This is a genomic window from Paenibacillus sp. PAMC21692 (assembly GCF_014303795.1).
Taxonomy (GTDB): Bacteria; Bacillota; Bacilli; order Paenibacillales; family Paenibacillaceae; genus Pristimantibacillus; species Pristimantibacillus agaridevorans.
On sequence record NZ_CP060293.1, the window covers coordinates 3734557 to 3849899 of the forward strand.

The window sequence follows — 115343 nt, forward strand, 5'->3', positions numbered from 1 at the left end:
TAGAAGAATTCCCGACTCCGGTGGGTGACATCCTGGAGCGTACGATCGCGGTTGCAGAGGTTGACGACCCGACGCTGCCTCATTTCGCCACGGAACTATGGAAGGAAAGCCTGCAATTCCTTTATGGGACATCGGCTTACGGGTGGATGCTTAGAGACGAGGATGCGACGGTGGATTGTTTCGCGGCCGCGCTGCATCTTACGCTGCATCTGACGGTATACGGTTCGGCGAACGACGACGATATACGCGATACATATGGCATTTCCGACAGTCTCAGATTCCGTTATGAACAGGCTTGCCGAACGCTCAGAGGCATTGCGATGCTGCTGCAAACGGGCGGCGATGAACATCAGCCTTGATAACTTGTCCATCTTTGTTTATAATAGAATGGTTTATGTAACGTGAAAACTATGGATGCATGCGCATTTTTGGAGGGGAAGGCATAAAATGAAAGCAACTTGGGAAAAAATAGACAAGAACATCGTATCTATCGATGTTGAGGTGGACGCGGACAAAGTGACCGGCGCTCTGGACCAAGCCTTTAAGAAAGTGGCGGCGAAGGTTAACGTTCCTGGTTTCCGCAAAGGCAAAGTTCCGCGGGGAATCTTCGAATCCCGCTTCGGAGTAGAGAGCCTTTATCAGGATGCAATCGACATTCTGTTGCCGGAAGCTTACACGACTGCTGTTCAAGAGAACGAGCTGCAGCCTGTAGACCGTCCCGAGATCGACGTTACGCAATTCGCGAAAGGCCAAACGTTCAAGTTCGTCGCGAAAGTAACGGTTAAGCCAGAAGTAACGCTTGGCGAATACAAAGGCCTTGAGATCGATGCGGTCAGCGCCGAAGTAACGGAAGAAGAAGTGGCGGCCGAGCTGGAGCGTCTGCAACAGCGTCACGCCGAGTTGACGGTCGTCGAAGAAGGAGCTGCCCAAAATGGCGACATCTCCGTTATCGACTTCGACGGATACGTGGACGGCGAGCAGTTCGAAGGCGGCTTCAGCGAGCGTTATTCCCTGGAGCTTGGATCGAACTCCTTCATCCCGGGCTTCGAGGACCAAGTAGTGGGCATGCAGCTTGGCGACTTCAAGGACGTGGAAGTAACGTTCCCCGAGACGTACCATGCAGAGCACCTCGCTGGAAAAGCTGCCGTATTCAAAGTGAAGCTGCACGAGCTTAAACGCAAAGCGCTTCCTGCCCTGGACGACGAATTCGCCAAAGACGTAAGCGAGTTCGACACGCTGGAAGAATACAAAGCCGACTTGAAAACGAAGCTTCTGGAAAGCAAGGAGAAGGAAGCGGAGCAAGCGCGTGAAGTAGCGGTTGTCGACAAAGCGACGGCTGCGGCGGAAGTCGAAATTCCGGAAGCGATGATCGACACGGAAACCGACTATATGGTGAAGGACTTCGAGAACCGTCTGCGCATGCAAGGCATGAACATGGATCTGTATTACCAGTTCTCCGGCCAGAACGAAGAAGCGCTGCGCGGTCAAATGCGTTCCGACGCCGAGAAGCGCGTACGCAACAACCTCGTGTTGGAAGCGATCGCGAAAGCCGAAGGCTTCGACGCGACGGAAGAGGATCTGGCTGCAGAGCTGGAGAACCTGTCCAAGCAATACAACCGTCCTGCGGAAGAACTGCGCGACATTTTCGAGAAGAACGGCAACATTAGCAACCTGCAAGAAGATATTCTTCTTCGCAAAACGATCAAGTTTCTGCTTGACAACAGCAAAACTGTCTAAAAAAGCAATCTCTTAATACGGTTAGACATACGCTCCATGCGTGTGCATGGGAAGCGACATAGAAGAATAGGTTAGATCGAGGATAAGGCGCGTGCATGTAACGTGCCTTATTTTCACCCTACATATGAAATAGGCGGATCTCTTCGACCGCCAGGCAAGCGTACATATCAGGCGTCGGTCGCCGTATACTGTAGTATTCGGCGAAATGACAATCCATAACTTAACGTGTTACAATAAGGATGCATTCCAAGTCCACAACGAAAAGAGGTTGGTCGCATGAACCTGGTACCGATTGTAGTCGAACAGACGAATCGCGGAGAACGGTCCTATGACATTTACTCCCGATTGCTGAAAGATCGCATTATTTTTCTCGGGAGTGCCATTGATGACGATGTCGCGAACTCCATCATCGCTCAGCTGCTGTTTTTGGCGGCCGACGATCCGGAGAAGGACATCCATCTGTATATCAACTCTCCCGGCGGCTCTGTAACCGCTGGAATGGGAATATATGATACGATGCAGTATATCAAGCCAGAAGTATCCACGATCTGCATGGGTATGGCGGCAAGCATGGGCTCCCTTCTTCTTACAGCCGGTGCGAAGGGCAAACGCTTTGCTCTGCCAAACGCAGAAGTGATGATCCACCAGCCTCTCGGCGGCGTCCGAGGCCAGGCAACGGATATCAAGATTCATGCCGACTGGATTCTCAAGACAAAGCAGAAGCTGAATCAAATCTATGTCGACCGCACAGGTCAGCCATATGAGAAGATTGATCGCGACACCGACCGCGATTACTTTATGAGCGCGGAAGAAGCCCTGAATTACGGTCTGATCGATAGGGTCATTACGGCGCCGCTGGGCTAACATAAACATTCAAGGGGTGAGTACATGTTCAAATTCAATGACGAGAAGGGTCAATTGAAGTGTTCGTTCTGCGGCAAATCGCAGGATCAGGTGCGCAAGCTGGTCGCCGGTCCTGGCGTCTATATATGCGACGAATGTATCGAGCTTTGCACCGAAATCGTGGAAGAGGAGCTCGGCAACGATGAAGAGCTTGATCTGAAGGATATTCCGAAGCCGAAGGATATTCGCGCCATTCTGGATTCCTATGTCATCGGTCAAGACTTTGCCAAGAAGTCGTTATCCGTTGCCGTCTACAACCATTACAAGCGGATTAATTCCGGCAGCAAAATCGATGACGTCGAGCTCCAGAAGTCGAATATTCTGCTTTTGGGTCCTACAGGCTCGGGTAAGACGCTGCTGGCGCAAACGATGGCCAAAATTCTTAACGTGCCGTTTGCAATCGCCGACGCCACTTCCTTGACGGAAGCCGGCTACGTAGGCGAAGACGTTGAAAATATTTTGCTCAAGCTGATTCAAGCCGCCGATTACGATGTGGAGAAAGCCGAGCGCGGCATTATCTACATCGACGAGATCGACAAAGTAGCCCGCAAGTCCGAGAACCCGTCGATTACGCGCGACGTATCCGGCGAAGGCGTACAGCAGGCACTGCTAAAAATTCTGGAGGGTACGGTCGCATCCGTTCCGCCGCAAGGCGGACGCAAGCATCCGCATCAAGAATTTATCCAGATCGATACGACGAACATTCTGTTTATCTGCGGCGGCGCATTCGACGGCCTCGAGCAATTGATCAAACGCCGGATCGGCAAAAAGGTCATCGGCTTTAACTCCGCGGGAGACACGACCAAGGATTTGAAACCGGGCGAATACTTGGGCATGGTATTGCCCGAGGATCTGCTGAAATTCGGTCTTATTCCGGAGTTTGTGGGCCGTTTGCCTGTCATTTCGACGCTGGAGCCGCTTGACGAGCCGGCATTGGTACGGATTTTGTCCGAACCGAAAAACGCTCTTGTAAAGCAATACCAGAAACTGCTCGAGATGGACAACGTAAAGCTCGACTTCGAGCCCGGAGCGCTCGACGCGATCGCGAAGGAAGCCATCAAGCGCAATACCGGCGCCCGCGGGCTTCGCGCCATCATCGAGGGCATTATGCTCGACGTGATGTACGAGGTTCCGACGCGCGATGACGTGAACACTTGCCTGATTACGGAGAAGTCCGTGCAGGAGAAGATCATGCCTGAGCTTTCCGCCAAGAAGGGCAAGAAGAAGGAAGAAAGCGCCTGATAAGGGACGATACTCCACCCCGTGGCCTGCGATAACACGCTTGCCGCGGGGTGGACTTTGACGTTTTTGTCACCTTTCCGCCGATTCGGCGTAGTAGTTATAGCGTGTTCAAAGTCCATTTGTCGGCACTATCTTCGTACTACGCTGCCCGAGATTGGACGCATGATGGGAGAGATCATAATGTATAAACGCCAGGATACGATTCCGGTGAAAGTCGGCGATCTGACGATCGGCGGCAGCAATGAAGTCATCATTCAGAGCATGTGTACGACAAAGACGGCTGACGTAGAGGCGACCGTGGCCGAGATTCTTCGTCTGGAAGAAGCGGGCTGCCAGATCGTTCGCGTAACCGTCAATAACAAAGAAGCTGCGGAAGCGATCAAGGAAATTAAGAAACGAATTCATATTCCGCTCGTTGCGGATATTCATTTTGACTACAGGCTGGCTCTTGCCGCAATCGAAAACGGCATCGACAAGGTTCGGATTAATCCCGGCAACATCGGCCGCCGCGAGCGTGTGGAAGCCGTTGTTAAAGCTTGCAAGGAACGTGGGATTCCAATCCGGATCGGCGTCAACGCAGGTTCCCTGGAGAATCACTTGCTGGAGAAATACGGATATCCGACGCCGGAAGCCATGGTGGAGAGCGCGCTTTTCCACATTGGCATTCTCGAGGAGCTCGACTTTCACGATATTATCGTCTCGCTCAAGGCGTCCGACGTGCCAATGGCGATCGCGGCTTACAGCATGGCGGCAGAGAAGATCAAATATCCGCTCCATCTTGGCATTACGGAAGCAGGCACTTTGCATACCGGCACGATCAAAAGTTCGGCGGGCATAGGAGCGTTATTGGCTCTGGGCATCGGGAATACGGTTCGGATCAGCCTCAGCGCTGATCCTGTTGAAGAAGTAAAGGTTGCGCGCGAGCTGCTTAAGACTTTCGGTCTTATTACAAACGCGGCTACGCTCGTATCCTGCCCGACATGCGGCAGATTGGACATCGACTTGTTCTCTATCGCCAACGAGGTAGAGGAGTATATCTCCAAGATCAAAGTACCCATCAAGGTGTCGGTGCTGGGTTGTGCGGTTAACGGTCCAGGCGAAGCGCGCGAGGCGGATATCGGCATCGCGGGCGCTCGAGGTGAAGGCATGTTGTTCCGTTACGGCGAGATGATTCGCAAAGTGCCGGAAGCGGAGCTGCTTAACGAGCTGAAAAAGGAAATCGACAATATCGTGACCGTGTTTGAGGCGACCGGCGAAATTCCGGGACGCAAAAATCACGCCCACGCCTAATGTGCAATAAATGAGGTTATCTGAACCGTCTAACGACCGTCAGAAGGCCTCTTCTTTTTTTCTGGCGGGGCAAGCGATTATTCCTGTATCCAAGCGGCAATACTGACAGAATACGGTTGGTATGAAAGGAGCGGGAAGGTTATGAGTTTAAGTTTGGTATTAATGCTGATTCAAGTGTTCTTTGCCGTGGTAATTGGATTGTACTTCTGGAATTTGCTTCGCAACCAGAAGACGAACCGATCGGCTGTTGATAGAGAGTCCAAGAAGGAGATGGACAAGCTCAGAAAGCTTCGCTCCATCTCGCTTACGAAACCTCTCGCGGAGAAAACGCGTCCGCAGACGATGAACGATATTATCGGACAGCGAGACGGTCTGCGCGCGCTGAAGGCAGCGCTTTGCAGCGCCAATCCTCAGCATGTCATTATTTATGGACCGCCCGGCGTAGGCAAGACGGCGGCTGCCCGCGTCGTGCTGGAAGAAGCGAAAAAAAATCCGTCATCGCCGTTTTTGGCCGATGCGAAATTCACGGAGATTGACGCGACGACGGCCAGATTCGACGAGCGCGGCATTGCGGATCCGCTCATCGGCTCGGTTCATGACCCGATTTATCAAGGGGCCGGAGCGATGGGAGTGGCGGGCATTCCGCAGCCGAAGCCGGGCGCAGTAACGAAAGCGCATGGGGGTATTCTGTTCATCGACGAAATCGGGGAATTGCATCCCGTGCAGATGAATAAATTGTTAAAGGTGCTGGAAGATCGCAAGGTATTCCTCGAAAGCGCCTATTACCATTCCGAGGATGCCAATATTCCGTTATACATACACGATATTTTCCAAAACGGATTACCTGCGGACTTTCGTCTTGTTGGCGCCACGACACGCTCCCCCGGCGAAATTCCGCCCGCGATCCGTTCCCGCTGCATGGAAGTATACTTCCGGCCGCTGCTGGCGGATGAGATCGCGCAGGTGGCGGAGAATGCCGTCAAGAAGATCGGATTTCCTCCGTGCCCGGAGGCGATCGACGTCGTGAAACGGTATGCTACGAATGGCCGGGAAGCCGTCAACGTTATTCAACTGGCTGCAGGCGTGGCGCTATCGGAGAAACGGGATGCCATCGCGGCAGCCGATATCGAATGGGTTGTCAACAGCAGCCAAATTCCGCCTCGCCCGGACCGCAAAGTGCCAAACGAGCCCCAGGTGGGATTCGTGAACGGTCTTGCCGTCTACGGTCCCAATATGGGGACGCTGCTGGAGATCGAAGTGAGCGCTATTCCCGCTGATTCCGGCAAAGGTACATTCAACATTACTGGCGTTGTTGACGAAGAAGAGTTGGGGGGAGGCTCGCGTACGCTCAGGCGTAAGAGTATGGCAAAGGGCTCTGTCGAGAATGTCTTGACGGTGCTCCGCAGAATCGGCCTGAATCCGCAGGACTTTGACTTGCATATCAACTTCCCGGGCGGGACTCCAATCGATGGACCATCCGCGGGCATTGCGATGGCAACGGCGATCGCTTCGGCAATTCGGGAGATGCCGATCGACAACAAGCTTGCCATGACGGGCGAGGTTGGCATTCATGGCAACGTGAAGCCGGTCGGCGGCGTGCTCGCCAAGGTAGAGGCGGCATTTCAGGCCGGGGCGGTGCAGGTCATCATACCCAAGGAGAATTGGCAGGCGATTTTCGCCGATCTGGACGGTCTCAAGGTTATACCGGTCGATAGGGTGGAAGAGGTATTCAGACACGTATTTCCAGAGTTGGAGACCGCTCGAGAGGAGAAAGAAGTGCCTGCCGTGAGCGAATTGTTTAGGCCAAGCAGCCTTCCTTATTTGCAGGCGGATTCCGCGGAGTGATAAGATAAGGTAGATGCTGTAGAAATGGAGGTGCAGGTATGGGACCAAGCAAGTCGAAAGGTCGCCGGCTGCCCTTGCTTCCGCTGAGAGGATTACTTGTTTATCCAAGCATGGTGCTCCACCTTGATGTGGGCAGGGATAAATCCGTCCGCGCGCTGGAGCGGGCAATGGTCGAAGACCACATGATTTTGTTGTGTTCGCAGTCGGAGGTCAATATCGAAGAACCGACGCAGGAGGATATTTACAAGGTTGGCACGATCGCGAAGGTCAGGCAGATGCTTAAGCTGCCTAACGGCACCATTCGCGTACTTGTGGAGGGCGTTGTTCGCGCAGAGGTGCAGAGCTATGTAACGAATGACGAGTTCTATGAGGTTATGGCGAAGGAGCTGCCGGAGGAGGATACGGACGATCCAGAGGTGGACGCATTGATGCGCTCCGTCCTGAGCCAGTTCGAGCATTATATTTCGTTATCGAAAAAGGTTACTCCGGAAACCTATGCGGCAGTATCGGATATCGACGATCCTGGCCGCCTGGCGGACGTCATTACAAGCCATTTGTCGCTCAAGATCAAGGACAAACAGGATATTCTCGAAACGATCGATGTGGCGGCCAGGCTGGAGAGACTGCTGGATTTGCTGAATAACGAACGCGAAGTGCTGGAGCTTGAGCGTCAGATCAATCAGCGCGTCAAGAAGCAGATGGAGAAAACGCAGAAGGAATATTACCTCCGCGAACAGATGAAGGCCATCCAGAAGGAGCTCGGCGAGAAGGAAGGCCGGGCGGGCGAGGCCGAAGAGCTTAGAAGCCAGTTGGAGGAAGCCGGCGTTCCCGAAGCGGTTAAGGAAAAGGTCGTCAAGGAAATCGACCGGCTCGAGAAGATGCCGCCTTCCTCGGCAGAGGGCGGAGTCATCCGCAATTATATCGATTGGTTACTCGCGCTGCCGTGGAACAAGAGAACAAATGATGATCTCAGCATCGAGAAGGCCGAGGATATTTTGAACGACGATCATTACGGCCTGGAGAAACCGAAGGAGCGCGTGCTGGAATATTTGGCGGTACAACAGCTCGTGGGCAAGATGAAAGGACCTATCCTCTGTCTCGTGGGCCCTCCCGGCGTCGGCAAAACATCGCTTGCCCGATCCATTGCGAAGTCGCTCGACCGGAAGTTCGTGCGCATCTCGCTTGGCGGCGTGCGCGACGAAGCCGAGATTCGCGGTCATCGCAGAACGTACGTCGGCGCGATGCCGGGCCGTATCATGCAGGGGATGAAAACGGCCGGCAGCCTTAACCCGGTGTTCCTGCTTGACGAGATCGACAAGATGGCGTCGGACTTCCGGGGGGATCCTTCGTCAGCATTGCTTGAGGTGCTCGATCCCGAGCAGAACAACACGTTCAGCGACCATTACATCGAGGTTCCTTTCGACCTCTCCAACGTGATGTTCGTGACGACGGCTAATGCGCTGCACAATATTCCGCGTCCGCTGCTGGACCGGATGGAAGTGCTGTACATTCCGGGTTACACGGAGCTGGAGAAGGAACAGATCGGCGTACGGTACCTGCTGCCGAAGCAGAAGCGCGACCACGGTCTGGAGGAAACGCAGTTGGAGTTGACGGACGAGGCGCTGCAGCTGTTGATTCGCGAGTATACGCGCGAATCCGGCGTACGAAATCTGGAGCAGCAGATCGCGGCCGTTTGCCGCAAGGCGGCCAAACATTTTGTATCCGAGGTAAAGACGGCTGAGGAAGGCTCGGAAGAGCAGGAAACGAAACCGTTAAAGGTGGACAGCGAGCTCGTGAAGCAATGGCTTGGACCTCCGAAGTTCCGATACGGCTTGGCCGAAAGCGAAGATCAGATTGGCGCCGTTACGGGGCTGGCCTGGACCGAGGTCGGCGGCGATACGCTGGTCATCGAGGTGACCGTCATGCCGGGCAGCGGCAAGTTGACGCTGACGGGCAAGCTGGGCGACGTGATGAAGGAGTCCGCGCAGGCTGCATTTAGCTATACGCGTTCCAAAGCGTTGGAGTTATCCATTGATCCGAGCTTCCACGAGAAAAACGATATCCATATCCATATCCCGGAAGGAGCCATTCCGAAGGATGGTCCATCAGCTGGCATTACGATCGCGACGGCGCTCATCTCCGCGCTGACGAATCGGTATGTCTCGCGCGAAGTGGCGATGACCGGCGAGATTACGCTCCGCGGCCGCGTGCTGCCGATCGGCGGCTTAAAGGAGAAGTCTCTTGCCGCGCATCGGGCGGGTATAAGGAAGGTACTGCTTCCGAAGGATAACGAACGCGATTTGAAGGACATCCCGGACAGCATCAAAGCAGATATGACTTTCGTGCCGGTGGGGCATATGGACGAGGTTCTGCTCCAAGCACTCGTTCCGGCAGGAACAGCAGAGAAAGCGGGTACCCCAATTTCATGAAAATAAAAGATTCTCAATTCATCATCAGCGCGGTTAAGCCGCATCAATATCCCGAGGATGCCTTGCCGGAGATTGCTCTGGCAGGGCGTTCCAATGTGGGTAAATCTTCGTTGATCAACAAGATGATCATGCGCAAAAACCTGGCTCGTACGAGCTCGCAGCCCGGGAAAACGCAGCAGCTTAACTATTATCGGGTCAACGATATGGTTTATTTCGTCGACTTCCCCGGCTATGGTTACGCCAAAGTATCCAAAACCCAGCGAGAGCAGTTCGGCGAGATGATCGAGACGTATCTTAGGGAACGCGAACCGCTCAAGCTTCAATTGCTCGTTATCGATATCCGACACGAGCCTTCCAAGGACGACGTGCTGATGTACCAATGGCTCAAGCATTACGAGATCCCTACTTGTATCGTAGCGACGAAAGCGGACAAGATCCCGCGTTCCAAGTGGGACAAGCATATCAAGATGATCAAGACGGCGCTGGAAGCCGACCCGCGCGACTCCGTCGTCCTGTTCTCCTCGGAGACCGGGCTTGGCCGGGATCAGCTCTGGGACGTCATTACGGATGCGATCGGCTACAATAGCGAACAAGAAAACGATGTTTTACCATAAGGATGAGAATTCAGCGCAATTGTATCGATTTGTAAAGAAATCCTACATTCACACATAAGCTGTTCTTGCTGGGGGCATAAGCGATGCTTCGGGCGAAGGGAAAGCGGCCGCGCTCATGCAGCCGCTTTTTGTTGTTTTGTCCGTTAGGCGATAACTGGACGTTTTGTTCTTGCAGAGATCTAACGGCATTAACGGCTGCTATACGGCGGTCAAGATAATGGGCTCATGCTTCGTTATGATAATGGTATGCTCGTGTTGCGCAACGAAACTATTGTCGGGCACGCTTAAAGTCCATCCGTCCGCTTGCTCGACGACATACCCCGCGCCAGTGGACAAAAAGGGCTCGATCGTAATGACCATTCCTTCTTTTAATACCCGTTTATCGTGCTTGTTGTAAACCGGCAGTATCTCCTGCGGCGCCTCGTGCAGAGCTTTCCCGATGCCGTGGCTGCATAGATTCTCAATGACGTTATAGCCGCCTTTTTTGGCCTCGCTTTCGATAATTCTTCCGACTTCGTTTAATTTCACTCCATGTTTCAGCGACGAGATCACCTTCATCATCGTATCGTGCGTGTATTGGCATAGTCGCGTTAACGCCGGCTTGGATGGAGCGATCACAAAGGAATGTCCTGCGTCCGCATAATAGCCTCCCAATTCAGCCGAAACATCGATGTTGATCAAATCGCCAGGTTGAATGACGCGTTTGCCCGGGATGCCGTGCGCGACTTCGCGATTGATGCTAATGCAAGTGTCGCCGGGAAAATTGTAAGTTAACTTAGGCGCGGAAACGGCTCCGTGTCTTGCCAGAACCAGTCCCCCGATTTCGTCTAATTCCTTTGTCGTCATTCCGGCGCGCGCGCTGCTTTTCATTTCTTGAATCGTCAATGCGACGATTTTGCCGATCTCCTTCAATCCATCCATGTCTTCTTGCGAGCCTACTGTCATAAAAAATACCTCCAAATCCGGAATTGATTGATTTATTACATTCACTGTGAATACCTCTGCCTCTAAGATACCATACTCACGAAATGAAAGTGTAGGCAGGGGATGAATCGGGAATTTTGCTGGTAGTTAGAAGCGAACGTATGTGCTATGATTTAGGTATTAAAAACTACTGTGGGTGGTGACCTAAGCTATGCTCCAGCATAAAGCATTCAAATTTCGGATCTATCCGAAATTAGAACAAATCGTGCTCTTGCGTAAAACATTAGGATGCAGCCGCTTTGTGTTCAACCACTTCTTGGCAAAGTGGAAAGAGTCGGTTCAGGCTGCTGGGAAAGGCCTCTCTTACAACGCCTGTGCCGCACAGCTTCCCGCTTTGAAGCAAGAATTTTCATGGTTGAAGGAAGTGGACAGTATTGCCTTGCAATCGGCGGTTCGAAATCTGGCTGACGGGTTTCAGCGTTTCTCCAAGAAACAGAATGATGCGCCTCGTTTCAAGAGTCGAAAGCATCCGGTGCTGAGCTATACGACCCGGTATACGGGCGGTAACATCAAGGTGAGCGCGAATCAATTGCAGTTGCCCAGACTGGGATGGGTCCCGTTCGCGAAGTCAAGAGAAATCGAAGGCCGGATTTTGTCGGCAACGGTACGATTAGCCCCTAGCGGCAAATGGTTCGTAGCGCTGGTCTGTGAGACGGACATTCATCCGCTTCCGAAAACAAATCGCATCCTTGGTATCGACAGGGGCATCAAACATTTAGCAGTCCCTTCGGAAGGACCTGTGCTTATCAATCCGAGATATACGCTTCGATATGAGCGAATGCTCGCGAAGTGGCAGCGCACGATGGCAAGGAGAGTGCCGGGCGGAAGTAACTGGCACAAGGCGAAAAGAAACGTGGCCCGCATCTACGAGAAGATGCGAAATAGCCGATTAGATGTGATTCACAAGCAGACCACAATGTGGATTCGTGAGAACCAAACGATCTGCATCGAGGATTTACGTATTACGAAAATGATGAAGAACCGACATTTGGCCAAGCATATAGCAGATGCAGCCTGGGGAGAAATGAGTCGCCAGCTTCACTACAAGGCGAAGTGGTATGGCCGTACGATTAAGGAAGCGCCTGCCTTTGCCCCAACCAGTCAAACCTGTCATATCTGTGGGAGCAAACAGGCCGAAGTGAAAGATTTGAGCGTTCGAGAGTGGACCTGTCAGGTCTGCCAAACGGTGCATGACCGCGACCGCAATGCAGCGCAAAACATAAAGAAGATGGCGCTATAACAAAGTAATAAGAACTGCGGGAACCGCAGGGATCGCTTGGTGTACGATTTTTCGCAAGAAACTATCGATACGACTTTGCTCCATGAGGAGCAACAATCCAAGAATCCCGCATCTCTAAGGTGGCGGGAGTGTTCAATATAACACAATATCGAATGTTCCCTTGACTTCGGCATCGCCTGCTGCAAAAGCGGTATTCGACGATCAATCCCATGCACATCGTTCCGGTCTTTACATACATTAATACGTGGCTTTCGGCTGCATGAGCGCTGGGAGTTCCGCCAAAAAAGTTATTGCATTTATAGTGGATAGAGGTTATTTTTTTTTTTTTTTTTTTTTCGTTAAAAAGGGAGACGATCGATTACATGCTGCTGGTATTCGTGGCATGGGCGAGCTGCAAGTGGAAGAACCAATGATGACTCGGATCGAGCTGGTGTAATTCGCGGCTCATGATGTACCATATGCCAAAAACCATGGAGGCAATCCATGGTTATTTCTTTGCGGAATAAGGGAAATACTATGCTACATCGGCCGCTGGACGGTACATATTATGTAATCCGCGCGGATTTCTTCAAACATTGGTCAAAAATGAACCCTGCATGAATGTCGAACTGTGCTATAATAATTCCAATCAACGGATTATCGGACCAATAAGAACGTGGCGAAGACGGACAGGCTTGCGCTCGCGGAGGAAGGGGGGAATACCACGCATGCACATCATCGCGGTTGGATTGAATTACCGTACGGCGCCCGTAGAGGTGAGAGAGAAATTTACGTTCGCGGAGAAAGAGCTGCCGGAAGCGCTAAACGCCTTGATCGGAACGAAAAGCATCATGGAAGGTGTCATCGTGGCGACCTGCAACCGAACGGAGATGTACGCCGTCGTCGACCGTCATCAATTATGCGGGCATTATATTCGCAGCTTTATGGAGAAGTGGTTTGGTTTGCCGCGAGAGCAATTTACCAACCATCTCTACATGTACGAGGACGAAGCCGCCATTCGCCATCTCTTTAAGGTGACAAGCGGCCTGGATTCCATGGTCATCGGGGAGACCCAAATTCTCGGTCAGGTGAAGGACGCGTTCTTGCTCGCCCAAGAGAAAAAGACGACCGGCACCGTATTTAATATGCTGTTTAAGCAGGCGGTAACGATGGCGAAACGCGCCCATTCGGAGACAACGATCGGCGAATCGGCTGTTTCCGTAAGTTATGCGGCCGTAGAGCTTGGCAAGCAGATTTTTGGACAATTCAACCGCAAGACGGTTATGATTATCGGGGCGGGCGACACAGGCGAACTAACAGCCAAACACTTGTATGCGAACGGGGCGGAGCGTATTCTTGTCGTAAATCGTACTTTCGAGCGCGCTGCTCAGCTGGCAGACAAGTTCGGCGGCACTCCGCTGTCGCTGGAGGAAGGCTTGAAGAAGCTGCCGGAGACGGACATTATTATTAGTTCGACGGGCTCGGAGAGTTATGTTCTTAATCGCCTGCAGGTTGCCGAAGCCATGAAAAGCCGGAAGTCCAAGCCGTTGTTTATGATTGATATTGCCGTTCCGCGTGATCTGGATCCAACGATCGCTGCCGTCGAGAACGTCTTTTTATATGATATTGACGATCTGGAAGGCATCGTGGAGAGCAATCTGGACCAGCGCCGCCGCGAAGCGGCGAAAATCGAGGTTATGATCGACGACGAAATGGTTGCCTTCGAGCAATGGTACAAGACGCTAGGCGTCGTGCCGCTTATCCGATCGCTGCAGACGAAGGCGACGGATATCCATGACGAGACGATGAACAGCCTGACGAAAAAGCTGCCTGGCCTCAGCGAACGCGAGCTAAAGGTGATTCGCAAGCTGACCAAAAGCATGATGAACCAAATGATACAGGATCCCATATTGCGCATTAAAGAGATGGCCGGCGAAAAGCGGGCGGAGGAAGCGATGGACATGTTCGTGAAGCTGTTCGCGCTGGAGGAGCTTGCGGAATCGCAGCAGCAGTCCGGGTTATATCCGGGAGCTGCCGAGAAGTCGGCGGGCGCCTCCAAGCCGAGCGCATCGACGGCTCTGGTCAAGAATGCTCAGCAACAGGCGGGGGCACCTGCTTTTGCCCCTACTTGATTGGCTGGAAGGTTTCAACGCGGAGGGGTTATGGGAACAGCAAATTGGTTATACGATACGATACTGTATGTTTACGCCCTGAGCCTTCTGTTTTATTTCTCCGACTTCATGAATGCAAGCCGGAGAGCAAAACGGATAGGCACAGGGCTCCTTGTTTTTGTATGGGTGCTTCAAACGGGCTACCTGATTATGAGGCTGGTCTCCCATCTGGATTTATCGCAAATATCCGCATTCGAATACTGGTTATGTTTTTCATGGCTGATCGTGACCGTATCGCTTGTGATGAGCCGCTTTTATTCCATCGATTACATCGTCTTTTTCGTTAATGTCGTCGGGTTCGCCGTATTGGCCCTTAATCTATATGCCGGAGCGGCCCAAGGCAACGAGAATGCGGTAGGGCAGACGACTCGAGAGCTCTTATACGTACATATCAGCCTTATTGTTTGCGCATATGCGGCGTTGACCTTCGGGGCCCTGCTCGCGGGGATGTACATGTTCCTTCATCATCGGCTTAAGAGCAAACGCTGGTCGAAGTTCGTGAGGCGGTATCCCAGCCTGGATATGATCGAACGTTTCTCGGATCGCGCCGTGATGATCGGAGTTCCGCTGCTTGCAATGTCGCTTTCTATCGCCGTTACTTCGCTGCTTGTTGAGGGGCGAATCGTGTTGCTGCTGGATTGGAAGGTGCTGTCCTCGTTTGCCGCGCTTGTCATGTTTATTGTGTACATCTATCAGCGCGCCAGAAACAGGCGTACCGGGGAGCAGCTTGCCAAGCTATATCTGATCGCGTTTCTTGTGCTCCTGCTGAATTTGGCTTCCAGCGCCTTCTCTTCCTTCCATTGACGTGGGACGGGGATGCTCGGCTCGGCATAGTAACTTGAGAGGGGGGCATCGTCACGGTGGAACTGGCAAGGGAACAAAAGGAGAGACCAACGTATTACGCTGTCGCGCTGGACTTAAAGGGCAAGTTATGCGCCGTTATCGGCGGAGGGATTGTGGCGGAGCGGAAGCTGAAGGGGCTGCTGGAGGGGGGCGCCGACCGTGTTCGGCTGGTAAGTCCTGCTGTGACGCCCGGCATTGCCGCCCTTGCAGACGGGGGAAACATCATTTTAGAGCAACGTGCCTACCAGGAGAGCGATCTGAAGGATGTGTGGATGGCCTTCGCTTGCACGGACGATGCGATGTTGAATGCCGCAATTGCGCTGGCCGCGAATCGGCGCCGAATATGGTGCAACGTGGCGGACGATGCGGCGTCGGGCAGCTTTATTTCGCCATCCATGGTGCGAAGAGGAGATTTACTGCTGGCCGTGACAGCTTCTGGGGCAAGCCCTTCATTGTCAGCTTTGATCAAAACCGAGCTGGAACGGCAGTACGGTCCGCAATATGAAGAAGGCGTTGAGCGGCTGCGACAGCTAAGGGAATATGTATGCAAGACGCAAGGGAACGAACGTATTAGGCGCGAAGTGTTGAGACTTGCAGCCGAAGGCACGTTAATGGATGGCGGGGCTGCAGGAACGCTTGGATTAGATGAGTGGTATGCTATGTTGCTGGAGATAACGATGGGGAGGCAGATGAAATGAGCAGAGAGGAACGCGTGATAACGGTAGGAACGAGACAAAGCGCGCTTGCATTGACGCAGACGGGACAAGTCATTGAACAGCTCGAGGCGATTTGCAAGAAGCATGGATTGCCCTATACGTTCGAAATTCGCAAAATCTTGACCAAAGGCGACCAGATTCTGGATGTCACTTTGTCCAAGGTGGGCGGCAAAGGGTTATTCGTCAAAGAAATCGAACAAGCGCTTATCGATAAAGAGATTGATCTAGCCGTACATAGCATGAAAGACATGCCTTACGAGCTTCCGGAAGGGCTGATTAACGGAGCTACGCCTAAGCGGGTCAATCCGGGCGACTGTCTGATCATGAAGAAAGGGAACGGCTTGCAGGATCTGCCGCTTGGCGCCAAGGTCGGCACAAGCAGCTTGCGACGCTCCTGCCAATTGAAGCATGCCAGGCCGGATCTGCAGCTGGAGTCGATCCGCGGCAACATTGATTCCCGTATTCGCAAGCTGGAGACCGAAGGGTTCGATGCCATCGTCCTCGCCGCAGCAGGCTTGTCAAGAATGGGCTGGGAGGACCGAATCTCCGCCCATCTTCCGATGGATATCTGCACGCCGGCGGTCGGGCAAGGCGCTCTTGGAATCGAATGCCGAGAAGGCGATTCCGACGTCAGGGAGCTGCTGAATCTCTTTAATGATTCCGAAACGGAGCTGACAGTGAAAGCCGAGCGGAGCTTCCTGGGCACGCTGCAAGGGGGCTGCCAAGTGCCGATCGGGGCGCATGCCGTCATCGTCGACCGTGCCGGTGCCGTGCCGTTGCTGGAATTGACCGGCATCGTCGGCTCGCCTGACGGCGTTACGCTATTAAAAGAGATCAAACGCGGAACCGATCCCATCGAGCTGGGCAAGGAAGTGGCGAATGCGCTGCTTGCGGCAGGCGGAGATGTCATTCTGGCGGAAATCGGGGGATAACGATGGACAAGGGGAAAGTATATTTGGTCGGCGCGGGTCCGGGAGATCCCAAGCTGATTACGGTGCGCGGCCTGCAATGTCTGGAGCGTTGCGACGTCGTCGTCTATGACCGTCTGGCAAGCCCGCGGCTGCTCCGGCATGTCAAGCCGACTGCGGAATTTATCTACGTCGGCAAGCTTCCGGACCGACATACGATGAAGCAAGAAGCGATCAATCAGTTGCTCGTCGATCTGGCGCTGGCCGGGAAGACGGTAACGCGGCTCAAAGGCGGAGACCCGACGATTTTCGGGCGCGTGGGAGAGGAAGCGGAGCTGCTTTACGATAACGGCATCGAATTCGAGATCGTACCGGGCATCACCTCGGCCATTGCCGTTCCGGCTTACGCCGGCATCCCGGTCACCCATCGCGATCTGGCTTCCTCGCTGTCTATCGTGACGGGCCATGAGAGCCCGGATAAGCTGGACCGTTCCATTTATTGGGACAAGGTAACGAATGCGACCGGCACGCTGTTGTTCCTCATGGGCGTAGCCAAAATTGGATACATCGCGGAGCAGCTTATGAAGCACGGCAAACCCGCGTCTACTCCGGTAGCGCTGGTCCGCTGGGGAACTCGCGTGGAGCAGCGGACGCTGGTCGGTACGCTTGCCGATATCGAGGAGAAGGTCAAGGCGACGAACTTCCAGCCGCCAGCCGTCATTATCGTCGGCGAGGTCGTGCTTCAACGGGAGAAGCTGCGCTGGTTCGAACGCAAGCCGTTGTTCGGCACGAGAGTGCTTGTGACCAGAGCGCGCGCGCAAGCAAGCGAGCTGTCGGAGTCCATCGAGGAATTGGGCGGCGAGCCCTGCGAATTCCCGGTCATCGATATTCGCGAGCCAGAAGGCGAAGCGGAGATTCTGGCACTGAAGGAGAAGCTGGCGGAAGCGGGGAGCTACGACTGGCTGATCTTCACGAGCGTGAACGGGGTCGATTATTTCTTCCGCTGGCTGCGCCGGTTCGGTCTGGATATACGGGCCTTCTCAAAAGCTCGCATTGCAGCTGTCGGACCCAAGACGGCGGAGGCATTGGCGCATAGAGGGCTGCAGATAGAGGAGCTACCTGTCAAGTTCCACGCGGAGTCGCTGCTGGATCGGGTTGAAGGCTGGATGAAGCCGGGAGAGAAAGCGCTGCTGCCCAGAGGCGATCTCGCGAGGGATGTATTGCCGAGGTTGCTGCGGGAACGAGGCGTGGAGGCGGTTGAGGCGGACGTATACGAGACGTCGATTGCCGATACGCAAGACGAATTCGTGATGGAGTGGCTGCGCGAGGGAGCTATCGGCATCATTACGTTTACCAGTTCCTCGACCGTAACCAACCTGATGACCCTGCTGCGGAAAAACGGGATCGAGGAGCCCGCGCGGGCACTATCGGGCATCCCGATTGCAAGCATTGGCCCAATCACTTCCGAGACGGTGCGAAGCGTCGGTCTTGAGGTGACGGTCGAAGCGGAAGAAGCTACAATTGATGGTTTGCTGGCCGCGGTCGTCGATTGGCGGCATAAGGATAAAGCATCGAAGGAGGACGATTAATATGGCATTCCCGATTACAAGACATCGCAGACTTCGCAGAACGGCGGGCATTCGCGGCATGGTGCGCGAGACGTTATTGACGGCGGAGGATTTTATATATCCCATCTTCGTAACGCACGGTACGAACGTGAAGGAAGAAATTCCGTCCATGCCGGGCGTCTACCATTTCTCCATGGATCGATTGGAGGAGGAGATTCGCGACGTAGTGGCTTCCGGCGTAAGATCCGTGCTGCTGTTCGGCGTTCCCGAGCACAAAGATTCGATCGGCAGCTCCGCCTATGACCGGGATGGAATCGTGCAGCAAGCGATTCGGGCAGTCAAGAGTTGGGCGCCGGAGCTGGTCATCGTAGCCGATACTTGCCTCTGCCAGTTTACGGATCATGGCCATTGCGGCATCGTGCATCAAGATACGGCGTCGGGTACGGCAGTGGTAGACAATGATCAATCGCTGGAGCTGCTCGTGCGCACGGCGGTATCCCAAGCAGAGGCCGGCGCGGACATTATCGCTCCATCCAACATGATGGACGGATTCGTCCATGCGATCCGCGGCGGCCTGGACGATGCGGGCTACAGCGATATCGCGATTATGTCTTATTCCGTCAAATACGCTTCCGCCTTCTACGGGCCGTTCCGCGATGCGGCGCATTCCGCTCCGCAATTCGGCGACCGCAAAACGTACCAGATGGATCCCGCCAACGTTAGGGAGGCGATCAGGGAAGCCGATTCCGACGTTGCGGAAGGCGCGGATATGCTAATGGTAAAGCCGGCGCTTGCTTATCTCGACGTGCTGCGATTGCTCAAAGAGCAATTTGACCTTCCGCTGGTCGCTTACAACGTCAGCGCGGAATATTCGATGGTGAAGGCGGCGGCCGCGAACGGCTGGATCAACGAACGCGGCATCGTGCTGGAAACGCTGACTGGCATGAAGCGCGCCGGCGCGGACATTATTATTACTTACCATGCCAAGGACGCATCCCGCTGGCTGAGAGGAGAAGAGGTCTAATGAGCGAGAATTCGAGAGTTAGGCAAGATGCCAAGTCCGCGGAAGCGTTCGCGAGAGCGAAGAAGGTGATCCCGGGCGGAGTAAACAGTCCCGTACGGGCGTTTAAGTCCGTTGGACTGACTCCCGTTTATATGGAACGAGGCGCAGGCAGCCGTGTATATGATATCGACGGCAACTCTTATATCGACTACGTTGCCTCCTGGGGCCCGCTTATTATGGGCCATGCCCATCCGGAGGTTGTGGAAGCGCTCCGGAAGACTGCGGAGAAGGGGACGAGCTTCGGCGCGCCTACGGAGCTGGAGACGCTCATGGCTGAGCTTGTCTGCGAGCGAGTGCCGTCCGTGGACGTCGTGCGGATGGTCAACTCCGGCACGGAAGCGACGATGAGCGCGCTCAGGCTCGCTCGCGGCTATACGAAGAGGAGCAAGATCATGAAGTTCGAGGGCTCCTACCATGGACATGCCGACAGCCTGCTCATCAAGGCGGGTTCCGGCGTCGCGACGCTCGGCCTGCCGGACAGCCCAGGCGTGCCTGAGCATGTCGCTTCCCACACGATAACGGTGCCGTACAACGACATCGAGTCGGTGAAGCTGGCGTTCGAGAAGTTCGGCGAGGAGATTGCTTGCGTCATCGTGGAACCAATCGCCGGCAACATGGGCGTAGTGCCTCCGCTGCCAGGTTTCCTGGACGGTCTGCGGGCCATTACATCGGAGTACGGCAGCCTGCTGATCTTCGATGAGGTAATGACGGGCTTCCGCGTTGGGTATTCCTGCGCACAAGGGCTCTACGGGATCACCCCTGATCTGACTTGCTTCGGCAAGGTCATCGGCGGCGGATTGCCGGTCGGCGCCTATGGCGGCAGACGCGAAATTATGGAGTTGATCGCGCCAAGCGGGCCCATCTACCAAGCGGGCACCCTGTCGGGCAATCCGCTGGCCATGGCTGCAGGCTACACGACGCTTAAGCTGATGACGCATGACAAGTACGAGCTGCTGGAGCGCCAGGCGGTCAAGCTTCAGCTTGGCATCGAACGCAATGCCGCAAAGCATGGCATCCCGATAACCATCAACCGGGTGGGCTCCATGGTATGTCCGTTCTTTACGGAGAAGACGGTCATCAACTACGATGCCGCGAAGACATCCGATCTGGAACGGTTCAAGACTTATTTTGCGGCTATGCTGGATCTCGGAGTTAGTCTCCCGCCATCCCAGTTCGAAGGCATGTTCGTATCCGCCGTCCATTCCGACGAGGATATTGAAGCGACGATCGCGGCCCATGACGGGGCGCTGGGTCGTCTATAGAGGTTAGAGGAGGTTGGCACGGAGGATGGATATCGCGTATGTACGCAGAGGGGAATGGCTTGAGTTGGATGCCGGAACGCTCGCCTTATCCGCCGGAGCCGGGCCGATCGAAGCCGGCAGTCACTCGCATGAGGTGCGAAAGTGGCTGCTGGCTTGTTCCGTATTCCCGGACAAATGGATCAATCGTCTCTACTCCGTCGGGGGCATCAAAATGACGGAAGGAGGGCGGATCGCCTTGCTGGCATTCCCAAAGGCGGATGAACGGCAATCGCTCCTCTATGTCGCGGCTGCCAAGGAACCGGATCCGATCGTGCCTCCGGTTTTGTACGAAGACGACTTCTGCCTTGTGCTGGACAAGCCGGCGGGGATGTCCGTGCACGGGTCGCATCCGGGGCAAGCCGGGACGCTTGACGTAGCAGCCGCTAAACATATGCTCGCGCAAGGCGACAATCTCCCTGTCCGCCATATTCACCGGCTTGACGACGACACATCCGGTCCCGTGCTGTATTCCAAAAACGATCTCGCTCAGCATCGTCTCGACGAGGCGATGCGAGAGAAGGAGATCGGCCGGATCTATATCGCGGCCGTCCACGGACGTCTGCGCAAGCCTTCCGGCATCATTGATGCGCCTATCGGGAAGGATCGCCATCATAAGTCCAGGCGGATCGTTACGCCTGGCGGGGATGAGGCGGTTACGCGTTATGAGCGGCTGAGCGTATCGGACGCCATCTCTATTGCCAGAGTGGAGCTCGAGACGGGCAGGACGCATCAGATCCGCGTCCATATGAGCCATCTTGGGCATCCGCTGATCGGCGACTCGCTGTATGGGGGAAGGGAGGCGGGAGGTTTCTCTCTCGGACATCAGGCTCTTCATGGAGAGAAGCTGCTGTTCCCCCACCCCCTTACCGGTGCGCGGATTGAGGCGGATTCGCCTTGGCCGGCATGGCTCGCGAGGCTGTTAAACAGGTAACAGGTTTGTCCATGCCAAGATTCCTGTCTTCCAATTCTTGTTGGCTATTGAAAAAAGACAGTCATGCTCCCGCTTGCAAGGCCATATAGATAAGTAGTGTATGTGCCATTAGACCAAGCATTCAGTATGAGAAGGGAGGACTTTGGCGTGTCGAATCAGAGCAACGGTTTACGATTTGACGTGTATGAGCGCGTGCATCTGCCGGATGACGTCGCGGCGATAGACGAGTTGGAGGAGATAGAGCTGGTTCCCCGCATCCAGGTCATTGATCAGGGGGACCAAGCCGTCTTGAAGGGACAATTACTGCTAAGCGGAGTCTATCGGGGACAAAACGCGATCGCGGGACCGCTGACGCTGGAGCATTGGATCCCGGTGGAAATCTCGCTGCCGATGAACCGAGTGTCGCGGCTTGACGACATCTCGATCGAGATCGACAACTTCGACGTGGATTTGATATCCGCGCGTACGCTTAACGTGACGGGCGTATTATCGCTCAGAGGCATCTTGGTTGATCCGATCGAAGAACAGTCCGCGCAGCCTTGGGAGGAAGAACCCTTTACGGCGTCGCATGAACGCGAGGCGGGCTTCCAGCAAGAAGGAGACGATATCGGCATACAAACCGCTCAGACGTATGGTGTCGGGACGTACGGCAACGTCGATGAGACCGCGGACGAAGAAGCGTCACAGATCTGGTTCCAGCAGCAACAGCAGCTTCGCGAGCAGCAAGAGGCGCAGCTCTGGGCCCAGCAACAGCAGCAACAGGATCAGGAACAGCTTCGCGAGCAGCAAGAAGCGCAGTTTTGGGCTCAGCAACAGCAACAGCAGCAGCAACAGCAGCAACAGCAACAGCTGCAGCAACAACAACAGGAACAGCAACAGCAGGAGCAGCTTCGCGAGCAGCAAGAAGCGCAGTTCTGGGCTCAACAGCAGCAGCAAGAGACAGCTCAGCAAAACTTTCAAGACCGGCAGCAGCAGGAGTGGAATCAGAACGACATTACGCAGCCGCCATTTCAGGCTGAGCAGAACGGGCAAGGCTACATAGCGGGCGAGCAGGCGAAAGCATGGACGGAGGATGGGCAGCGGGAGATTACGATCGCGTCCCAGCAAGGGGGAAGCGACAGCTGGCTGCAATGGAGCGCTCTTGCGGGATCCGGTCAGAACAACGTAGATAACCAGCAAACTGCCCAGTCCCAAGTAGAGCTTGCTTCTGTAGCGCAGCCTTGGACAACCGATGCGGCGAACGCCTCATACGTTCAACAAGAAGTCGTCCGTCCCGAAGACGAGAATGTTTTTCCTTCGGCAGATGAGGCGGCAACTGACATGTATGCCGCCGAATCCGAAGAAGATACCGGCATACGGCAGGAGCTTGAAGAGTCTCCGGAGGATGTTGGCGAAACTCAACAAGGGCAGGAGGCGCGCAGACAGCAAGAGGTTCAGATCGCTTTCGCCAGCAAATCTCCGTCGGGCAGCGGAGAAGAGCGACCCGATGTGGGCTTCCGCGCAATTCTGCAATCGAGTCAGCGCGAGCAAGCGGCGCGCGAGGCGGCGGAACAATACAATCAGGAGCAGCAGGCTCAGCAGGAAGGCTCACGGACGGTTGCTGTCGAGGAAGAGATTGAATGGAAAAAGCTATTCCTCAGCAAGGCCGAGGGCAACGAGTTCCGCAAGATCAGGATGTGCATCGTCCAGAGAGAAGAGACGCTGGAGCAGATCGCGACGCGCTACAGCATGAATCCGCGGGAGATTCTGAATCATAACGGCTTGCATGAATCGGCGATCGAGGAAGGGCAACTGCTCTATATCCCTTAGTACGTCCGCCGTCCCAAGCCCAGGCAAAGCCTTCAGGCTCGCTCATGAAGCGGGATTTGGGGGCTTTTGTCACGTGTATGAAAAATCATACACAATCGCCCTGAGATAGCGGTATAGAGACACGCTAGCTCGTTTATTCTACTCGTGTACTAGACACTTTGGTTGACTCCGTCCGTTAACAAATGTATGATAGAGCATATGTATGTATAAGTGCGAGTTCAAAAAGCTGGATTTTTGAACAACCTTTATAAGTGAGACCTTGAAGGGGAGTAGTACGCAGTAGGCCTTCAGAGAGCAGAACCGTTACGCTGGGAGGTTCTGCAGGATTGGACTGCATACGGGTCGCCCCTGAGTCGCCGCGCTCAACGCGGAAGGTGGCAAGACAATTGTCACGGTTCCCGCCCAAGCCTGGCCGGCCGCAGCCGTTATCTGCTCCAAGTGCCGCGCGTGCAAGCGCTGCGGAACAAAGGTGGTACCACGGAAGCTAACCTTTCGTCCTTTACGGGACGAAAGGTTTTTTTGATTTTCAAGAGATACAGGAAAGTATAGTTTTTCTTCCTACTGACCTCTATTTCTCGAAATGAAACGCGCTGCGCCGCCAAAGGAATGGCGACAGCCGATTCACCTGGATTTATGTATTATATCTTGTTGCATGAATTTGCGCAGAAGAATGAATGGAGATGACACGATGTCTGACATGGAGAACAAATCGGCAATGCCCACGACGTACGACCCCAAATCTGCGGAGCAGAAGTGGTATTCGTATTGGGTGGAGGGCAATTATTTTCAAGCGGGAAAGAGGCCGGAGGCAGAGCCGTACACGATTGTCATCCCGCCGCCTAACGTTACGGGCATGCTGCATATCGGGCATGCGCTCGATTTCACGCTGCAGGATATATTGATTCGCACAAAGCGGATGCAGGGCTATGACGCCTTGTGGCTGCCGGGTACGGACCATGCGGGGATCGCCACTCAAACGAAGGTGGAGCAGAAGCTCCGCGAACAGGGCTTGACGCGCCACGATCTGGGCCGCGAAGCGTTTCTGGAGAAGGTTTGGGAGTGGAAGGGACAATACGCGGACACGATTCGCGCGCAATGGGCGAAGATGGGACTGTCGCTGGACTACTCCAGGGAGCGTTTCACGCTGGACGAAGGACTGTCCAAAGCTGTACGCGAGGTGTTCGTCCGACTCTACGAGAAAGGCCTGATCTATCGCGGCAAAAAGATCATTAACTGGGATCCTGCAGCCCGCACGGCCTTATCCGACATCGAGGTCGAATACAAGGAATTGAACGGCCATCTCTACCATCTGAGATATCCGCTAAAGGACGGCTCCGGCTTTATCACGGTCGCGACGACGCGTCCGGAGACGATGCTCGGCGATACGGCGGTAGCGGTTAATCCGGCGGACGAACGTTACAGCCATCTGATCGGCGCCACGATCGTATTGCCGGTGCTTGGCAGAGAAATTCCGATCATCGCCGACGAATATGTCGAGAAGGAATTCGGCTCCGGAGCCGTAAAAATCACGCCTGCGCACGACCCTAACGACTTCGAGGTCGGCGAGCGTCACGGTCTGCCTCAGATTATCGTCATGGATGAATCCGGCGTCATGAACGGGGAGGCGGGCCCTTATCAGGGGCTTGATCGCTTCGAATGCCGCAAGCAGCTCGTGAAGGATCTGCAGGAGCAAGGCGTCTGCATCGAGATCGAAGACCACGTTCACCAGGTTGGCCATAGCGAACGCAGCGGCGCTGTAGTCGAACCTTACTTGTCGACGCAATGGTTTGTGGCGATGAAGCCGCTCGCGGAAGCGGCCATCGCAGCTCAGAAGTCGGGCAAAGGCGTTCAATTCGTGCCGGAACGCTTCGAGAAGACGTACTTGAACTGGATCGAGAACGTACGCGACTGGTGTATTTCCCGTCAGCTTTGGTGGGGGCACCGCATTCCGGCATGGTATGATGACGCGACGGGCGAAATTCACGTTTCCCGCGAAGATATGGAAGGCGATCACCTGCGTCAGGATAACGACGTGCTGGATACTTGGTTCAGCTCGGCGCTGTGGCCGTTCTCAACGCTGGGGTGGCCGGATCAGACCGGCGATCTGCAACGTTTCTACCCGACGAGCGTGCTTGTAACGGGTTACGATATTATTTATTTCTGGGTGGCTCGCATGATCTTTACCGCCCTGGAATTCACGGACGAGATGCCGTTTAAGGACGTGCTTATGCATGGACTCGTGCGCGACAAGGATGGCCAGAAGATGTCCAAGTCGCTTGGCAACGGCGTCGATCCGCTTGAGGTCATCGAGCAATACGGAGCCGATGCGATGCGCTTTATGATCTCTACCGGCAGCACGCCCGGACAGGATCTGCGGTTCCGCTTCGAGAAGGTGGAGCAGGCCCGCAATTTCGCAAACAAGATCTGGAACGCGTCGCGCTTCGCTCTGATGAATCTGGAAGGATTTACGGCCGCCGACATCGACATCAACGTCAAGCTGGGAACAGCCGATCGCTGGATTTTGCATCGACTTAACGAGACGTCGCGCGACGTAACGCGTCTGATCGACAGCTACGAGTTTGGCGAGACCGGCCGCGTGCTGTACAACTTTATCTGGGATGACCTTTGCGACTGGTACATCGAATTCTCCAAGCTGAGCTTGAACGGCGAAGACCAGGCTGCGCGCCGGGCGACGCAATCCGTTCTTGCGTTTGTGCTGGACCGGACGCAGCGGCTCATTCATCCGTTCATGCCGTTTATCAGCGAAGAAATATGGCAGCATCTGCCGCGTGTTGGCGAGACGATTACGCTCGCGGCCTGGCCGGTATACGATGCCGCGCTTGAGGCGCCGGATGCGGTCAAGGAGATGGAGCTGCTCATGGAGATGATTCGTTCCGTCCGCAATATCCGCGCGGAAGTTAACGTGCCGATGAGCAAGAAGGTCGAGCTGTTGATCAAGCCTGCCGGCGAGGCGGAAGAAGGCATTCTTCGCCGCAACGAAGAATTCGTACGGCGGTTCTGCGGAACGTCGCTGCTTGAGATAGGCCGCGCGCTGGCCGCGCCGGACAAAGCGATGACGGCGATCGTAACGGGCGCGGAGCTGTATTTGCCGCTTGCCGGTCTCATCGATATCGCGCAAGAGATCTCGCGCCTCGAGAAGGAACTTAAGACGTTGATCTCCGAGGTAGAACGCGTGGAGAAGAAGCTGGGCAACGATGGTTTCGTCGCGAAGGCGCCGGCGAAGGTGATTGAGGAAGAACGGGCTAAGATGAACGATTATGCGGAGAAACGCGATAAGGTGCTTGCACGAATCTCGGAACTGCGCGGTTAACGGACGCGATCAAGGCAAGGAAGAAGGGATATGCATGACTTCAGAAGGAATCAAGGGGACGGCGGAGCTGTCCTCCTATCAGGAAGCGGTAGACTGGATTACGGGACTTATCCCGTTCGGTATCCGTCCCGGCCTGGAGCGAATTGAGCTGTTAATGGAACGGCTTGGCAATCCGCATCGCAGGCTCAAGTTCATCCATGTCGCGGGCACGAACGGCAAGGGCTCCACCTGCGCCTATCTGACCAGCGCGCTTATTAAAGGCGGATACGATGTCGGGACGTTTACGTCGCCATACATTACGAAGTTCACGAACCGCTTTCAATATAACGGATCCGATATCGAAGAGGAGACGCTGCTCTCGCTCGCGAACGAACTTCGGCCGCATGTATCGGCCATCGCGGAGACGGAGCTGGGCTCGCCGACGATGTTCGAAGTGTCAACCGCGTTGGCTATTCTGTTCTTTGCGAAAGTAACTTTCCCGGACTATGTCGTATGGGAGACTGGTCTCGGCGGCAGGCTTGACGTCACGAACATCGTGTATCCGGTTCTATCGATCATTACGAACATCGGCCATGACCATATGGACCGGCTTGGCGGTACGTTGACGGCCGTAGCCCGGGAGAAGGCCGGCATTATTAAGCCGGGTGTGCCCGTAGTCAGCGCAGCGACACAGCCGGAGGTCGTCGAGGTGCTCAGACGCACGGCAGCGGAGCGCAAGTCTACTTTTTATTGTATTGGCGATCAATTCGGCGAAGTGCCGTTAGAAGTCCGCGAGGACGAGCAGTCCTTCCGGTTCGAAGGATTGTTCCGAACAATCGAGCCGCTTGCGATTACGCTCAACGGCGCGCATCAACGTACCAACGCCGCAACAGCCGTCATGGGTTTGGAAGTGCTGCGTCAATACAGCGCTCTCGTGCTGGATGACGATATGCTGCGCGAAGGGCTGCGGGAAGCGGCGTGGCCGGGCAGACTGGAGATGGTAGCCCGGGAGCCGCGTATCCTGCTGGATGGCGCGCATAATCCGGAAGGGGCGGAGATGCTCGCAGGAGCGTTGAACTCCACGTACAAATTCAATAAGCTGCATCTTATGATGGGGATGCTGGAGAATAAGAATCATCGGGATACAATTAAGCATATACTACCAATAGTGGATACGCTTATATTGACGGAACCGGATTACCGTATGCGAATGGACGCGGCGGAACTGGCCGCAATTGTCCAGGAGCTGTGCGAAGACATGCCCGAGCTCCCTCCGTTTCAGATCATCGTCGAGAAGAATTGGCAGCAAGCATTAAACAAATTACAGCAGATAACCGGGAACGAGGATCTCGGGGTCGTGACGGGGACGCTTTATTTGATAGCGGACGTACGCTCCCGCGTGATTGGCGGATCGGCTGCTGAAAAAGGGTGGTGAACCGTCTTTGAACAGTGCAGAACACGTTCATTTCATCGGAATCGGCGGTTACGGGATGAGCGCGATCGCCAGGGTCATGCTCGAGATGGGGTATAAAGTATCCGGCTCCGACGTTGCTCGCCAAGAGTTAACGGAGAAGCTGGCCGCCAAGGGGGCGGACATCTTTATCGGCCATCAGCCTGAGCATGTAAACGGTGCTGATCTCGTCGTCTATTCTACCGCGCTGACAAGCGATAATGTAGAGCGCAAGGCCGCCGAGGCGTTAAACATTCCCGTTCTACACCGCTCTCAGATGTTAGCCAGGCTGATGAATGCCGGCAAAGGCGTTGCCGTAGCGGGAGCGCATGGCAAAACGACGACATCCTCGATGATCGCGCTCGTTATGGAAACCTGCGGGATCGACCCCACTTACATCATCGGAGGCGAGATTGTCAACGTTGGCACGAATGCCAAAGCAGGCAAAGGGGAATACGTCGTAGCGGAAGCGGACGAAAGCGACGGCTCCTTCCTGCATTATCATCCCGCCATCGCGATCGTGACGAATATTGAGCCCGACCATCTGGAAAATTACGATGGCGACTTCGAGAAGCTCAAGTCGGCATACGTCCAATTTTTAAGTCAGGTAAGCGAAGGCGGCAAAGCGATAGTCTGCTCAGACGATCCCATCGTCCGAGAGCTGCTGCCAAGAGCTTGCGGGGGAGAGTTCGAATTGCCGGGGTCAGCCGTCATTACTTACGGCATAGAGGGGGATTCGGCCTATAAAGCGGAGAATATCGAGCTCGGAGATCGCAAGGTTTCCTTTGATATGAGCCTGCAGGGCGAGAGCCTTGGCAATGTCGAGCTGTCCGTGCCCGGCATTCACAACGTGTACAATGCCATGGCTACCATCATAACGTGCCTGGAAGCGGGGCTGTCGTTCGAAGCGGTTAAGGAAGCCATCAAGTCGTTCCGCGGTGCGAAGCGCAGATTCCAGGTGCTTGGCGAAGTAAACGACATTCTCGTGATCGACGATTATGCGCATCACCCTACGGAGATCCAGGCGACGATCAGCGCGGCGAAAGCGACGGGCAAGCGGATTATTGCCGTGTTCCAGCCGCAGCGCTATTCGCGAACGTTTTTCTTGTTCGAACAATTTAGCAAAGCGTTCCCCGAGGCGGATCAGGTTATCATTACGGATATCTATTCGCCGGCAGGAGAGAAGCAGATCGAAGGCGTCAGCTCCGGCAAGCTCGTAGAGCTAATTCGGAGCAATAGCAATGCAAGCGCCGAATATATCCCGACTAAGGAAGAAGTGCTGGAGACGCTCAAGGCCCGCATAGCGCCGGGAGACCTGGTCATTACGATGGGTGCCGGGGATATCTGGAAAGTAGCCGACGCGCTTGCGCGGGCATTAAACGAAAAGTAGAACTTAGTCCAATAAAGAACCGTTCCCGGAGAGCGTTTAACTGCGCCGGGACGGTTCTTTTTGCCGTCTGTCGGAAGTCTCTCGTCATAACTCTCTTAAAGCGTTCATAGACTACTAATAGACCAGGTAGAGGGAGAGATCGACATGAAACCGAACAACCGAATTACGTACCGCTTTGACGTTCAGGGAGCGCAGACCGCGAAGGACAAGCCGGAGCGCGAAAAAGTTGTCGGGGGTGAGCCCATATCTGCGGAGTTAGACAAACATTCCGGACAAGCGCTGCATGGGAAAAATAATGTTGTACCCTTATATCAACGGGATGCTGCGAATGGTATAGGCGAGGTTCAGCCATGGAATAACGCCTATCAAGAGGATATTGGCGCGCTGGAGCAGCTTATCCGCGAGGCAGACGCAGAAGCAGAAGGTGCTCAACCGCCGGTTGAACCTTCAACCCCGAATGCAGAGGACCTCAGCCATTGGCCTGCCCTGGTACAGCAACCGTTGTTTTCGGAAGCAAAAAGTTCCGAGAAGCATTGGCCGGTCATTAATCCAGATGCCGAATGGATTTCGCGGGGAGGCGATAGAGGCTACCAACGATCGGTCGAGCCTTTTGGCAATCGCCAATCCCCGGTGATCATTGCCGGCGATACGCGTCGTACGGGCGGCAAAGGCCCATCTTGGCTACATGTCTTCTTGTCCGTAAGCGGGGCGCTGGCAACCGGCGCCATATTCGGGTATTTGATACTGACTTTGTTTACGGGAGGTCCTGCTCAGCCCGAGCGGGATACACAAGGCGACACCGGAATTCCAGTCGTGCAGCCGGGGACGAAGGAGACCATCGGTCTTGACGACCTGACCGGAGTACCCGTGGGAAGCAGTGAGGGCGAGGGCGGTAAGGATGGCAAAAATGGCGAGGGCGTCGATCCTGGAGCTGCAAATGCGGCAACCGTTAACGTTGCCGGTATCCAAAGGACGTATACCTTGCTGCAATACGGCGTATTCAGCAATACGGAAGGTAGGGACGCTGCGCTGGGGCAGCTGAAGGACGTCGGATTGGCCGGTTCCTCGATGAAGACTCCAGAGGGCTACCGCGTCTATGCAGGCATTGCGCTTGACGGCACGAAGGCCGCCGTCGTTATAGGAGGTTTGCCGGACATCCTGTTGTACAAAAAGGAATTGGCACTGCAAGGTCCGGAAAAGCTGACATTCGCCGGAGGAGCGGAAAAAGCGGAAGCCTTTTTTGCCGCTACCAACGACTTGATCGGGACTTGGTCCGACCTTGTCGTTGCGCAGTTAGAGCAGCCTTCTCTGTCTAAACTGGGCAAGGCGGCGTCAGAAGGCTGGCAGGCGCAGCTGGCGCAATGGACCGCGAATGCCGCGGAGATGGAGTCAGAGCTGCCGGAGGATGTCCGCTCTTCTTATTTCGTTAAGCTGAAGACGGCAATGGAAACGGCTGCCGGATCGATGAAAGCATACGACGAAAATCCTTCCAAAGCTCAGTTATGGTCCGTGCAAACGGCACTAATGGAAGCGGTCCTGGTGCAAAAAGAATGGTTTGAGTCTCCAAGCGCATTGTAAACGGAAAGTATAGTGCGTATAATGGTTATAGGTGTCATTTCGTGGCGAGGGGATTTATACGATGAAGAAAAACGGATGGATACTATTTTTGTTTATTGTGCTCGGGATGATTGCAGGGGCGCTGGTCGCAAGATGGCTGGATTCCGTGCCGGGCGTATCCTTCCTGACGAGACCGATTCAGACGACTTGGTCGCCGAACGTCGATCTTTATGTCCTAAGCTTCAACTTGTCGCTCTCGCTTCAGATTAGTCTGCTGAGCATCGCGGGTGCCGCCGTCGCCATCTGGCTATATCGCAAAATGTAAGCTGCGAGGCCGGGATTATGGCATGCATAAGGAGTATGAACCTATGATCGAAAACCAACTCAACCAAGCAACGATAAGCCGGATTGTGCTGGCTTCATCGTCTCCGCGCCGGAAGGAACTGGTCGCATCTTTGGCCCTTTCCTTGCCGGTTTCTATTTTGTCTACGGACACTGACGAGACTTACGAAAAGGATTGGACGCCGGCGGAAGTCGTGGAGCGATTGAGCCTTCGCAAAGGCATCGCTGCGGAAGCCATGCTGGCGAAGCAAGAAATGCCTCTCGAGGGCACGCTGATATTGGCAGCGGACACGATCGTTGTGTTGGATGGGGCAGTGCTGGGCAAGCCTGCAAACAGCGATGAGGCGGCTGCCATGTTAACCTCCCTGCAGGGCCGCTCGCACGATGTGTATAGCGGCATCGCGCTTTTGGAGGCAGGATCGGACAATCGGATCGTGGCGAGCCGGCGAACCCGAGTGGCGATGAAACCTCTATCCGAGGAAAGGATCCGTCGTTATGTCGCTTCCGGCGAACCGATGGACAAGGCCGGGGCATATGGCATTCAAGGTCTTGGAGCGGCTCTGGTAGAAGGGATTGAGGGATGCTACTTCAATGTTGTTGGCCTGCCGATCTCGCTGCTGACGGACAAGCTTGAGCTATTCGGAGTTCGAACGTATTAATTCGGAAATTAGAGGATGGGATATTTATGGAAATACATGGAAATGTATTGCGTGATGTCCCCCATGAAGAACGTCCAAGAGAGCGCATGATGCGATATGGGGCAGAGGCGCTCAGCCATGCTGAGCTGCTTGCAATCTTGTTAAGAACGGGTACGAAGAAACAGTCTGCGGTACATCTGGCAGGCTCCATTCTTAAGCAATGCGGCAGCTTGCGAGGGCTGCTCGACATGAGCGTGGAGGAGATGACGGCCATTAACGGCATCGGTCCTGCGAAGGCGCTTCAGCTGCGTGCCGGCATAGAGCTCGGCAGGCGGATGATTCGAACACGTCATGAAGACATCATTACGATTCGGAAGCCCAAGGACGCGGCGGATCAGGTTATGGAGGAACTTCGATATTTGGACAAAGAGCACTTCGTTTGTCTTTTCCTCAATACGAAGAACGGCATTATTGCCCGGGAAACTTTGTCCGTCGGAACGCTTAATGCCTCGCTGGTCCATCCTCGGGAAGTGTTCCGAGCCGCAATCAAGAGGAACAGCGCATCGGTCATCTGCGCCCATAATCATCCCAGCGGCGATCCTGCGCCCAGTCCCGAGGATATTTCGCTGACCAAGCGTCTTGCGGAAGCCGGGCAGCTTGTCGGCATAGAAGTACTGGATCATATCGTCGTTGGCGATGGCCGCTTCGTAAGTTTGAAGGAGCTTGGTCATCTGTAATATAATAATAAATACGTGGAAACACATCTGCGGTATCGCGTTGTAATGGAGAAGGGAGCAGTAACAATGTTTGGTAGATTGAACAAGGATTTAGGAATCGATCTTGGTACGGCGAATACGCTTGTATTCGTTAAGGGAAAAGGAATTGTCGTGAGGGAGCCTTCCGTGGTGGCCTTGCGTACCGATACAAAAACGATCGAAGCAGTCGGCGAGGCAGCCAAAAAAATGATCGGCAGAACGCCTGGCAATATTCGCGCCGTACGACCTATGAAGGATGGAGTAATCGCCGACTTCGAGACGACGGCAACGATGATCAAATATTTTATCCGCTCCGCTCAGAAGCAGCGGTCTCTCTTCCCGCGTCATCCCAACGTTATGGTATGCGTGCCTTCCGGCATTACGGCTGTCGAGCAGCGCGCCGTCGAGGACGCAGCGAAGCAAGCCGGCGCCAGAGAAGCGTTTACGATCGAAGAGCCGTTTGCGGCCGCGATCGGCGCCGACTTGCCGGTATGGGAGCCGACGGGCTCCATGGTCGTTGATATTGGGGGCGGAACGACGGAGGTGGCGGTCATCTCTCTTGGCGGCATCGTGACGAGCCGTTCGATCCGGGTAGCCGGCGACGATATGGATGAGGCGATCATCCAATATATCAAGAGACTCTACAATCTGATGATCGGCGAGCGAACGTCGGAGCAGCTGAAGATGGAGATCGGTTCCGCCTTGCAGCTCGACAAGCCGGAGACATTGGAAATTCGCGGCCGAGACCTTGTGTCGGGACTGCCGAAGACGCTGGCGATTACATCGGACGAAATTACGGATGCGCTTATGGATACGGTCAATTCCATAGTGGAAGCCGTCAAGGTTACGCTGGAGAAGTGTCCTCCGGAGCTGTCCGCCGACATTATGGATCGCGGTATCGTATTGACAGGCGGCGGGGCGCTGCTTCGTAATATGGACAAGCTTCTGCAGCGCGAGACGGGCATGCCGGTCATCGTGGCAGACAATCCGCTTGACTGCGTAGCGATCGGAACGGGCCGTTCGTTGGATAACATCCATTTGTTCAAGAGCAGAGGCACTTCGAATCGTTCGAAGCGCTAGGCGCTCGAGATAGAATGTACGGATATGAGACAGGCAGGTGATCGGGCTGTTTAATTTCATGAGAAATAAGCGTGTTTTTATGCTTATGATCGGATTTATTTTGTTTATCGCGATCATCGGCTTCTCGCTCAGCGATCGCAAAGAGCTCACTTGGCCGGAGAAGTTCCTTAAGGACACCTCCGGTTTCGTGCAGCAGTGGTTCTACAAGCCCGCTGGTTATATAGCGGGTTTCTTTGAGGATATCCGCGATTTCCGGATGATCTACGAAGAGAACGAGCGGCTTAAGAGTACCGTTGCCGCGTATGCGCGGGATAAAGTGGAATACAACTTTATTCTAAAGGACAATGAGCGCTACAAAGAGCAGCTCAAATTCACGGAGCAGCAGAAGCAGATGAATGACTACAATTATCTGATTGCGCAAGTCATCTCCATCAGCAATGACGCGAACAACCGGACGATGACGATTAATTTGGGATCGAAACATGGCATCGAAAAAAATATGGCTGTGACGACCGTCGACGGCTTGGTCGGGCTGGTGAGTTCCGTGACGCCTTTTACGGCGGCGATCACCCCGATCACCGAGCTTAACGAAACGTCGCCGACTTTCAATTCCATCTCCGCGACGATCGAAGGCCGCGAGAACGAATCCTTCGGCATTCTGAGCAGCTTCAACAAAGAGACGAACCGGATTTTGATGACGCGGATCGGCGAGAACGACAAGATGGAGATTGGCGATACCGTTATCACTTCCGGCCTTGGCGGCGTTTATCCAAGAGGACTCCGAATCGGCACGGTAGAGACCAAGCAGGTCGGCGACTTTGGCTTGACCTACACGGCAAGCGTAAAGCTTGCGACCAACTTCGACCATCTGGCCGAGGTGTTCGTCGTTCAGGCTGCGAGCGCTGAGGAGAACGCTCCATGAGCATGAACCGAATCGTTGCGATTATGCTGCTGCTATTCGTTATCGAGGGCTCGCTCATGCCATGGATTATCCCGGAGGGATACGGGAGCCGGATTATACCGCACTTTATATTCGTATTCGTCTTATTTTCGGCATTGTACGGCAATCGCCATATGGCACTGCTGCTGGGAGCGGGCTTCGGCCTGCTGCAGGACGTCGTCTATTTCGGCCAGTTGCTCGGACTTAACTTTTTTGCGATGGGGATCATTGGCTATTTTACGGGCGTGCTGCTGGAGAGAAAGCGGGCGACGGTCATGATGGCGATTACGGTCATCGGCTTCGCGTGTATTTTATACGACACGGCCCTCTTTTTTATTTACCAGGTATTCCGGATTACGAGCGCATCCTATGCGTGGGCGCTGCTCAATCATATTTTGCCGAGCTTGTTCCTTCAGCTGGCCTTCGCGCTGGTTTGTTATGTGCCGGTCAGACGTATGTTCGAGTCGCGCAAGGAAACGGGAGAAAACGGAGAAGAAGAATAAAGCGGGACGTAAGCAGCAGGAATTCGGGACCGGCATCCAGAATTGAATAGGTTGGGGAGGGACAAATGTGACCGAAAAGCAGCATATTATGATTAAAGGCGTTAAGGAAGGTCTTCTGTTCCTTCTCGACGATCAATGCGTGTTCGATGCTCTGGTTGCCGAACTCAGGCACAAGCTGGAGAAAACGCACCAGCAGTTGCTGACGGGACCGCTCGTTCATATACATGTCAGGCTGGGCTCCAGAATCATAACGGATGAACAAAGGGAGCAGCTTGCAAGCATCATCGGCGCACAGGGGAACTTGATGATTCAGTCGATGGAATCCGATCCTCCGGCGAAGCCGGAGAGCGGCGGGGGAGCGGCGAACTTGCACGTTTTGTCATCCATCGTTCGCTCCGGGCAGACGCTGGAGCACGAAGGCGACCTGCTTTTAATCGGAGATGTCAATCCGGGGGGCTCCATTCTGTGCACCGGCGATATCTATGTATTGGGAGCGCTTAGGGGGATGGCGCATGCGGGCTTCGCGGGACGCACCGATGCCATCATCGCGACTTCGCTCATGAGGCCGACGCAGCTGCGAATTGCCGATGTCGTCAGCAGGCCGCCGGAGGAATGGCTGACTTTCGATTCCGCGATGGAATTCGCGTATCTTAATGAAGGTCAGATGCAGATTGACAAGTTGTCGCAGCTATTCCGCATCAGGCAGAATCCTATCCTGTTTAGAGGGGTGTAGAGTATGGGAGAAGCGATCGTAATTACATCAGGCAAAGGCGGCGTCGGCAAGACGACGACCTCTGCGAACATCGGAACAGCTCTTGCGTTGCTTGGCAAAAAAGTATGTATGGTGGACACGGATATCGGTCTGCGCAATCTGGATGTCGTTATGGGGCTGGAGAATCGCATTATATACGATCTGGTCGATGTGGCGGAAGGACGCTGCCGCCTGAACCAGGCGTTAGTCAAGGACAAACGTTTCGACGAGCTGTACATGCTGCCGGCCGCACAGACGAAAGATAAAGACTCCGTTAAGCCGGAGCAGATTCGAGACATCGTGCTGGAGCTCAAGCAGGGTCATGATTATATCATTATCGATTGCCCGGCCGGTATCGAACACGGTTTCCGCAACGCTATTGCCGGCGCGGACCGCGCAATTGTCGTCACAACGCCGGAGAATGCGGCCGTGCGGGATGCCGATCGTGTCATCGGATTGCTGGAAGGAAACAAAATTCCGTCCAAGCTGGTGATTAACCGGATTCGGCCTTCTATGGTAAAGAGCGGTGAAATGCTGGATATCGACGAAATATGCCAGGTGCTTGCCATAGATCTGCTGGGTATTGTTCCCGATGACGAAAAGGTCATTACGGCGGCCAACAATGGGGAGCCGACGGTTATGAACCCTGCATCACGTGCTGCCATCGCGTACCGCAATATTAGCCGCCGAATATTGGGCGATATGGTGCCGTTAATGGTGCTCGACGAGAAGGCAGGCGCGTTCAAGCGGTTCCGCAAGTTTCTGGGAATAGGATGATTGACCTGTGCTTAATAAATTAAAGAAACTGGATTGGGGCATAATCCTTATTCTCGCATGTCTCGCGGCGATCAGCGTTATCGCTATACATAGCGCGACTGCGAATCATCCGGGATATGCCAATTACGAAATCAAACAGCTGGCGTTTTACGGTCTTGGATTTATCGTGGCTATTGCCGCGGTGTTGTTCGATTACCGGATCATCCTGAAGTTGTGGCATGTGTTGTATGGCATCGGCGTTGTATTGCTGATATTGGTTTATTTCATTGGAGTGGAAATAAACGGTGCAAAGGGATGGTTTAAGCTTCCGGGCGATTTTTTGTTTCAGCCGGCAGAAATGGTCAAGATCATACTGATCATAGGCATTGCATATTTGTTAGGTCGACGTCAAGGAGATCGATTGCATTTTTCAAGCGATATTTTGATGATTGGCGCATTCTCGTTCCTGCCCTTCTTGTTGGTCATGATTCAGCCCGACCTCGGAAATGCGATTATTTATATCGTCATCGTGATCGGGATGCTTTGGATCGGCAATGTCAAGTATTCGCATGTAGCGATCGGACTGGCTGTCGTAGTAGCAGGCATCATCTTGTTTATGTTTCTCTTTAATGCTTTTAACGAAGAAATCAAAACCTATCTCGTCGACAATTCCAAAGGGCACTGGTATGAACGAATAAATACGTTCATCAATCCCGAGTTGGCTTCTTCCGATAATAAACATCAGTCCATGTATGCTCAGATGGCGATCGGGTCAGGCGGATTAAACGGGGAAGGGTTTCTGGAAGGCAATCTCAAGAACGGCGGGTATATCCCTTATGCCTATTCGGATTCCATCTTCGTCGTCATCGGCGAGGAATTCGGATTCCAGGGCGCCGCGATTCTGCTGCTGCTTTATTTCCTGCTCATCTATCGAATGATTATGGTCGCCTTCAAGTGTTACGACAGGCGTGCCTCGTACATGGTCATCGGAATCGTCTCCATGTTCGTCTTTCAGGTGTTCCAGAACATCGGCATGATGATAGGGCTCATGCCCATTACAGGCATTACGCTGCCGTTCGTCAGTTACGGCGGCACTTCGCTGCTGCTCAACATGATCTCGATTGGTCTTGTGTTCAGCATCAAAGCCCATCAAGAGGTGTATGAGCTCGCCGAGTAACGGGAGCTGGGTGCTGAGCACAGCCCGTTTAGAATCAAATAGCAATAAAATAGGCGACAGGCAGGCCGCTGCGGAGAATTCCGCGGCGGCCTGCCTGTTTGCTTGCGCCAATTGGTGTTTCTAAACGGTTACGAAGCCCCGATAGGCTAGAAGGATTGGCGTTCATCGGACTATGTTTCTGTTTGCTTTATGCGGAAATTCAATAAAGGGAAAAAGTCCCTTTAATTTTTTGACTGCGGGTAGTTCAGCGAAAATAAAGGGAAATTGTACATCTAAACGTCTGGATAGTGTTAGGGAAAGTGGATTTGCTTGAATATAGAGGGCGTTTTGGACCTCTGTCAAGAAAGTGGACACCATTTATGCCGCTTTTCTCTTATTAAATTTTGCAGCATACCGGACTGGTGACAAGTAACCCAGTGCACTGTGGATCCGTTTACGATTGTAAAAAAACTCAATATATCTGTAGATTTCTTCATAGGCCTGTTGCTTCGTATTGAATCGCTTGCAGTAAACGAGTTCCTTCTTGAGCACGCTATGAAATGACTCGATACAGGCGTTGTCATAGCAGTTGCCTTTCCGACTCATGCTGGCTTCCATTTTGTAGGTTTTGAGTTGCTTTCTGTAATCATCAGATGCATATTGACTACCGCGATCTGAATGATGCAGCAGCCCCTTCTTTGGCTTTTTAGCTTTATAGGCGTCTTGCAACGCACCAAGTACCAAGTCGGTCGTCATCCGGCTCCCTAGGCGCCAGCCTACGATCTCACGTGTACACAGGTCAAGAATGCTTGCTAAGTATAAACGGCCCTCTCTGCATGGAATGTAGGTAATGTCTGCCACCCAGACCTTATTAGGTTTCTCCGTTTTAAACTTTTGGTTGAGTACGTTAGGTGCGATCGGCAAATCATGGCTCGAGTCTGTTGTCTGCACCTTGTACTTTCGCGAGACACAGGCACGCAGGCCAAGCTCCTGCATATATAAACCAATGGTTCGCTCTGCTACTGTGTGGCCTTCTTCTTGAAGGAGATACGTGATCTTTGGAGCACCGTAGCGCTGCTCAGAATCATGAAAATGGTAAGAAACCCGCTCCATTAAAGTCCGTTTTCTCAGCTCCTGGTTGCTTATCTCTGCATTTTTCCATTTGTAGTAACCGCTACGTGAAACACTCATGACTTCGCACATCTTCTCTAAACGAAACTCGGAGCGATGATCTTCTATGAACTGGAACCGTCGTTCCTTGGTTTGCTGAAGATGTGCACAGCCTTTTTTACAATCGCGAGCTCCTCCTCTACATCGGAAATCCTCTGGTCTTTCGCGCGGAGCTCACGTTCTTGCTCTTTAACGAGCTGCTCGAGCTCACGGAGGCGTTCCGAACTGGCGACGGGTTCATTCTTAAAATCTCGAAATTTCGCTTTCCAGGCATGTAACGTCTTCGCGGGAATATCTAGTTCGAGGGCGATGTCCTCCACCGATTTCGTCTGCCCTTGCAGATACTTTACCGTCTGTTTCTTAAACTCTTCATTGTATCGATTCCGCTGTTCACCCATTGTGAACACCTCCTATTTCATTCATTATCGAATTCTCTTAACGAGGTGTCTACTATTTATTCTACTTACATTTTTCCATCTAATCCGCCTGTGAAGCGGAAAATCAGAAAAATAAAGGGAGAATTCCCCTTTATCATGGCTCTCAGACTCGTTAACTCTGCTGCCAGCCGTTCAAATCTGCTTTCACCCCCTTTAGAACCTACTTTAAAACCTGCAAATTTATTGTTCTCCCTCCAGTTGCGGGCTTGTTCGCATACTTGTCCTTGGAGCTTCATAAATATGAAAATAGGACAAGGCAGCGGGGAGGATGGTCCATATGGGACTGAGGGATGACGTGAGGCATCGAAGGCATGAGAAAATAAAGTCACTGCTGGAGGAATATGCGGCTTCTGAACGGCAGGAGAATAAGGTGGATATGCTGCAAAGGCAGCAAGAGCAGCGTCATCAAGGGGAGAACGGGACGCCCCCGTGGCCTGGCAAGAAAGGCAAGCAGGTTGCGGCGGAGCCTAAGACATTAGGTTCGCAGAGACAGGAAGAGATGCATTTAATGTTCCCGGAAGGGCCGTCAGCGAGCAGCGAACGTGGAGGGGATCGCGAGGAAATATCGGGTGATCCTCAGGATCCAGAGGTTGCCTGGAAGCGCAATCCTAACCCTTGGGTTTCCTGGGAAGAGGAAACGGCCATTCCGGGAGGCAAGCAGAGTTATGTCAGGCAGACGCGCACATACGACGATTCCTCTCCGCCCCGCAGCGGTTGGAGGCGTTTTCTGCACAGCCTGCGCTGGAAGACGATTGTTGCGCTTCTTGCGTTTGGCGTTATTTACGCCATGTTTCAAACCAGCAACGATTTGGCGCTGCGCGGTCAGCAATACTTAAAGCAGGCGCTGACGCAAGAAATCGATTTTGCGGCGGCAGCGGTGTGGTACAAGCAAGCGTTCGCGGGGGCGCCATCCTTCATTCCAATGTTTCGCGGCGATGATCAAGGCGCCGTCGGGGTAAACGGAGTTGTGAGGAAGGCGGCCGTCGTGCCGATCGAAGATGCTTCTCTAATTCGTACCTTTGCGGAGACGCTTAATGGAATTGAACTGTCCGGTTCGTCTGAGGCCCCCGTTGCCGCAGCGGAGACGGGCAGAGTGATTATGGTGACGGAGGAAAGCATTCTCATTCAGCATGCCAACAACCGCGTTACCATCTACGGCAAGCTTGGCAGAGCGGATGTAGCGGTAAACGACTGGGTAGAGGCTGGCGATATTATCGGGAAGCTGCAGGAGGGAGATGCGAGCGGGCAAAGCTTGTTCTACTTCTCTGTGAAGCAAGGCGACCGTTATATGGACCCGCTGGATGTGATCACGCTTGATTAAGTGGCGCGGGATCGCGTGGTCTATTCATCCTCTCTTCGTAATGATCATGATGGCTTCCGCCATTACGGGATATTTTGCCGAATTAACGGTGTTATTTCTCAGTGTCATCGTACATGAGCTTGGACATGTATTCGCGGCCAAAAGTTTCGGATGGCGGATCAAGGAGGTTAAGCTTCTTCCGTTCGGAGGAGTGGCAGAGGTCGAGGCGGGAGGCGCCGGCGCCAGGGAAGAAGCCCTCGTGGCACTTGCAGGACCTCTTCAGAACGTATGGATGGGGCTGCTGGCTTGGACCTGCGGCGTGACGGGATTGTGGAGCGAACCATGGGCGGACTATGTTGTACAGGCTAATATGATGATCGCTTTATTTAACCTGCTCCCCATTCATCCGCTCGACGGAGGCAAGCTATCCCATTCGATGATCAGCGTATTCCTGAACTATTATCAGACGTTGCTTTGGTCGGCAAGACTCAGCCTTGGCTTTAGCATGATTATGATCGCGGCCGCCGCGGCGCCCCTATGGATTTCTGGTTACGGAGACGGCGTACAGCTGAATCTTCTGGTCGTTGGCGTATTCCTGTTGCTCAGCAACTGGACATACTATCGGAATGTGCCGTATCTGTTCGTGCGATTTCTGACCCATCGGCGCCGCTCCGCGCTGACGGCACTGGATAGCGGGAAAAAGGCGACGCCGATCATCGTTAACGGCTATCAATCGATATTGTCCGTTGCCAAGAGTCTTAATCGGGAACGTTATCATTTGATCTATGTGCTGGATCCGTCCGGCAAGGAGCTGCGCGTGCTGGCGGAAGACCAGATTGTGGAGAGCTGCTTGTCCGGTTTGAATCCAAACCGTGCAGTCCGGGAGCTTTTGGGCTAGAATAGAGGAAAAGCGACAGAAGGAATGGTTGTTTAATGAAGCAGATGCTTATGCACGTGGATGGCGATACGCTGCAGACGGCCGTTCTGGAGAACGGGCAGCTGACGGATTTTTTAATGGAACGCTCGAGTGGCGCGAGTCTGGTGGGCAACATTTACAAGGGGAAAATCGTGAACGTGCTGCCGGGGATGGATGCGGCTTTCGTCGATATCGGCATCGGCAAAAACGCTTTCTTGTACATTGACGATATGCTCCATCCCCATGCTGACAAGCAGCCTAAAAACAAACCTCCTATCCGGGAACTGGCTCAGCCGGGACAGGATATCATCGTGCAGGTTGTCAAAGATCCGCTGGGCGGAAAGGGAGCGCGAGTGACGACGCACTTCAATTTGCCTGGACGCTGGCTTGTCTACCTGCCGTTCGCCGATTACGTCGGCGTATCCAAGAAGGTGGCTAGCGAGACGGAGCGAGAGCGCCTGCGCATAGCCGGCGAGCGGCTGAAGCTCGACGAAGAAGGCATTATTATGCGAACCGCAGCCGAAGGCGAGGAGCTGGAGTCGCTGCAGGCCGATGTGTCCAAGCTGAGGGAGCGCTGGCGCTCGATCGGAAACAAGGCGATACACGCGGTCGCGCCGGCAATATTGCATTGCGAAGAAGGGTTGCTGCACCGAGTAATCCGCGATACGTTTTCCTCCGATATGGACGAGCTCTGGATTGACCATTCGGCCCGTTTCGGCGAAGCGACGGAGCTGCTCAAAGACATCTCGCCTGCGTTCGACGGTCGGGTCAAGCTGTATAGAGGCGGCGGCGGCCGCGGCATATTTCAGGAATTCCGGGTCGCGGAGCAGATCGAGACGGCGTTTTTGAGACGAATACCTATGGGGAGCGGGAGCTACCTCATCTGGGAGGAGACGGAGGCGCTGACCGTCATTGACGTGAATACGGGCAAGTTTACCGGCTCGGACAATTTGGAGGATACGGTGTTCCGTACCAACTTGGAGGCGGCTTCGCTTATTGGCAGGCTGCTGCGAGTGCGCGATGTCGGCGGCATTGTCATCATCGATTTTATAGATATGGAACGCGAAGAGAGCCGGTCCAAAGTGCTTGCAAGGCTGATGGAAGAGGCACTCCGAGACGGTACGAAGACGTCCATTGTGGGCTGGACTCGACTGGGACTGATGGAGTTGACGCGCAAAAAAGCGCGTATGGGCGCAAGCCATCATTTGGCTCAGCGCTCATAATGGAGAAGATGTGATTCGATGTCGAGTATGCTTCATGGTATACTTCGTGATCAAAAGCGAATTTTTTGAACAACCTCTTGTACAATCTTTTGAACAACCTCTTGAAACCGTATAGTGTAATGTGATAAACTGTTTTGGTGTATGTTACGTATCTTTATTGAAACTGACATACAGGTACCGCTCCGAACAGGTTACATAAGCGCAGCGCATCAGCGATTTGCCACCTGACTCAGGCGAGTCTTCGAAAATAAGGAGGTGCACCTATTATGTTCGCAATCATCGAAACTGGCGGCAAGCAATACAAAGTTCAGGAAGGCGATGTGATCTACATCGAGAAACTGAACGGCAGCGAAGGCGAAAGCGTAACGTTCGATCGCGTTCTGGCCGTATCCGGCAAGGACGGTCTTGTAACGGGAGCTCCGGTGGTTTCCGGCGCAAGCGTTACTGGCAAAGTCGAGAAACACGGCAAAGGCCAAAAGATCATCGTTTACAAATTCAAAGCCAAAAAGAACTACCGTCGCAAGCAAGGCCATCGTCAACCTTACACGAAAGTAACGATCGAGAAAATCCAAGCGTAAGCATGAGGATTTGAGCTATGATTACAGTTACTCTCGTAAGGAATGAGAAGGATAGGCGCATCGTATCGTTTGCGGTCGAAGGACATGCCAAATATGCGAAGCCCGGCAAGGACATCGTCTGCGCCGGCGTGTCGGCGGTATCGGTCGGCACGGTTAACGCGATTGAGACTTTAGCGGGGATCGAGCTGCCTGCCACGGTTAAGAACGGCTGGCTGTCCTCGGATGTTCCGGTTCTGCCCGATGCAGAGGCGGACAGCCGCATGCAGCTGCTGCTCGAAGGCATGGTCGTCATGCTCGAGACGATCGCTACATCATACGGCAAGCACGTCGTTATACAGGAGCAGCTCCGATAAGGCTGTCCTGCGAGACGTTATCAATTCAAGAAGGAGGGGTACTCCATGTTGAAACTGAATCTTCAGTTGTTCGCATCCAAGAAGGGCGTAGGTTCCACGAAGAACGGACGCGACTCGCAATCCAAGCGCCTTGGCGCTAAACGTGCGGACGGTCAAATCGTATCCGGCGGCAGCATCCTGTTCCGTCAACGCGGAACGAAGATCCACCCGGGAACGAACGTAGGCATCGGCAAGGACGATACGCTGTTCGCGAAAGTAGACGGCGTTGTCAAGTTCGAGCGTCTGGGTCGCGATCGTAAGAAAGTGAGCGTATACCCTGTTGATCAAGCTCCTGTTGCAGCTGCAGTAGAAGCTTAATTTGCAACCACCAGCCCCGGCCAGCATGTCTTGGTCCGGGGCTTTTGTCATTGTCGGGAAAGCCCTTCTCGTTATGAAACGTACAGCGCTCCACAAGATTGGCGCGGCAGTTTCACCTTTGCTAATGACCGCTTTGGACGAGCGTGTTATACTGGGAAAGCTAGCAGCTAGCAATTCCCTTAAGAAGGCAGGTTCTGGGCATGATAGCCATGACAACGGCAAAGTATTATGTCGCGGCGACGGCGATCGCGCCGGCAGCCGCGCTTCTGGTCTGGCCAGGCAGCCGCTTGCTTATAATCGGTTGTTTGATCTGGATTGGGGCCGCTGCGATCTATTGGATTCGCAGCGAACGAATGGAGCATCGGGCTCGAATTACGGCTACGATTACCGCCATGCAGTCAGCCAGCGTCCGAACTTTAAATCATCATCGGCATGACTGGATGAACGATCTTCAAGTGCTTTATGGATACATTCGACTCGGCAAGCTGGATAAGACGGTGGGCTGCGTGGAGAAAATAAGGGATAGAATGAATGCCGAAAGCGCAATCTCCCGGCTTGGCGTTCCTTCGCTCATCAGCTATATTCAGTCATTTCGCACGCTGACGAATTCCCTTGCGCTGGAAGTCGAGATCGATAACGGTATTAATTTGCAGGAAATGGTACAGGATGCAGACCGTGTAGCGGAGACGCTTATACATACAATCAACGTTTATCGGTTGTCCGCGAAGCCTGGCACAGGGGAGCAGGCGCTGCTCCGGTTGCGGCTGGCGACGGAGAGCGGCATGCTGTACGCCTCCTTCTATTATGACGGCGAATTGATCAACGAACGGCAATGGCAGCACAAAATGAAAGAGCAGTTGAAAGGCGCATCGCTCTCTCCAATATCCGAGGAACAGTCGTACAATGAGATGGTTCTAAAGACGGAGCTGCGCGAGATAGGCGCTTGAACGGAGGCATGGCATGTTTGTCGACAAGGCAAAAATATTCGTAAAAGGCGGAAACGGCGGGGACGGCATCGTATCCTTCCGCCGCGAAAAATATGTAGAGAATGGCGGTCCCGCCGGCGGTGACGGCGGCAACGGAGGAGATCTGATCTTTCGCGTAGACGAAGGGCTTCGAACGTTGATGGACTTCCGTTACCAAAAGCACTTCAAGGCCGAGCGCGGCGAGCGCGGCAAGGTTAAGAGCATGCACGGCGCGAGCGCCGACGACACGATCGTACGCATCCCCCCGGGAACGGTCATCATTGACGACGATACAAACGAAATCATCGCGGATTTGACGCGTCACGGTCAGCAGGTTGTTGTCGCAAAAGGCGGACGGGGCGGACGCGGCAATACCAGATTCGCAACGCCGACGAATCCGGCTCCTTATATTTCGGAGAATGGCGAAGAAGGACAGGAGCGCTGGGTCGTTCTCGAGCTCAAGGTGATGGCGGATGTTGGTCTGGTCGGCTTCCCAAGCGTCGGAAAGTCTACGCTGTTATCGGTCGTATCCGGTGCCAAGCCGAAGATCGGCGCCTATCACTTTACTACCATTACGCCGAATTTGGGCGTCGTCGACGTCGGCGACGGACGGAGCTTCGTTATGGCGGATTTGCCGGGTCTGATCGAAGGCGCTCATGAAGGCGTTGGTCTTGGCCACGAGTTCCTTCGTCACGTGGAGAGAACGCGGGTTATTATTCATGTCATCGATATGGCGGCGTCGGAAGGGCGAGAACCGTTCGACGACTGGCAGAAGATCAACGCGGAGCTGACTCACTATAACGAGAAGCTTGCGGATCGCCCGCAGATTATTGCGGCCAACAAGATGGACATGCCGGAAGCGGAGGAGCAGCTGGCCCTCTTCAAGGAGCAACTGGATGAGGTCAAGGGCGATAAGGATTACGTCGTTATGCCGATCTCCTCTCTTACGAAAGAAGGCATTCAGGAGCTGCTGTACAAGGCGGCGGATGTACTGGATACCGTGGAGGCGTCGATCGAGGTCGAGGAAGTGAAGGACATCGAGGAACGCAAGGTATACAAGTACGAGAAACGCGACGAAATTACGTTCACGGTTCATCGCGAGGACGAGGTATTCGTCGTCGAGAGCGAAGGCATCGAACGGATGATGAAGCGGATCAACTTGAATTCCTACGACGCCGTCATGCGATTTGCCCGTACGATGCGTAAGCTGGGCGTCGACGAGAAGCTGCGCAAGGAAGGCGCCAAGGACGGAGATATGGTGCGGATCGGCGATTTCGCGTTCGAATTTTTTGAAGGCACCGATTACGACCCTTACAACTAAATTTCGTGTTGGACTGTCCCGGCGTTTCGCGACCGGGAAGTTTAGCCTCCGATGGCGAAAGACGACGGCAGTCGTCTTTTTTTTATCGGCCTATTGCCGCGCCACCTGGATTTCGATATAATGTCCACTATAGGTGTACAATTGTCTTTATGAGGAGGACGGATGTGGCTGAACGCTATTATGTCGTCCGGGAGGAACTATTGCCCGAAGCGATTCTGAAGACGATTCAAGTGAAGGAGCTGCTTAGCAGCGGCGCGGTGGCAACTGTTCATGAAGCTGTGGAGCGGGCGGGACTCAGCCGCAGCGCCTTTTACAAGTATAAGGATGGCGTGTTCGCGCTAAACGATATTGCCCGCGAACGGATCGTGACGATCTCGATGGAGCTGGAGCATAAGGCAGGCGTCCTCTCCTGCGTGCTGGGACTGATCGCAGGCCAGGAAGGCAATGTGCTGACAATGAATCAGAGCATCCCGCTGCAAGGATTCGCCAATGTTGTGTTGTCGGTGGACATCGCGGGACTTGCAGGAGAACTGTCCGATCTATTGGAACTGCTGAAGCGGCAATCCGGCGTGAGGAAGGCAGCGGTCATCGGTCAAGGTTAAATCATGGAGCGGAGGAATATAGATGAAGCCGATTAAGGTAGGATTGCTCGGACTGGGTACAGTGGGAACGGGCGTCGTACGTATTGTGGAAGGGCATCAGGAGGATCTTCAAAGCCAGGTTGGTTTGCCGATCGTCATTGAGAAGGTGTTGGTACAGAATAAGACGAAGTCTCGTTCGATCTCCATTGATCCGGATAAGCTGACGGAGGATCCGTGGGATATTATCCGCCATCCCGATATCGATGTCGTCGTAGAAGTCATGGGCGGCATTGCGGGAACAAAGGAATACATTATCGAGGCGTTGTCGCGGGGCAAACATGTCGTGACGGCCAACAAGGACTTGATGGCGCTCCACGGACCGGAGATTGTGGCCAAAGCCAAGGAGAATGGCTGCGACATCTTGTACGAAGCCAGCGTAGCTGGCGGTATTCCCATTTTACGTACGTTGGTCGACGGCTTTTCTTCCGATCGGATTACGAAGATCATGGGCATTGTTAACGGTACGACGAACTATATTCTGACGAAGATGAGCCAGGAAGGAGCCTCCTATAGCGACGTGCTGAAGGAAGCGCAGGAGCTGGGTTACGCCGAAGCGGATCCCACCTCCGACGTGGAGGGTTTGGACGCGGCACGCAAGATGACGATTCTGGCGACGCTTGGCTTCCGGACGAACGTATCTCTTGCGAACGTATCGGCAAAGGGAATCTCGCAAGTCAGCAAGGAAGATATTCTGTATGCCAAACGTCTGGGCTATGAGCTGAAGCTGCTTGGCATTGCGGAGAGGCAGGACGATCTCGTCAGCATAAGCGTACAGCCTACCATGGTGAAGCAGACGCATCCTATCGCATCCGTAAACGGCGTGTTTAACGCGGTATATGTTTACGGCGATGCGGTTGGAGAGACGATGTTCTACGGAGCGGGCGCCGGAGAGCTGCCAACGGCTACTTCCATCGTCGCGGATCTGGTTGCCGTCGTAAAGAACCTGAAACTCGGCGTAAGCGGCAAGCAGAACGGCGTAGCGGACTATAAGGAGACGAAGCTGAAGTCGGATGAACAGATTTCGTCGAAATATTTTCTCCTGCTGCATGTTGCCGACCGTGCAGGAGTTCTTGCGCGCATCACTCAGGTTTTTGCCGAATTCGAGGTCAGCCTGGAGTCGGTGCTGCAGCAGCCGAACCCGAACAATCCCGACGCCGAGATCATCATCATTACGCATGATGCGAGCAAGGCTGCCATCCAGAAGGTCATCGACACGTTCGGATCGCTGGATGTGGTGTACAAGGTGAAGAGCGTCTATCGCGTTGAGGGGTAATACAATGAACGGAGCGGGGAGCATGGAGAGCATAATGGCAGTAAAAAAAGCATATACGGACAACCGCCGCGTCACCGTTAAGGTGCCGGCAAGCACGGCTAATCTGGGCCCGGGATTCGATTCTCTCGGCATGGCGCTCTCGATGTACGCATGGATCGAAATGTCGGCATCCCAAGCTGGAGAGACGGTCTTCCGGCTGCACGGGGATGGCATGGATGGACTGCCCACGGACAAAAGCAATCTGCTCTACAAGGTTGCTCAGCTCGTATTCGACGAAGCTGGCGTCAGCGTGCCGGAGCTTACGATCGAAATGTACAGCGATATTCCGCTGGCACGCGGTCTCGGGAGCAGCGCGACCGCCATTATCGCCGCGCTCGTCGCGGCAAACGCGCTGATCGGCAGTCCGCTGGACGATCACAAGCTGTTCGAGCTCGCTACAAAGCTGGAGGGGCATCCGGATAACGTCGGCGCATCGCTGTTCGGCGGCATCATCGTCGCTGCCTGGGATGGCGAGACCGTGCAGCATGCACGCATTGAGCCGCCTGCAAGGCTTGAGACGCTGGTAGCCATACCGGCGTTCGAACTGGCTACGGAGAAGGCAAGGCATGCATTGCCTTCTGGGCTGGCGATGGCCGACGCCGTCTTTAACGTCGGCTGCAGCTCGCTGCTCGTCGCGGCCCTGGCCAGCGGCGAGCTTGGGCTTATCCGTCATGCCATGAAGGATCGGCTGCACCAGCCTTATCGTGCGCCTCTCATTCCCGGCATGACGGAGATTCTGGAGCGCGCGACGGACTTCGGCGCGCTTGGAGCTGCGCTCAGCGGAGCGGGGCCGACAATGATCGCGTTCGTGGACGCAGAGTCCGGTTCCAAGGCTGAGCTGGAGAATTTCCTGCAGGAGACGCTGCGCAAGGAAGGCATCCAGGCGGAGACCCTCTGGCTCGCGCCGTGCGTCTCCGGTCCAGTTGTTACGGTAGAGAGTGCAGATGCCGACCATGATGGGGAGACCTTCCTGGAACGGATTAAAGGAGAACGGGCATGATGAAAACGATAGCTTTATTACCTGCTGGCTCCGTGTCCGACGAAGCGGCAAAGCAACTTTTCGCGGAAGAGACGCTGAATTGGAAGCACCATCGGCTTATATCCGACGTCTTCCTCTCCACGGTGAACGGGGTCAGCGACTACAGCGTTATTCCTATGGAGAACACGATCGATGGGTCCGTCAGTCTGCATTTGGATTGGCTGGTCCACGAGGTCGATCTTCCCATGCAGGCGGAATGGGTGTATCCCTCCATTCAGAATCTGATCGGAAGACGGGAGGAGTTCTCCGGACAATCCGGCGAGCCTGACTTGACAACGATCAAAAAGGTGATCAGCCATCCAGTGGCAATGGCGCAATGTACGCAATTTCTTCGCGAGCATATGCCGCACGCGGAGAAAGAGCATGTGGGCAGCACGGCCGAAGCCGTGCGTATCGTACGCGATCATGCTGGCGAAGGAATTGCCGCGATCGGCACCCGCAGCGCGGCGGCGAACAACGGCCTTGACCTGCTCGCGACCGAGGTAACGGATCACGATAACAATTATACGAGATTTATGCTGGTAGGGGCGGAGCCGTATACCGCCAGGCAGTCGGACCGCGTGAAGACAAGCATCCTTATTACGCTGCCGGAGGATTATCCGGGAGCGCTGCATCAGGTGCTGTCGGCATTCGCCTGGCGCCGCATCAATCTGACGCGCATCGAGTCAAGGCCGACGAAGAAGAAGCTGGGCAGTTATTATTTTTATATCGAGATTGAGATGTCGCTGGATACGGTGCTGCTGCCGGCCGCGCTTCAAGAGATCGAAGCCATAGGATGCCAGATTCGCATATTGGGCTGTTATCCGAGCTTTACTTACGAGCAACTGCTGTAACTTCAAGCCACGAAGGTGTAACAAAAGGCGATTCCCAAGGCTTCAAGGAACCAACACAAATACATGATGAACAATTTCGCGGAGGTGCAAGGGCAGAGATGGCACAGCAATGGATTTACCTAAACGGCGATTACGTAACAAAAGAGGATGCGAAAGTATCCGTGTACGATCACGGATTTTTATACGGGGATGGCATCTTCGAGGGAATTCGCATCTATGACGGCAACATCTTTAAGTGCAAGGAGCATCTGGACAGGCTGTACGACTCTGCGAAATCGATTATGCTCGATATCCCGCTCTCCCTGGAGGAGATGCAGGGCGCGCTAGTGGAGACGATTCGCCGCAACGAGCTGCGCGACGGATACATTCGTCTAATCGTATCCCGCGGTCCCGGCAATCTGGGGCTTGATCCGCGCCGCTGCCCGTCCGCATTCGTCATTATTATCGTGGAGCAGCTTTCGATTTACCCGGAGGAAGCTTACAAAAACGGTCTGGTATCCGTATCCGTGTCCCAGCGACGCAATATCCCGGATGCGCTTAATCCGAAGATCAAGTCGCTTAATTACTTGAACAACATCCTGGTCAAAATCCAGGCGAATCTTGCCGGAGTGGGCGAAGCGATTATGCTGAACTCCCAAGGCTACGTGGCGGAAGGATCCAGCGATAATATTTTTATTATCAAAAATAACGTCGTCTACACGCCGCCTTGTTACGTTGGCGCATTGGAAGGCATTACCCGTGCGGCGATCATGGAGCTTTGCGCCAAACACGGCTACAAGCTTAAGGAAGAGCCGTTCACGCTGCACGACGTATATGTAGCCGACGAAGTGTTCTTTACGGGCACGGCGGCCGAGGTTATCGCAGTGCGCGAAGTCGACGGACGCAAGATCGGCTCCGGACAAGCCGGTCCGATCACGACGCATTTGCTGGAACAATTCCGCGCGATTGTTTCGGTAGACGGCGTCAAAGTATACGAATAACGAGATTTTATTAAGCGGCAACCTGCCCGGAAGACATGGAGACATGTTCCGGGCAGGTTTTTTTGTGCGAAGATGGCGACACTTGCCTAGTTGCTGCATAGGATGTAGAGATTGATAACAGGCATTAGCCGTGCCAAGTTATCCAGAACGTGACAGGAGGTCATCGGCGAGTGAAAATCCATATCGTGAAAAAAGGCGATACCCTGTATTTCATCGGCAAAAAATACAATGTATCGATCGAGGAAATTTTAAGCTTGAACCCCGGCATTACGAATCCGGATGTGCTGGAAGTCGGGATGAAGCTGAAAATTCCAAGTGCTCAAGGACAAAATGGCATCGGAGGCGTGGAAGTCATGCATCAGCACGTCGTCAAACAAGGGGATACGCTCTGGAAGCTGTCCAAAGCTTGGGGCGTGCCGCTGGCGGCGATGGTATACGCGAATCCGCATTTGAAGAACCCCAACGTCTTGCTGACGGGCGAGATCGTCAACATTCCGAAGGCGGACACCGTGGTTCCTCCAACGGGCATGCCGGGTAAAACGAATACGGCGGTTAAGCAGTCAGGCTCCGGAGGCGTTCATCCGCTGCATCCGACTTCGATTATGCAGGGCGTGCAGGGCATGGTCGGCAAGTTGTCAACAGCCCCGGTTATCGGCAAGAAGAATACGGCCCCCGTGCAGGAAAAAGCACCTACAGCACCGATCTCGCCGGTACCTTCCCCCGCACCTAAGCAGAAGGAGAAGGAAGCGAAGGTCGAGCCGCTGGAAAAAGGCAAAGCAGAGCCTCTGGCCACAAAGGTCGAACCGCTGGAAACGGGCAAAGTAGAGCCTTTGGCAACGAAGGTCGAACCGCTGGAAACGGGTAAAGTAGAGCCTCTGGCAACGAAGGTTGAGCCGATGGCTATGGGTAAAGTAGAGCCTTTGGCAACGAAGGTTGAACCGATGGCTATGGGGAAAGTCGAACCGCTCGCGACGAAGGTTGAGCCGCTTTCGGGACATAAAGTCGAGCCTTTGTCCGCCAATGTCGCCCCGCTCGCGACGGGCAAGACATTCCCGAACGCAGTAGCACCGCTTTCGACTGGCAAAACGCTGCCGAACGAGTCAATTATGCCGCTCTCGACGGGCAAGACATTGCCGAATGCAGTATCGCCTCTTTCGACGGGCAAAACGCTGCCGAACGCGTACGTCGCTCCTATGGCGGCGAACAATTTTGCGCCACTTTCGACGAACGTATCGCCCATGAGCATGAACAACGTTGCGCCACTTTCGACGAACGTATCGCCGCTGAATACGAACAACGTTGCGCCGCTGTCGACGAACGTATCGCCGCTGAACACGAACAACGTTGCGCCGCTGTCGACGAACGTAGCGCCGCTGAACACGAACAACGTTGCGCCACTGTCGACGAACGTATCGCCCATGAGCATGAACAACGTTGCACCGATGTCGACGAACGTATCGCCGCTAAACACGAACAACGTTGCGCCGCTGTCGACGAACGTATCGCCCATGAGCATGAACAACGTTGCGCCGCTGTCGACGAACGTATCGCCCATGAGCATGAACAATTATGCGCCATTGTCGACGAACGTATCGCCCATGAGCATGAACAATTATGCGCCAATGACGACGAACGTGGCTCAGAAGGCATTGCCGATTCAGAAGATGGCGGAGAAGAAGGTAACTCCGGCACAATCGGAATACATGCAGTATATGGACATGGACTTGTTCCAGCAATACAACATGCCTGCTACGGAAGCCATGTATATGGGGAACCAGCCGAATGTTGCTCCGGTGTTGCCGAATGCGGGTATGATGCCTTACGGTGAGATGCCTTACGGAGATATGCCTTACGGCGAGAAGCCTTCCATGTATCCTTACGATTGCCCGCCAGGCGCAGGCATGATGGGATATCCCGTACCTTCCATGATGCCATACGGCGGCGCGGGGGGCTGGGGATACCCAGGTGGCGGTTATGCGGGAGTCAGCGAGAATAACATGATGATGCCATTGTCCAATATGCCGAACCATGCTGGAATGGTATCGCCATTGTCAGGCATGCCTACCAAAGGTTTGCCGCAAACGATGTCCACCATGTCGGCGCCGGTTTACGGCGGAGCCGGTTATCCAATGACTTACCCGCCATATGCTCCATCGCCTTTATGGCAGCAAAATGCTAATGTCTCGTCTGGGCCGACTGTCCAATCGACGGCTAACGATGATTGCGGCTGCGGCGGCAAGCGGGAGGATGAGCTGGAGTTTCAGCAAGAAAAGAAGTCGCCGTTGTCCAAATCCGGCACTTCAAAACCGCGCAAAAAAGCCAAAAAAGCCGTTATCCGGACCGTGGCGCCGCGACCCAAAAAAAGAACGTCTAGCGGCAGCCGCCCTTGGCTGAACCGTTAAAACAAAGGCAAATGCGGTTCCCTCATAATGCTGAACGCAGGCAAGCTCCGATAAGGGGCTTGTTTTGTTGTTCATGTATTTCCGGAGTCTGAATAATTAACCATTTCTGGCGCACACTATGGGCAAATATCACAACCAGCCAAAGGGGGCTTCCTCATGATGACGTTCAGCCTGTGGAAGCAAGTCAAAAAGCGTATACGAAGAAATCGCCGTCCGATCTGGAAGTTAGGCGGAATAGCCTTGTTCGTCTCGCTGGCAGTCATGCCGCAGCATGCATCGGCGAGTTTCGCGAGCGAGGCAACCCTCGACGAACCTTCCGTTAACCGCATGCTGCAAGACAGAAATGCTCCGGTTCAAGTCATGCTCCATCGTTTGTACGTTTGCGGCGAGGAGACGGAGCCGCTCGGGTTGATGAAACCCGAGACGATCATCAAGCTGCTCAGCCAGCATCCGGAATGGCGCACCAGTCTCGAAGAGGATGGGCAGACGCTCCGCGTGATGCAGCAGATTGACGATTTGTCGGCCGAATGCAAGACCAATGCTTACTTCGGAGTAGACCGCAATGGGAATTTCTCGTTATTTGACGGAGAGCCAAGCAACGAAAAAGTGATGCGGACATTTTTCCAGCTTGATGTCCGGTTTATGGAGAGCAGCTTGCCGAAGGACCAGCTGGATCAGCTTTCGGAAGGCATTCGGGTTAGCGACATCGACGAATATAACAGCGTACTGTCGACCTACAGCGATTATGCGATGGAAACGAGCGGCGTCAAACAGGGCTATTAAACACTCGAATTTTATGCAGATACGTTATTGCCCGCTGCAACAATGGAACGGCAAAAAACACTCATCGATATTGAACCGGTGAGTGTTTTTTGTGCGCTTGCTCCAGCAAGAGCACCGGACTAACCGACAAGACTTGCTGCCGCAGTTCTACCAAGGCAGCGGTGGATCAGACGACAAAGCCGGCCCCCGCTCAATCATTGAGAAACGCTTGAGCGTTAATGAACAAACGTTCGTTCTCATTTCGGGTATCTTTTGTTATAATGAAGGGCGGGCAACATGGGAAGGCTGCGAGGGCAGCTTGCAACCGTAGCACTCATATTATCGTTATTACATAAGTTAGGGGTTGGCGGCTTGCGCGTATTAGGCATTGACCCCGGCATAGCCATTGCGGGATTCGGATTCGTGGACAAGAACGGGCATAAGCTGACGCCCGTGCAATATGGCGCAATTACAACGGAGGCTCATACGCCTCAGGAGACCAGGCTTGTGCAGATTTATGAATCGGCAGGCGCCCTGATGGATCGGTACAAGCCCGATTCCGTCGCGGTGGAGAAACTGTTCTTCAACCGCAACGTGACGACGGCATTCGCCGTTGGACAGGCTCGCGGCGTTATTATTCTTGCGGCGGCCCAGCGTGGACTTCCCGTTGCGGAATATACGCCGCTGCAAGTGAAGCAGGCTGTCGTCGGCTATGGCAAGGCGGAGAAGAGGCAGGTGCAGGAGATGGTTAAGATGTTCCTTAAGCTGTCTGCGGTTCCCAAGCCGGACGACGTAGCGGACGCTCTTGCCATAGCGATCTGCCATGCCCATTCGGCCGTACTGACGAACAAAATCAACGAGGTGAATCGTTCATGATCGATTATTTGAGAGGTCCGGTCGTACATATAGAAACGGAGTACATCGTTATGGACGTCAGAGATACGGGGTATCGAGTGTTTATGCCGAATCCGTATGCGTTCGCGGGCAAGAATGAGCCGGTAGTCGTCTATATCCACCATCATGTCCGGGAGGATGCGATTCATCTGTTCGGTTTCGAGTCGAGAGAGCAGCAGACGATGTTCCGGAAGCTGCTTGATGTATCCGGCATCGGCCCGAGAGTGGCGCTTGGCATTTTATCGGCCGGCCGGCCGGAAGCGATCGCGGGCGCGATTCAACAAGAAAATTTGTCGTTCCTGACGAAACTCCCCGGCATCGGAAAAAAGACGGCTCAGCGCATGGTGCTGGATCTGAAGGACAAGCTGACGGGTTACGGCGACGAAGGCCTGCTTAGCGCAGCGGGCTTCGGCGCAGAGCCAGGCTTGGCCGGTACGGGTAACGGGCAAGGAGCCGGAACGGCATGGGAAGAGGCGCGCGACGCGCTGGCAGCGCTTGGTTATACGACTGCCGAGCTGGATCGCGCCTGGAATGGTTTGCAGAGCAGCGTGACGCCGGAGGAATCGGTCGATTCGCTAATGAAGCGGGCGCTGCAGCAGCTGTTCAAGGGGTAACGGAAAGGAGCGAAGCCGGGCATGGACGATAGAATTATCTCCGCGAACCTTATGATGGAAGACCAGGCGGTCGAGTTGAGCCTCAGACCGCGTTATTTGGCCGAATATATCGGGCAGAACCAGGCAAAAGAAAATCTCAAAATCTATATCGAAGCGGCCAAGATGCGCAAGGAAGCGCTGGATCATGTGCTGCTCTATGGTCCGCCTGGACTGGGCAAAACGACATTGTCCAATATTATTGCTAACGAACTGGGCGTCAATTTGCGTACGACGTCGGGTCCGGCGATCGAACGGCCTGGCGATCTGGCGGCGCTGCTTACTAATCTGCAGGAAGGCGATGTCTTGTTTATCGACGAGATTCACCGGCTGCATCGGACGGTGGAAGAGGTGCTCTATCCCGCGATGGAGGACTTCGCTCTGGATATTATGATCGGCAAAGGCCCAAGCGCCCGCTCGGTCAGGCTGGATCTGCCGCCGTTTACGCTGATTGGCGCCACGACGCGTGCCGGGCTGTTGTCCGCCCCGTTGCGCGACCGGTTCGGCGTCGTGAGCCGTTTGGAGTTCTACACGGTAGACGAGCTCGCCTTTATCGTATCGCGCGCATCGGAAATTTTAAACGTATCGATTGTCGGGGAGTCCGCGACCGAGATCGCGATGCGTTCACGCGGAACGCCGCGTATCGCGAACAGGCTGCTCAAGCGCGTTCGCGACTTTGCACAGGTTCGGGGCGACGGCGTCATTACCCATGAAATCGCGAGATCCGCACTGGAGCTGCTGCAGGTGGATCCCATGGGACTCGATCATATCGACCACAAGATGCTGCACGCTATGATGACGACGTTCTCGGGGAGACCGGTCGGGCTGGATACGATCGCAGCGACGATCGGCGAGGAGAGCCAGACGATCGAAGACGTCTACGAGCCGTATCTGATGCAGATCGGTTTCCTTCAGCGTACGCCTAGAGGCAGAATCGCGACGGATAACGCCTACCGGCATCTTGGGTTGCCGATTCCGGGCAGATCCTAAGCCGTGCTTGCACATATGGCATAAGGCAAGGGGGCAACAAGGAACAGGATTCAACAGTCAACAGATGCAACATGACATGCATAAGAAGGGAGAGTAATCATGAAAAATACGGCAATGAAGGTACGGCAGCCGCAGCAAGCGGGGAATCCTTATCGAACCGGGACGAGAGCCTGGCGTCGCACCTTGCTGTTGACGCTGGCAATGGCTCTGCTGTTTTCCACCTGGACGGCATCAACCTCCAGCGCGGCAGTACCTTCCCTGGATAAGATAAGGGTGGCGCTTTTCCTGAGTCTTCCCGGCAAATACGATTCGACGACTCCCGCCGCCACCTTTTCGTCTGCAGGGGGGCTTAACGTAGGCGTAAGGGAACCGGATGGAGAACATACCTGGTTCGCTATACCGGCCGGCGTCAGCGCCAGATTCGGAAGCGACGATTACAAGGCGAAATTGTTTGAATCCGCAACATTCGGGCAGGCGCTTGCGATTTATCAACAGGTTAAGGCAAGCGGAGGGGCAGCCTTCCTGACCTCCGTCGCAACGACTGGCGCCGCTCGTTATCAAGTGACGGAAGGCGTCTACAGAAACGAAGCGGAAGCCGCTGCCGCGGCGGCGAAGTGGAAGGCAGACGCCAAGCTGGCTGGTTTGCTCGGGGCTTACAAACCGGGGGTACAAGGTCCATTCCATCTGGAGACGGCGCCGCTGGCCAGCAAGAAGGATGCGCAGGACGCTGCCGCCGCATTCGGCAGCAAGGGACTTGATGCATTCGTCGCCGTACGGGGCGTCGCTGGCAAGGAGACGTATTCCGTCATGGTGGGAAGCGAGCCGTCCCAGGACAAGCTGGCTGCCGTACAGGCAGCCGCAGCGTCCGTACCGAACGGCGCGGCGCTTAAGGCTGTAGCGCCCCAATCGCGTCATTTGATCATTCGCAGAGACCATGCCGTCAGCGCCGCCGCGAACGTCAGCCACGAGCTGTATCAATTCCCTGTTACAGGCGACATGAAAACATGGATCGCTCCGGCAGGCGAAGCGTTTATTACGCTCGTGGAACGCAGCAACCGTACTTATCGGGGCAGCTTCGAGCTGAGCTCCGTCAACGGCAAGATGGCCGTTGTCAACGAATTGCCGTTCGAGCAATATTTGTATTCCGTCGTCGCGGTAGAGATGTACACTTCCTGGCCGCTTGAAGCGTTAAAGGCGCAGGCTGTCGCAGCCAGATCCTATGCGCTTAACAAAGGTTACGGATTCCAGATCGCCCATGTCGTCGATACAACGCTGAGTCAGGTCTACAACGGGGCAAGCGTGGAGGCTCAATCTTCCACGGAAGCAGTCGAGGCGACAGCAGGCGTAGTTGCTTTGCATAACGGAAAGGTCATCGAAGCCATCTATTCCTCGAGCGCGGGCGGCATGACGGCGGACGCAACGGAAGCTTGGAGCAACTCCGTTCCTTATTTGCAGCCGGTTGAGAGCCCGGATTCCATATCCGAAACCGGACTGAAGAGCTGGTATCGAGTAGCGCTGCCAAGCGGTGCCGTAGGCTACATTCGGGAGGATCTCGTGCGCGACACGGGACGGAAGACGGAGGCGGGCAGCGTCATTCTGGAATCGACGACGGATGCAACGAATATTCGCCGGCATCCTCTCATCCAGGAAACCGTGCCTGTCGTTGCCCAAATTCAAAGCGGAACGAGTCTGATTGCAATTGACAAAGTCATCGAATCAAATCCCATGAATTGGCAGAGAGGACCGTTCACCGCCGACGAGCTGCTGACGGTCATGAACACATATGCGAATCCCAAGATTACGGGGCCGATCACATCGGTCGAGGTCACGAAGCGAGGACCTTCGGGACGTGCGACGGAAATTTCGGTCAATGGGACAAAACTTGGTGTATCGTCGCCAACCGCTCTGCGTACCGCGCTGGGCCACGGAGGTTCTTTGCCAAGCACGAGTTTTGAAGTGGAGCAGACCGGAAAGGTAGTCGTACTAGGCGGGAGCGGCACTTCGGTGACACGGTCGGATGATTCCAAGAAGCTTTATGTTATGGGAGCGGAAGGCAAATCCGCCGCTTACGCGGGGGACTACATGTACGTAATGGACGGAGAGGGAGACTTAAGGGCAGCTACCCGAAACCCGGGTTTCGCTATTTCGGGAACGGGGTACGGACACGGTGTCGGACTCTCTCAATATGGGGCTTACAGCCTCGCGACGCAAGGGTATGACTATGAATATATTTTGCAATACTACTATAAAGGCATAACGTTAGCTAAGGAATGATGACTTCGATATGAACGCGGATTGGTTTGACTTCGAATTACCGGAGGCGCTTATCGCCCAGACGCCGCTCCAAGAGCGGACCGCTTCCAGACTGCTTATGCTGGACAAATCAACAGGAGAGATCCGGCACGGAAGCTTTACCGATCTGGCGGAGCGGCTTGAACCCGGGGACGTGCTGGTGCTCAACAACACGAGAGTGCTTCCTGCAAGGCTTGTAGGAGCCAAACTTGACACCGGAGCTAAGGCGGAGCTGCTGTTATTGAAGCAGCTGGAAGAAGATCGTTGGGAAACGCTGGCGAAGCCGGCCAAGCGCCTGAAGGTCGGAACCGTTATCGGCTTCGGCGACAATGGCGGAGGCGAGCCACTGCTGCTGGCGGAAGTGGTATCCGAGGGGGAGATGGGGGCTCGGGTCGTTCAATTCCGGTATTCTGGCATTTTTCAGGAACTGCTCGATAAACTCGGAGACATGCCTCTGCCTCCGTACATTAAGGAACGTCTGGAGGAGAGGGAGCGTTACCAGACCGTCTACTCCAAACATCAGGGATCGGCAGCCGCTCCGACGGCCGGTCTCCACTTTACGGAGTCCTTCCTGGAGCAACTGCAGGCTAAGGGCGTAGAACTCGCCTACGTAACGCTCCATGTGGGCCTCGGAACCTTCCGTCCCATGACGGCGGAGCGTGTGGAAGATCATGAGATGCACTCGGAATATTATGAGCTGGACGATGAAAATGCGGCCATAATTCGTACTGCCAAGCAGCAGGGGAGACGAATCGTAGCGGTCGGCACAACCTCCGCTCGAACGCTGGAGACGGTAGCAGGAAGATTCCCCGCAGGGGAACTTGAAGCTTGCAGCGGCTGGACCTCCATCTTCATCTATCCCGGCTATGAGTTCAAGCTGGTCGACGCCCTGCTCACCAACTTCCACCTGCCGAAGTCAACGCTTGTTATGCTCGTAAGCGCATTGGCGGGAAGAGATCGCATTATGCGCGCATACGGCGAGGCAGTGGAAAGAGAATACCGATTCTTCAGCTTCGGAGACGCGATGTTTATCGAATAACAAGGTTAATTAACGGACGAACCAACTAACGTCCGCAAGAATAGGAAGCGAGAAGAGTGGCGGTTAAATACGAATTTATTAAAGAATGCAAGCAATCCGGCGCCAGGCTGGGACGCGTACATACTCCTCATGGCATTATCGATACGCCTACCTTTATGCCCGTCGGCACGCAAGCGACCGTAAAGACGATGAGCCCCGAAGAACTCAAGGACATGGACGCCCATATTATTTTGAGCAACACGTATCATCTGTTCCTGCGCCCCGGGCATGGCATCGTTAAGCAAGCAGGAGGCCTGCACAAGTTCATGAATTGGGATCGCCCCATCTTGACGGACAGCGGCGGCTTCCAAGTGTTCAGCTTAAGCGAGATGAGGAAAATTACCGAAGAGGGCGTACATTTTCGTTCCCATCTAAACGGCGACAAGCTGTTCATTTCCCCGGAGGTCGCCATGGAAATCCAGAACGCTCTGGGCTCCGATATTATGATGGCTTTCGACGAATGCCCGCCTTATCCGGCGGAATACGAATACGTGAAGCAATCCACGGAGCGAACGTCCCGTTGGGCCGAGAGATGCCTTGCCGCGCATGCAAGACCCCATGACCAGGCGCTGTTCGCCATCGTGCAAGGCGGCATGCATAAGGATTTGCGCATTCAGAGCGCCAAAGATTTGACTTCCATGGATTTCCCGGGGTATGCTATTGGTGGACTAAGCGTAGGAGAACCGAAACACTTGATGTACGAGGTGCTGGATTACACCGTGCCCGAGCTGCCGGCCGACAAACCCCGTTATTTGATGGGGGTTGGATCGCCGGACGCGTTAGTGGAAGGCTCCATCCGGGGAATCGACATGTTCGATTGCGTTTTGCCTACCCGCATTGCCCGTAACGGGACAACGATGACGAGCAGCGGCAGACTCGTTATTCGCAACGCGAAGTTTGCGGAGGACTTCGGACCGCTGGATCCGAATTGCTCCTGTTATACTTGCCGTAATTATTCGCGTGCCTATATTCGCCACCTGCTTAAGGCGGACGAGACGTTCGGCATTCGTCTTACAACCTATCATAATTTGCATTTCTTGCTGCAATTGATGCGCGACGTTCGTCAAGCCATCATGGAGGATCGTCTGTTGGACTTCCGCGATACCTTCTTTGAGGCTTACGGACTAAACGATAATGACAAAGGATTCTGAAAGGGGTGAATAACATGTCTCAATTATTGGCAGAAGGCGCAGGAGGTACCCAGAACATTTGGGGGCTAATCATGCCTTTCGTACTGATGTTCGCAGTTTTCTACTTCTTGCTTATTCGTCCGCAACAGAAGAAATCGAAAGCTCGCAACTCCATGCTGAGTCAAATCAAGAAGGGCGACAAGATTACGACGATCGGCGGTCTTCACGGTACAATCGTGGAACTAACCGACGATACGGTCGTCTTGCGCGTCAACGACACGACGAAGATGACTTTCGAGCGCAGCGCTATTAACGGCGTTGTCAGCTCGGCACCTGCTGTTGCATCAGAATAGTAGAACAAAAACGGCCTGCAGAGATTATTTCTCCGCAGGCCGTTTTTGTTGTGCCTAACGATTTCACTTTATGGCCGGAGGCATCCGTTCCTAGCGTTTTAGGTTGACGCCAACCATGCCGCCTAGCGCTCCAGCTACAAGCACGGCGCCTAGCATTAACAAGCTGCTCCAAGAGATGGACGCATTGGAGGCAAGGAAGCTGACGATGATGACGAGGATTCCGTAGATGCCGCCAAGCAGTCCGCCATTATACCAGCCTCTTCGCTCCGATCTTTTGCCCGAAGAGAATCCCCCGGCTAATGCCGAGGCGGCGTGAACGAGCAATGCGTATGTGCCAAGCTCGTTTTCCCGCATGTTGCCGAAATGAAGCATAAAGGACAGCAGCAGGGCGCCTGCCGCCAGCCAAATCAAGGAGAATACGACTCCCGCGAGTAATGGTGGTCCGATTACGGGCGTTTTGGGGGCTTGCTTGACGGAACTCATCCTATTCCTCCTCCAATTCAAAGGTATTAGTACACCATATGGCCAAGCTGGAGGAAATAGTACAAGATGCTGTTCAAAAAGTCCGCTTTTGATCACGAAGCATGCCATGAAGCAATTGCCATATATTCGTGTCGGATTTGCCGTATGACGGAATGTCGTCAAGGTCAGAATAGCTGTACGAGCTTGAACGCCTTCCACTTGCACGGTGGCGGGCCGCTTGGCGAAACTATCGGAGGAGGCGCTAATCAATGGAGTTGTGGAGCCTGTTGATCCGGACGACCGTCATCTATTTCGTCGTATTCGTCATCATGAGACTGATGGGGAAGCGGGAGATCGGCAAGCTGTCGGTGTTAGACTTGATCATTTCGGTCATGATCGCGGAGATTGCGGTCATTGTTATAGAAGACGTCAACCGGTCCATGTGGGACGGCATCATACCTATGGCTGCATTGCTCGTCATCCAGGTGACGATGGCGCTGTTATCGATGAGCAATCGCAAAATCCGTCTATTCTTCGACGGCAAGCCGAGTGTGGTTATTGCAAACGGGAAAATAAATCGCGATGTGATGAAGAAGCAGCGTTATAATCTGGATGATCTCATGCTTCAGCTGCGCGAAAATAAAATTACGTCCGTTGCGGACGTTGAATTCGCTATTCTGGAGACTAGCGGCAAGCTGTCCGTTATTCCAAGGGATGATGCAGATCATGGGGAGGAAGTCGCTCAAGAGCAAACTGCTATATCGGTATCCCAGAGTTTGGCCAAAAACAGTCGGCAAGGCGGCGGCGAGCGAATCAGAAACGCTGGAAACGGGGTCATTCCGCCTAGCTACCGTTTTGAAATTTTGCCAATTCCGCTAATTATGGATGGCAAAGTACAGGATGAAAATCTGTCGAAAATCGAAAAAACTCGATTTTGGCTAAAAAACGCGCTGCAAGAGGAAAATGTCCACGACTTCAAGGAGGTCTTTCTCTGCACGATTGATCATAAGGGCAAATTATTCGTGGATGTTCACCGCAAAAGATTTACCTGAACCATGCACCGATCCAAGGAATACGCGAGATATCATGCCTGTCTATAATTTTCATCCAGATCATGAGCAAAATGTAAAGGATAACGCTAATAAAGCAAGCTGACACAAGCGCGATCCATTCCAGCGAGATCGGCATCCGATGCATGAGCCACTGGGCGGCTGCCCCCATAATGACCATTGCCGCACCGACTTTAATGAAGTCGGCGAATTGCATGCGGAAGCCGATATATTTAAGAACGCTGATGCCATGAAGTACGGTGACGAGAACAATATTAACGTTGATGGCGATCAGCGCGCCGTAAATGCCGAGCTCCGGCTTGGAAGCGAGCTGTACAATAAGGACCAGCTTGATCCCGGCTGCCAGAAACGTATTCGTTAAGGCGGCACCTGGTCTGTCTAGCGCTTGAAGCGCGGCTTGCAAGGGAGCCTGCAGGTAAATAAAAAGTCCGACGGGTGCAATTAGCCGGAGCATGGGCGCATATTCCTCATGAGCATAGATAATGCGACATAGCGGCTCTGCAAACAAAGTCATGACAACTACAAATGGAGCGCCTGAGACGAGGGCGATCCGCATGGATTGATGCATGCGCTTCTGAATTAAAGCTTTATCGCCTCGCGCTGCCGCCTCCGAAAGGGACGGGACAAGTGAAACGGCCAGCGAATACGTCAGAGCCGTCGGCAAAAGAACCAGCGGGATAATCATGCCTTGCAAAGCGCCATATTGTGCCGTGGCAATGCCCGTCGCGATGCCCGCCACTGCAAGGCTCTTCGCCGTAAAGATGGACTCGAGCAGGTAGGATAAGGAGCCGACAAGCTTGCTGCCTGTCACGGGCAAGGAAAGTCCGATCAGCCGTTTCAAAATAGGCGAATCGTCGTTCGGCGCAAGCGTCCCGCGATGAGTCTTTTTCCCCCTGTCTCCCCGTTTCGTGCGATAATGCCAAAGCAACGCCGCCAGTCCGCCTACCTCTCCGGCAACGACCCCCAGCATGGCCCCGGCCGCAGCCCATTCGAGCCCGTATGGCAACAGCAAATAGGCGAAAACAAGCGACGCAACAATGCGGATAATCGTCTCGATCGTCTGAGACAGGGCGCCGGGAATCATGTTTTGTTTGCCCTGAAAGTAGCCTCGGTATACAGACGATACGCCGATAATGACCAGCAGCGGCGACATTACCATAAAGGTCTGGTAAACGCGAGTGTCGGGCAGCAGATAACGAATAATAGAAGGAGCGAACAACAGCATCCCGAGGGTAAGCACAACGGATACGGCTACGGTGAGCAGCATCGCGGTGCGGAATATATAACGCACGCGGTCGGTATCGCCGGCGGATTCCGCTTCGGCAATCCACTTGGCGATGGCAAGCGGGATGCCTCCCGTTATTAATGTTAGCATAACGATGAGGAACGGATAGGAGAGCTGATAGAGACCGACGCCTTCCGCTCCGATGATGCGAGGCAGTGTAATTCGCGGCACAAAGCCCAGCAGGCGATTTACGATGCCGGCCGCAAGCAGAATCATGGCTCCTTTGATAAACGTTTGTTTCGTCATGTCGAACACTTCAACTCCTTCAGCTTAGACCTTTGCCGCAGCAGCCGTTCCGCTCCGCTTGTCGGCTTGTACCGTCTATCTCTTATCTGTATGCGCGGCATGTCCGCTTAGATGTCTGCCATTTTCTTCTGACCGAAGCCCGGCAGGAGAATGGCTTTCGAGGTCGAATACATAGAAGGTGCAGAGCGTGCAGGAACGCGAACGGGAGGGTTAGCCATGGCGGATAAAGAGCTTAGTGTGATGATCGAAGAGCTATGTATCAGCAAAGCGGAAGAATTCCGGCTCATCGGCTACGAGCATGTGACGGGCAAGGATGTATGGGAATGCGTTAGCGCGGGTTACGCCAAGAACGGACAGCCGGAGCTGCATCGATTGGTGAACGATATTTTGTCGCTGAAGGTCACTAAGTTCATGAACCATCTGACGATCAGCGCATACAAGGGAACCTCGTTCTAAAGATGAGGTTCTTTCTTTTTGACTCGTTTTTGCGGCATCTGTATAATGGGAATATTGAGATCATAAGGAGGATTCAGACGTATGTTCGGGAAGAGAATAGTAGCCTTCCTCGCGATCGTGGTCGTGGCGTTCGCCGCCATGGCCGGTACAAGCCCTTGGCTGCTGAAAGGCGTCAAGTTAGGCCTCGATTTAAAGGGCGGCTTCGAGGTGCTTTACGAGGCGGTACCCTATGAGGGGGGCGTAGCCGTCACGCCGGAGAGCTTGAAGCAGACGGCGAATAGCCTGCAGAAGCGTGTGGACGCTTCCGGATTGGTAGAGCCTGAGATTACGACAGAAGGAGCCAACCGCATTCGTGTCAAGCTGCCAGGCGTAGAGAACGAAGAGGATGTAAGGAATTTGCTCGCAAAGCCGATCAACCTGACCTTCCGCGCGCCGGACGGCGAAATTATGCTGACGGGAACGGACTTCGTGGAAAATGCGGCTGGTCTTGAGTTCAATGAGCTTAACCGTCCCGTCGTCACGATCAAGCTAAAGAACGCGAAGAAATTCGAGGAAGTGACAACCAAGCTTGTCGGACAGACGATGTCGATTTATCTGGATGAAGAAGAGATTTCGAGCCCGCGTGTCAATCAGGTTATTGCCAGCGACAGCGCGGTAATCGAAATGGGCAACTCCTCGACACAAGAAGCAAGAGAGCTGCGCGACCTGATCAACATGGGCTCGCTGCCGCTCAAGCTTGAAGAGAAGTACACGAATAGCATCGGGGCAAAGCTCGGCATGGAGTCGCTTAAGGATACCGTAACGGCCGGCATCCTGGGCTCGGTGATCGTCCTTGTCTTCATGATCATTATTTTTCGTTTGCCGGGCTTCGTTGCGGCGATCACGATCATCACTTATGCATGGATGCTTATTTTGGTTCAGAATTTGATGAACGCGACGCTGACGCTTCCCGGTATCGCGGCATTCGTCCTCGGCGTCGGGATGGCCGTGGACGCCAATATTATTACGGCGGAGCGCATCAAGGAAGAAATCCGGTCGGGCAAGAGCATGCTGTCTTCCCTGAAGGCGGGCTCCAAAAGCTCGTTCCGCACCATCATGGACGCTAACATTACGGGGATTATCTCCAGCGCCGTTCTGTACTTTATCGGCGACGGAGCGATAAAAGGTTTTGCGCTCACGATGATCTTCAGCATTCTGGTCAGCATCGTTACGAATATTTATTTCGCGCGTTTCCTTCTGGATATGCTCGTACGAAGCAACCGGTTCATGAAACCCGGCTACTACGGCGTGAAGGAGAGTGAAATCCGTGAACTTTGATACGAAAATCCGGTACGACTTCGTCAAAAACCGGAACAAATACTTTATGTTCTCGATCGGGCTCACCCTTGTGGGCATCATCTCGCTTATCCTGTTCCAACTGAACTTCGGCGTCGACTTCAAGGCGGGAACGAATATCGATGTCTCGCTGGGACAATCCGTGACACAGCAAGACATTAAGACAACGTTGGATGAAGCGGGGTTCCCGGACGAGACGCCGACGATCGGCGGTGCCAACAACGACCGCGCCACGATCCGTTTCAACGATATCCTGGATCAGGAGCAGTCGGCCAAGGTGCTTGAGGCGCTGAAGGCGAAATACGGGGAAGACGTTTCCGCCGAGGTAAACGTCGTGTCGCCGGATCTGGCGCAGGAGCAAGGGATCAATACAATCTGGGCGATTCTGATTGCCAGTCTTGGCATCATGTTATATGTGATGGTCCGGTTCGAGTGGCGTTTCGCGCTGGCTTCGAATATTTCTATTCTGTATGACAGCTTTGTCGTTATCGCGATCTTTTCCATCTTCCGCTTCGAGGTCGATCTGCCGTTTATCGCGGCCGTGCTCACGACGCTGGGATATTCCATAAACGATAAAATCGTCATATTCGATAGAATCAGGGAAAATCTGAGGTTCTCGCAGCACAAAAACGAAGAACAGCTGGCCCATCTCGTTAATGCCAGTATTTGGCAAACGATGGCAAGGAACTTGTATACGGTATTAACGGTCGTTATCGTCACCGTATGCATATTCTTCCTGGGCAGCCCTTCCATCAAGATGTTCTCGCTTGCTCTGCTTGTCGGACTGGTCAGCGGCGCATATTCTACGATATTTATCGCAAGCCCGCTGTGGTTCCTGTTAAAGCGCAAGGAGAAGCAGAAACCGAAGGCGGCAGCAAAGCCGACACCATAATCTACAAGAATAAGCGATTGACGCTTGCGATCCAGGAGGTATTTGGCACATATGTCAACCAGAGAGCGAGAGGGCGGCAGACAGCCCGTTTACAAGAGACGCTTATGGGATTACGTGGCGAACATTCTGTTTCGTGGCAAAGGAAAAGCCGGCCATGATCGGAAGCAGGAGGAATCAGCGGAGGAGTTGATGGCGGTTGTACAGCGCGTAGAGGGCGTTGTTACGGTCCAGTCGATCCGGGCAAGAGAGCAGGGCCATTACGTTGTGGCGGAGATTGTCATCAGCGTCAACCCTCGCATTACGGTGCTGGAGGGACAGGACATTGCCAAACGGGTCAAGCTCCTCCTCATGCACCGATTCCTCCATCTCTCCGAGGTCATGATTTATGTGGAGCCTTATGATCCGGGTTATCCATACAAATCCAATCACGACCCTAATCAGGAGCAGATGCCCACACTGCTGCAATAGGCCTCAAGACAGCAGGAAGGAGAGTAACCTGATGATTACAAGAAAGACCCGCTGGTTATTGGCGGAATGGAACGAAAGCAGCGAAAATAAGGCACGCCGGCTCTGCGAGGAGCTAGGCGTGCCTCCTCTTGTCGGCAAGCTGCTCGTCCAGCGCGGCTACGAGGACATAACCAGCGCGAGCCGCTTCCTTAATGGAGGCATGGAGGATCTCCATGATCCTTACTTGCTTCTTGGGATGGACGCCGCGGTAAACCGGATTAGATCTGCGCTTGAGCAAGGAGAGAAGGTGCGCATCTATGGCGATTATGACGCAGACGGCGTGTCCAGTACTTCCTTGTTGTGTCATGCTTTTCAGACATTAGGTCTCGATTATGATTATTATATTCCGCATCGCGCGCTGGAAGGTTACGGACTAAACAATGCCGCCATCCAACTTGCGGCCGATCAAGGAGTAACGCTGATCGTGACCGTCGATACGGGCATCAGCGCTTACGAAGAGGTCGAATATGCCAAAACTTGCGGCATTGACATCGTAGTAACGGACCACCACGAGCCTCCCGAGCGCATTCCGAATGCGGCGGCCGTCGTTAATCCGAAGCAGGAGCAATGCCCTTATCCATTTAAGGGACTGGCCGGCGTGGGCGTAGCCTTTAAGCTTGCATCCGCGCTGCTGGAGCGCCCTCCAATGGAGTGGACGGATATCGTCAGCCTGGGTACCGTCGCGGACCTGATGCCGCTTAAGGATGAGAACCGGATCTTCGTCCGCAGCGGGCTTGAGCGCATGCGGCTGGAGCCTTCCATCGGATTCCGGGCGCTAGCAGAGGCCGCTGGCCTTGAGCTTGAGGGAATCACTTCCACCGGTATCGCGTTTGGCATGGCGCCCCGCATTAATGCCGCAGGCCGTCTGGATCATGCCAAACGTGCGGTGGAGCTGCTTACGGCTGCCGATTACGACTCCGCCATCTTGGGAGCGATCGGACTTGACAGCCTTAACAAGGAACGTCAGCGAATCGTCGACGAGATGGTGAAGGAAGCGGACATGCAATGGCTCGGCAAACGCGGGGCTGCTGACGCTGCTGGGACCGAAGAGCCCTCCGTCATTCTGGTCGCCGGCGTCGGCTGGAACGTAGGCGTTATCGGAATCGTCGCCTCCAAGCTGCTGGAGCGTTATTACAAGCCTGTCGTCGTGCTGGGCATTGACCCGGAGAGCGGCATGAGCAAAGGTTCGGCGCGTTCCATCGAGGGCTTCGACCTCCACGCGGCATTGACGTCATGCGAGTCTCTGCTGGATCATTACGGCGGACATCAGGCCGCGGCAGGGATGAGCCTTCATCGCGACAAGCTGGACCAGTTGGAGGAGCGGTTATCATCACTTGCAAAGACCTGGTTGTCCGAGGAAGATTGGATTCCGAGATCGCTTATCGATCTTCGCAGCAGCTTGCAGGACGCCACGCTGGAGACGATCTCCCAGCTGGCTTTGCTGGAGCCGTTCGGCGTCGGCAATCCGTCTCCGCGCCTCCTGTTCGAAGGGACCCGCGTCGCGGATCGTCGGGCGATCGGGAAGGAGTCCAAACATCTTAAGATGTCTCTTGGCAGCGGCAGAACAGGTCTGGATGTTATCGGTTTTGGCATGGGGCCCATGTCGGGAACGCTTGAGCCCGGCTGCCTGATCGACCTGATCGGCGAGCTGTCGATTAACGAATGGAACGGCCAGCGCAAGCCGCAGCTTATGCTGCAGGATCTCCATTACGAAAGGGAGCTGCCGGACGTGTTCCCTGCCCGCGAGCAATTTGGCGCCGTGTATCAGCAGCTCCGCAAAATTTCACGCGCGCAGGAGCGTGGGCTTGCCGAGAAGCTGGCAGCTCTCTGCAGCTTGACGGTGCCTTCGGTACGGCTTATGCTTGACGTATTCGAGGAACTGGGCTTTATCGAGATTGGGGGAGGAACCGTCAACGTAGCCGTTTCTCCCGTAAAGCGGGAGCTGTCCTCCTCCAGCCGCTATCAGGCAGCGCTGAGCCGCTATCAAGGCGCGAGCGGCGCCAACTCGCCGGCCTGATCCTGAGCCTGACCTATTCAAGTAAGAAAGGAAGTTCCACCATGACAAGTTCAACTTATAACTTCAAAGACTACATTCGGGTCATTTCCGACTTCCCTCAGCCCGGCATCCGCTTTAAGGATATTACGACGCTGCTCAAAGACGGAGACGTCTATCGCGCAGCTATCGAACAGATGCGCGCGGCTGTCGAACATCTCAAGATCGACGTAGTGGCCGGTCCGGAGGCGCGCGGCTTCGTCGTAGGCGCGCCGCTCGCGCTGGCATTAGGCGTCGGCTTCGCTCCGATCCGCAAGAGCGGCAAGCTGCCCGGCGCGACGATCACGGCTAGCTACGATCTGGAATACGGCAAGGATCAGCTGGCCATGCACACGGACTCCATCTCGCCGGGACAACGTGTTCTCATCGCAGATGATCTGCTTGCGACGGGCGGAACGATCGCGACCTCCATCAACCTCATTAAGCAGCTCGGCGGCGAGGTTGCAGGCGCGGCCTTTCTGATCGAGCTTGCGTACCTTACCGGCCGTTCCAAGCTGGACGGGGTCGATATTTTCTCGTTAATGACATACGAATAAGGGCAGCAGCGGTTCAATTCCGCCTTGAAGCGGGACTCGGTCAAACGGCCTGGTACCCCTTCAAGGCGCTTTTTTTGTTGCGGGATGAGAGGTATCGTCGTTTTTTCTTCCTTGGAAGTTGACGCGGCGGGACAGTTACAGGCATAATATGAGAAAACCTTTAATGAGGCTTGTCGCCGGCGATTGACCGATCGGCTACCACTTATTCGGGGAACGGCCGGGACATCCAGAAGGGATGGGTTCGCCGTTTCTATTTGGGAAGGGACGTTTCATGGGCATAGAGCAATTACTTGAGAAGGCATCCGCATATATGAAAGAGCAGGATCTCGTGCGCATCAAGGAAGCCTACGACTTTGCGGAGCAGGCCCACCATGGACAAGTGCGGAAGTCGGGAGAGCCGTATATTCTGCACCCGGTAACGGTGGCGGATATACTCGTCGATATGGGGATGGATGTACTGTCGATCATTGCGGCGCTGCTTCATGATGTAGTCGAAGATACGACAGTGGACCTGCAGACGGTCCGCGCGAAATTTGGCGAAACCTGCGCCATGCTTGTCGATGGATTAACGAAGCTGGAGAAAATCCGCTTCCAGTCCAAAGAGGAGCAGCAAAACGAGAACTATCGCAAAATGTTCGTCGCCATGGCCCAGGATATTCGCGTCATACTGATTAAACTGGCTGACCGCCTTCATAATATGCGAACGCTGAAGTTTCAATCGGAAGAATCGCAGAGGCGAATCGCTTACGAGACGCTGGAAATTTTTTGTCCCATCGCGCACAGGCTGGGCATCTCTGCCATCAAGTGGGAGATGGAGGACATTGCGCTTCGATACCTTAATCCACAGCAGTATTACCGCATCGCGAACCTTATGAAAAAGAAGCGCGCGGAACGCGAGCAATTCATCGATGACGTGATCTCGCGCATTCGCGAAAAGCTCGAGGAGATGGGGATCGAAGGGGATATTTCCGGACGTCCCAAACATCTGTACAGCATTTACAAAAAAATGACGGCGCGAAACAAGCAGTTCAATGAAATTTACGACCTGCTGGCGATTCGTATTATCGTTGAGAATATTAAAGATTGTTACGCGACGCTAGGGATTATTCATACACTTTGGAAGCCGATGCCCGGCCGGTTCAAGGATTACGTGGCCATGCCGAAGGCGAATATGTACCAGTCGCTGCATACGACCGTCATCGGTCCTAATGGGGAGCCGACCGAGGTGCAGATTCGTACATGGGAGATGCATCGTACATCAGAATATGGAATAGCGGCTCACTGGGCTTACAAGGAAGGCATGATTGTTCCGGACGGCAACTTTGAGGACAAAATGTCGTGGTTCCGCGAAATTCTGGAGCTGCAGCAGGAAACCAGGGACGCGGCTGAGTTCATGGAATCGCTCAAAATGGATTTTTTCGCCGATCTTGTCTTCGTATTTACGCCCAGCGGGGAAGTCATCGAGCTGCCCGCAGGCTCCGTGCCGCTGGATTTTGCCTATCGGATTCATACGGAAGTCGGCAATCGCACCATCGGCGCGAAGGTCAACGGGCGAATCGTGCCGCTGGATCATAAGCTAAAGACCGGCGACATCGTCGAAATACTGACGTCGAAACATTCTTACGGACCTAGTCAGGACTGGGTGAAGATCGCTCAATCGTCCCATGCCCGCAGCAAGATCCGGCAATGGTTCAAGAAAGAGAAGCGGGAAGAAAACGTGGCGAAGGGCCGCGAGATGCTGGAGCGCGAGCTAAAGCGCCTAGGACTGGAGCCTTCCGCCTGGATGGTCGACGATAAGCTGCAGGAAGCGGCGGCCAAATATACGTTTAACGACATCGAGGACATGATGTCCGCGATCGGCTTCGGCGGCATTACGGCCGCCCAGATCTGCACCAAAATGACGGAGAAGATGCGCAAGGAAGCGGAAGAGGCCAATCAGATCGAACTCACCGGCGAGATGAAGGAAATCAAAGCATCGGCGCCGAGCAAAAAAAGCAGGCCGAATCACGGCGTTACCGTCAAAGGCGTCGACAACTTGCTTGTCCGATTTGCCAGATGCTGCAATCCCGTTCCCGGCGACGCCATCGTGGGCTACATTACGCGCGGGCGCGGCGTATCCGTGCATCGCATGGACTGCACGAATATTCCGTTTGGGGAGGATGGCGAGGAAGCGGACCGCGTCATCGAAGTGGAGTGGGAGGATTCCGTCGAAGCGAATTACAGCGTCGACATCGAAATTACCGGCCACGATCGCAGAGGATTGCTGAACGAAGTACTGCAAGCCGTCTCCGAGAGCAAGACGAATATTAGCGCGGTGACGGGACGTTCCGTCAAGAACAAGATGGCGCTTATTCATATGACGGTGCTGATCCGCAATATCGATCACCTGTCATCGGTCGTTGAGAAGATCAAACGGGTGCAGGACATTTACTCCGTACAGCGGATTATGCAGTAGCAAGAGGAGATTGAAACAGATGAGGGTTGTCGTGCAACGCAGCAAGGAAGCCAGCGTGTCGGTGGAGGGCGAGATCGTCGGAGCGATTCGGCACGGTCTCGTTCTACTTGTCGGACTTACGCATGAGGACGGCAAGGAAGAAGTTCGCTGGATGGCGGACAAGGTGGCGGGACTGAGGATCTTCGAGGATGAAGGCGGGAAAATGAATCATTCCGTGCTCGACGTCGGAGGAGACATTTTATCGGTGTCGCAGTTTACGCTGTACGGGGATTGCCGGAAGGGAAGAAGACCGAACTTCATGGCTGCGGCAAGACCGGAGCAGGCCGAAGAGCTGTACGATTACTTTAACGGGCTGATGCGGGAAACCGGGTTGAAGGTCGAGACGGGCCGATTCGGCGCGATGATGGATGTTTCGCTTGTCAATGACGGCCCCGTCACGTTAATTTTGGAAAGCGGCGCTTAAAACAAGGGCATGTGTGGCAACAATAAGGGTTAGACGGCTTGTGCAGATTGGACGCCTTCGAGCTTCCGCGCCGCAATTCTTATTCGGAGGGACCGCGCATGCATCAATCTCGTAAGGAACAAGGGCTGGAGCGAACAAGCAGAGGGCTGCTGCTGCCGGAGCGGAGAGAAGCTTTCGTTATGGCGGAGCTGGAGACCGACATCGCGAACGAAGACCAGCAGCGAGGCGGCCGTTCGCCGCTTGTAAGGAGGCCAGGGCTCGGTTTCTGAGCCTTTCCAGCCTACACTAAAAACGCTTTCGAAATTGTAATATTTCTGTAACGAAATTCTAACTTTCGCTTAACATCGTTAACCTATAATAGAACTCGACCCCCTTTTTTAAAATATAAATTACTTTGGACCTGCATCGTGTATGCAGGTTTTTTTCTGTCTTTCGAGGCGTTGCGCTTGCCGTATTACATAACATTCGACCATCATTCCATAAACATGGCCTAGTCGGTTCAATATATAATAAAAACAAAAGCTTATCTGTACTGGGGAGGAAACCATGTATAAGCTGATCATTGTCGATGACGAATATTCGACCCGAAACGGGCTGAAATTGTGCATCAACTGGTTCGAATACGGGATCGAAGTTGCCGGCGAAGCCGAAAATGGGATCAAGGGCATGGAACTGGCAGGCCGGATTCAGCCGGACATCGTGCTGACCGATGTGAAGATGCCCGGCATGGACGGGATCGAGATGGTAAATCGACTGAAGGACCAGCATCCCGATACGAAATTTGTATTCATCAGCGGGTATGACGATATCGAATATTTGAAATCCGCAATGAAGATGGATGCGGTGGATTATATTCTAAAGCCTGTCAATCTGGAGGAACTGAACGCGGTTATCGAGAAAATCATGGCGATGACGAAGCGGGAGGAAAACCGCAAGGACATGCTGCAGCAAATGAACGCCCGGCTGAACCAAAGTATTCCGCTCCTGCGGGAGAAGTTTTTCATTCAACTAATCCGCGACGGGCATGCGGACCGGATATCGATGGAGAAGCGCATCGATTTCCTTGAGCTCAAGCTGTCGTACGATGCTCCTTACTGCGCCCTGATCATACGCATCAACAATCCAAGAACCGTATTCGCTACGATGACCGAGCAGAATACGCAGTTAATTTCATTCGCGATCCAGAACATCTGTCAGGAAATCGTAGATGCGCGCGTCTCCGGCAGTGTGTTCGAGCATCAACGGGGCGAATACGTGCTTCTTGTCGCGCTGCCGGAGGCGGAGGGGGAAGATATCATTTTCCCGCTGGTGAGCGAATTGATGGGCAGCCTTAACGGATTCCTGAGCCGAATGGCGGAGGCGATTAGCTTAACGATCGGCGTCGGCGGTACGGTGGAGCATATGGGATTGTTGGCCGACAGCTACAAGATGGCGGCAGAAGCGATCGAGCGCAAGTTGTTCCTCGGCAAAAACCAAGTGATTACGTTCGACGTAATGGCCGCGCAGAAGGATGTCGATTACCGACTCATCAATGAGCGCATCACCGTGTTCGCGTCTGTCCTGAAGACAGGCGATGTCGGTGAAGTGTCTCTGCAGCTTGATAAGTTGTTCGCGGAATTGAGCACAAGCGCGGGCATTGGCTTTGTCGATTGCCAGCGCATCTGTCTGCAGCTGCTGCTCGTCACATCCCAATTTCTGTCCGAGTTCGGCATGCGCATGGGCGACCTCGGCGAGCGGGAATCAGAAGCCTGGTCGCAGCTGATGAAGCTGGAAACGATTGACGATATGTGTCTCCATCTAAAGGACTACCTGACGGCGGTTTGCGAACGGATCGGGAGCCGCCAAGAGAAACCGATCCCGGAAGTTATCATGGCCATCATGCGCATCATTCATGAAAGATATTCGGAAAACCTGACGATTGCGGATATAGCCTCGCAGGTGTATTTGGCCAAAACGTACATCTGTCTCTTGTTCAAGCAGGAAACCGGGGAGACGATCAACGAATTTATAACAAGGGTGCGCATGGAAAAAGCCAAAGAAAGGCTCACCGTCAGCGACCAGAAGCTGGCGGAAATATGCTCGTCTATCGGATATGCCGAACCGAGCTACTTCACCAAACAGTTCCGCAAGTATACAGGCATGAATCCAAGCGATTACCGGGACTTGCACAGGAGGATGAATTAATGGGCAACACTAGTTGGCAAGGTGCAAGCTGGGCAACGTTGGGCGACAGCATTACCGCGGCCGGCGGGTACCAACCGCTTGTTCAAGCGGCGCTCGGTTTCGCGCAGGTCGACAATTTCGGCCGCGGAGGGTGCCCGATGACGGCCGGTAGCGATCGGGACGATGGGGCGACCGTCTTTATGGGCCAATGCCTACAACAAACGTACGACTGTTTGACCATCTTCGCCGGTACTAACGATTATCGGCTGAATATGCCGCTCGGCGCATTGCGGCCAGTCGGTTCCGCGTTCGATGATCACACGTTCTTCGGCGCTTACCAGTCGCTGATCGAGGAGTTGCTTACCCGCGATCCGCTATGCAGGATGAATCTGTGGACGCCGCTGCAACGGGACAAAGACGGGTATGATAGCGAGAAACGCAACGACAAAGGCTGTTTGTTAGCGGATTACGCGGCTGCCGTTCAAGCGATCGGACAGGCGTATGCCTTGCCTGTGCTGGACTTATATGCGGTCAGCGGCTTCAACAAGTTAACGCTGAACAGCTTCACGCATGATCGGCTTCATCCGAATCAGGACGGGTACCGGCGAGTCGCCCAGGCGGCGTCTTCGTTTCTGGCGGCGATCTAAATGACGGGATATGGGGGTGCAGCCGATTCATGAGCATGCTGCTGCGTAGATTTCAACTTATGTGGCTCACATATCGCAAAATGCTGCTGCTCTATCTGCTTGTATTGCTGCTGCCTGCAGGATGTCTTCTTTATTACTACTTCGAAAAATCGGCCGACATTCTGGAGCGTCAGGTGACCCAGTCGATGCTCAAGTCCGTGCAGCAGGTGAAAATTAATCTGGATTATCGGCTCACCAAAGTGAAGGAGATTTCCGACGCCCTTATTCTGAATACGGATTTATATGAAATTTTGGCTCGAGACCCGCTTAGCGGTACCCGGTTCAGCCAAGTGGAGGAAGAGAAGAAGCTTGGCAATATGTTGCGAAGCCTGCAGGGCAGCGATATTTTGAAGATCAAGCTGTATGTCAATGCCGACAAGATGTATGCGGGCGAACATGTCAATTTCTTCAGCCTGGATCAGGCGGCTCATATGCCCTGGTATGACGAGGTAGTCGGACGCAATGGCGCAGTGCAATGGATTCCGACGCATATCGAGCATTATATCAGTACGCCAAGCGAAGCGCGCGTATCCTCCTCCGCCCGCATTATCCGGGATCCGAATGCGTATAGCCGTATTATTGGCATTCTTATGCTGGATGTCGCGGAAGCCAATCTGGCCGCCATTCTGAACCAAGCGGAACTGGACGACCACAGCCATAACATGTATGTCGCGGATCAGACCGGGATGATCGTATCCCATGGTCAGACGGAGAAGATTAATAACCCGCTGTTGCCGCCCGAAACGTTTAAGATAATCGCCGATCAGCCATTCGGCATCAAGAAAATCACGATGGATGCGCAGACGTACTTCGTCATCTTCGATACGCTTCGCGAAGGAGGATGGAAAGTCGTTTCTCTGTTGCCGGCAGGCCAGATCAGTCGCATGAGCAATCAATTTAATGTCGGGTTCTCGCTTGTCTTGGCGCTGTCGCTGGCCTTGTTGTTTATTGTCGGAGCCTTCCTCGTATTCGCGCATTTGACGCGCGGTACGATCAACCGCGTTCGCGATATTACCGAACAGCTGAGGGTGCGCGGCGCCGCCATGATCGAGGAAGGCATTCCTCATCCCAGCGGCGTCGTCATCCGGCTTGAAAAGAGCGTGACGCATATGCTCTCGACGTTCCAGCATCTGATGGAAGACAATTACCGTGCCAAGGAGCGGGAGAAAGAGGCGAGGCTGCGAGCGCTGCAGGCGCAGATTAATCCCCATTTCCTTTACAATGCGCTTGATACGATCAACTGGATGGCGCTTACCAAGGGAGCGCACGACATCAGCCGGATGTTGAACATGCTGGCGCAATATTTCCGTTTGACGCTGAATAAAGGCAAGGACATCGTGCCGCTGGAAGATGAGATGAACTTATCGAAGGCTTATCTGGAAATTCAGAAGCAGCGGTTTCACAATTTCGATTATTCGGTAGAATTCCCCGGATTGCTGTCTGGCCGGTCTATTCCGAAGTTGTCGATTCAACCGATCATCGAGAACGCCATTATGCATGGCGTTCATAATAGAGAAGGCCATCATGGGAGTATCAGCGTAGAGGCTGAGGCGGAAGGCCAAACATTCGTCATTCGCGTGACTGATGACGGCATCGGCATGACGGAGGAACAAATCGCGCAATTGTATGCCAGTCTAAACGCATCTTCGTCTTCGTCCAGCTACGGCTTGTATAACGTATGGGAGCGAGTGCGCTTGTTCACTGGCGGCGCCGGCCGCTTGGTCATCGAATCGCAGCCGGGAAAGGGCACGACGGTCAGCATATGGTTTCCGGCGGAGGAATACGAGCGAAATGAATAACAAGAAGCCAAGCTGTCCCGCAAAGGTCTCAAGCAGACCTGGAGGGGCAGCTTTTTTCATGCCGTCCATCCCCCCACCCGACCTGACGATTGTACTATTCCCTCTTAAATCTGTACCTCACGCTCCCTGCATCCCGACATGTATCATGAATCTATGAACAAGCACGACTAACGCAGGATTGGAGGGACAGCATGAACAGAGGTAATCATTGGATATCGCAAATCAAGCGCAATTACGATTTGTACCTGCTCTTGATTCCGGGACTCGTCTTTTTGGCCATATTCAAATACACGCCGATTTACGGCCTGGTCATCGCGTTTCAGGATTTCAACATTTTCAAAGGAATTGGCGATAGCCCATGGGTAGGGTTTAAGCAGTTCGAGAGACTGTTCGCCTCGGATGAATTCGGAAGCATCATGACGAACACGCTGCTCATCAGCTTATATAAGATCGTCATCCTGTTTCCAATTCCGATTATCATTGCGATTTTGCTGAATGAAGTCGGCCGCATGTGGTTCAAACGTACGATTCAGACGATTATTTATTTGCCACATTTTCTGTCGTGGGTCATCATCGCCGGTTTGTTCGTCAACATCATGTCTCCGCAAACCGGCATTGTAAATGGAATCATCTCCTACTTCGGCGGAGAACCGATCAACTTTTTTATGGACAACGGCTATTTCCGCAGCGTAATCGTAGCCACGGCCGGTTGGAAGGAAGCGGGATGGAACGCTATCATCTTTATCGCTGCGATCGCAGGGCTCGATCCGGAATTGTACGAGGCGTCCAAGCTTGACGGCGCAAGCCGCATTCAGCAGGTCTTTACGATCACGCTGCCCGGGATTGCTTCGACGATCGTGCTTATGCTCATATTGCGGATCGGCAGCGTGCTGGAAGCGGGAACCGAACAGATTCTGCTCCTGTACAACCCGACCGTCTATGAGACAGGCGATGTCATTGGAACTTACATTTACCGAATGGGGCTTACCTCAATGGAATACAGCTTCTCGACCGCCGTCGGGCTGTTCGAGTCGGTGATCGGATTTATCCTCGTCATCGGCGGCAACGCACTGGCCAAGCGGGTTACGGGCAAGAGCATATGGTAGAAAGGGGCAGACGAAATTGGGAAATTCAATGAAAATAAAGCAGTCATTATCCGAACGGGTTTACATCTGGCTCGTATACATCATCCTGATCGGCTCGGCCATTCTCTGCCTGTTTCCGTTTCTTAACGTGCTCGCCAAGTCTCTCAGCTCCAACTGGGCGATTATATCCGGCAAAGTCGGGCTGATGCCGATAGCCTTCACGATGGAAAATATGATATTCGTCATACGCGATCAATTATTCCAGAAAGCGTTCCTGGTTTCGATCTACGTTACTGTCGTCGGCACGCTGGGATCGGTCCTTTTCACTGCCGTAACCGCATATCCGCTATCGAAGAAACATCTGCCCGGCATTAAATTTATCTTGTTGCTCTATATTTTCACGATGTTGTTCAACGGCGGATTGGTGCCTTCCTATTTGCTCATTAAAAATTTGAATTTGATGGACAATCTGGGTTCGCTCATATTGCCCGCTCTTATCAACGTATTCAACATGCTCCTGATGAAAAACTATTACGAGAGTCTGCCGGAGAGCCTGGAAGAATCGGCGAAGCTTGACGGAGCGAGCAATCTGAGAATCGTGTTTAGCATCATCATTCCGATTTCGGCGCCCGTGTTTGCTACGATCAGCTTATTCTATGCGGTCGCCTATTGGAGCAACTGGTTCTCTCCGATGCTGTACTTAAATGATCCGGCGCTGAAGCCGCTGCAGCTGTACTTGCGAGACATCGTTTTACAAGCCTCGGACGAGAATCTGCTAAATCAGGACATCGATTCGCTGCTCAACTTGTCTCCCGAAGGCATACGCAACGCGACGATCATCGTCTCGACGATTCCGATCCTGCTCGTCTATCCGCTGCTGCAGAAGTATTTCATCAAGGGAATTCTGATCGGATCCGTTAAAGGTTGACCACGGCGGCAGTACAAGCGCCGGTTCAAGCGGAATAACCTCTTGTGCTTTCTATAAGTTCGAGTTCAAAAAGTTCGGTTTTCAGCACCGAGAAGATTGAAAGAAGGTAGAAAGTGAGGAGCGGAGCGTAGTGTAAGCTACGTGAGCACCGGAAGTTTCGCCTGAATTCAATATTCGATGTCGAGTAAGCCTCTTGGGATACTTCGTGATCAAAAGCGGACTTTTTGAACAACCGCTATAGAGCAAGCGCCAAGGGATTATTTATAATGAAACTCATGGAGGGGTTCACATGTCAAGGAAACAATGGCTGGTAGCAACGATCGTTCTGATGTTATCCTTCACGACTGTACTGGCAGCTTGCGGCGGAAAAAATGAAAATGCCGGAAACAAGCCAAGCGCCAGCGCGCCGCCTGCCGGTTCGGAGGCGGCTCCGGAAGTGAAGCCGACGCTCAAAGGATTACGCAACTACATGCAGGAAGATTACAACACGTACCCGGTAAATCAGTACGTGGAAGAGAAGACAGGCTACAAAGTTAAGAACGACATGCTGCCGCAGGAGAAGCCTAGCGATAAGCTGAATTTGATCATGGCTTCGGGCACGGATTACGACTTCATCGATGCGATGAATAAGCAGGATTTCTTTAACTTCGCACAGAACGGCGCCTTGACGGATCTCACGCCGCTGATCGAACAGTTCGGGCCGAATATTAAGCAGGCGATTTCCCAAGAGTCTCTCGCCGGCGCAACCGTGGATGGGAAAATTTACGGGATCCCAACGCTCAATGTCAGCTACGTGAGCAGCGGATTGCTTATCCGCACCGATTGGCTGGAGAAGGTCGGCAAGGAAATGCCGACAACGCTGGATGAATTTATGGATGTACTGAAAGCATTCAAGGAGAAGGATCCGGGAGGCAACGGAAAAAACAACATCCCCTTTACGATGGACAGCTCCGGCCTGATCGACAATATCATGGGCGCTTTCGGGATCTATGGGCATTGGAATGAGATAGATGGAAAAATCGAAAACGTCTCTAGCCATCCCGAACTAAAAAATTATACGGTATTCATACGCTCGCTATACGAACAGGGATTGCTCGATAAAGAATTCGCGACCAATAAATCCGCGACTTCAGCCGAAAAATTCACGAGCGGACGTGCAGGCGTGCTGTGGACGCGCTGGTCTTCGATTCCGGGCTACGACGAAGCTTTGAAAAAAAATGTGCCTGATGCAGCATATCAATTCATTCCCCCTATGAAGGGTCCTAACGGACTTAGCGGATTCACCATAGTAGGAGGATTCAACAAAATCACCTTCGTGCCGAAGTCTTCCAAGCATGCCGAAGACGTGGTTAAGATGATCAATGCGCTGCTGGAGCCGGAAGTATTCAAAGGACTCTTTATCGGTGAAGAAGGCGTGGATTACAAGGTGGAGAATGGCAATTATATTCCGATTGAGCCGTCTTTCGCCAATACGAGAGGACAAGCGAGCAACTTCGTCATCGGCATGGATGAAGCGAACTTCGTAACCTATTGGCAAGCGCGTCTGCAGAAGAACAAGCCGATGTTCGACAATTTCCAGATCGTCAACAATATTCCGAAGGAACAGACTCACCAGGATCCGCTGGCGTTCTCGCCGTTTCTGCCGAAGTACTCGGCGTCCAGCGCCAAACTGGGCACCACGGTTAACGACTATCTGATCAAGATGATCGTTGACGGTGTAACGGATGACGGCATCGCAAGCCTGCAGAAAGCATGGAACAGCGCTGGGGGCGAAGAAGTCGTTCAAGAAATCAATGCCTGGTACGTGAACAAATAAGGTAAGTGTACAAATAAGCAAGAGTTCGGGGCTCCGGCGCTGTCGGGGTCCCGATTCGTTGAAATTCAGGGAATTGATACGATAGCTAGACTAGAAGGGAGCGTCCCCCATGAATATTCATTCTTCGAGAGAATCTCTGATCGGACAACTTAAGTCTGCTCCAGTCATCCGTCGGCATGCCCATAATCCTGTGCTGTCGCCCCGCCAGGTGCCTTACGGTCCGGCAATGGTGTTTAATGCCGGTGTGGCGAAATACGAGGGCAAATATGTGATGGTGTTCCGCAACGATTATGGCAACGAAGAAACGGAAGAGGTGTACCCTGGACGGACGACAAATCTGGGGCTGGCGACAAGCGACGACGGCGTTAACTGGCAGGTGCAATCCGCGCCGATCTGGCAATGGAGCGATGAGGAGGTGTATCGGGTTTACGACCCGCGGTTGACCGTAATGGACGGCAAAGTCTATATGTGCTTCGCCATGGATACGAGGCATGGGCTGCGCGGCGGCATTGCCGTGACGGAAGATTTTGCGAAATTCGACGTATTGAGTTTGAGCGTGCCGGACAATCGGAACATGGTGCTGTTCCCGGAGCGGATAGGCGGCCGTTATATGCGGCTGGAGAGGCCGATGCCCGTGTACGGCCGGGGCGGACGCGACCGGTTCGATCTGTGGCTGTCCGAGTCGCCTGACCTTATCTATTGGGGTCGTTCGTCGCTGGTGCTGGGTGTCGAGGACGTGGAGTACGCCAACGACAAGGTTGGTCCCGGAGCGCCGCCGGTACGCACGAAGCATGGGTGGCTGACAACGTTCCATGCGGTCGACATCGATCCGTCGCGCGGCAAAAACGGCTGGGAGTCTGCCTGGAAGAAACGGTATTGCGCCGGCCTTATGCTGCTTGACCTGGACGATCCGCGCAAGGTGATCGGGCAGTATCGTGGGCCGTTGCTCGCGCCCGAGGCTTCATACGAGGTGGAGGGCGGATTTCGCAACAATGTCATTTTTCCAGGCGGCATGATCCTTGAAGAAGACGGTGAAGTTAAAATCTATTATGGCGCCGCCGACACCGTCGAGTGTCTGGCTACGGCGCATGTGGACGATTTAATCGCATTGTGTCTGGAAGGCGTTAAATAAAGAGCGGAAGGCGGGAGGAAATGACGACTTACGATTTGGTTATCTATGGAGGGACATCCGCAGGGCTTGCTGCCGCCGTGCAGGCAGGCAAAATGGGGCTGCGCGCAGTCGTGCTGGAGCCGACTAATCGGCTTGGCGGGCTTAGCAGCGGCGGATTAGGCGACACCGACTTCGGCGACAAGAGCGCGATCGGCGGGCTATCGCTCGACTTCTACAGGCGGCTCGGCCGCAGGTATGGCTCCGAGCATGCGGCATGGTTGTTCGAGCCGAAGGAAGCGCTGGCCGTATTCCATGAATGGGTCGAGGAATATGGGATCGACGTACGGTTAGGCGAGCGGCTTGATCCGGCCGATCCGGTTGTGAAGAAAGGCAATCGTTTGATCTCGATCCGCATGGAATCCGGTCGCATCTACAACGGCCGGATGTACATGGATACCGGGTATGAAGGCGACCTTATGAAGGCTGCGGGCGTGTCGTATGCGACTGGCCGGGAATCCAATAAGGTATATGGGGAGTTATACAACGGCATTCAATCTGGGGTAGCCGTTAAGAACCAACTTCCGCGCGGAATCGACCCTTACGTCGTGAAGGGCAATCCCGCAAGCGGCTTGCTGCCGGGCGTCAACCCGGATGCCGGCGGCGATGACGGCCAAGGCGATCATCGCATCCAAGCCTATTGCTATCGGATGTGTCTGACCGATGATCCGCTCAATCGCGTCTTTGTCGAACAACCGGAAGGTTACGATGAACGGGATTACGAGCTTTTGTTCCGGGCCATCGAGCAAGGCGAGAAGATTTTCTTTAAGTTGAACGGCGTGCCTAATCGCAAGACGGATTCGAATAATGACAAAGGTTTCTCGACGGATTTCATCGGATACAATGACGAATATCCCGAAGCCTCTTATGCGGAGCGGGAGACGATAGCCGCCGCGCACGAGCGCCATCAGCGCGGCTTGATATGGACGCTGCAGCACCATGAGCGCGTGCCGCAGGAAATTCGTTCGTTTTATGCGCCTTGGGGACTGCCCCTCGACGAATTCGTGGAGAATGACCATTGGTCGCCGCAGTTGTATATCCGGGAATCCAGGCGGATGATCGGCGAATTTGTTATGAACGAGAACCATATTTTCCTGCGGCAGGCCGTTTCGGACCCCATCGGGAAAGGCTCCTACACGATGGATTCGCACAACACGCAGCGGCATGTGAGCGCGGAAGGGTACGTCGTAAACGAAGGCGACGTGCAGATCAAGCTGAGCGGTCCTTATCCGATCAGCTACCGCTCGATCGTGCCGAAGGAAGAACAATGCGCGAACCTGCTTGTGCCCGTATGCCTGTCCGCTTCCCACATCGCATACGGTTCGATCCGCATGGAGCCGGTATTCATGGTACTGGGCCAATCGGCGGCAACGGCCGCGGCTCTGGCGCTGGAAGCGGATGCGTCCGTTCAGGCAGTGGATTACGGGAAGCTGCGTGAACGATTGCTGGAGGACGGACAAGTGTTGATGTAATGCGTCTTCGTTCGCGGCGTCAATGCGATCTCTTGACTTATGTCCTGCGGGAAGGTAAAATTACATCTATTATTGTCATATGGATTCGATGACGGGACAAAGTAATTCCTCTTTGGAGTACGCAGAGAGGGACGCCAAGGCTGCAAGCGTCCTTATTCCGGTGGTATGAAGAACCTCCCCGAGAACATTCGGCGAACGGACACCCACGACATGCGGCATTGCCGCTAGCTCCGGCCATGGTGCCTCAATAGCCGTACATGCGTTTGACGGTCGTTACCCGTCCTGGAGAGAATCATGGCTCGCGGTTGCTTGCGCGAAGACATGGTTCGGAATGTGGGTGGTACCACGGGAGCTACAACTCTCGTCCCTTGCGGCAGCTTATGCCGGGAGGGGCGGGAGTTTTTTGATTTTCAGATGGACAGAGAATGGAGGAGTACGGGATGAAATATCAGAAATCGCCGGGCACGCAGGATATCCTGCCGGGCGCGGTCGAGAGATGGCAATTCGTTGAGGGCAAAGCACGCGAGCTGTGCAGACGCTACAACTTCCGAGAGATCCGGACGCCGATGTTCGAATCGACGGAGTTGTTCCAGCGGGGAGTCGGGGAGACGACGGATATCGTCGAGAAGGAGATGTACACCTTCATCGACCGCGGCGACCGCAGTCTGACGCTCCGGCCGGAGGGAACGGCGGGAGTCGTTCGCGGCTACGTGGAGAACAAACTGTTCGGCGAGCCGGACTTGTCGAAGCTGTACTATATCGGTCCGATGTTTCGGTACGAGCGGGCACAGGCGGGACGTTACCGCCAGTTCCATCAGTTCGGCGTAGAGGCGATCGGAGCAGTCGACGCCGCTCTGGATGCGGAGGTTATCGCTTTGGGTTACAGCTTCTATACGGAGGTTGGCTTAAAGGGCGTTCGCGTCGAAGTGAATTCCGTGGGTACTCCGGAGATTCGCGCGGCGTTCCGCGAGCGGCTGCTGGCGTTCCTGGAGCCCAAGCGCGAAATTCTCTGCAAGGATTGTCAATCCCGGATGGATCGCAATCCGCTCCGGGTGCTGGATTGCAAGACGGATCAGAAACATTTTACGGATGCGCCTTCCATACTGGACAGTCTCGACGACGAATGTCGGACGCACTTCGAGAAAGTGCAGCAATGTCTAACAGATATGGACATTCCGTTCGAGATCAATCACCGTTTGGTTCGGGGACTGGATTATTACACCCACACGGCGTTCGAGTTCAAAGCGGAAGGCATCGGCGCCATCGATACGGTCGGCGGCGGCGGACGTTATAACGGTCTGGTCGCAGGCATCGGCGGTCCCGACCAACCGGGCGTAGGCTTCGGCATCGGCCTGGAGCGTACGGTGTTGCTGCTGGAACACCAGAATACGGAGCTGCCGGAGCTTAACGGCATCGACGTTTACGTTGTCGCCCTTGGGGAAGCCGCCGAACGCGAAGTATCGAAGACGGTCTACCAGCTTCGCGCGCGAGGCATTCGCGCCGAGCGCGATTACCAGGGACGCAAGATGAAGGCGCAGATGAAGTCGGCGGACCGCCTGAGCGCACGGTTCACGGCCATTCTGGGAGACGACGAGCTTGCCCGCGGAGAGATCATGCTCAAGGAGATGGCGACGGGAGATCAGCGGTCGGTTGCCTTGTCGGCTCTGGCCGACGAGATCTTGAGATAGTGCAAAATACTTGGAAGACATTTGACAAGACCTTAATTTAGTCCAATAAGAGGAGTTTGATGAACATGATGTTGAAGACGCATAGCTGCGGAACATTGACGAAAAAGGACGTAGGCCAGACGGTTACTTTGAACGGCTGGGTGCAGCGTCGCCGCGACCTTGGCGGAGTATTATTTATCGACCTTCGCGACCGCACGGGCATCGTGCAAACGGTATTCAACCCTGATTTCTCCGGAGATGCCTTGGCTATCGCCGACCGCGCCCGCAACGAATACGTGCTTGCGGTAACCGGCAAAGTAGTCGAGCGCGATCCGGAAACGTACAACGCGAACCTGGCTACCGGCGAAATCGAAATTCGCGTAACCGTAATCGAAGTGATGAACGCCGCCAAGACGCCTCCGTTCCCAATCGAGGACGGTGTGGAAGTCGACGAATCGCTCCGACTGAAGTATCGTTACCTGGATCTTCGCCGTCCGGAAATGCAGAAGACGCTTCTGCTTCGTTCCAAGTCCGCAAAGATTTTCCGCGACTTCCTGGACAACGAAGGTTTCATCGAAGTCGAGACGCCGATCCTGACCAAGAGCACGCCGGAAGGCGCACGCGATTACCTCGTGCCGAGCCGCGTGCACGAAGGCGAATTTTTTGCTCTTCCGCAATCTCCGCAAATTTTCAAGCAGCTGCTTATGGTCGGCGGCCTGGAGCGCTACTACCAAATCGCGCGCTGCTTCCGCGACGAGGATCTTCGCGCGGACCGTCAGCCCGAGTTCACGCAGGTCGACATCGAGACTTCTTTTCTCTCCCAAGACCAGCTGCTCGGCATGATGGAGCAATTGTCCGCGAGGCTGCTTCGCGAGACGGTCGGCGTAGAGCTTGAGCTTCCGTTCCAACGCATCACTTATGCGGACGCCATGAACAAATACGGCTCCGACAAGCCGGATCTGCGTTTCGGTCTGGAGATCGAAGACATTACGGACATCGTCTCCGGCAGCGACGTGAAGGTATTCGCTAGCGTGGCAGCTGGAGGCGGCGTCGTGAAGGCGCTGAACGCCAAGGGCTGCGCGAGCTGGAGCCGCAAGGAGCTTGACGACCTGCAGCCGTTTGCTGCGCGTTACGGCGGCAAAGGCCTTGCCTGGATTACGGTAAAGGACGGCGAATGGCGCGGTCCGATCGTGAAGTTCCTGAAGGAAGAGGAAATCGCGGCTCTGACGGAACGTCTAGGCGTAGAAGAAGGCGACCTTCTTACGTTCTCCGCAGACAAACCGAAGGTAGTCGCGGACGTGCTCGGCAACCTGCGTCTGAAGCTCGGCCGCGATCTCGGACTGATCGACGATTCCAAGTTCAAGTTTGCCTGGGTCGTAGACTTCCCGCTGCTTGGCTGGGATGAAGAAGCGAAACGTTACGTGGCGGAACATCATCCGTTTACGCGTCCGAAGGAAGAGGATCTCCATTACTTCGACACCGATCCGGGCAAGATCCGCGCTCAGGCGTACGATCTCGTGCTGAACGGCTACGAAGTAGGCGGCGGCTCCATGCGGATCTACAAACGCGAGGTGCAGGAGCAAATGTTCAAGGCGCTGGGCTTCACGATGGACGAAGCGCACGAGAAGTTCGGCTTCCTGTTGGACGCGTTCGACTACGGCACGCCTCCGCACGGCGGCATCGCGTTCGGCTTCGACCGTCTGGTCATGCTGCTTGCGGGCCGTACGAACCTTAGAGAGACGATCGCCTTCCCTAAGACGGCGAGCGCAACCGACCTGCTCTGCGATGCTCCGTCCGAAGTCGAGCTTTCGCAGCTTGAGCAGCTGCATATCCGCACGGTTCTGAAGCCGAAACCCGTAGCTGCGGCGGCAGCAGGCGCGCCGGCCGGCGAATCCAACCAGTAGTCCGGACTTTAGACGGAAGAAGGAGGCGGCGAACATGCTGCATCAATTCTCGCGAACGGAGCTTGCGATCGGCCCCGAGGGGCTCGATATTATGAAAGGCAGCACGGTGGCCGTGCTCGGCATCGGCGGCGTTGGAGCTATTGCCGCCGAGGCGCTGGCACGCACCGGCGTGGGCCGGATTATTTTGATCGACAAGGACGTTGTCGACATTACGAACATCAACCGCCAGATTCACGCGCTGACGACGACGGTCGGCCAGCCCAAGGCGGATCTGATGAAGGACCGCATCAAGCTGATCAATCCGGAATGCGACGTTATTTCCCTTCGCATGTTCTATACGGAGGAGACGTACGAGAAGCTGTTCGAATACGAGCTGAATTACGTCGTCGACGCGTCCGACACGATCATCTACAAGGTGCATCTGATCAAGCAGTGCCTGGAGAGGGGCATCCCCGTCATCTCCAGCATGGGCGCGGCTAACAAGATGGACCCGTCTCGCTTTAAGGTGGCGGACATCTCCAAGACGCACACGGATCCGATCGCCCGGGTCGTACGGACGAAGCTGCGCAAGGACGGCATCAAACGCGGCGTCAAGGTCGTCTTCTCGGACGAGGATCCCATCAAACCGCGCGAAGACGTGACGCAAAAAATCGTGCCGGAGAACGCGCCCGAAATTCGGAAGGCCAAGCAGCCTCCGTCGAGCAACTCGTTCGTTCCGCCCGTTGCGGGACTCATCATGGTCAGCGTCGTGGTGAAGGATCTGCTTGAAAGCGGGGGCAACTAAACATGAACGGCGAGCTAGTCCGCAAACTTCGCCTGACGGATGGCGCCAAGGCCGTCGTTCTGTTCCCTCCGGCCGGTTACGATGTGTTAGGAGAGCTTGGCCTCCCGGCAATTGCGGGCTTAAGTACGGATGCGGATGTCAAGCTGGATTCGGCAAGCTACGATTATGTTCATCTGTTCGTATCGTCCATGGCCGAATTGGCGGAGAGGGCTCCGGCGGCGATCGGCGCCGTCCGGTGGGACGGGCTGCTTTGGATCAGCTATCCCAAGGGCTCTTCGGGCATCAAGACGGACGTCAACCGGGACAGCGGCTGGCAGTTTATGAAGGCTCTCGACATGGATGCCGTTTCCAATATATCCATGAACGAGACTTGGTCGGCCCTTCGGTTCCGTCCGGCTGGCGCGGGCGATTCCGGCAAGACGCGCGCCAAGCGGGAGCGGGAGCAGGAAAGCGCAGGTAATCGTTCAGAGGTGATTCGCGTTGCTGACGCGGCTTTGCCCGAAATGCCGGCCGATCTGACCAAGGCTCTGCAAGCCTCTCCCGCCGCGGCGGACTTCTTCGCAACGTTGACCGACTCCATGAAACGCGATTATTTGCGGTGGATTCTGGACGCGAAGCGGGAAGACACGCGAACGAAGCGAGTCGCCGCAACGATCGAGAAGCTCGAGCAGGGGCGGAAGCGTCCCACGGACAAGTAGGGTCGCGGACGGGGCTCTCGGCCGACGGACAAGTAAGAACGAGAATGCGGTTGTCGTCCGGCGGACAAGTAAAATCGTGAACGGGGCTATCGGCCGGCCGGCTGGCTGGGGCAACTGCGAAATCGTCGACAGGCCATTAGGTTTAACTATGAAACCGTCGATAGCCCAGCAGGTTTGACTGCGAAACCAGACAGAATGTAACGTCGACAGGCTGTGGAGGACAACGACACCTCTGCTGTACGGTTCATGTTACAGGAAAAACGTCGACATATGTATCAGGTATATAGAAACCGCCGTCGGATGAGTGTAACACTCGTCCGGCGGCGGTTGTTTTTGTTAGAGGGGGAAGCTGCTTCCCGAGCCAATCCCGTCCCAACATTGGTCGGAAAGTCAACTATATGGTGCCCGCACAGTGCCTATGTACTCAGACGCCAAACCGCGAACCGAAGCAAAAAAGTATGCTTCGATAGGCGGTACTGATGGGGAAGCGCTGAATATAGATGAAAAGTCAGTTATGTGTATGAAAAACCGAGCACCGTATCTCGCCGGTGTTGATGAATTAGTTTGAAAAATAGATCCGTTAAGCGATTGTGCGAATGTTAAAAGTGGGATAAAATATGTCACATAAAGAAATAAAACACGGTTTCACCATGCGAAACTTCAACGAGCAACCTGTTGAGTATTCGTTTCTGTTGATGGATGTACCTGCGTTTACGTCTCGGATCAAAAGTAATCATGTAAAAGTGACCGATCGACGGAAGAACCGATCGACGTTCGAACCTCAAAAGGAGGGAATGCGGATGACCATTCGTTTCACGGGGATCGACCATGTGCAGCTTGCTGCGCCAGCGGGATGCGAAGCCGAAGCGAGACGTTTCTACGGCGGCGTTTTGGGATGGGAGGAGCTGCCCAAGCCGGCGAGCCTGCAGTCGCGCGGCGGAGCTTGGTTCCGATGCGGGATGCACGAGGTTCATATCGGCGTTCAGGCAGATTTTCGGCCTGCGAAGAAGGCGCATCCTGGCTTCGCGATGATCGGCTTGGATGAGCTTCGTAACAGACTGGTCGAGGCAGGATTTCCTGTCACTGACGATGCGCTGAGGGAAGATGAAGGACTGCAACGATTGTTCGCGGAGGATCCGTTCGGCAATCGGCTGGAATTTCTGCAATACGATAGCGACGGAGTATCGACCATGTCGAAGGAGGAAAAAAGAGATGAGCAGCCTGAATAGCAAGGAACGATTTACGGAACGCGTAGATTCTTATGTGAAGTATCGACCAAGTTACCCGGCCGCGGCGCTGGACTTTCTGTATTCAAAGGTCGGCTTCTCCGAGGAAAGCATCATTGCCGATGTTGGAGCGGGCACTGGCATTTTCTCCGGTCTGCTGCTGGACCGCGGCAGCAGGGTCGTGGCCATCGAGCCTAATGAAGCCATGAGGGGAGCGGCGGAAAAAAGACATGCGGACAATTCGCGTTACACGTCCGTCGCGGCTTCCGCGGAAGTAACGGAACTGGAAGATGAGTCGGTAGACCATATCGTCTGCGCGCAATCGTTTCACTGGTTCGATAGAGCTGCTGCCCGAGAAGAATTCCGCCGCATTCTGAAGCCGGATGGGCAGGTCGCGCTCATCTGGAATTCCAGGCGAACAAAAGGAACGCCATTCTTGGACCAATTCGAGCAGTTGCTCCTCGATTACGGAACGGATTACGAGAAGGTGGCGCATAAATATATAACGCCCGCTACTATCGCTTCGTTTTTCCGAGATGGAGGACCCGCTCTTGATGTATTTGCGTCGGAGCAGCGGTTGGATGCCGAAGGCGTAAAGGGAAGACTGCTCTCTTCCTCTTATTGTCCGCTGCCGGGCCATCCCAATCATGAGCCTATGATGGAGAAACTTGCTTCGATCTTCGAAGCCAACCAGGAGAATGGATTCGTGACGATCGTTTACGATACGGAGCTGTACTGGGGCCGCTTATAGGTGGCGAACGTTTGTACGGATATGCTATGATTGAATTATCATTACATCATTTTCGTATGAAGGATTGAGCTGTGCCATGGATTTGTTTACGTACCAGGAAGAAGAGTCGCCGCGAGCCAAGCTGCTGGCGGACCGGATGAGACCCCGGACGCTGGACGAATATATCGGACAAGAACATATCGTGGGCGAGGGCAAGCTGCTCAGACGAGCCATCCAAGGCGATCAAGTATCGTCGATTCTGCTGTACGGCCCTCCCGGCTGCGGCAAAACGACGTTAGCCCATATCATCTCCCTGACAACGAAGGGAGACTTTGTTAAGCTGAACGCCGTTGACGCTTCCGTCAAGGATGTTCGCGACGTTATCGACCGCGCTCGCAGCAACAAGACGTTGTACGGCAAGAAAACGATTTTGTTCCTCGATGAGGTCCATCGTTTCAATACGTCGAGACAGGACGCGCTGCTGCCGGCTGTGGAGCAAGGCATCATCGTGTTTATCGGAGCAACGACCGAAAATCCGTTCCATCATGTAAACGGAGCCTTGTTGTCGCGCTCGACATTGTTCCAGCTGCAGGCGCTGGAAGAGCGTCACGCGCTGGAAGCGATGAGGCGTGCGCTTGCAGATGCGGAGCGGGGGCTTGGCTTTATGCAGCTGCAGGCGGACGAGGATGCGCTGGACCACATCGCGGCGATGGCCGGAGGCGATATCAGGCGGGCGCTCAACGCGCTGGAGTTGGCGGCGGTGACGACGCCCTCGCAGCCGGATGGGACCGTCCAGCTAACGCTGGAGGTGGCGCAGGAGTCCATACGCAAGCCGACCATCCGGGCGGATCTGTCCACGCAATACGACGTGCTTTCAGCCTTCCACAAGAGCGTGCGCGGCTCCAGCGACGCTGCGTTGTTCTGGTTTCTCTACGCGGTGGAGAGGCTCGGCATGGATCCCATGACGTTTATTCGCAGACTTATCGTCGCGTGCAGCGAGGACATCGGACTTGCGAATCCGCAAGCAATGATACAAGCCGTAACGGCGATGGACGCTTATCACAAGATCGGCTGGCCGGAGGCCAAATACAATATCGCCCAAGCGATTCTATTCGCTGTGGAAAGTCCCAAGTCCAATGCGACGGCCGTCGCGATCGGCAATGTAATGAGTGCGATCGAGCGGGCTGGCAATGCCGAAGTTCCGCTGCATCTGCGCGATACCCATTATAAGGGCTCAGCGGAGCTCGGCCACGAGGGTTATAAGTATCCGCATGATTATCCTGGCCATTACGTCAAGCAGCAGTACTTGCCGGATCCAATCGCCAGCAAGACGTTCTACCATGCCTCGGAGCAGGGGACGGAGGATCGAATCAAACAAAACCAGCAGCGTCGGTCCACTTAAAGCTGCTGGTTCGTTTTTGACGCTTTTTATTGCCGGGTTGGCGAAGAAACGAATGGAGAAGGGGAAACGAGCAGCATGGCGGAAGTTGTTGTTAAAAGAACGCCTGTATTTTACGGAGCGGTTCATCTCCTGTTTTTCCGTGAAGATCAAGTGTTGTTGCTAAAGCGGAAAAATACGGGCTTCGAGGATGGCAAGTGGAGCGTGGTAGCGGGACGGATCGATGGCAACGAAGAAGTGAAAGCGGCCGCGATTAGAGAGGCTAAGGAAGAGGCCGGCGTCGATATTGACCCGTCCGGGCTGGAAGTGACCGGCGTCGCCCATCGCAGGAATCCTAACGGATCCGGTTCGGAGTGGATCGATTTTTATTTAACCGTAAGGGCCTGGAAAGGCGAGATCAAGAACATGGAGCCGCATAAATGCGAGGAACTGAGATGGTTCCCGCTGAGCGAGCTGCCTTCGAATATGATCGAATACGTCCAGGTCGCCCTGTGCGAAAATCAGGACAAGCTCTGGTTCCGCAGCATAGGCTGGGATGCCGTTGTCGGTCAGGCTGCCAGTCCAAAATAAACAAAGGGCTGTCGAAAAGCTATAGATCCCATGCCAGTTGTGTACAATCCATCCGGATATTTATGACCCAGTACCGCCTAAGGTACTGGGTTTTTCTGTACGTATTTGCCTGAACCGGTATTGTTGTCGAACGGGAGGAGGATCGTGTCGATTTATGCAGAATGTTATGTAGAGGATGGAGCTTGAGGATTGGAGCAGGATGGCATACATGTACAACAAACATATCGTTTTGTTCGGGATGATCGTCATATTTGGTCTTGTTAATATTTTTAGCGTATACCAGTGGCTTTCTCCTTCCGATCGGAAGATCGAAGCCGTCGACGGCCTCCTGGACGCGAGGGGCTGGAGTTTTGCGGATGATGGCGTACTGGAGCTGCGGGGCGAGTGGGAGCTGTACGAGAACATGCTGCTCGGGCCGGATGATTTCCGGGCGGACGCAGCGCGGCTCGAATCGTCGCGAGAGGTTGTTCAGGTGCCGGGCAGTTTAAAAAAGATGTTCACTTCCGGTTACAATAACGGTCACGGCGCCGCCACCTATCGCCTGCTGCTGCAAGTAAACGAGTCGGGAATCTATAGCTTGCGCGCCAATAAGATCCGGTTGTCCAGCCGTATTTATATAAATGGGTACGATATTGGAGGAAACGGCAATCCGTCCATGGCGGCTGAACAATTTGTCCCAAGCAACGCTCCGTTCTTCGGATCGGTTATGCTGGAGCAAGGCGTGGCGGAAATCATCATTCAAGTAGCCAGCTACGACTATTTGGGAGGAGGAGTCGTTCAGGCTCCGGATTTCGGGTTGACGAACGATGTAAAGGCTCAACTCGATGCCGCGCGACTGGCCGACATGACATTGATCACCATCATGCTGGCATTCGGATTATATTATGCGGGCATGTTTAGACAATGGGGCAAGGAAAGATATTTAATGCATTTTTGCCTTTTTTGTTTGTCGACCGGTTTGTTTTTCAGCATCGACAATGAAATATTGGCGATGATTCTTTTTCCGGAACTCCCCTTTTCGTTGCTGCAAAAGCTGATTTTTATTTTATCTTTGTTCGCGTTTTATTTTTTTGCCACCTATGTCCACAACTATCTCGGTCAACAAAAAAATGTCGTATTTGTTTGGTTAAGCAGATTCGCGTATGTGTTTTTGGCGCTTATTATCGTATTGCCCAACCGTTATTTGACATCGACGCTTTGGCTGGCCATACCTGTTCAATTTGCCGTATTCGCGACGATCGTGTACAGCGTGTTCCGCAGTCGCAGCAGGGGCGTCCATGGCAGTTATTATACGCTGCTAGGCGTCTTCTTCCTGATCGTGACCTGGCTTTTTGCGCAATTGCGTTATCAGCTCGCATTGGATAACCCTTTCTACATGATCGTTACTCCGCTGCTGCTCGTCTTGTCCCAGGCATTGCTTATGTCGGAGCGGCTTCAGGAGAACTTCCGCAAGAGTACACAGCTGGCCGAGCAACTACTAATCTATGACCGCCAGAAAGACGATTTTTTGGTCAAAACATCGCATGAACTGCGAACGCCGTTGCATGGCATCATTAACTTTTCCCAGTCGTTGCTTGACAACCGGGATCGCCCTCTGCAAGACGACCATCGCGACAACATCCGCCTGCTTCATCTGATGGGGCGGCGTCTCGCCGGAATCGTACACGATATACTCGACATGAACCGGATCAAGCATGGTCAGCTATTGATTCATCCTACTTCGGTCAATCTCAGAAATTCCGTTCAATTCGTTATGGAGACGTTGTCGATTGCACCTGTCAATAAGGAAGTGAGGCTCGTCAACGCGCTGCCGAGCGAGCTGCCTCTGGTCATCGCCGATGAAAACCGGTTAAAGCAGATTTTGCACAACTTGCTGGAGAACGGATTGAATTTTACGGAAAGCGGAACGGTAAGCATAGCAGCCGAGCGGAAGGATGATCTCTTGGTCGTAACCGTCACCGATACCGGGATTGGCATTCCGGCACAAGCGCTCGCCGAAATTTTTCAGCCTTTTGTAAAGTATGAGGACGAAGGCAAGGATCCTGTTCGCAGAGGTTTTGGCATCGGTCTTGGTATGGGGCTTGGCATTACGAAGCAATTGGTAGAGCTCCACGGAGGCAAGCTCCATGTGGAGTCAACGGTAGGCCGAGGCTCTACATTTTCCTTTACGCTGCCGATCGACAAACAGTCGGAAGAAGCAGCTGCAGCGATGGAGGGTGAGCCGTCTGCGATCGATATGATGTCCGGTGTTTCGCAAGGGGATCTCGAGGCGCAGTTTCATGTTCTTATCGTAGATGACGAACCTTCTAATATTAAAGTGTTAATCGATGCTGTCACTTCCTTGCGTTATGGATATACGGCGGTAAACAGCGGGGAAGAGGCGCTTGAGGCATTGCGGGGATCCCCCAATCCCGACTTGATATTGCTCGACTTGATGCTGACGGGAATATCGGGTCAGGAGGTATGTCGAGCCATCCGGTCCACGCAAGGACTTGCGGAGCTGCCTGTGCTGATGCTGACAGCCTCGGGGCAGACAGGCGACATTGTAGCCTCCTTCGCGGCAGGGGCAAATGATATTGTGCAGAAGCCGTTCGAACTGGCGGAACTGAAAGCAAGGATGCAGTCGCTGCTCGCGATGAAAAGCTCTTCGGAAAACGCGATACGGAGGGAAATGGACTTTCTCCAGGCGCAAATTACGCCGCATTTTTTGTATAACACCTTAAACAGTTTGGTAGGACTAAGCTATAAGGATACGGATAAGCTTCGCGAAACGATTAATCATCTAACGACTTACTTGCGCTCCAAATTTACGTTTGTATTCGATAGCGAAATGGTTGCCTTGAGCCGCGAGCTCGAGTTGGTCAAAGCATACACGGCTATCGAGCAGCTGCGTTTCGGGCAAAGGCTGCAAATTCATTATGAAGCGGACGAAAAATTGCATTGCATGATACCGCCCCTGACGCTGCAGCCGATAGTCGAGAACGCTGTGCGGCACGGAATCGGACAAAAGCCGTCCGGGGGGACTGTACGTATTGCCGTGCGGCGAATCGGGGCGGCGATCGAAATCGTGGTAGAGGACGACGGCGTCGGGATGAGCGAGGACAAGCTGCAAATGCTGGAGCAGGGGAAGTCTGGAGGGATCGGCATAAGCAACGTCAATCGTCGGCTTCAGATGCTGTACGGACACAGGCTGGACATCAGCAGCAGCGAAGGCCATGGCACCCGAGTCAAGCTGGAAATTCCGTGTTCAGCGATTTCTGATGAGTAACAGGCTGGGAGGAAGGTTATGTTCTACTCGCTCAAAAGCAGGCTTATCGCAATCTTTATTTTATTGTTCGTGTTGTCCTTCGGCGCGTTGTCGGCCGTCTTGTTTAACGAATCGCGGTCGATCATCCTCTCTCAACTGGAGTCCTCCGCGCTGGAGAAGATGGAGGAGTACGGCTCCTACGTAGACATGGTTCAGATGGGAGTGTACGATGTCGCTTCGCTCGTATTCAACAACGAAACGACTCGCGATTGGGACGATCGGCTCGGGGAGGAGGGTTTGCCTACGGGAGAGAAAATCCTTTCAAACCTGGAGATGAGCACCTTCCTTACCCAAGCGACCAACAGTTATACTAGCGTGCAGCGCGTAACGGTGTACCGCGATGACGGTCTCTGGGTCAGCGGCGAAAATCAATTCGGGGAAGATGCGACGTTTCTTGGAGAGAACTGGTATCGGGATTTCAAGGGCAAGGGCGAACGCTGGGTGGCCGGGCATGTCGACCTTGTCGAGCGGCGATTTAATAATGACAATCCCGTTGTCAGCATGGTTATGCCTATCGGCGAGTTCGAGCCCAGGCACGCAAGCGCCTTCATGAAAATCAATGTGAGCACCGACTATTTCCTGGAGCCGCTGGACCGGATTCATCTGGGAGTGACGGGCTCCATCCATCTGCTTGGCTCCAACGGGCTGCCGATGCTCGGCCAAGAAGGCTTCGAGCTAAATGAGGAGAGGACGGAGCTGGTGCGAACGTTAAAGCAAGACTCGCGCAAGCAAGGCGTCATCCATTCGGACAATTCAAGCGGTCAAAGAGAGATTATCGTCTTTAAGAAGCTGAAGCGGACGAACTGGATGCTGGTCGGCATCGTGCCGGAAAGCGATCTGTACGCGGAGCTGTTCGACCTTCGCCAAAGTATGATCGCGATCGCCACGCTGGTGCTCCTGTTATCCGTAGGGCTGGCGATTTGGCTGTCCCACAGCATCTCCAAGCCGCTGTCCCGGCTCGTCGCCGCCATGCGTCACGTCCAGCGCGGCGACTTCGCCCAAGCGGAGCTTCGAATGCCGCCGGAAGTGGGGCTCCGCAATGAGGTCGGATTTGCAACATCGACGTTCCGGAAGATGGTCGTCCAGCTTCGGCAGCACATCAAGACGGAATTTGAGCTGAAGCTGCTTCGTCAGCAGGCGGAGTACAAAGCGCTGCTTATGCAGATCAATCCGCACTTCCTGTTTAATACGCTGGAGCTGATGAGCAGTCTGGCCATGCAGAAGCGGACGGATGACAATGTGGACGTTATCGAATCGCTTGGACGGATGATGCGCTTTTCCCTGCGCATGAGCGATGATATTGTGAGCCTGGGGGATGAACTTAAATACGCAGGCGATTACGCCTCCATCCTGCGCGTGCGCTTCGGCGACCGCCTCCACCTTTCCATCGACAAGACGGAAGGATTGGAGAGGCACACCGTCATCAAGTTCATACTCCAGCCTTTGATCGAGAACGCCGTGAAATACGGATTCAGGCACGGCACGGAAGTCTACGTGGATGTAAGGGCGGAGCGGGTGGAAGGCCATATCCGACTTGTCGTGGAAGACAATGGTCCCGGCATTCCGGAGGAGACAATCAACGAGCTGCGGGACAAAACGCTGAGTGCCCGAATGGAGGATGTGCTCGTGAGCAAGAGCAAGCAGATCGGGCTCGGCAACGTGCTTGCAAGGTGCGGTCTCTATTACGGGGACTTGTTCCGGTTTCATATCGGAACAAGCGAACTCGGCGGCGCCTCCATTGCGCTGCTCATTCCGATACAGGAGGAACTAAGCGATGTACAACGTGATGATCGTGGATGACGAGCAGGAAATCCGGCAAGGCATCCGGCTCAAGGTGGATTGGGAGGCGCTTGGACTGCGAATCGCGGGGGAAGCCTCCAACGGCAAGGAAGCGCTGGAGCTGCTGGAGCAGGAGCCCTGCGACATCGTTATAACGGATATGAATATGCCGGTCATGGACGGCTTATCGTTTCTGGAGGCTTGCAGGAGGCTGGATCCCGGCATTTGTCTCATCGTGGTGACCGGCTACGAGGATTTCCAATACGCCCATGCGGCTGTTCGTCACCAAGCGAGGCATTATTTGCTCAAGCCAGTCGCGCGCGACGAGCTGACGGATGCGCTCGTAAAAGTCAAGACGGAGCTCGACAAGGAAGTAGAGGACGCGAGGCGCGCCAAAGATATGGAGTGGCAGCTCTCCCGGTACTATAAGGAGCTAAGGGACGGATTCCTCTTGCAATTGGCGAGAGGAGGCGCGGAGGAGCCCGGCGGACGTCTGGAGCGGGCGAAGCGATTCGGACTGGAAGCGTGGAACGAAGGCGCAGTGTGGTTCGTAAGCGCAGGACTGCTGGAGCGCTCCGAAGGAGAGGAGAGCCGTCCCGCGCGTCAATTTCGGCTTCCCTTCGAGCTGCTCTGCCGCGAGTTGGCCGAGCGCAGGGAGGATGCCGTGCTAATATTCCGGGACGAGCATTACCCCGGTCTCATACATGCCATCGTCCGCGGAGACAAAGGTCAAGCCCATGCCTATATGGACGAGCTAAGGGGAGCCGTCCGCAGTCATCTCGGCTTCGAGCCGACGATAGGCATCGGGGAAGCCGTAACGGGATTTGCCCAGTGGAGGGAAGGATATTCCACCGCTTTGCTGTCCTGGCATCTGTCGGAAGGCAGCGGACGCCAAACGGATCGCCCCACGGAGGAACCGGCATTTCTGCCTGAAGAGAAGGTTCAACTGCTTCACCGCGTGCTGAAGAATGGAGAGCTGGAAACGTTCGGACGGCTCGTCCTGGAAGCGCTGATGGAGGCGCAGCAATATTCCAGAACGATGCTGGTGAAGACGATCTTCCGGCTTCATCTCGCGATAGAATCGTTTGCGGAGCAAGCGGGAGCTCCCTTCGACGGCAAAGACTCCTTATGGCTGCGTCCGGATGTGGCTTTGCAGCTTCGGACGCCGGAGCTGGCGACCGACCATCTCCGCAAGCTGGCGGGTTCCGTCGTCGACCGGTTGGGCGAACGCGGAGAAGACGCGGAGATTTCCGTCATCGAAGCTTCCCGGGCCTACATCGACGAAAATTACATGTACGAGCTGAACCTGACCTCGCTAGCCGAGAAGTTCAACTACAACCCGTCTTACTTCTCTGAATTGTTTAAGGCGAAGACGGGGAAGACGTTCATTGGGTACGTATCGGATGTGCGGATGGGACATGCGGCCAAGCTTCTGACGGAGACGTCCCTCGGGCTGTGGGACATATCCGAGCTGACGGGTTTCTCCAATCCGAGCTACTTCAGCTCCCGTTTCAAACGTATGTACGGCTTGTCTCCATCCGAATACCGCCAGCGCCCATCTGAAAAAAACGATAGCGAACTCCCGAAGAAATAAGATGTTAACGAAAAGCCTCCTTGCTTATGATGAATGTACAGCACGTTTGATCGTGCATTCATCACTCGAAGGGGGCTTTGCCATGGGAACTTCACGCAAATCCTTGGCTCGCGATCAGAATCGGACGGCGTATCTGTTTCTGCTGCCGTGGCTGCTCGGATTTTTCCTGTTGACGGCCGGACCGATGGCCGGATCGTTGTACTTATCGCTTACGAAATACACGCTGCTGTCCCCGCCGACCTGGATCGGGGTCGAGAACTACGCTCGCATCTTTGCTGAGGACGACACGTTTAGAGGCTCCTTGTGGCTGACGTTTAAATATGTGTTCCTCTCCGTGCCGCTCAAACTGGCGTTCGCGCTAATGATCGCCATGGTGCTGAACAAAGGGCTGCGCGCGATCGGTTTGTATCGGACGGTGTATTACATTCCTTCCCTGCTCGGAGGAAGCGTGGCGATCGCGATCGTCTGGCGCCAGATTTTCGACGGAACCGGCGCGGTCAACCGCGCTCTGGCCTGGCTTGGGATCGAAGGGCCGTCCTGGATTGCCCATCCCGACTATATTATTCACACGATCGTGACGTTATCCGTGTGGCAGTTCGGATCGGCAATGGTTATCTTCCTTGCCGGTCTCAAGCAGATTCCCGCCGATCTGTACGAAGCGGCGCAAGTGGATGGCGCCAATGGCTGGCGACGGTTCAGCCGCATTACGCTGCCCATGCTGACGCCCGTCATTTTCTTCAATCTTGTTATGGGCGTCATCAATTCGTTTCAGGCATTCACGCCGGCATTCGTCATCGGCGACGGCCGCGGCGGCCCGCTTGACGCTACAATGTTCTACACCCTGTACCTGTATCTGAAAGGGTTCTCGTTCTTTGAAATGGGATATGCATCGGCGCTCGCCTGGATCATGCTGCTGATTATCGGATTGTTGACGGCTGTCATTTTCGTCACTTCGAAATATTGGGTGTTCTATGGCGATAATAAGGAAGGGAGGTAAGGAGGCCATGACTACCGCAACTACTATGAAAACCAGACTTGCCGGGCCGCTCAAGCATCTGCCCGTCATCGCTCTGGGACTGCTGATGATTTATCCCGTGTTATGGCTGATCGCCAGCTCCTTTAAGCCGAATCAGCTCATCTTCTCCGACCCTTCCTTATGGCCCGCTACGTTTACGCTGGACAATTACAAAAACGGCTGGGCTGGTTTTCAGGGGATTTCGTTCGGTCGATTTTTCGCGAATTCGTTTGTCATCTCCATCCTTAGCGTGCTTGGCAACGTCATAACTTGCTCTCTTGCGGCGTTCGCGTTCGCCAGGCTAAAGTTTTCGTTCGGCAAGCTTTGGTTCGCCCTTATGCTTGTGACGATCATGCTGCCTTACCATGTAACGCTGGTGCCGCAATACGTCATCTTTAACGAGCTGCACTGGATTAATACGTATTACCCGCTCGTCCTGCCGAAGTGGCTGGCGACCGACTCGTTTTTTATTCTGCTTATGGTGCAGTTTATTCGGGGGATACCGAAGGACCTCGACGAAAGCGCGACGATCGACGGCTGCAACTACAAACAAATTTATTTCCGCATCATGCTGCCATTGCTGACGCCGGCGCTTATTACAACCGCGATCTTTACATTCATTTGGACCTGGGACGACTTCTTTAGCCAGATGATATACCTGAGCGATATTCGTTTGTTCACCGTGCAGCTCGGGATTCGGGCGTTGTTCGACCCCAGCGGCTCCTCGGACTGGGGAGCGCTGCTGGCCATGTCGGCTTTGTCCCTGCTTCCGATAACGGCCGTATTCCTCGTCTTCCAGCGTTATTTCCTGGAAGGCATCGCGACGACGGGATTAAAGTAAAGCTGGCGAAGGCACCCGAAAAAATGATAAGTCAAGTGCCGAAGGAATGGTATGCCGCTTCCTTCGGTCATTCGGTAAGATGACGTTGTAAGGCGAAGTCACATCACAATTACGATATTGGGGGAGATCGACATGTTAAAACGTCAACGTCAATTAGCAGTAGGTGCGGTTGTCGCGATCAGCATGCTGGCCACGGCTTGCTCGGGAGGAACGGGAGCGGGAGGCGCGGCAAGCAGTTCGCCGAGCCCTGACAACGCGGGCGGCAGCAACGCCGGAGGAGAGCAGGTAGAGCTGCGCGTCATGTGGTGGGGAGACCAGGCGCGTGCCGATATTACGAACCAGGTCCTGAAGCTGTTCATGGACAAAAATCCGAACATCAAGGTCATCGGAGAATTCGCTCCTTCATCCGGCTACTTCGACAAGCTGAATACGCAGCTTGCTTCCGGAACGGCGGCGGACGTCTTTTTCCTGGGAGGCAACGTTGTCGATTACGCGAACAAGGATGTGCTGCTGGACCTGACTCCGTACGTCGGAAATGAACTGGATCTCTCCGACATGGATCCTGCTATGATTCAATATGGCACGCTCGCCGACAAGCTGGTCCATGTATCGGCAGGCGCGAACGCAAGGGGCATCGTCGTAAATACGAAGTTGTTCGAGCAAGCAGGAATTCCCGTGCCGCAGGACGGCTGGAACTGGGACGATTACGCCAGAATCAGCAACGAAATCGCGGCCAAGCTTGGCGATGGCTACTACGGCACGTATAACTTCACGTTCGAGGGCATGGACATCGCCTACAAGCAAAACGGCGCCCAGCTCTACGACATGGCGGCCGGCAAGCTCGGTTTCGAGGAGAAAAACGCGCTGGACTGGTTCGGCTACTGGTCGAAGACGTCGGAAGGCGGCGGGGTTGTAACGCCGGAGCTTGCGGTATCGCATCCAATCGATGATCCCAGCAAATCGTTGATCACTTCCGGCAAAGCCGCGATGAACCTCATTCCTTCCAATCAGCTAGGGGCTTATCAAGGACTGACGGAAGATCCGCTGACGATGGTGCAGCTGCCGAGAGGACCGAAAGGAACCGGCGTCGTGTTCGAATCCAGCCAAGGCTTGTCGGGTTATGCGAAAACGGAGCATCCAAAGGAAGTCGCTATGCTGGTCAGCTTCTTTATTAATGATCCGGAAGCGGCGAAGATTCTCGGCAACAACCGCGGCGTGCCCGTAACGTCGAAGAACCGCAGTCTGCTGGAAGCGGAAGCGAGCGACGTCGATAAAATCGTATACGATTACACAAGCCGGGTATCCGACGCTACGAAAACCGAGCCGTTTGCGGTCAGCTACAATCCTCCGGGCAACGCCGAATTCGAGAAGATGGGCAAAACAACGGTGCAGGAAATCGGTTTCGGACGCAAGACGGTGGAGCAGGCGGTCAAGGATTTCTACCAGAACGCGGTCAAAATTCTAAATAGCAACCAATAATGGCAGGTGATCTCTCATCATGAATGAACAATTGCTGGAAAACTTACGAAACCGTAATAGCCGCGAAAGGTTCGGTTCGGCGAACGGCCTAAGTCCAGAGCACAAAGCGGTTGCGGCAGAATGGGAGGCAGGGGGCGTCGCGTTTGCTTCGTCCTCCGGCCAGTTGGAGGAGACGCACGGCAACGCGATGAGATCGCTGCTGAGCTGCATCGTGCCTACCGGCGCAAACGGGACGCCTATCCTGCACGAGGGAGGCGTGTACCGGGGCTGCTGGCTGGAGAGCACGGGCACGATCAATGCGGAGCTGCTGTCGCGGTTCGTGCCTTCCGTCGCGGAAGCGACCTTCGCCTCGTTTGCCGAGCATCAGCGGAAAGACGGGCTAATGCCCTACAAGGTTACGGAGCAAGGTCCGGCCTTCCGGCAAATTCAGCTGGTGACGCCGCTTGCGAGATCCGTATGGAATCATTACCGTCTAAATAGCGGCGGCGAAGCCTTTCTTAACCGCATGTACAGCGCGATGGAGCGCTATGATGATTGGTTGATGCAGTACCGCAATACTCGCGGAACCGGCTGCATCGAGGCGTTTAGCACATTCGACACGGGGCATGATCTATCGCCGAGGTTTTGGCATGTTCCGGATACGCCGCACGGAGGAGATCCTGCCTCTGTCGATCCTAATTCGCCAGTTCTCCCGTTTCTCGCGCCGGATCTGACGGCCAACGTCTATTGCCAGCGTTTGTATTTGGCCAAGATGGCGGAGATGCTCGGTCTTCCGGATTCGGGATGGGGCGCCAAAGCAGAGCAGACATTGGAGGCTCTTTTCGGTTATTGCTTCGACGAGCGGGATCGGTTCTTCTATGATCGCGACCGTCATGAGCGATTCGTGCGTATTCAGTCCGACGTACTGCTGCGGGTAATGGCTTGCGAGGTTGGAGACCGCAGCTTCTTTGACGAGATGCTTGGGCGGTATTTGCTCAACACGCGCAAGTTTTTCGCCAAATATCCTTTTACGTCTATCGCCATGGATGATCCCAGATTCGACCCGTCCTCCGCTTACAACACCTGGGGAGGCACATCGAATTTCCTAAGCATCATCAGGGCGCCTCATGCGTTCGAGCTACACGGCCGCCATGTGGAGCTGACCTGGGTTATTCAGCCGATTCTGTCCGCCGCCGCGCGGATGAAGAGATTCGGGCAGACCATAAGTCCATGGACGGGAGAAGAAGGGTACACGGAAGCTTATTCGCCTTCGATCCTATGCGTGCTGGATTTCGTCGAAAGGCTGTGCGGCATCCGTCCTACTCCGGACGGCGAGCTATGGTTTACGGCTTTAAGACCGTACCCATTGGACCACGGCGAGGAAATCGCCGAAGAGACGGCATACAGCAGAACGGTAGACGGCATTCGGTTTGAGCTGGTAAACGGCAAAGATGGCTCCGTGCTGTATCGGGACAACGCGATATGGATGACGTTCCCGGGCGGCATTAGGGTGAGGACGAACCGCAAGGGAGAACTGCTCGGTTTGACAGGGATGTCCGTACAGAAGGTCCGCGGGGAAATCGAGTGGAACGGGGTTCGGACTACTTTCGAAGTCAATGGCAATGAAGTGCTGGCTTACGGGGATGGAACGTTCGTCAGCGTTCAGGATATTGGCATCGTCTATCCAACGTACGAATAAAAGGAGGCACGATGCATGAAAACGCTGGAGGACATTCAAATTCGCGACCCTTTTGTCGTTCCGTTGGAGCGGGAGGGACGATATTATATGTACGGCAGCACGGACAGCAACATCTGGGGAAAGGGAACGGGCTTCAATGTGTACGTAAGCGAGGACCTGTCAACATGGGATGGACCGCTGCCTGTGTTTCGCCCGGATGAGAACTTTTATTCCGACACAAACTTCTGGGCGCCGGAGGTGTACCAGGTCGGCGAACGATGGTATATGTTTGCGACGTTCCGCCGCAAAGATAATGATTTGCTTGGCACGGCCGTACTGGTCGCCGAAAGTCCGCTTGGTCCCTTCGTACCGCACAGCGACGGTCCTGTAACGCCAATGGAATGGAGCTCGTTGGACGGCAGCCTTCATCTGGATTCGGAGGGAAATCCTTGGATGGTGTTTTGCCACGAATGGCAGCAGACTGGGGACGGAGAGGTGCGGGCGGTTCGACTGTCTGCCGACTTGAAGCGGGCCGAGGGCGAGCCTATGCTGCTGTTCAAGGCTTCGGAGGCTCCATGGACGACGCCATTCCTTCATAAACGTTATCCCGGACGGAACAATTATGTAACGGATGGTCCCTATCTGTTCCATGGGGAGGACGGCGTGCTGAACATGTTGTGGGCTAGCTTTATCGACAATCGGTACGCGCTGGGCCTTGCCCGTTCCCGTTCCGGGGATGTGCTGGGGCCTTGGGAGCAAGCGCCGGATCCTTTGTATCGCGACGATGGCGGTCATGGGATGGTGTTCCGCACATTCGGCGGCGAGCGGCTGCTGGCCGTTCACGCTCCGAACCAAACACCTGACGAGCGTCCCATTTTTCTACGGCTCGAGGAAGCGGATGTCGGCATCCGGACAAACGGAAGGTATGCGCCGGAATGATTCGGGCGAACCAAACGCAGGATGTATATACGCGAGCCTCTAAGCCGCTAGTGGGAGATCAATGTGTATGAATTTCATACTCGCGAGCCTCGAAAGCCGCCAGACGGAGCTCATTTGGTAAGCGTCAAGCTCTTCGAATTTAGCAATCGTAAAATGGGAATAGGAATCTCGAGTCCGACATCCCGGGCAAGTGGCGAAATGACGACGCATTGGCGGAAAGTCAAACCAATCAACCGCCGTCAGTTTTGCGCTTGGTTGAAGAAGCGGAATGAATCATCGGTGTCCTCCCCAAAAGAAATAGCCCTCAATCTTGGAATTCAAGATGAGGGCTATTCCTTTTGTACTCGGGGTCAAAACTTAGTAGCAAAAATGTCAAGCCATAGAGAACATGGCGCCAAGATAGGCGAATACAGCCGCGAAAATGCCCATCGCCAGCGCGAAGACCGGGCGTCTGGCACGATACATCGCGATGATGCCGCCAAGCATAATAAGCGCTGCGGCAAATAGCAAAAGACCGCTGCCCGTCCAGTTAAACGTAAAATCCATGTCCGGACTGTAAGGGGCTTGGAAGATGCGCGTGAACAACGGAGACGGAGATTCCATCTGCAGCGTCTCCTGCACGTTGTGCGGAGGCGCTTGCTGACCGAGAACAGCAGTAGCTGCAAGAACGAGCAGGGCAACTACGCCTTCTGCCTTGAGCCAGACCCGCGGGCTGAACGACTCGTTGTTCAGAGACATTTTTCGGTAGAGAAAGCCATTGGTAAACGCAAAGACGAGCAAAGGCAAAATTAGAGCATGCTTAAGCAAAAGCGCCTGACCGTACGGCAAGATCCAGGACTTGACGTAGTCCTGCGTCGTAAAGGTCATGAGCGTAAAGCCGGCTGCGAGTGTTAAAATAACGGCTCCTATGGCGACAGGGGAGAACCAGCCCAGGAACGCCGGCCAATTCCGGTCATCCTTGGCGAACCAGCCCGCAACGAACAGAATGCCAATCCATACCGTGAAGCCTAAAAAATGCGCCGTATGTATAATCAAACCTTTTGTGGGGCTCAGCGATGAAGCATGACTGGCATAACCTAACCAGACGATTAACAGAAGCGTTACGAACAGTGCGATTTTGGGCATATGGCGGTCCTTGCGGAACGACTTGACGACAAGCAGTACTATAAGTCCGGCAGAGCCGACGACTGTCCATACCCATGCTTTGCCGGAATTAACGTCGATCAGAATGCTGCGCATCATCTCTCCGTACGAAATCTCGAATTGTGTGGAGAACAACATGGCAAGATTATGAAGCGGAACAAAAGAAAGCACGGGAATCGCGGCAACGCATGCCAGCAATACGCCATCCGGCACATGTACGGATGGCCTAAGCCGCTCCGGTATGAGCCGGAGCAGCAGCGTGCCCGTTAAAATGGCAAAGCAGATGTAAAGTAAACCTTCGCTAATATAGATCATGGCTTCCTTCTTTTAAGGAGTACCGCCGCAACCGCTACGATAACGATGATACCGCCAATCGCAATCAAAGGCGACATGCCGGATTTGTCCTCGTTATTGCCGGTTTCCTCCGAATCCGGCGGCATGGATGGCGATGGGGAAGGTGCCGATTCATTATCTTCCGTCGCAGCAGGCTCCTGGGTTGCGACAGGCTCTTCCGTCGCTTCCCCGTCAGTAGGAGCTACAGTGGCCGTTGGCTCAGTTGTCGCCGTTGCTGCCGGAGCAGCTATCGAGAAGCCGTATTGGCCTTCGATGGCATGTCCGTCTGCGCCCACAATCGTCCATTTGACGGTATAATCTCCGTTGCCGAGCGGAGCGTTCGGCCGATTGGACATCGTGTCGCCCTCCACCAGCGACTCGCCAAGCGCAACCTCCGCGCCGCTTGCATCAAACAATTTGAAGTTGCTGATTTTCTCGATTTGCGTGTCGTAAGTAAGCCGGATTTCCTGAGGCGCTGATTCCGATGTGGAATCCTTCTCCGGTACGCTTTCCGTCAGCTTGGAGTGGGCAAGCGCCGCTTGCGGAAGCAGCCAGATAAGAGCCAGACAAATCAACAATATACGTTTCATAATCATTTTCCTCCTCTTTGCTATGTGATGGTAATTATTGGCGTTCAGCGGGCAAGGCTCCTATCATTATACCAAAACAAAATCGTCGCTGACGAAACGTCCCCCATGAATTCGTTGCAGAGTCGTGAACTTTCTATGCTTCGTTTCGTTTACGACATTCATAAAGGAAAAGCCGCCATGAATATATATCAATTATGATATCCAGTCGTCTGCAAGGGAGGTGGGCCTGCCGTCAGCTATGCTACCGGCATGCAGCGTCGGGCAGGACAACGTTTGAGTGAACCCTTATCATTAGGCTGGTTGTTTGTCGTTGTATTGGCCATCATTGGAATGTACGCTTTTTTTGTTGCGGCTCATGCGGCAATCACCCTTGCCCGAATGAACCGGGTCGAAGAGCTCGGAAAGGAGGATGGATTCCCTCGTCATCCGCTTGCGGGCTCAATATTGGAAAGCCGCGGGCTCTACGCGGCGGCATGCCGGCTGGGCAAGGCTATTGCCGTGATCGGATTAGGACTGTTGTCTTATTGGGCAGCAGAAGGACGCGTTTCCCCATGGCTGGAAGAGTTAGGTGCAGGTTCTCCGGATACGTCATGGGTGCTGTCTTGTTTCATCGTTTATACGATCAGCGTCACCTTGTTGTTCGTATTTGGGGAGTTGATTCCGTTAAGAGCCGTCGAGCGCAATGCGGAAGCTGCATTGCTTCGCATGGCCCGCCCGATCAGACTGACGTATATCCTGCTCCTGCCCGTGTTGCGCCTGCAGTTGCGAATTGCGAACGTCTTTATGCCGATGTTGGGTATCGATCCGTCAAATGGTTATGGAGACGCACATACGGAAGCGGACTTGCGGACTCTTATGAAGGAAAGCCATCAGAGAGGTTACATCGACCAGACCGAGCTTACGCTTGTCGACAATATCTTCGAGTTCACCGAAACAACCGCCCGCGAAATAATGATACCTCGCATCGACATGATTTGTTTGCGAGCAGGTCTCTCTCTCTCGGCAAACAAGGCTATCGCCATTGGGCACATGCGTACCCGATATCCCGTCTGCGAACATGATAAAGACAATATAACAGGTTTCGTTCATATTAAAGACCTGCTCAAGGACGACCAGCGGCAGACCAGCGACCTGTCTTCGTTGATCCGTCCTGTAACGACGGTTCCGGAGAATATCCCCATTAGCGTTCTGCTCAAGCTGATGCAGAAGAAACGCAGCCAGATCGCCATTTTGATCGACGAATACGGAGGGACCTCCGGGCTTGTCACGCTGGAGGATATTATGGAACAGATCGTAGGCGATATTCAGGACGAATTCGATACCGAAACCCCAGGGATTATAAAGCGGGAGGATGGCTCGCATTCGATCAGCGGGCTTATGTTGATCGAAGAGGTCAACAGCTACTTCGGCACGGCGATCGAGACGGATGAGTTCGACACGATTGGCGGATGGATGTACGCAAGGGTCGACTTCCCGCCAAAGTCCGGGCAGCATGTCGCCGTCGACGGACAATATGAAATGGTTGTTGAGGAGACATTGCATTTGCGCATTTCTCGTCTTACTGTTCGAAGCTTGAAGGCTGGAGCCAGGCACGGACAGTCCGACATTGTTTCGCTTGGCGATTAGCGATAAGCCAAATAGGACGAACCGGTACTGCGGCTGATAACCACAGTTGGGTTCGTCCTATTAGAGGTAGTTCAAAAAGTCCGCTTTTGATTCACGAAGTATACCAAGAAGCGTACTCGACATCGATTCTTGAATTCAAGCGAACTCCGGCAAGTCGGCAGGCACTTTGTTTACGACGTCGATCGTGCCGCCGCCCAAGCAGTGTTCTCCGTCGTAGAAGACGACGGCTTGTCCCGGAGTTACGGCCTTCTGAGGCGTGTCGAAGTTAACGAGTGCCGATCCGTCGTTGCGGAGAGTCACCGTAACGCCCTGATCGGGCTGGCGATAGCGGAACTTCGCGGTGCACCGCAGCGGTCCTTCGCTCCCCCCGCGCGGCACAATCCAGTTGATGTCCGTAGCGATCAGACTCTCCGAATAAAGGCTGACATGTTTCTCCCCTTGAACAACGTACAGAATGTTGCGCTCCAGATCCTTCTCCGCAACGAACCAAGGTTCGCCGGAGCCAGTCCCCGAACCGCCGATGCCAAGTCCCTGGCGCTGTCCGAGCGTATAATACATGAGACCGTCATGACGGCCCTTCTTCTCGCCGGAGCGGATATCGATCATATCGCCGGACTTGGCCGGCAAGTACCCGCTAAGGAACTCCTTGAAGTTCCGCTCGCCGATGAAGCAGACGCCGGTGCTGTCCTTCTTTTTGGCCGTGTACAAGCCGGCTTCTTCCGCGATTCTGCGCACTTCGGGCTTGGGCAGATGTCCAATGGGGAACATCGCCTTCTCAAGCTGATTCTGATTCAGCGCGCTCAGGAAGTAAGTCTGGTCCTTGTTGCCGTCCACCCCCCGCAGCAGGCGAGTCGTGCCGTCCGCATCGCGTTCGACGCGGGCGTAATGGCCTGTCGCGAGGTAGTCGGCGTTAAGCTCCAGCGCTTTGTTAAGAAAGTCGCCGAATTTGATCTCCCTATTGCACATTACGTCGGGATTAGGTGTACGTCCGCGCTTGTATTCATCGAGGAAATAAGAGAATACTTTATCGTAATACTGCCGCTCGAAGTTGACTGTATAATAAGGAATGCCGATCTGATCGCATACGCGGCGTACATCCTCGGAATCTTCTTCCGCCGTGCAATGACCGAACTCGTCGGTATCGTCCCAATTTTTCATGAATATGCCGATGACGTCATAGCCTTGCTGCTTGAGCAGAAGAGCCGTCACGGAAGAGTCGACGCCGCCCGACATGCCGACGACGACGCGCGTATTCGCATTGTTCTTGACCAAAATAATCACCGCCTAATGGATTAAAGCATGCTCCATTGTACCATATCGACAAAAGTTTTTCATGAAAGAATAAAGCTTTTTGCACACGATTGGCAATCGATATGTTAACATATAAGGATGATGGGAATACAGTGTTTTATAGAGAGAGGTGCTATCAATGAAAATTTCGACAAAAGGCCGTTACGGACTCACCATAATGATGGAGCTTGCAGCCAAATTCGGCGAAGGCCCTATCTCCTTGAAAAGCATTGCGGAGCGCAATGGATTATCCGAGCATTACCTGGAGCAGCTGGTCGCCCCGCTTCGAAACGCAGGGTTAGTCAAGAGTATTCGAGGCGCATACGGCGGCTACATATTGTCCAAGGACCCTGCCGACATTACTTCAGGGGATATCATCCGCATTCTCGAAGGACCGATCTCGCCGGTAGACTTTACGGAAGAGGACGATCCCGCCAAGCGCAACCTGTGGCTGCGGATCCGCGACAGCATCGCGGAGGTGCTCGATTCCACGACGCTCGAGAACTTGATTAATTATCAAGACGCCGACAAAAAAGACTCCTATATGTTCTACATTTAAGGTGACGAATATGAACAACCATTATTTCGACCATGCCTCCACAACGCCCATGCATCCAGAAGCCGTGAGAACGATGGTAGAGCTGATGCAAGGCCCTGGCGGCAACGGTTCCAGCGTTCACGCGTACGGACGGGCTGCCAAAAGCCGAATCAGCCGTGCGCGTGATTCTATTTCTGCGGCAATCGGCTGTAAGCCGGGCGAGCTGATGTTTACCTCCGGCGGTACGGAGAGCAACAATGCCGCCTTGATCGGAGCGGCCACAGCTCAGCGTAAAAAGGGCAGAAGCCATATCGTGACATCGGCTGCGGAACATCATGCCGTGCTCCATACCTGCGAATGGCTAAGAGACGAAGAAAATTTCGAACTTACGATATTGCCCGTGGACGAATATGGCAGCGTCGACCCGAATCAGGTTGCAGATGCGCTTCGGCCGGATACGGCGCTTGTCAGCATCATGCATGGCAATAACGAAGTAGGCACGCTTCAACGTATTGGGGATATCGGCGAAGCGGTCCAGGCTGTCGGCGCGGTCTTCCATGTGGACGCCGTCCAGACACTTGGATTGATCCGCTACGAGCTTTCCCGGATGCCTGTCGATCTGATGAGCTTTTCCGCCCACAAGATAGGCGGGCCTCAAGGCGTTGGCGCATTGTACATAGCTGCCGCAACGCCTTTCGAGCCATTAATCCACGGTGGTTCGCAGGAGCGGAAGCGCCGCGCCGGAACGGAAAATGTTGCCGGAATCGCGGGATTCGCCGCCGCACTTGACATTTGTGTGAACGAACGAGAAAAAAAGCAACCTTATTTGGACAAGCTTCGTAAGAAATGGGTAGAGCTTTTGCAGGAAGGCATTGGCAGCGAGTTAATTGTTATTAACGGCCATCCTGACCCGGCCTTTCAATTGCCGCATATTGTCAATGTCAGCTTCTTGGGCTTGCAGACAGAGAGCATGCTTATGAATCTGGATATGGCCGGCATAGCAGCCGCAAGCGGTTCGGCGTGCACATCGGGATCTCTGGAGAAGTCGCATGTGCTCAAAGCGATGAACTTATCCCCGGATCGGCTGGATTCGGCCGTAAGATTTAGCTTCGGATTGGGGAATACTTTGGAGGAACTGGAGGATGCGGCCCGGGCTGTCGTGGCAATCGCGAACCGTATCCGAAACAAAGGATAGGAGGATTCCTTCCAAAGTGATCAAACTCCAAAGGCTGATCGGGCTGCCGGTCATCGTAATCCATTCCGGGAAACTCGTCGGTACCGTCAAAGATGCTTGGTTCGACGAACATTGGCGTCTCAAAGGTTTAATCCTGGAGTTCGCCAAGTGGTTCGCGGCAACGGCGCGCGCGGTTTCATGGGACGATGTATTGACGTGCGGGGAAGATGCCGTTATCATCTCCAAAGAAGATGCGGTCATTGCCATGAAACCGAAAGAAGTGAGCCGGGCGTTTCACGCCGGCATTATCAAGTTGAAGGATCTGCCCGTCGTTACGGTGCATGGCGTTCAGCTCGGACGGGTGTCGGATGTTTATTTTTTCCCGTTTCAGGGTACACAGATAGTAGGCTATGAGCTTACAGACGGTTTTGTTTCGGATCTGATGGAAGGGCGTAAATGGCTGAAAGCGCCGAGTGATCCGGATGAGGTATTGCTCGGGGAAGACGCGATTATCGTTCCTGCTGTCAGTGAAGCGGAATTGGAGCCTGTCGCAGCTTCCAATTTCAGAGAATAGGGAGAAATGTTTATGATGAGATGTCCGAATTGCAATTCGAAAGATATCGGGAAGATCGGTTCCCACCAGTTTTATTGTTGGGGCTGTTTTATTGAATTGACGGTCAACGGCGAAAAGATGTCGGTGTACCAGGTCGAAGAGGACGGCACGCTTAGCTCGCTCGACGATTTGTTTTTTGAAGACGAGGCTGCTCACAATCACGTCCATGAACAGCTCAACGGATAATTAAGTAAAGGTCTTGGACTGCCATTATTTCCATGACTATACTCGAGGCGGCCGAAAGGCCGTCATTTAGTGTTTATTCATAAAATGAAACACTCCCTCCCACGTTCGGACATCCGGCTCGGATTATAAAGAGGATGATTCCTCCAACTTGTACATATACTGAACTAGATGCACGCACGATTGATGTCCGGGGCTAAAAGCAGCCTGTCTGACCAAAGATCGCGCTGCCGCAAGTTCGGGGGGTGCAAGGGTGGAACGGTTCACTAACAACAAGCTGTTCGTGTGGCTTGTCTACTCGATTCTCGGTCTAATCGCGATTTATTTCCTGCTGCAGTTGAAGCCGCTGTTCGCGACGATCTACGTCTTCCTCAAGGCGGTGCTGGGACCGTTTATTATCGCGATGATTATCTCCTACGTGCTTAATCCTATCGTGACCATGCTTCACGAACGCAAGGTGCCCAGAACGATCGCGGTTCTGCTCATCTATGCCGTATTCTGCGCGGCCATAGCGGTGCTTCTCGTCAATCTGATCCCCATGTTTGTGGGGCAAGTGCAGGAGCTCAATCATCATATTCCGGAATTGACGATGCGCGCGCAAAGCATCGTGACGGATCTCAATAATACATCGTTCCTCCCGGAGAGTTTCCGCGATGGCGTGGACAAGGCATTGCTAAGTATCGAAAAGCGGATCTCGGAGTCGCTGCTCCATCTGGTCGACAATATCGGCTCCATGCTGAGCGCGGTGTTCGTCGTGTTCATTATCCCGTTCCTTGCGTTTTACATCCTCAAGGATTTTGATGTGTTCGAGCGCACCATCATTACGTATGTGCCGAAGTCCCATCGGAAGAACACGGTTCGCCTTATGAAGGACATAGACCAAGCACTTGGAAGCTATATACGAGGTCAGTTCCTTGTTTGCGTCATCGTAGGCACGCTGGCTTACGGAGGGTATCTCCTGATCGGCATGCCGTACGCGCTCCTGCTCGCCAGCGTAGTGGCGATTACCAATGTCATACCTTATTTAGGACCGTTCTTCGGCGCGGCGCCCGCGCTTCTCATGGCGTCCACCATCTCTCTCAAAATGATGATTTACGTGGCCATCGTAAATACGCTGTGCCAGATCCTGGAGGGCAACGTCGTCTCGCCGCAAGTCGTCGGGCGTACGCTGCATTTGCATCCGCTGCTGATCATATTTGCATTGCTTGCA

At 54.1% G+C, this 115343-nt stretch carries 101 protein-coding genes (2 of these 101 only partly in view); 93 read left to right on the forward strand and 8 right to left on the reverse strand.

The features are described 5' to 3' along the window. The 8 genes from H7F31_RS14720 to yihA form a co-directional block, all read left to right on the forward strand. On the forward strand, positions 1-359 hold the 3' portion of the coding sequence (locus H7F31_RS14720; RefSeq protein ID WP_261800423.1) for a hypothetical protein. It extends 487 nt beyond the left edge of the window; 359 of the gene's 846 nt are visible here — the last part of the coding sequence; the start codon falls outside the window, past its left edge; it ends in the stop codon at positions 357-359. A gap of 88 nt (positions 360-447) precedes the next feature. Beyond that, the gene (gene tig, locus H7F31_RS14725) at positions 448-1737 is read left to right on the forward strand and encodes a trigger factor (RefSeq protein WP_187104801.1); all 1290 of its coding nucleotides are present in this window, start codon (positions 448-450) and stop codon (positions 1735-1737) included. A 276-nt stretch (positions 1738-2013) separates the two neighbouring features. Continuing rightward, the gene (gene clpP, locus H7F31_RS14730) at positions 2014-2601 is read left to right on the forward strand and encodes an ATP-dependent Clp endopeptidase proteolytic subunit ClpP (RefSeq protein WP_087566544.1); all 588 of its coding nucleotides are present in this window, start codon (positions 2014-2016) and stop codon (positions 2599-2601) included. A 24-nt stretch (positions 2602-2625) separates the two neighbouring features. Further along, positions 2626-3882: an ATP-dependent protease ATP-binding subunit ClpX gene (gene clpX, locus H7F31_RS14735; protein ID WP_087566543.1), complete on the forward strand. Its 1257-nt coding sequence runs from the start codon at positions 2626-2628 to the stop codon at positions 3880-3882. Positions 3883-4062: 180 nt separating this feature from the next. Then, positions 4063-5172 (forward strand): flavodoxin-dependent (E)-4-hydroxy-3-methylbut-2-enyl-diphosphate synthase, encoded by a 1110-nt coding sequence (gene ispG / locus H7F31_RS14740; protein ID WP_087566542.1) that lies wholly within the window; start codon positions 4063-4065, stop codon positions 5170-5172. Positions 5173-5313: 141 nt separating this feature from the next. Next, on the forward strand, positions 5314-7017 hold the full coding sequence (gene lonB, locus H7F31_RS14745) for an ATP-dependent protease LonB (protein WP_187104803.1): 1704 nt from the start codon (positions 5314-5316) through the stop codon (positions 7015-7017). Positions 7018-7055: 38 nt separating this feature from the next. Beyond that, a complete protein-coding gene (gene lon / locus H7F31_RS14750; protein ID WP_187104805.1) occupies positions 7056-9446 on the forward strand; it encodes an endopeptidase La in 2391 nt (796 codons plus the stop codon). After that, positions 9443-10060, forward strand: coding sequence for a ribosome biogenesis GTP-binding protein YihA/YsxC (gene yihA, locus H7F31_RS14755; RefSeq protein WP_187104808.1), 618 nt, complete (start codon positions 9443-9445; stop codon positions 10058-10060). Before lon ends, yihA begins: the two co-directional genes overlap by 4 nt. 198 nt (positions 10061-10258) lie before the next feature. Here yihA and map read toward each other — a convergent pair whose 3' ends face one another. Next, the gene (gene map, locus H7F31_RS14760; protein WP_187104809.1) at positions 10259-11005 is read right to left on the reverse strand and encodes a type I methionyl aminopeptidase; all 747 of its coding nucleotides are present in this window, start codon (positions 11003-11005) and stop codon (positions 10259-10261) included. A gap of 190 nt (positions 11006-11195) precedes the next feature. Between map and tnpB the strand changes: the two genes are divergently transcribed. The 23 genes from tnpB to H7F31_RS14875 all read left to right on the forward strand — a co-directional run bounded on the left by tnpB (position 11196) and on the right by H7F31_RS14875 (position 38222). Further along, entirely contained in the window at positions 11196-12284 is a 1089-nt protein-coding gene (gene tnpB, locus H7F31_RS14765) for an IS200/IS605 family element RNA-guided endonuclease TnpB (RefSeq protein ID WP_187104811.1), read from the forward strand. Positions 12285-12991: 707 nt separating this feature from the next. Then, complete coding sequence (gene hemA / locus H7F31_RS14770) at positions 12992-14395, forward strand: glutamyl-tRNA reductase (protein ID WP_187104813.1); 1404 nt, start codon at positions 12992-12994, stop codon at positions 14393-14395. A 30-nt stretch (positions 14396-14425) separates the two neighbouring features. Then, positions 14426-15238 carry a cytochrome c biogenesis protein CcsA gene (gene ccsA / locus H7F31_RS14775; protein WP_187104816.1) on the forward strand — a complete coding sequence of 271 codons (813 nt, stop codon included), beginning with the start codon at positions 14426-14428 and terminating at the stop codon, positions 15236-15238. A 56-nt stretch (positions 15239-15294) separates the two neighbouring features. Further along, positions 15295-15975, forward strand: a complete 681-nt coding sequence (locus H7F31_RS14780) for a precorrin-2 dehydrogenase/sirohydrochlorin ferrochelatase family protein (protein WP_187104817.1) — start codon at positions 15295-15297, stop codon at positions 15973-15975. Next, a complete protein-coding gene (gene hemC, locus H7F31_RS14785; RefSeq protein ID WP_187104818.1) occupies positions 15972-16925 on the forward strand; it encodes a hydroxymethylbilane synthase in 954 nt (317 codons plus the stop codon). The genes H7F31_RS14780 and hemC overlap by 4 nt, the downstream gene beginning before the upstream one ends. Positions 16926-16927: 2 nt before the next feature. After that, a complete protein-coding gene (gene cobA / locus H7F31_RS14790) occupies positions 16928-18490 on the forward strand; it encodes a uroporphyrinogen-III C-methyltransferase (RefSeq protein WP_187104819.1) in 1563 nt (520 codons plus the stop codon). Position 18491: 1 nt separating this feature from the next. Continuing rightward, on the forward strand, positions 18492-19493 hold the full coding sequence (gene hemB / locus H7F31_RS14795; protein ID WP_187104820.1) for a porphobilinogen synthase: 1002 nt from the start codon (positions 18492-18494) through the stop codon (positions 19491-19493). Continuing rightward, a complete protein-coding gene (gene hemL / locus H7F31_RS14800) occupies positions 19493-20794 on the forward strand; it encodes a glutamate-1-semialdehyde 2,1-aminomutase (RefSeq protein WP_187104821.1) in 1302 nt (433 codons plus the stop codon). Before hemB ends, hemL begins: the two co-directional genes overlap by 1 nt. Positions 20795-20819: 25 nt before the next feature. Continuing rightward, positions 20820-21764: an RluA family pseudouridine synthase gene (locus H7F31_RS14805; protein WP_187104822.1), complete on the forward strand. Its 945-nt coding sequence runs from the start codon at positions 20820-20822 to the stop codon at positions 21762-21764. A gap of 147 nt (positions 21765-21911) precedes the next feature. Next, complete coding sequence (locus H7F31_RS14810) at positions 21912-23573, forward strand: LysM peptidoglycan-binding domain-containing protein (protein ID WP_187104823.1); 1662 nt, start codon at positions 21912-21914, stop codon at positions 23571-23573. A 697-nt stretch (positions 23574-24270) separates the two neighbouring features. Beyond that, positions 24271-26904, forward strand: coding sequence for a valine--tRNA ligase (locus H7F31_RS14815; protein WP_397374696.1), 2634 nt, complete (start codon positions 24271-24273; stop codon positions 26902-26904). A 34-nt stretch (positions 26905-26938) separates the two neighbouring features. Then, the gene (locus tag H7F31_RS14820; RefSeq protein ID WP_187104825.1) at positions 26939-28318 is read left to right on the forward strand and encodes a bifunctional folylpolyglutamate synthase/dihydrofolate synthase; all 1380 of its coding nucleotides are present in this window, start codon (positions 26939-26941) and stop codon (positions 28316-28318) included. Positions 28319-28325: 7 nt separating this feature from the next. Continuing rightward, the gene (gene murC, locus H7F31_RS14825) at positions 28326-29723 is read left to right on the forward strand and encodes a UDP-N-acetylmuramate--L-alanine ligase (protein ID WP_187104826.1); all 1398 of its coding nucleotides are present in this window, start codon (positions 28326-28328) and stop codon (positions 29721-29723) included. Positions 29724-29867: 144 nt separating this feature from the next. Continuing rightward, entirely contained in the window at positions 29868-31301 is a 1434-nt protein-coding gene (locus H7F31_RS14830; protein ID WP_187104827.1) for a hypothetical protein, read from the forward strand. A 61-nt stretch (positions 31302-31362) separates the two neighbouring features. Continuing rightward, entirely contained in the window at positions 31363-31605 is a 243-nt protein-coding gene (locus tag H7F31_RS14835) for a DUF4321 domain-containing protein (RefSeq protein WP_087566522.1), read from the forward strand. A gap of 43 nt (positions 31606-31648) precedes the next feature. Next, the gene (locus tag H7F31_RS14840) at positions 31649-32281 is read left to right on the forward strand and encodes a Maf family protein (RefSeq protein ID WP_187104828.1); all 633 of its coding nucleotides are present in this window, start codon (positions 31649-31651) and stop codon (positions 32279-32281) included. Between the two features lie 26 nt (positions 32282-32307). Continuing rightward, positions 32308-32997 carry a RadC family protein gene (gene radC / locus H7F31_RS14845; RefSeq protein WP_087566520.1) on the forward strand — a complete coding sequence of 230 codons (690 nt, stop codon included), beginning with the start codon at positions 32308-32310 and terminating at the stop codon, positions 32995-32997. A gap of 66 nt (positions 32998-33063) precedes the next feature. Next, positions 33064-34095: a rod shape-determining protein gene (locus H7F31_RS14850; protein WP_087566519.1), complete on the forward strand. Its 1032-nt coding sequence runs from the start codon at positions 33064-33066 to the stop codon at positions 34093-34095. A gap of 58 nt (positions 34096-34153) precedes the next feature. Then, a complete protein-coding gene (mreC, locus tag H7F31_RS14855; protein WP_187104829.1) occupies positions 34154-35017 on the forward strand; it encodes a rod shape-determining protein MreC in 864 nt (287 codons plus the stop codon). Further along, positions 35014-35538, forward strand: a complete 525-nt coding sequence (gene mreD / locus H7F31_RS14860) for a rod shape-determining protein MreD (protein ID WP_187104830.1) — start codon at positions 35014-35016, stop codon at positions 35536-35538. Before mreC ends, mreD begins: the two co-directional genes overlap by 4 nt. 88 nt (positions 35539-35626) lie before the next feature. After that, positions 35627-36271, forward strand: a complete 645-nt coding sequence (minC, locus tag H7F31_RS14865; protein WP_222622765.1) for a septum site-determining protein MinC — start codon at positions 35627-35629, stop codon at positions 36269-36271. Between the two features lie 3 nt (positions 36272-36274). Next, positions 36275-37066, forward strand: coding sequence for a septum site-determining protein MinD (gene minD / locus H7F31_RS14870; RefSeq protein WP_087566517.1), 792 nt, complete (start codon positions 36275-36277; stop codon positions 37064-37066). A gap of 7 nt (positions 37067-37073) precedes the next feature. Beyond that, positions 37074-38222 carry an FtsW/RodA/SpoVE family cell cycle protein gene (locus tag H7F31_RS14875; protein WP_187104832.1) on the forward strand — a complete coding sequence of 383 codons (1149 nt, stop codon included), beginning with the start codon at positions 37074-37076 and terminating at the stop codon, positions 38220-38222. 357 nt (positions 38223-38579) lie between these two features. On the opposite strand, the gene H7F31_RS14880 is transcribed toward H7F31_RS14875, so the two are convergent. Together H7F31_RS14880 and H7F31_RS34035 are read right to left on the reverse strand one after the other, a co-directional pair. After that, positions 38580-39440: an IS3 family transposase gene (locus H7F31_RS14880; protein ID WP_261800484.1), complete on the reverse strand. Its 861-nt coding sequence runs from the start codon at positions 39438-39440 to the stop codon at positions 38580-38582. Beyond that, entirely contained in the window at positions 39437-39769 is a 333-nt protein-coding gene (locus H7F31_RS34035; protein WP_219930285.1) for a transposase, read from the reverse strand. Before H7F31_RS34035 ends, H7F31_RS14880 begins: the two co-directional genes overlap by 4 nt. 316 nt (positions 39770-40085) lie before the next feature. Between H7F31_RS34035 and H7F31_RS14885 the strand changes: the two genes are divergently transcribed. From H7F31_RS14885 to yajC, 22 genes are all read left to right on the forward strand, one after another. Next, the gene (locus tag H7F31_RS14885) at positions 40086-41129 is read left to right on the forward strand and encodes a M23 family metallopeptidase (protein WP_187104833.1); all 1044 of its coding nucleotides are present in this window, start codon (positions 40086-40088) and stop codon (positions 41127-41129) included. Next, positions 41122-42006: a M50 family metallopeptidase gene (locus tag H7F31_RS14890; protein ID WP_187104834.1), complete on the forward strand. Its 885-nt coding sequence runs from the start codon at positions 41122-41124 to the stop codon at positions 42004-42006. The genes H7F31_RS14885 and H7F31_RS14890 overlap by 8 nt, the downstream gene beginning before the upstream one ends. Before the next feature lie 35 nt (positions 42007-42041). After that, positions 42042-43247 (forward strand): Rne/Rng family ribonuclease, encoded by a 1206-nt coding sequence (locus H7F31_RS14895; RefSeq protein WP_261800424.1) that lies wholly within the window; start codon positions 42042-42044, stop codon positions 43245-43247. Positions 43248-43513: 266 nt separating this feature from the next. Continuing rightward, positions 43514-43825: a 50S ribosomal protein L21 gene (gene rplU / locus H7F31_RS14900; RefSeq protein ID WP_087566513.1), complete on the forward strand. Its 312-nt coding sequence runs from the start codon at positions 43514-43516 to the stop codon at positions 43823-43825. Positions 43826-43842: 17 nt separating this feature from the next. Then, positions 43843-44178 carry a ribosomal-processing cysteine protease Prp gene (locus H7F31_RS14905; protein WP_187104835.1) on the forward strand — a complete coding sequence of 112 codons (336 nt, stop codon included), beginning with the start codon at positions 43843-43845 and terminating at the stop codon, positions 44176-44178. A 45-nt stretch (positions 44179-44223) separates the two neighbouring features. Beyond that, complete coding sequence (gene rpmA / locus H7F31_RS14910) at positions 44224-44535, forward strand: 50S ribosomal protein L27 (RefSeq protein WP_087566511.1); 312 nt, start codon at positions 44224-44226, stop codon at positions 44533-44535. 200 nt (positions 44536-44735) lie between these two features. Next, positions 44736-45482: a Spo0B domain-containing protein gene (locus H7F31_RS14915; RefSeq protein WP_187104836.1), complete on the forward strand. Its 747-nt coding sequence runs from the start codon at positions 44736-44738 to the stop codon at positions 45480-45482. Between the two features lie 13 nt (positions 45483-45495). Further along, a complete protein-coding gene (gene obgE / locus H7F31_RS14920) occupies positions 45496-46821 on the forward strand; it encodes a GTPase ObgE (RefSeq protein WP_187104837.1) in 1326 nt (441 codons plus the stop codon). A 164-nt stretch (positions 46822-46985) separates the two neighbouring features. Continuing rightward, complete coding sequence (locus tag H7F31_RS14925; RefSeq protein WP_187104838.1) at positions 46986-47423, forward strand: ACT domain-containing protein; 438 nt, start codon at positions 46986-46988, stop codon at positions 47421-47423. 22 nt (positions 47424-47445) lie between these two features. Then, positions 47446-48735 carry a homoserine dehydrogenase gene (locus tag H7F31_RS14930; RefSeq protein WP_187104839.1) on the forward strand — a complete coding sequence of 430 codons (1290 nt, stop codon included), beginning with the start codon at positions 47446-47448 and terminating at the stop codon, positions 48733-48735. Between the two features lie 34 nt (positions 48736-48769). Continuing rightward, positions 48770-49774, forward strand: a complete 1005-nt coding sequence (thrB, locus tag H7F31_RS14935) for a homoserine kinase (protein WP_187104840.1) — start codon at positions 48770-48772, stop codon at positions 49772-49774. Next, positions 49774-50646 carry a prephenate dehydratase gene (pheA, locus tag H7F31_RS14940; RefSeq protein WP_187105362.1) on the forward strand — a complete coding sequence of 291 codons (873 nt, stop codon included), beginning with the start codon at positions 49774-49776 and terminating at the stop codon, positions 50644-50646. Before thrB ends, pheA begins: the two co-directional genes overlap by 1 nt. A gap of 98 nt (positions 50647-50744) precedes the next feature. Continuing rightward, positions 50745-51626: a branched-chain-amino-acid transaminase gene (gene ilvE, locus H7F31_RS14945; RefSeq protein ID WP_087566505.1), complete on the forward strand. Its 882-nt coding sequence runs from the start codon at positions 50745-50747 to the stop codon at positions 51624-51626. A gap of 170 nt (positions 51627-51796) precedes the next feature. Next, positions 51797-54028, forward strand: a complete 2232-nt coding sequence (locus H7F31_RS14950) for a LysM peptidoglycan-binding domain-containing protein (protein WP_187104841.1) — start codon at positions 51797-51799, stop codon at positions 54026-54028. 156 nt (positions 54029-54184) lie between these two features. Next, positions 54185-54811: a BofC C-terminal domain-containing protein gene (locus H7F31_RS14955; protein WP_187104842.1), complete on the forward strand. Its 627-nt coding sequence runs from the start codon at positions 54185-54187 to the stop codon at positions 54809-54811. A 351-nt stretch (positions 54812-55162) separates the two neighbouring features. Next, positions 55163-55666, forward strand: coding sequence for a crossover junction endodeoxyribonuclease RuvC (ruvC, locus tag H7F31_RS14960; RefSeq protein WP_087566900.1), 504 nt, complete (start codon positions 55163-55165; stop codon positions 55664-55666). Then, positions 55663-56298, forward strand: a complete 636-nt coding sequence (ruvA, locus tag H7F31_RS14965; RefSeq protein WP_187104843.1) for a Holliday junction branch migration protein RuvA — start codon at positions 55663-55665, stop codon at positions 56296-56298. The genes ruvC and ruvA overlap by 4 nt, the downstream gene beginning before the upstream one ends. 21 nt (positions 56299-56319) lie before the next feature. Next, positions 56320-57324, forward strand: a complete 1005-nt coding sequence (gene ruvB, locus H7F31_RS14970) for a Holliday junction branch migration DNA helicase RuvB (RefSeq protein WP_087566501.1) — start codon at positions 56320-56322, stop codon at positions 57322-57324. A 99-nt stretch (positions 57325-57423) separates the two neighbouring features. Beyond that, positions 57424-59598: a SpoIID/LytB domain-containing protein gene (locus H7F31_RS14975; RefSeq protein WP_261800425.1), complete on the forward strand. Its 2175-nt coding sequence runs from the start codon at positions 57424-57426 to the stop codon at positions 59596-59598. 10 nt (positions 59599-59608) lie between these two features. Continuing rightward, positions 59609-60655, forward strand: coding sequence for a tRNA preQ1(34) S-adenosylmethionine ribosyltransferase-isomerase QueA (queA, locus tag H7F31_RS14980; protein WP_187104844.1), 1047 nt, complete (start codon positions 59609-59611; stop codon positions 60653-60655). 56 nt (positions 60656-60711) lie between these two features. Further along, a complete protein-coding gene (tgt, locus tag H7F31_RS14985) occupies positions 60712-61845 on the forward strand; it encodes a tRNA guanosine(34) transglycosylase Tgt (RefSeq protein WP_187104845.1) in 1134 nt (377 codons plus the stop codon). 14 nt (positions 61846-61859) lie between these two features. Next, positions 61860-62177, forward strand: coding sequence for a preprotein translocase subunit YajC (yajC, locus tag H7F31_RS14990; RefSeq protein WP_087566498.1), 318 nt, complete (start codon positions 61860-61862; stop codon positions 62175-62177). 90 nt (positions 62178-62267) lie between these two features. Here yajC and H7F31_RS14995 read toward each other — a convergent pair whose 3' ends face one another. After that, entirely contained in the window at positions 62268-62660 is a 393-nt protein-coding gene (locus tag H7F31_RS14995) for a TIGR04086 family membrane protein (protein WP_087566497.1), read from the reverse strand. Between the two features lie 248 nt (positions 62661-62908). Between H7F31_RS14995 and H7F31_RS15000 the strand changes: the two genes are divergently transcribed. Beyond that, positions 62909-63691, forward strand: coding sequence for a YetF domain-containing protein (locus tag H7F31_RS15000; protein WP_187104846.1), 783 nt, complete (start codon positions 62909-62911; stop codon positions 63689-63691). On the opposite strand, the gene spoVB is transcribed toward H7F31_RS15000, so the two are convergent. Next, positions 63684-65240, reverse strand: coding sequence for a stage V sporulation protein B (spoVB, locus tag H7F31_RS15005; protein ID WP_187104847.1), 1557 nt, complete (start codon positions 65238-65240; stop codon positions 63684-63686). The two genes, H7F31_RS15000 and spoVB, sit on opposite strands and share 8 nt — an antisense overlap. Positions 65241-65456: 216 nt before the next feature. On the opposite strand from spoVB, the gene H7F31_RS15010 reads away from it, so the two are divergent. The 33 genes from H7F31_RS15010 (at position 65457) to H7F31_RS15170 (ending at position 106643) form a co-directional block, all read left to right on the forward strand. Further along, positions 65457-65696 carry a post-transcriptional regulator gene (locus tag H7F31_RS15010; protein ID WP_187104848.1) on the forward strand — a complete coding sequence of 80 codons (240 nt, stop codon included), beginning with the start codon at positions 65457-65459 and terminating at the stop codon, positions 65694-65696. Between the two features lie 81 nt (positions 65697-65777). Further along, complete coding sequence (gene secD, locus H7F31_RS15015; protein WP_187104849.1) at positions 65778-67013, forward strand: protein translocase subunit SecD; 1236 nt, start codon at positions 65778-65780, stop codon at positions 67011-67013. Beyond that, the gene (gene secF, locus H7F31_RS15020) at positions 67003-67923 is read left to right on the forward strand and encodes a protein translocase subunit SecF (RefSeq protein WP_187104850.1); all 921 of its coding nucleotides are present in this window, start codon (positions 67003-67005) and stop codon (positions 67921-67923) included. The genes secD and secF overlap by 11 nt, the downstream gene beginning before the upstream one ends. A 51-nt stretch (positions 67924-67974) precedes the next feature. Continuing rightward, on the forward strand, positions 67975-68391 hold the full coding sequence (locus H7F31_RS15025) for a cation transporter dimerization domain-containing protein (protein WP_187104851.1): 417 nt from the start codon (positions 67975-67977) through the stop codon (positions 68389-68391). A gap of 31 nt (positions 68392-68422) precedes the next feature. Next, the gene (gene recJ, locus H7F31_RS15030; RefSeq protein WP_187104852.1) at positions 68423-70447 is read left to right on the forward strand and encodes a single-stranded-DNA-specific exonuclease RecJ; all 2025 of its coding nucleotides are present in this window, start codon (positions 68423-68425) and stop codon (positions 70445-70447) included. 41 nt (positions 70448-70488) lie between these two features. Continuing rightward, positions 70489-71019 (forward strand): adenine phosphoribosyltransferase, encoded by a 531-nt coding sequence (locus H7F31_RS15035; RefSeq protein WP_108993605.1) that lies wholly within the window; start codon positions 70489-70491, stop codon positions 71017-71019. A gap of 271 nt (positions 71020-71290) precedes the next feature. Continuing rightward, on the forward strand, positions 71291-73474 hold the full coding sequence (locus H7F31_RS15040; protein WP_087566488.1) for a RelA/SpoT family protein: 2184 nt from the start codon (positions 71291-71293) through the stop codon (positions 73472-73474). Positions 73475-73493: 19 nt separating this feature from the next. Beyond that, on the forward strand, positions 73494-73937 hold the full coding sequence (gene dtd / locus H7F31_RS15045; RefSeq protein WP_187104853.1) for a D-aminoacyl-tRNA deacylase: 444 nt from the start codon (positions 73494-73496) through the stop codon (positions 73935-73937). Between the two features lie 98 nt (positions 73938-74035). After that, the gene (locus H7F31_RS15050) at positions 74036-74206 is read left to right on the forward strand and encodes a hypothetical protein (protein ID WP_179215355.1); all 171 of its coding nucleotides are present in this window, start codon (positions 74036-74038) and stop codon (positions 74204-74206) included. Positions 74207-74483: 277 nt separating this feature from the next. Then, positions 74484-76121: a response regulator transcription factor gene (locus H7F31_RS15055; RefSeq protein ID WP_187104854.1), complete on the forward strand. Its 1638-nt coding sequence runs from the start codon at positions 74484-74486 to the stop codon at positions 76119-76121. Next, positions 76121-76747, forward strand: a complete 627-nt coding sequence (locus H7F31_RS15060; protein WP_187104855.1) for an SGNH/GDSL hydrolase family protein — start codon at positions 76121-76123, stop codon at positions 76745-76747. Before H7F31_RS15055 ends, H7F31_RS15060 begins: the two co-directional genes overlap by 1 nt. Positions 76748-76776: 29 nt before the next feature. Continuing rightward, positions 76777-78585, forward strand: a complete 1809-nt coding sequence (locus H7F31_RS15065) for a cache domain-containing sensor histidine kinase (protein ID WP_187104856.1) — start codon at positions 76777-76779, stop codon at positions 78583-78585. 191 nt (positions 78586-78776) lie between these two features. Further along, positions 78777-79691: an ABC transporter permease gene (locus H7F31_RS15070; RefSeq protein WP_087566483.1), complete on the forward strand. Its 915-nt coding sequence runs from the start codon at positions 78777-78779 to the stop codon at positions 79689-79691. Between the two features lie 16 nt (positions 79692-79707). Then, positions 79708-80598 (forward strand): carbohydrate ABC transporter permease, encoded by an 891-nt coding sequence (locus H7F31_RS15075; RefSeq protein ID WP_261800426.1) that lies wholly within the window; start codon positions 79708-79710, stop codon positions 80596-80598. Between the two features lie 289 nt (positions 80599-80887). Continuing rightward, positions 80888-82414 (forward strand): extracellular solute-binding protein, encoded by a 1527-nt coding sequence (locus tag H7F31_RS15080; protein WP_187104857.1) that lies wholly within the window; start codon positions 80888-80890, stop codon positions 82412-82414. 109 nt (positions 82415-82523) lie between these two features. Further along, complete coding sequence (locus H7F31_RS15085; protein ID WP_187104858.1) at positions 82524-83546, forward strand: glycoside hydrolase family 130 protein; 1023 nt, start codon at positions 82524-82526, stop codon at positions 83544-83546. 20 nt (positions 83547-83566) lie between these two features. Continuing rightward, on the forward strand, positions 83567-85054 hold the full coding sequence (locus H7F31_RS15090) for an FAD-dependent oxidoreductase (RefSeq protein ID WP_187104859.1): 1488 nt from the start codon (positions 83567-83569) through the stop codon (positions 85052-85054). Positions 85055-85494: 440 nt separating this feature from the next. Continuing rightward, entirely contained in the window at positions 85495-86742 is a 1248-nt protein-coding gene (gene hisS, locus H7F31_RS15095) for a histidine--tRNA ligase (RefSeq protein WP_187104860.1), read from the forward strand. A 65-nt stretch (positions 86743-86807) separates the two neighbouring features. Continuing rightward, complete coding sequence (aspS, locus tag H7F31_RS15100; protein WP_187104861.1) at positions 86808-88625, forward strand: aspartate--tRNA ligase; 1818 nt, start codon at positions 86808-86810, stop codon at positions 88623-88625. A 34-nt stretch (positions 88626-88659) separates the two neighbouring features. After that, entirely contained in the window at positions 88660-89409 is a 750-nt protein-coding gene (locus H7F31_RS15105; protein WP_187104862.1) for a tRNA threonylcarbamoyladenosine dehydratase, read from the forward strand. 2 nt (positions 89410-89411) lie between these two features. Next, on the forward strand, positions 89412-90107 hold the full coding sequence (locus H7F31_RS15110) for a YdeI/OmpD-associated family protein (protein ID WP_187104863.1): 696 nt from the start codon (positions 89412-89414) through the stop codon (positions 90105-90107). A gap of 800 nt (positions 90108-90907) precedes the next feature. Further along, complete coding sequence (locus H7F31_RS15115; protein ID WP_187104864.1) at positions 90908-91336, forward strand: VOC family protein; 429 nt, start codon at positions 90908-90910, stop codon at positions 91334-91336. Next, complete coding sequence (locus H7F31_RS15120; RefSeq protein ID WP_187104865.1) at positions 91320-92084, forward strand: class I SAM-dependent methyltransferase; 765 nt, start codon at positions 91320-91322, stop codon at positions 92082-92084. The genes H7F31_RS15115 and H7F31_RS15120 overlap by 17 nt, the downstream gene beginning before the upstream one ends. A 76-nt stretch (positions 92085-92160) precedes the next feature. After that, positions 92161-93465, forward strand: coding sequence for a replication-associated recombination protein A (locus H7F31_RS15125; RefSeq protein ID WP_187104866.1), 1305 nt, complete (start codon positions 92161-92163; stop codon positions 93463-93465). 75 nt (positions 93466-93540) lie between these two features. Next, positions 93541-94032 (forward strand): NUDIX hydrolase, encoded by a 492-nt coding sequence (locus H7F31_RS15130; RefSeq protein WP_187104867.1) that lies wholly within the window; start codon positions 93541-93543, stop codon positions 94030-94032. A 208-nt stretch (positions 94033-94240) separates the two neighbouring features. After that, positions 94241-97300, forward strand: coding sequence for a hybrid sensor histidine kinase/response regulator (locus H7F31_RS15135; protein ID WP_187104868.1), 3060 nt, complete (start codon positions 94241-94243; stop codon positions 97298-97300). Positions 97301-97318: 18 nt separating this feature from the next. Further along, the gene (locus H7F31_RS15140) at positions 97319-99139 is read left to right on the forward strand and encodes a cache domain-containing sensor histidine kinase (RefSeq protein WP_187104869.1); all 1821 of its coding nucleotides are present in this window, start codon (positions 97319-97321) and stop codon (positions 99137-99139) included. Further along, the gene (locus H7F31_RS15145; protein WP_187104870.1) at positions 99114-100712 is read left to right on the forward strand and encodes a response regulator; all 1599 of its coding nucleotides are present in this window, start codon (positions 99114-99116) and stop codon (positions 100710-100712) included. The genes H7F31_RS15140 and H7F31_RS15145 overlap by 26 nt, the downstream gene beginning before the upstream one ends. A gap of 82 nt (positions 100713-100794) precedes the next feature. Beyond that, the gene (locus tag H7F31_RS15150) at positions 100795-101709 is read left to right on the forward strand and encodes a carbohydrate ABC transporter permease (protein ID WP_087566468.1); all 915 of its coding nucleotides are present in this window, start codon (positions 100795-100797) and stop codon (positions 101707-101709) included. A 7-nt stretch (positions 101710-101716) separates the two neighbouring features. Then, positions 101717-102568 carry a carbohydrate ABC transporter permease gene (locus H7F31_RS15155; protein ID WP_246608563.1) on the forward strand — a complete coding sequence of 284 codons (852 nt, stop codon included), beginning with the start codon at positions 101717-101719 and terminating at the stop codon, positions 102566-102568. Between the two features lie 132 nt (positions 102569-102700). Next, complete coding sequence (locus H7F31_RS15160; protein WP_187104871.1) at positions 102701-104047, forward strand: ABC transporter substrate-binding protein; 1347 nt, start codon at positions 102701-102703, stop codon at positions 104045-104047. 19 nt (positions 104048-104066) lie between these two features. Then, positions 104067-105725 carry an MGH1-like glycoside hydrolase domain-containing protein gene (locus H7F31_RS15165; protein ID WP_187104872.1) on the forward strand — a complete coding sequence of 553 codons (1659 nt, stop codon included), beginning with the start codon at positions 104067-104069 and terminating at the stop codon, positions 105723-105725. Between the two features lie 15 nt (positions 105726-105740). Beyond that, positions 105741-106643 (forward strand): glycoside hydrolase family 43 protein, encoded by a 903-nt coding sequence (locus H7F31_RS15170; protein WP_187104873.1) that lies wholly within the window; start codon positions 105741-105743, stop codon positions 106641-106643. A gap of 372 nt (positions 106644-107015) precedes the next feature. Here H7F31_RS15170 and H7F31_RS15175 read toward each other — a convergent pair whose 3' ends face one another. Together H7F31_RS15175 and H7F31_RS15180 are read right to left on the reverse strand one after the other, a co-directional pair. Further along, positions 107016-108101, reverse strand: coding sequence for a copper resistance D family protein (locus tag H7F31_RS15175; protein ID WP_187104874.1), 1086 nt, complete (start codon positions 108099-108101; stop codon positions 107016-107018). Beyond that, positions 108098-108709 carry a copper resistance CopC family protein gene (locus H7F31_RS15180; protein WP_187104875.1) on the reverse strand — a complete coding sequence of 204 codons (612 nt, stop codon included), beginning with the start codon at positions 108707-108709 and terminating at the stop codon, positions 108098-108100. The genes H7F31_RS15175 and H7F31_RS15180 overlap by 4 nt, the downstream gene beginning before the upstream one ends. A gap of 273 nt (positions 108710-108982) precedes the next feature. Between H7F31_RS15180 and H7F31_RS15185 the strand changes: the two genes are divergently transcribed. Then, positions 108983-110335: a hemolysin family protein gene (locus H7F31_RS15185; protein WP_187104876.1), complete on the forward strand. Its 1353-nt coding sequence runs from the start codon at positions 108983-108985 to the stop codon at positions 110333-110335. 135 nt (positions 110336-110470) lie between these two features. Here H7F31_RS15185 and mnmA read toward each other — a convergent pair whose 3' ends face one another. After that, positions 110471-111607: a tRNA 2-thiouridine(34) synthase MnmA gene (gene mnmA, locus H7F31_RS15190; RefSeq protein WP_187104877.1), complete on the reverse strand. Its 1137-nt coding sequence runs from the start codon at positions 111605-111607 to the stop codon at positions 110471-110473. Positions 111608-111764: 157 nt separating this feature from the next. Here mnmA and cymR point away from each other — a divergent pair, with 157 nt between their 5' ends. The 5 genes from cymR to H7F31_RS15215 all read left to right on the forward strand — a co-directional run. Continuing rightward, positions 111765-112184: a cysteine metabolism transcriptional regulator CymR gene (gene cymR / locus H7F31_RS15195; protein ID WP_087566460.1), complete on the forward strand. Its 420-nt coding sequence runs from the start codon at positions 111765-111767 to the stop codon at positions 112182-112184. A gap of 10 nt (positions 112185-112194) precedes the next feature. Then, positions 112195-113358, forward strand: a complete 1164-nt coding sequence (locus H7F31_RS15200) for a cysteine desulfurase family protein (RefSeq protein WP_187104878.1) — start codon at positions 112195-112197, stop codon at positions 113356-113358. 16 nt (positions 113359-113374) lie between these two features. Next, a complete protein-coding gene (locus tag H7F31_RS15205) occupies positions 113375-113911 on the forward strand; it encodes a PRC-barrel domain-containing protein (RefSeq protein WP_087566458.1) in 537 nt (178 codons plus the stop codon). A 12-nt stretch (positions 113912-113923) separates the two neighbouring features. After that, positions 113924-114136, forward strand: a complete 213-nt coding sequence (locus H7F31_RS15210) for a hypothetical protein (RefSeq protein ID WP_087566457.1) — start codon at positions 113924-113926, stop codon at positions 114134-114136. Between the two features lie 250 nt (positions 114137-114386). Beyond that, positions 114387-115343, forward strand: the 5' portion of a protein-coding gene (locus H7F31_RS15215; protein WP_187104879.1) for an AI-2E family transporter. Its footprint extends 114 nt past the window's final position; the window shows 957 of its 1071 coding nt (coding positions 1-957); the start codon lies at positions 114387-114389; its stop codon lies off the right edge, out of view.

Bases quoted from the DNA above. Each gene is read 5' to 3' on its own strand.
- map (WP_187104809.1), bottom strand. From the start codon at position 11,005: ATGACAGTAGGCTCGCAAGAAGACATGGATGGATTGAAGGAGATCGGC.
- H7F31_RS15110 (WP_187104863.1), top strand. From the start codon at position 89,412: ATGAACGGCGAGCTAGTCCGCAAACTTCGCCTGACGGATGGCGCCAAG.
- tnpB (WP_187104811.1), top strand. From the start codon at position 11,196: ATGCTCCAGCATAAAGCATTCAAATTTCGGATCTATCCGAAATTAGAA.
- rplU (WP_087566513.1), top strand. From the start codon at position 43,514: ATGTTCGCAATCATCGAAACTGGCGGCAAGCAATACAAAGTTCAGGAA.
- cobA (WP_187104819.1), top strand. From the start codon at position 16,928: ATGGACAAGGGGAAAGTATATTTGGTCGGCGCGGGTCCGGGAGATCCC.
- H7F31_RS15145 (WP_187104870.1), top strand. From the start codon at position 99,114: ATGTACAACGTGATGATCGTGGATGACGAGCAGGAAATCCGGCAAGGC.
- H7F31_RS15115 (WP_187104864.1), top strand. From the start codon at position 90,908: ATGACCATTCGTTTCACGGGGATCGACCATGTGCAGCTTGCTGCGCCA.
- H7F31_RS15175 (WP_187104874.1), bottom strand. From the start codon at position 108,101: ATGATCTATATTAGCGAAGGTTTACTTTACATCTGCTTTGCCATTTTA.
- H7F31_RS15170 (WP_187104873.1), top strand. From the start codon at position 105,741: ATGAAAACGCTGGAGGACATTCAAATTCGCGACCCTTTTGTCGTTCCG.
- lonB (WP_187104803.1), top strand. From the start codon at position 5,314: ATGAGTTTAAGTTTGGTATTAATGCTGATTCAAGTGTTCTTTGCCGTG.
- H7F31_RS14915 (WP_187104836.1), top strand. From the start codon at position 44,736: ATGATAGCCATGACAACGGCAAAGTATTATGTCGCGGCGACGGCGATC.
- clpP (WP_087566544.1), top strand. From the start codon at position 2,014: ATGAACCTGGTACCGATTGTAGTCGAACAGACGAATCGCGGAGAACGG.
- H7F31_RS15130 (WP_187104867.1), top strand. From the start codon at position 93,541: ATGGCGGAAGTTGTTGTTAAAAGAACGCCTGTATTTTACGGAGCGGTT.
- H7F31_RS14850 (WP_087566519.1), top strand. From the start codon at position 33,064: ATGTTTGGTAGATTGAACAAGGATTTAGGAATCGATCTTGGTACGGCG.
- spoVB (WP_187104847.1), bottom strand. From the start codon at position 65,240: ATGACGAAACAAACGTTTATCAAAGGAGCCATGATTCTGCTTGCGGCC.
- minC (WP_222622765.1), top strand. From the start codon at position 35,627: ATGATTAAAGGCGTTAAGGAAGGTCTTCTGTTCCTTCTCGACGATCAA.
- ruvB (WP_087566501.1), top strand. From the start codon at position 56,320: ATGGACGATAGAATTATCTCCGCGAACCTTATGATGGAAGACCAGGCG.
- H7F31_RS15160 (WP_187104871.1), top strand. From the start codon at position 102,701: ATGTTAAAACGTCAACGTCAATTAGCAGTAGGTGCGGTTGTCGCGATC.
- H7F31_RS14995 (WP_087566497.1), bottom strand. From the start codon at position 62,660: ATGAGTTCCGTCAAGCAAGCCCCCAAAACGCCCGTAATCGGACCACCA.
- H7F31_RS15035 (WP_108993605.1), top strand. From the start codon at position 70,489: ATGACAAGTTCAACTTATAACTTCAAAGACTACATTCGGGTCATTTCC.
- H7F31_RS14830 (WP_187104827.1), top strand. From the start codon at position 29,868: ATGAAACCGAACAACCGAATTACGTACCGCTTTGACGTTCAGGGAGCG.
- H7F31_RS15135 (WP_187104868.1), top strand. From the start codon at position 94,241: ATGTACAACAAACATATCGTTTTGTTCGGGATGATCGTCATATTTGGT.
- H7F31_RS15105 (WP_187104862.1), top strand. From the start codon at position 88,660: ATGCTGCATCAATTCTCGCGAACGGAGCTTGCGATCGGCCCCGAGGGG.
- H7F31_RS15050 (WP_179215355.1), top strand. From the start codon at position 74,036: ATGCATCAATCTCGTAAGGAACAAGGGCTGGAGCGAACAAGCAGAGGG.
- H7F31_RS15120 (WP_187104865.1), top strand. From the start codon at position 91,320: ATGAGCAGCCTGAATAGCAAGGAACGATTTACGGAACGCGTAGATTCT.
- mreC (WP_187104829.1), top strand. From the start codon at position 34,154: ATGAGAAATAAGCGTGTTTTTATGCTTATGATCGGATTTATTTTGTTT.
- H7F31_RS15070 (WP_087566483.1), top strand. From the start codon at position 78,777: ATGAACAGAGGTAATCATTGGATATCGCAAATCAAGCGCAATTACGAT.
- H7F31_RS15040 (WP_087566488.1), top strand. From the start codon at position 71,291: ATGGGCATAGAGCAATTACTTGAGAAGGCATCCGCATATATGAAAGAG.
- yihA (WP_187104808.1), top strand. From the start codon at position 9,443: ATGAAAATAAAAGATTCTCAATTCATCATCAGCGCGGTTAAGCCGCAT.
- H7F31_RS14815 (WP_397374696.1), top strand. From the start codon at position 24,271: ATGGAGAACAAATCGGCAATGCCCACGACGTACGACCCCAAATCTGCG.
- H7F31_RS15085 (WP_187104858.1), top strand. From the start codon at position 82,524: ATGAATATTCATTCTTCGAGAGAATCTCTGATCGGACAACTTAAGTCT.
- H7F31_RS15065 (WP_187104856.1), top strand. From the start codon at position 76,777: ATGAGCATGCTGCTGCGTAGATTTCAACTTATGTGGCTCACATATCGC.
- H7F31_RS15140 (WP_187104869.1), top strand. From the start codon at position 97,319: ATGTTCTACTCGCTCAAAAGCAGGCTTATCGCAATCTTTATTTTATTG.
- H7F31_RS15165 (WP_187104872.1), top strand. From the start codon at position 104,067: ATGAATGAACAATTGCTGGAAAACTTACGAAACCGTAATAGCCGCGAA.
- H7F31_RS15125 (WP_187104866.1), top strand. From the start codon at position 92,161: ATGGATTTGTTTACGTACCAGGAAGAAGAGTCGCCGCGAGCCAAGCTG.
- H7F31_RS14955 (WP_187104842.1), top strand. From the start codon at position 54,185: ATGATGACGTTCAGCCTGTGGAAGCAAGTCAAAAAGCGTATACGAAGA.
- H7F31_RS15090 (WP_187104859.1), top strand. From the start codon at position 83,567: ATGACGACTTACGATTTGGTTATCTATGGAGGGACATCCGCAGGGCTT.
- ruvA (WP_187104843.1), top strand. From the start codon at position 55,663: ATGATCGATTATTTGAGAGGTCCGGTCGTACATATAGAAACGGAGTAC.
- hemA (WP_187104813.1), top strand. From the start codon at position 12,992: ATGCACATCATCGCGGTTGGATTGAATTACCGTACGGCGCCCGTAGAG.
- H7F31_RS15060 (WP_187104855.1), top strand. From the start codon at position 76,121: ATGGGCAACACTAGTTGGCAAGGTGCAAGCTGGGCAACGTTGGGCGAC.
- tig (WP_187104801.1), top strand. From the start codon at position 448: ATGAAAGCAACTTGGGAAAAAATAGACAAGAACATCGTATCTATCGAT.
- ccsA (WP_187104816.1), top strand. From the start codon at position 14,426: ATGGGAACAGCAAATTGGTTATACGATACGATACTGTATGTTTACGCC.
- queA (WP_187104844.1), top strand. From the start codon at position 59,609: ATGAACGCGGATTGGTTTGACTTCGAATTACCGGAGGCGCTTATCGCC.
- H7F31_RS14975 (WP_261800425.1), top strand. From the start codon at position 57,424: ATGAAAAATACGGCAATGAAGGTACGGCAGCCGCAGCAAGCGGGGAAT.
- H7F31_RS15155 (WP_246608563.1), top strand. From the start codon at position 101,717: ATGACTACCGCAACTACTATGAAAACCAGACTTGCCGGGCCGCTCAAG.
- H7F31_RS15000 (WP_187104846.1), top strand. From the start codon at position 62,909: ATGGAGTTGTGGAGCCTGTTGATCCGGACGACCGTCATCTATTTCGTC.
- H7F31_RS15055 (WP_187104854.1), top strand. From the start codon at position 74,484: ATGTATAAGCTGATCATTGTCGATGACGAATATTCGACCCGAAACGGG.
- radC (WP_087566520.1), top strand. From the start codon at position 32,308: ATGGAAATACATGGAAATGTATTGCGTGATGTCCCCCATGAAGAACGT.
- minD (WP_087566517.1), top strand. From the start codon at position 36,275: ATGGGAGAAGCGATCGTAATTACATCAGGCAAAGGCGGCGTCGGCAAG.
- H7F31_RS14805 (WP_187104822.1), top strand. From the start codon at position 20,820: ATGGATATCGCGTATGTACGCAGAGGGGAATGGCTTGAGTTGGATGCC.
- H7F31_RS14895 (WP_261800424.1), top strand. From the start codon at position 42,042: ATGAAGCAGATGCTTATGCACGTGGATGGCGATACGCTGCAGACGGCC.
- H7F31_RS15025 (WP_187104851.1), top strand. From the start codon at position 67,975: ATGTCAACCAGAGAGCGAGAGGGCGGCAGACAGCCCGTTTACAAGAGA.
- thrB (WP_187104840.1), top strand. From the start codon at position 48,770: ATGGCAGTAAAAAAAGCATATACGGACAACCGCCGCGTCACCGTTAAG.
- pheA (WP_187105362.1), top strand. From the start codon at position 49,774: ATGAAAACGATAGCTTTATTACCTGCTGGCTCCGTGTCCGACGAAGCG.
- H7F31_RS15150 (WP_087566468.1), top strand. From the start codon at position 100,795: ATGGGAACTTCACGCAAATCCTTGGCTCGCGATCAGAATCGGACGGCG.
- H7F31_RS14835 (WP_087566522.1), top strand. From the start codon at position 31,363: ATGAAGAAAAACGGATGGATACTATTTTTGTTTATTGTGCTCGGGATG.
- lon (WP_187104805.1), top strand. From the start codon at position 7,056: ATGGGACCAAGCAAGTCGAAAGGTCGCCGGCTGCCCTTGCTTCCGCTG.
- dtd (WP_187104853.1), top strand. From the start codon at position 73,494: ATGAGGGTTGTCGTGCAACGCAGCAAGGAAGCCAGCGTGTCGGTGGAG.
- hemB (WP_187104820.1), top strand. From the start codon at position 18,492: ATGGCATTCCCGATTACAAGACATCGCAGACTTCGCAGAACGGCGGGC.
- hemL (WP_187104821.1), top strand. From the start codon at position 19,493: ATGAGCGAGAATTCGAGAGTTAGGCAAGATGCCAAGTCCGCGGAAGCG.
- obgE (WP_187104837.1), top strand. From the start codon at position 45,496: ATGTTTGTCGACAAGGCAAAAATATTCGTAAAAGGCGGAAACGGCGGG.
- aspS (WP_187104861.1), top strand. From the start codon at position 86,808: ATGATGTTGAAGACGCATAGCTGCGGAACATTGACGAAAAAGGACGTA.
- yajC (WP_087566498.1), top strand. From the start codon at position 61,860: ATGTCTCAATTATTGGCAGAAGGCGCAGGAGGTACCCAGAACATTTGG.
- H7F31_RS34035 (WP_219930285.1), bottom strand. From the start codon at position 39,769: ATGGGTGAACAGCGGAATCGATACAATGAAGAGTTTAAGAAACAGACG.
- cymR (WP_087566460.1), top strand. From the start codon at position 111,765: ATGAAAATTTCGACAAAAGGCCGTTACGGACTCACCATAATGATGGAG.
- recJ (WP_187104852.1), top strand. From the start codon at position 68,423: ATGATTACAAGAAAGACCCGCTGGTTATTGGCGGAATGGAACGAAAGC.
- hisS (WP_187104860.1), top strand. From the start codon at position 85,495: ATGAAATATCAGAAATCGCCGGGCACGCAGGATATCCTGCCGGGCGCG.
- H7F31_RS14840 (WP_187104828.1), top strand. From the start codon at position 31,649: ATGATCGAAAACCAACTCAACCAAGCAACGATAAGCCGGATTGTGCTG.
- H7F31_RS15200 (WP_187104878.1), top strand. From the start codon at position 112,195: ATGAACAACCATTATTTCGACCATGCCTCCACAACGCCCATGCATCCA.
- rpmA (WP_087566511.1), top strand. From the start codon at position 44,224: ATGTTGAAACTGAATCTTCAGTTGTTCGCATCCAAGAAGGGCGTAGGT.
- H7F31_RS15180 (WP_187104875.1), bottom strand. From the start codon at position 108,709: ATGAAACGTATATTGTTGATTTGTCTGGCTCTTATCTGGCTGCTTCCG.
- H7F31_RS15010 (WP_187104848.1), top strand. From the start codon at position 65,457: ATGGCGGATAAAGAGCTTAGTGTGATGATCGAAGAGCTATGTATCAGC.
- ilvE (WP_087566505.1), top strand. From the start codon at position 50,745: ATGGCACAGCAATGGATTTACCTAAACGGCGATTACGTAACAAAAGAG.
- H7F31_RS15210 (WP_087566457.1), top strand. From the start codon at position 113,924: ATGATGAGATGTCCGAATTGCAATTCGAAAGATATCGGGAAGATCGGT.
- mreD (WP_187104830.1), top strand. From the start codon at position 35,014: ATGAGCATGAACCGAATCGTTGCGATTATGCTGCTGCTATTCGTTATC.
- secD (WP_187104849.1), top strand. From the start codon at position 65,778: ATGTTCGGGAAGAGAATAGTAGCCTTCCTCGCGATCGTGGTCGTGGCG.
- H7F31_RS14885 (WP_187104833.1), top strand. From the start codon at position 40,086: ATGGGACTGAGGGATGACGTGAGGCATCGAAGGCATGAGAAAATAAAG.
- H7F31_RS14820 (WP_187104825.1), top strand. From the start codon at position 26,939: ATGACTTCAGAAGGAATCAAGGGGACGGCGGAGCTGTCCTCCTATCAG.
- clpX (WP_087566543.1), top strand. From the start codon at position 2,626: ATGTTCAAATTCAATGACGAGAAGGGTCAATTGAAGTGTTCGTTCTGC.
- H7F31_RS15080 (WP_187104857.1), top strand. From the start codon at position 80,888: ATGTCAAGGAAACAATGGCTGGTAGCAACGATCGTTCTGATGTTATCC.
- H7F31_RS14930 (WP_187104839.1), top strand. From the start codon at position 47,446: ATGAAGCCGATTAAGGTAGGATTGCTCGGACTGGGTACAGTGGGAACG.
- H7F31_RS14905 (WP_187104835.1), top strand. From the start codon at position 43,843: ATGATTACAGTTACTCTCGTAAGGAATGAGAAGGATAGGCGCATCGTA.
- hemC (WP_187104818.1), top strand. From the start codon at position 15,972: ATGAGCAGAGAGGAACGCGTGATAACGGTAGGAACGAGACAAAGCGCG.
- ispG (WP_087566542.1), top strand. From the start codon at position 4,063: ATGTATAAACGCCAGGATACGATTCCGGTGAAAGTCGGCGATCTGACG.